At 70.6% G+C, this 113043-nt stretch carries 106 protein-coding genes, 1 tRNA gene and 2 pseudogenes (1 of these 109 running past the window's edge); 69 read left to right on the top strand and 40 right to left on the bottom strand.

Annotated elements, in window-relative coordinates:
- A protein-coding gene (locus P8A18_RS15675) for a DEAD/DEAH box helicase (protein WP_306055229.1) crosses the window boundary here: on the top strand, positions 1-397 show its end. It extends 1166 nt beyond the left edge of the window; the window shows 397 of its 1563 coding nt (coding positions 1167-1563); the start codon falls outside the window, past its left edge; its stop codon occupies positions 395-397.
- A 51-nt stretch (positions 398-448) separates the two neighbouring features.
- Positions 449-754, top strand: coding sequence for an SCO5918 family protein (locus P8A18_RS15670; protein WP_018553743.1), 306 nt, complete (start codon positions 449-451; stop codon positions 752-754).
- Between the two features lie 94 nt (positions 755-848).
- On the opposite strand, the gene crcB (P8A18_RS15665) is transcribed toward P8A18_RS15670, so the two are convergent.
- From crcB (P8A18_RS15665) to crcB (P8A18_RS15655), 3 genes are read right to left on the bottom strand one after another with little or no spacing between them, the layout of a single operon-like run.
- Positions 849-1223 carry a fluoride efflux transporter CrcB gene (crcB, locus tag P8A18_RS15665; RefSeq protein WP_306055227.1) on the bottom strand — a complete coding sequence of 125 codons (375 nt, stop codon included), beginning with the start codon at positions 1221-1223 and terminating at the stop codon, positions 849-851.
- Positions 1220-1606, bottom strand: coding sequence for a DUF190 domain-containing protein (locus tag P8A18_RS15660; RefSeq protein ID WP_306055225.1), 387 nt, complete (start codon positions 1604-1606; stop codon positions 1220-1222). The genes crcB (P8A18_RS15665) and P8A18_RS15660 overlap by 4 nt, the downstream gene beginning before the upstream one ends.
- Entirely contained in the window at positions 1603-2043 is a 441-nt protein-coding gene (gene crcB, locus P8A18_RS15655; RefSeq protein ID WP_306055222.1) for a fluoride efflux transporter CrcB, read from the bottom strand. The genes P8A18_RS15660 and crcB (P8A18_RS15655) overlap by 4 nt, the downstream gene beginning before the upstream one ends.
- A 241-nt stretch (positions 2044-2284) precedes the next feature.
- Here crcB (P8A18_RS15655) and P8A18_RS15650 point away from each other — a divergent pair, with 241 nt between their 5' ends.
- The 5 genes and pseudogenes from P8A18_RS15650 (at position 2285) to P8A18_RS15630 (ending at position 5718) form a co-directional block, all read left to right on the top strand.
- Positions 2285-3079 carry a peptidoglycan recognition protein family protein gene (locus tag P8A18_RS15650; RefSeq protein ID WP_306055220.1) on the top strand — a complete coding sequence of 265 codons (795 nt, stop codon included), beginning with the start codon at positions 2285-2287 and terminating at the stop codon, positions 3077-3079.
- A 46-nt stretch (positions 3080-3125) separates the two neighbouring features.
- Complete coding sequence (locus P8A18_RS15645; RefSeq protein ID WP_306055218.1) at positions 3126-3710, top strand: GNAT family N-acetyltransferase; 585 nt, start codon at positions 3126-3128, stop codon at positions 3708-3710.
- 199 nt (positions 3711-3909) lie between these two features.
- A pseudogene (locus P8A18_RS15640) lies at positions 3910-4101 on the top strand (ATP-binding protein); the annotation flags it as partial.
- On the top strand, positions 4098-4754 hold the full coding sequence (locus tag P8A18_RS15635) for a response regulator (protein ID WP_306055216.1): 657 nt from the start codon (positions 4098-4100) through the stop codon (positions 4752-4754). The pseudogene P8A18_RS15640 and the gene P8A18_RS15635, both read left to right, overlap by 4 nt.
- 229 nt (positions 4755-4983) lie before the next feature.
- Positions 4984-5718, top strand: coding sequence for a dienelactone hydrolase family protein (locus P8A18_RS15630; RefSeq protein WP_306055214.1), 735 nt, complete (start codon positions 4984-4986; stop codon positions 5716-5718).
- 15 nt (positions 5719-5733) lie between these two features.
- On the opposite strand, the gene P8A18_RS15625 is transcribed toward P8A18_RS15630, so the two are convergent.
- Positions 5734-7284, bottom strand: a complete 1551-nt coding sequence (locus tag P8A18_RS15625) for a DUF8823 domain-containing protein (protein ID WP_306060928.1) — start codon at positions 7282-7284, stop codon at positions 5734-5736.
- A 324-nt stretch (positions 7285-7608) separates the two neighbouring features.
- Here P8A18_RS15625 and P8A18_RS15620 point away from each other — a divergent pair, with 324 nt between their 5' ends.
- Both P8A18_RS15620 and xynA read left to right on the top strand, forming a co-directional pair.
- Positions 7609-8592, top strand: coding sequence for an SMP-30/gluconolactonase/LRE family protein (locus tag P8A18_RS15620; RefSeq protein WP_306055212.1), 984 nt, complete (start codon positions 7609-7611; stop codon positions 8590-8592).
- Positions 8593-8865: 273 nt separating this feature from the next.
- Positions 8866-9906 (top strand): endo-1,4-beta-xylanase XynA, encoded by a 1041-nt coding sequence (xynA, locus tag P8A18_RS15615; protein WP_371933676.1) that lies wholly within the window; start codon positions 8866-8868, stop codon positions 9904-9906.
- Between the two features lie 136 nt (positions 9907-10042).
- On the opposite strand, the gene P8A18_RS15610 is transcribed toward xynA, so the two are convergent.
- The 3 genes from P8A18_RS15610 to P8A18_RS15600 all read right to left on the bottom strand — a co-directional run bounded on the left by P8A18_RS15610 (position 10043) and on the right by P8A18_RS15600 (position 12618).
- Complete coding sequence (locus P8A18_RS15610; RefSeq protein ID WP_306055210.1) at positions 10043-10978, bottom strand: glycosyltransferase family 2 protein; 936 nt, start codon at positions 10976-10978, stop codon at positions 10043-10045.
- A gap of 179 nt (positions 10979-11157) precedes the next feature.
- Positions 11158-11916, bottom strand: a complete 759-nt coding sequence (locus tag P8A18_RS15605; protein WP_306055208.1) for an SDR family NAD(P)-dependent oxidoreductase — start codon at positions 11914-11916, stop codon at positions 11158-11160.
- A 117-nt stretch (positions 11917-12033) separates the two neighbouring features.
- Positions 12034-12618 carry a TetR/AcrR family transcriptional regulator gene (locus P8A18_RS15600; protein WP_306055206.1) on the bottom strand — a complete coding sequence of 195 codons (585 nt, stop codon included), beginning with the start codon at positions 12616-12618 and terminating at the stop codon, positions 12034-12036.
- 274 nt (positions 12619-12892) lie between these two features.
- Here P8A18_RS15600 and P8A18_RS15595 point away from each other — a divergent pair, with 274 nt between their 5' ends.
- Positions 12893-13576 carry a hypothetical protein gene (locus tag P8A18_RS15595; RefSeq protein WP_371933675.1) on the top strand — a complete coding sequence of 228 codons (684 nt, stop codon included), beginning with the start codon at positions 12893-12895 and terminating at the stop codon, positions 13574-13576.
- Between the two features lie 118 nt (positions 13577-13694).
- Here P8A18_RS15595 and P8A18_RS15590 read toward each other — a convergent pair whose 3' ends face one another.
- The 7 genes from P8A18_RS15590 to P8A18_RS15560 form a co-directional block, all read right to left on the bottom strand.
- Positions 13695-14504: an alpha/beta fold hydrolase gene (locus P8A18_RS15590; RefSeq protein WP_306055202.1), complete on the bottom strand. Its 810-nt coding sequence runs from the start codon at positions 14502-14504 to the stop codon at positions 13695-13697.
- Between the two features lie 234 nt (positions 14505-14738).
- Positions 14739-15494 (bottom strand): GOLPH3/VPS74 family protein, encoded by a 756-nt coding sequence (locus P8A18_RS15585; protein ID WP_306055200.1) that lies wholly within the window; start codon positions 15492-15494, stop codon positions 14739-14741.
- Between the two features lie 124 nt (positions 15495-15618).
- Entirely contained in the window at positions 15619-15990 is a 372-nt protein-coding gene (locus P8A18_RS15580; protein WP_306055198.1) for a DUF6193 family natural product biosynthesis protein, read from the bottom strand.
- A gap of 8 nt (positions 15991-15998) precedes the next feature.
- Positions 15999-20804 carry an RHS repeat-associated core domain-containing protein gene (locus P8A18_RS15575; RefSeq protein ID WP_306055196.1) on the bottom strand — a complete coding sequence of 1602 codons (4806 nt, stop codon included), beginning with the start codon at positions 20802-20804 and terminating at the stop codon, positions 15999-16001.
- 238 nt (positions 20805-21042) lie between these two features.
- Entirely contained in the window at positions 21043-22008 is a 966-nt protein-coding gene (locus P8A18_RS15570; protein ID WP_306055194.1) for a hypothetical protein, read from the bottom strand.
- Entirely contained in the window at positions 22005-22397 is a 393-nt protein-coding gene (locus P8A18_RS15565) for a hypothetical protein (RefSeq protein ID WP_306055192.1), read from the bottom strand. The genes P8A18_RS15570 and P8A18_RS15565 overlap by 4 nt, the downstream gene beginning before the upstream one ends.
- Positions 22398-22611: 214 nt before the next feature.
- Positions 22612-22833 carry a hypothetical protein gene (locus P8A18_RS15560; protein WP_306055190.1) on the bottom strand — a complete coding sequence of 74 codons (222 nt, stop codon included), beginning with the start codon at positions 22831-22833 and terminating at the stop codon, positions 22612-22614.
- 212 nt (positions 22834-23045) lie between these two features.
- Between P8A18_RS15560 and P8A18_RS15555 the strand changes: the two genes are divergently transcribed.
- From P8A18_RS15555 to P8A18_RS15545, 3 genes are all read left to right on the top strand, one after another.
- Positions 23046-23714, top strand: a complete 669-nt coding sequence (locus tag P8A18_RS15555; protein WP_306055188.1) for a DUF998 domain-containing protein — start codon at positions 23046-23048, stop codon at positions 23712-23714.
- A gap of 75 nt (positions 23715-23789) precedes the next feature.
- Positions 23790-24002 (top strand): DUF4287 domain-containing protein, encoded by a 213-nt coding sequence (locus P8A18_RS15550; RefSeq protein ID WP_306055186.1) that lies wholly within the window; start codon positions 23790-23792, stop codon positions 24000-24002.
- Between the two features lie 200 nt (positions 24003-24202).
- Positions 24203-26377, top strand: a complete 2175-nt coding sequence (locus P8A18_RS15545; protein WP_306055184.1) for an NB-ARC domain-containing protein — start codon at positions 24203-24205, stop codon at positions 26375-26377.
- Here P8A18_RS15545 and P8A18_RS15540 read toward each other — a convergent pair.
- The 3 genes from P8A18_RS15540 to P8A18_RS15530 all read right to left on the bottom strand — a co-directional run bounded on the left by P8A18_RS15540 (position 26317) and on the right by P8A18_RS15530 (position 29916).
- A complete protein-coding gene (locus P8A18_RS15540) occupies positions 26317-28074 on the bottom strand; it encodes a hypothetical protein (protein ID WP_306055182.1) in 1758 nt (585 codons plus the stop codon). The genes P8A18_RS15545 and P8A18_RS15540 overlap by 61 nt on opposite strands.
- A gap of 551 nt (positions 28075-28625) precedes the next feature.
- Positions 28626-29060, bottom strand: a complete 435-nt coding sequence (locus P8A18_RS15535; protein ID WP_306055180.1) for a hypothetical protein — start codon at positions 29058-29060, stop codon at positions 28626-28628.
- A gap of 460 nt (positions 29061-29520) precedes the next feature.
- Positions 29521-29916, bottom strand: a complete 396-nt coding sequence (locus P8A18_RS15530) for a winged helix-turn-helix transcriptional regulator (RefSeq protein WP_306055179.1) — start codon at positions 29914-29916, stop codon at positions 29521-29523.
- 159 nt (positions 29917-30075) lie between these two features.
- On the opposite strand from P8A18_RS15530, the gene P8A18_RS15525 reads away from it, so the two are divergent.
- Positions 30076-30807, top strand: coding sequence for an alpha/beta hydrolase (locus tag P8A18_RS15525; protein WP_306055177.1), 732 nt, complete (start codon positions 30076-30078; stop codon positions 30805-30807).
- Between the two features lie 137 nt (positions 30808-30944).
- Here P8A18_RS15525 and P8A18_RS15520 read toward each other — a convergent pair whose 3' ends face one another.
- Entirely contained in the window at positions 30945-31403 is a 459-nt protein-coding gene (locus P8A18_RS15520) for a hypothetical protein (protein WP_306055175.1), read from the bottom strand.
- Between the two features lie 222 nt (positions 31404-31625).
- Complete coding sequence (locus P8A18_RS15515; protein WP_306055173.1) at positions 31626-31916, bottom strand: Imm32 family immunity protein; 291 nt, start codon at positions 31914-31916, stop codon at positions 31626-31628.
- 255 nt (positions 31917-32171) lie between these two features.
- On the opposite strand from P8A18_RS15515, the gene P8A18_RS15510 reads away from it, so the two are divergent.
- Positions 32172-32510, top strand: a complete 339-nt coding sequence (locus tag P8A18_RS15510) for a DUF1932 domain-containing protein (protein WP_371933674.1) — start codon at positions 32172-32174, stop codon at positions 32508-32510.
- 512 nt (positions 32511-33022) lie between these two features.
- On the opposite strand, the gene P8A18_RS15505 is transcribed toward P8A18_RS15510, so the two are convergent.
- The 5 genes from P8A18_RS15505 to P8A18_RS15485 form a co-directional block, all read right to left on the bottom strand.
- The gene (locus P8A18_RS15505) at positions 33023-33313 is read right to left on the bottom strand and encodes a hypothetical protein (protein WP_306055172.1); all 291 of its coding nucleotides are present in this window, start codon (positions 33311-33313) and stop codon (positions 33023-33025) included.
- A gap of 41 nt (positions 33314-33354) precedes the next feature.
- Positions 33355-33609, bottom strand: a complete 255-nt coding sequence (locus P8A18_RS15500) for a hypothetical protein (protein WP_306055171.1) — start codon at positions 33607-33609, stop codon at positions 33355-33357.
- 197 nt (positions 33610-33806) lie between these two features.
- Positions 33807-34136 (bottom strand): MazG-like family protein, encoded by a 330-nt coding sequence (locus P8A18_RS15495; RefSeq protein ID WP_306055170.1) that lies wholly within the window; start codon positions 34134-34136, stop codon positions 33807-33809.
- A 27-nt stretch (positions 34137-34163) separates the two neighbouring features.
- Positions 34164-35486, bottom strand: a complete 1323-nt coding sequence (locus tag P8A18_RS15490) for a UDP-glucose dehydrogenase family protein (protein WP_306055169.1) — start codon at positions 35484-35486, stop codon at positions 34164-34166.
- A 106-nt stretch (positions 35487-35592) separates the two neighbouring features.
- Complete coding sequence (locus tag P8A18_RS15485) at positions 35593-35751, bottom strand: hypothetical protein (RefSeq protein WP_306055168.1); 159 nt, start codon at positions 35749-35751, stop codon at positions 35593-35595.
- On the opposite strand from P8A18_RS15485, the pseudogene P8A18_RS15480 reads away from it, so the two are divergent.
- Together P8A18_RS15480 and P8A18_RS15475 are read left to right on the top strand one after the other, a co-directional pair.
- Positions 35747-36298, top strand: a pseudogene (locus P8A18_RS15480) (tyrosine-type recombinase/integrase); the annotation flags it as partial. The gene P8A18_RS15485 and the pseudogene P8A18_RS15480 overlap by 5 nt on opposite strands.
- Positions 36299-37076: 778 nt before the next feature.
- Positions 37077-37511, top strand: a complete 435-nt coding sequence (locus tag P8A18_RS15475) for a hypothetical protein (protein WP_306055167.1) — start codon at positions 37077-37079, stop codon at positions 37509-37511.
- A gap of 263 nt (positions 37512-37774) precedes the next feature.
- Here the strand turns inward: P8A18_RS15475 and P8A18_RS15470 are convergent.
- Positions 37775-37845: transfer RNA gene (locus P8A18_RS15470), tRNA-Gly, on the bottom strand.
- A 432-nt stretch (positions 37846-38277) separates the two neighbouring features.
- On the opposite strand from P8A18_RS15470, the gene dcd reads away from it, so the two are divergent.
- On the top strand, positions 38278-38853 hold the full coding sequence (gene dcd / locus P8A18_RS15465; RefSeq protein WP_026249506.1) for a dCTP deaminase: 576 nt from the start codon (positions 38278-38280) through the stop codon (positions 38851-38853).
- Positions 38854-38859: 6 nt separating this feature from the next.
- Entirely contained in the window at positions 38860-39360 is a 501-nt protein-coding gene (locus P8A18_RS15460) for a phosphoribosyltransferase (RefSeq protein ID WP_306055163.1), read from the top strand.
- 102 nt (positions 39361-39462) lie between these two features.
- Here P8A18_RS15460 and P8A18_RS15455 read toward each other — a convergent pair whose 3' ends face one another.
- The 3 genes from P8A18_RS15455 to P8A18_RS15445 form a co-directional block, all read right to left on the bottom strand.
- Positions 39463-40446 carry a Yip1 family protein gene (locus P8A18_RS15455; RefSeq protein ID WP_306055161.1) on the bottom strand — a complete coding sequence of 328 codons (984 nt, stop codon included), beginning with the start codon at positions 40444-40446 and terminating at the stop codon, positions 39463-39465.
- Between the two features lie 209 nt (positions 40447-40655).
- On the bottom strand, positions 40656-42923 hold the full coding sequence (locus P8A18_RS15450; protein ID WP_306055159.1) for a (Fe-S)-binding protein: 2268 nt from the start codon (positions 42921-42923) through the stop codon (positions 40656-40658).
- A 150-nt stretch (positions 42924-43073) separates the two neighbouring features.
- Positions 43074-43751 carry a sugar transferase gene (locus P8A18_RS15445; protein WP_306055157.1) on the bottom strand — a complete coding sequence of 226 codons (678 nt, stop codon included), beginning with the start codon at positions 43749-43751 and terminating at the stop codon, positions 43074-43076.
- Positions 43752-44001: 250 nt separating this feature from the next.
- Between P8A18_RS15445 and dnaK the strand changes: the two genes are divergently transcribed.
- The 4 genes from dnaK to P8A18_RS15425 all read left to right on the top strand — a co-directional run bounded on the left by dnaK (position 44002) and on the right by P8A18_RS15425 (position 48279).
- On the top strand, positions 44002-45861 hold the full coding sequence (gene dnaK / locus P8A18_RS15440) for a molecular chaperone DnaK (RefSeq protein WP_018551082.1): 1860 nt from the start codon (positions 44002-44004) through the stop codon (positions 45859-45861).
- Positions 45858-46508: a nucleotide exchange factor GrpE gene (gene grpE, locus P8A18_RS15435; protein WP_306055154.1), complete on the top strand. Its 651-nt coding sequence runs from the start codon at positions 45858-45860 to the stop codon at positions 46506-46508. The genes dnaK and grpE overlap by 4 nt, the downstream gene beginning before the upstream one ends.
- A 132-nt stretch (positions 46509-46640) precedes the next feature.
- The gene (gene dnaJ, locus P8A18_RS15430) at positions 46641-47831 is read left to right on the top strand and encodes a molecular chaperone DnaJ (protein ID WP_306055152.1); all 1191 of its coding nucleotides are present in this window, start codon (positions 46641-46643) and stop codon (positions 47829-47831) included.
- A gap of 1 nt (position 47832) precedes the next feature.
- Positions 47833-48279, top strand: coding sequence for a heat shock protein transcriptional repressor HspR (locus P8A18_RS15425; protein WP_093899393.1), 447 nt, complete (start codon positions 47833-47835; stop codon positions 48277-48279).
- Positions 48280-48303: 24 nt separating this feature from the next.
- On the opposite strand, the gene P8A18_RS15420 is transcribed toward P8A18_RS15425, so the two are convergent.
- From P8A18_RS15420 to P8A18_RS15405, 4 genes are all read right to left on the bottom strand, one after another.
- Positions 48304-49308 (bottom strand): helix-turn-helix transcriptional regulator, encoded by a 1005-nt coding sequence (locus P8A18_RS15420; protein WP_306055150.1) that lies wholly within the window; start codon positions 49306-49308, stop codon positions 48304-48306.
- A complete protein-coding gene (locus tag P8A18_RS15415; protein WP_306055148.1) occupies positions 49308-50276 on the bottom strand; it encodes a helix-turn-helix domain-containing protein in 969 nt (322 codons plus the stop codon). The genes P8A18_RS15420 and P8A18_RS15415 overlap by 1 nt, the downstream gene beginning before the upstream one ends.
- Positions 50273-51256, bottom strand: coding sequence for a LuxR C-terminal-related transcriptional regulator (locus P8A18_RS15410; RefSeq protein WP_306055146.1), 984 nt, complete (start codon positions 51254-51256; stop codon positions 50273-50275). Before P8A18_RS15410 ends, P8A18_RS15415 begins: the two co-directional genes overlap by 4 nt.
- A 188-nt stretch (positions 51257-51444) precedes the next feature.
- Entirely contained in the window at positions 51445-52455 is a 1011-nt protein-coding gene (locus P8A18_RS15405) for a helix-turn-helix transcriptional regulator (protein WP_306055144.1), read from the bottom strand.
- Positions 52456-52556: 101 nt separating this feature from the next.
- On the opposite strand from P8A18_RS15405, the gene P8A18_RS15400 reads away from it, so the two are divergent.
- Together P8A18_RS15400 and P8A18_RS15395 are read left to right on the top strand one after the other, a co-directional pair.
- Positions 52557-52853 (top strand): 5'-nucleotidase, encoded by a 297-nt coding sequence (locus P8A18_RS15400; RefSeq protein WP_306055142.1) that lies wholly within the window; start codon positions 52557-52559, stop codon positions 52851-52853.
- A complete protein-coding gene (locus P8A18_RS15395; protein ID WP_018551090.1) occupies positions 52850-53170 on the top strand; it encodes a Rieske (2Fe-2S) protein in 321 nt (106 codons plus the stop codon). The genes P8A18_RS15400 and P8A18_RS15395 overlap by 4 nt, the downstream gene beginning before the upstream one ends.
- Before the next feature lie 99 nt (positions 53171-53269).
- Here the strand turns inward: P8A18_RS15395 and P8A18_RS15390 are convergent, their stop codons facing one another.
- Positions 53270-53674 carry a pyridoxamine 5'-phosphate oxidase family protein gene (locus tag P8A18_RS15390; protein ID WP_306055138.1) on the bottom strand — a complete coding sequence of 135 codons (405 nt, stop codon included), beginning with the start codon at positions 53672-53674 and terminating at the stop codon, positions 53270-53272.
- A gap of 221 nt (positions 53675-53895) precedes the next feature.
- Here P8A18_RS15390 and clpB point away from each other — a divergent pair, with 221 nt between their 5' ends.
- Both clpB and P8A18_RS15380 read left to right on the top strand, forming a co-directional pair.
- The gene (gene clpB / locus P8A18_RS15385) at positions 53896-56499 is read left to right on the top strand and encodes an ATP-dependent chaperone ClpB (protein ID WP_306055136.1); all 2604 of its coding nucleotides are present in this window, start codon (positions 53896-53898) and stop codon (positions 56497-56499) included.
- Between the two features lie 193 nt (positions 56500-56692).
- The gene (locus P8A18_RS15380) at positions 56693-57262 is read left to right on the top strand and encodes a YbjN domain-containing protein (protein WP_306055134.1); all 570 of its coding nucleotides are present in this window, start codon (positions 56693-56695) and stop codon (positions 57260-57262) included.
- Positions 57263-57320: 58 nt separating this feature from the next.
- Here P8A18_RS15380 and P8A18_RS15375 read toward each other — a convergent pair whose 3' ends face one another.
- Positions 57321-58499 carry a pyridoxal phosphate-dependent aminotransferase gene (locus tag P8A18_RS15375; RefSeq protein WP_306055132.1) on the bottom strand — a complete coding sequence of 393 codons (1179 nt, stop codon included), beginning with the start codon at positions 58497-58499 and terminating at the stop codon, positions 57321-57323.
- Positions 58500-58634: 135 nt separating this feature from the next.
- Here P8A18_RS15375 and P8A18_RS15370 point away from each other — a divergent pair, with 135 nt between their 5' ends.
- The 15 genes from P8A18_RS15370 (at position 58635) to P8A18_RS15300 (ending at position 73800) form a co-directional block, all read left to right on the top strand.
- Positions 58635-58940: a hypothetical protein gene (locus tag P8A18_RS15370; protein ID WP_306055130.1), complete on the top strand. Its 306-nt coding sequence runs from the start codon at positions 58635-58637 to the stop codon at positions 58938-58940.
- 314 nt (positions 58941-59254) lie between these two features.
- Positions 59255-59776, top strand: a complete 522-nt coding sequence (locus P8A18_RS15365; RefSeq protein ID WP_018522268.1) for a DUF2617 family protein — start codon at positions 59255-59257, stop codon at positions 59774-59776.
- Between the two features lie 84 nt (positions 59777-59860).
- Complete coding sequence (locus P8A18_RS15360) at positions 59861-61459, top strand: polyamine aminopropyltransferase (RefSeq protein WP_306055126.1); 1599 nt, start codon at positions 59861-59863, stop codon at positions 61457-61459.
- A 94-nt stretch (positions 61460-61553) separates the two neighbouring features.
- Complete coding sequence (locus P8A18_RS15355; protein WP_306060924.1) at positions 61554-62621, top strand: SRPBCC domain-containing protein; 1068 nt, start codon at positions 61554-61556, stop codon at positions 62619-62621.
- A 21-nt stretch (positions 62622-62642) separates the two neighbouring features.
- Positions 62643-63440, top strand: coding sequence for an aldose epimerase family protein (locus P8A18_RS15350; RefSeq protein WP_306055124.1), 798 nt, complete (start codon positions 62643-62645; stop codon positions 63438-63440).
- Positions 63441-63572: 132 nt separating this feature from the next.
- Positions 63573-64112: an orotate phosphoribosyltransferase gene (gene pyrE, locus P8A18_RS15345; RefSeq protein WP_018551098.1), complete on the top strand. Its 540-nt coding sequence runs from the start codon at positions 63573-63575 to the stop codon at positions 64110-64112.
- A 201-nt stretch (positions 64113-64313) separates the two neighbouring features.
- On the top strand, positions 64314-65336 hold the full coding sequence (gene fbaA, locus P8A18_RS15340) for a class II fructose-bisphosphate aldolase (protein WP_306055122.1): 1023 nt from the start codon (positions 64314-64316) through the stop codon (positions 65334-65336).
- 96 nt (positions 65337-65432) lie between these two features.
- Entirely contained in the window at positions 65433-66599 is a 1167-nt protein-coding gene (locus P8A18_RS15335) for a MalY/PatB family protein (RefSeq protein ID WP_306055120.1), read from the top strand.
- Between the two features lie 136 nt (positions 66600-66735).
- Positions 66736-67149 (top strand): DUF3151 domain-containing protein, encoded by a 414-nt coding sequence (locus P8A18_RS15330; RefSeq protein WP_018551101.1) that lies wholly within the window; start codon positions 66736-66738, stop codon positions 67147-67149.
- 158 nt (positions 67150-67307) lie between these two features.
- Positions 67308-68156: a tryptophan 2,3-dioxygenase family protein gene (locus P8A18_RS15325; protein ID WP_306055118.1), complete on the top strand. Its 849-nt coding sequence runs from the start codon at positions 67308-67310 to the stop codon at positions 68154-68156.
- Positions 68149-69345 (top strand): kynureninase, encoded by a 1197-nt coding sequence (gene kynU, locus P8A18_RS15320; protein ID WP_306055116.1) that lies wholly within the window; start codon positions 68149-68151, stop codon positions 69343-69345. Before P8A18_RS15325 ends, kynU begins: the two co-directional genes overlap by 8 nt.
- A 205-nt stretch (positions 69346-69550) precedes the next feature.
- A complete protein-coding gene (locus tag P8A18_RS15315; RefSeq protein ID WP_018551104.1) occupies positions 69551-70426 on the top strand; it encodes an alpha/beta hydrolase family protein in 876 nt (291 codons plus the stop codon).
- Positions 70427-70520: 94 nt separating this feature from the next.
- Positions 70521-71822 carry a sensor histidine kinase gene (locus P8A18_RS15310; RefSeq protein WP_306055114.1) on the top strand — a complete coding sequence of 434 codons (1302 nt, stop codon included), beginning with the start codon at positions 70521-70523 and terminating at the stop codon, positions 71820-71822.
- Positions 71819-72496, top strand: coding sequence for a response regulator (locus P8A18_RS15305; RefSeq protein WP_306055112.1), 678 nt, complete (start codon positions 71819-71821; stop codon positions 72494-72496). The genes P8A18_RS15310 and P8A18_RS15305 overlap by 4 nt, the downstream gene beginning before the upstream one ends.
- An 80-nt stretch (positions 72497-72576) precedes the next feature.
- Positions 72577-73800, top strand: a complete 1224-nt coding sequence (locus P8A18_RS15300; RefSeq protein WP_306055111.1) for a cytochrome P450 — start codon at positions 72577-72579, stop codon at positions 73798-73800.
- 79 nt (positions 73801-73879) lie between these two features.
- Here P8A18_RS15300 and P8A18_RS15295 read toward each other — a convergent pair whose 3' ends face one another.
- Positions 73880-74731: a diacylglycerol kinase family protein gene (locus P8A18_RS15295; protein ID WP_306055110.1), complete on the bottom strand. Its 852-nt coding sequence runs from the start codon at positions 74729-74731 to the stop codon at positions 73880-73882.
- Positions 74732-74917: 186 nt separating this feature from the next.
- Here P8A18_RS15295 and P8A18_RS15290 point away from each other — a divergent pair, with 186 nt between their 5' ends.
- The 14 genes from P8A18_RS15290 to dnaN all read left to right on the top strand — a co-directional run bounded on the left by P8A18_RS15290 (position 74918) and on the right by dnaN (position 92263).
- On the top strand, positions 74918-76201 hold the full coding sequence (locus P8A18_RS15290) for an adenylosuccinate synthase (RefSeq protein ID WP_306055109.1): 1284 nt from the start codon (positions 74918-74920) through the stop codon (positions 76199-76201).
- Between the two features lie 105 nt (positions 76202-76306).
- Positions 76307-77575, top strand: a complete 1269-nt coding sequence (locus P8A18_RS15285; RefSeq protein ID WP_306055108.1) for an AAA family ATPase — start codon at positions 76307-76309, stop codon at positions 77573-77575.
- A gap of 77 nt (positions 77576-77652) precedes the next feature.
- Positions 77653-78315: an RloB family protein gene (locus P8A18_RS15280; RefSeq protein ID WP_306055107.1), complete on the top strand. Its 663-nt coding sequence runs from the start codon at positions 77653-77655 to the stop codon at positions 78313-78315.
- 107 nt (positions 78316-78422) lie between these two features.
- Positions 78423-81116 (top strand): type I restriction-modification system subunit M, encoded by a 2694-nt coding sequence (locus P8A18_RS15275; RefSeq protein WP_306055106.1) that lies wholly within the window; start codon positions 78423-78425, stop codon positions 81114-81116.
- Entirely contained in the window at positions 81106-82374 is a 1269-nt protein-coding gene (locus P8A18_RS15270; protein WP_306055105.1) for a restriction endonuclease subunit S, read from the top strand. Before P8A18_RS15275 ends, P8A18_RS15270 begins: the two co-directional genes overlap by 11 nt.
- A 14-nt stretch (positions 82375-82388) precedes the next feature.
- Positions 82389-83243, top strand: a complete 855-nt coding sequence (locus P8A18_RS15265; protein ID WP_306055104.1) for a helix-turn-helix domain-containing protein — start codon at positions 82389-82391, stop codon at positions 83241-83243.
- A 13-nt stretch (positions 83244-83256) separates the two neighbouring features.
- Positions 83257-83445, top strand: coding sequence for a DUF397 domain-containing protein (locus P8A18_RS15260; RefSeq protein WP_306055102.1), 189 nt, complete (start codon positions 83257-83259; stop codon positions 83443-83445).
- Positions 83446-83648: 203 nt separating this feature from the next.
- The gene (locus P8A18_RS15255) at positions 83649-83975 is read left to right on the top strand and encodes a hypothetical protein (RefSeq protein ID WP_306055100.1); all 327 of its coding nucleotides are present in this window, start codon (positions 83649-83651) and stop codon (positions 83973-83975) included.
- Complete coding sequence (locus P8A18_RS15250; protein ID WP_306055098.1) at positions 83975-84244, top strand: hypothetical protein; 270 nt, start codon at positions 83975-83977, stop codon at positions 84242-84244. Before P8A18_RS15255 ends, P8A18_RS15250 begins: the two co-directional genes overlap by 1 nt.
- A gap of 145 nt (positions 84245-84389) precedes the next feature.
- Positions 84390-88079 (top strand): type I restriction endonuclease subunit R, encoded by a 3690-nt coding sequence (locus P8A18_RS15245; protein ID WP_306055095.1) that lies wholly within the window; start codon positions 84390-84392, stop codon positions 88077-88079.
- Positions 88080-88083: 4 nt separating this feature from the next.
- A complete protein-coding gene (locus P8A18_RS15240; protein WP_306055093.1) occupies positions 88084-88881 on the top strand; it encodes a M48 family metallopeptidase in 798 nt (265 codons plus the stop codon).
- 153 nt (positions 88882-89034) lie between these two features.
- Positions 89035-89904, top strand: a complete 870-nt coding sequence (locus P8A18_RS15235) for a glycoside hydrolase family 19 protein (protein WP_371933776.1) — start codon at positions 89035-89037, stop codon at positions 89902-89904.
- Positions 89905-90088: 184 nt separating this feature from the next.
- Positions 90089-90985, top strand: a complete 897-nt coding sequence (locus tag P8A18_RS15230) for a glycoside hydrolase family 19 protein (RefSeq protein ID WP_306055092.1) — start codon at positions 90089-90091, stop codon at positions 90983-90985.
- 135 nt (positions 90986-91120) lie between these two features.
- Entirely contained in the window at positions 91121-92263 is a 1143-nt protein-coding gene (gene dnaN, locus P8A18_RS15225; RefSeq protein WP_306055090.1) for a DNA polymerase III subunit beta, read from the top strand.
- Positions 92264-92319: 56 nt separating this feature from the next.
- Here dnaN and P8A18_RS15220 read toward each other — a convergent pair whose 3' ends face one another.
- Complete coding sequence (locus tag P8A18_RS15220; RefSeq protein ID WP_306055088.1) at positions 92320-94509, bottom strand: serine/threonine-protein kinase; 2190 nt, start codon at positions 94507-94509, stop codon at positions 92320-92322.
- 143 nt (positions 94510-94652) lie between these two features.
- Here P8A18_RS15220 and P8A18_RS15215 point away from each other — a divergent pair, with 143 nt between their 5' ends.
- Together P8A18_RS15215 and P8A18_RS15210 are read left to right on the top strand one after the other, a co-directional pair.
- Entirely contained in the window at positions 94653-95357 is a 705-nt protein-coding gene (locus tag P8A18_RS15215; RefSeq protein ID WP_306055086.1) for a GntR family transcriptional regulator, read from the top strand.
- Between the two features lie 126 nt (positions 95358-95483).
- Positions 95484-96131: a putative DNA-mimic protein gene (locus P8A18_RS15210; protein WP_306055084.1), complete on the top strand. Its 648-nt coding sequence runs from the start codon at positions 95484-95486 to the stop codon at positions 96129-96131.
- A gap of 43 nt (positions 96132-96174) precedes the next feature.
- Here P8A18_RS15210 and P8A18_RS15205 read toward each other — a convergent pair whose 3' ends face one another.
- Positions 96175-96960: an SLATT domain-containing protein gene (locus tag P8A18_RS15205; RefSeq protein ID WP_371933775.1), complete on the bottom strand. Its 786-nt coding sequence runs from the start codon at positions 96958-96960 to the stop codon at positions 96175-96177.
- 449 nt (positions 96961-97409) lie between these two features.
- Between P8A18_RS15205 and P8A18_RS15200 the strand changes: the two genes are divergently transcribed.
- The 7 genes from P8A18_RS15200 (at position 97410) to P8A18_RS15170 (ending at position 104036) form a co-directional block, all read left to right on the top strand.
- Positions 97410-97748: a YbaB/EbfC family nucleoid-associated protein gene (locus P8A18_RS15200; protein ID WP_026249513.1), complete on the top strand. Its 339-nt coding sequence runs from the start codon at positions 97410-97412 to the stop codon at positions 97746-97748.
- Between the two features lie 85 nt (positions 97749-97833).
- Positions 97834-98433 carry a recombination mediator RecR gene (gene recR, locus P8A18_RS15195; protein WP_306055080.1) on the top strand — a complete coding sequence of 200 codons (600 nt, stop codon included), beginning with the start codon at positions 97834-97836 and terminating at the stop codon, positions 98431-98433.
- An 86-nt stretch (positions 98434-98519) separates the two neighbouring features.
- Positions 98520-99179, top strand: coding sequence for a DUF5063 domain-containing protein (locus tag P8A18_RS15190; RefSeq protein ID WP_018551120.1), 660 nt, complete (start codon positions 98520-98522; stop codon positions 99177-99179).
- Between the two features lie 210 nt (positions 99180-99389).
- Positions 99390-100661, top strand: coding sequence for an aspartate kinase (locus P8A18_RS15185; protein WP_018551121.1), 1272 nt, complete (start codon positions 99390-99392; stop codon positions 100659-100661).
- On the top strand, positions 100658-101722 hold the full coding sequence (locus P8A18_RS15180) for an aspartate-semialdehyde dehydrogenase (protein ID WP_306055078.1): 1065 nt from the start codon (positions 100658-100660) through the stop codon (positions 101720-101722). Before P8A18_RS15185 ends, P8A18_RS15180 begins: the two co-directional genes overlap by 4 nt.
- A 383-nt stretch (positions 101723-102105) precedes the next feature.
- Positions 102106-102681, top strand: coding sequence for a SigE family RNA polymerase sigma factor (locus tag P8A18_RS15175; protein ID WP_026249514.1), 576 nt, complete (start codon positions 102106-102108; stop codon positions 102679-102681).
- Between the two features lie 146 nt (positions 102682-102827).
- Positions 102828-104036 carry a hypothetical protein gene (locus tag P8A18_RS15170; RefSeq protein ID WP_306055076.1) on the top strand — a complete coding sequence of 403 codons (1209 nt, stop codon included), beginning with the start codon at positions 102828-102830 and terminating at the stop codon, positions 104034-104036.
- 202 nt (positions 104037-104238) lie between these two features.
- On the opposite strand, the gene P8A18_RS15165 is transcribed toward P8A18_RS15170, so the two are convergent.
- Positions 104239-105111 carry an SURF1 family protein gene (locus P8A18_RS15165; RefSeq protein ID WP_306055074.1) on the bottom strand — a complete coding sequence of 291 codons (873 nt, stop codon included), beginning with the start codon at positions 105109-105111 and terminating at the stop codon, positions 104239-104241.
- A gap of 79 nt (positions 105112-105190) precedes the next feature.
- Complete coding sequence (locus tag P8A18_RS15160) at positions 105191-107122, bottom strand: S9 family peptidase (RefSeq protein WP_306055073.1); 1932 nt, start codon at positions 107120-107122, stop codon at positions 105191-105193.
- Between the two features lie 69 nt (positions 107123-107191).
- Here P8A18_RS15160 and P8A18_RS15155 point away from each other — a divergent pair, with 69 nt between their 5' ends.
- A complete protein-coding gene (locus tag P8A18_RS15155; protein ID WP_306055071.1) occupies positions 107192-108034 on the top strand; it encodes a class I SAM-dependent methyltransferase in 843 nt (280 codons plus the stop codon).
- A gap of 72 nt (positions 108035-108106) precedes the next feature.
- Here P8A18_RS15155 and P8A18_RS15150 read toward each other — a convergent pair whose 3' ends face one another.
- Entirely contained in the window at positions 108107-108913 is an 807-nt protein-coding gene (locus P8A18_RS15150) for an SGNH/GDSL hydrolase family protein (RefSeq protein WP_306055069.1), read from the bottom strand.
- A 402-nt stretch (positions 108914-109315) separates the two neighbouring features.
- On the opposite strand from P8A18_RS15150, the gene P8A18_RS15145 reads away from it, so the two are divergent.
- The 3 genes from P8A18_RS15145 to P8A18_RS15135 all read left to right on the top strand — a co-directional run bounded on the left by P8A18_RS15145 (position 109316) and on the right by P8A18_RS15135 (position 112792).
- Positions 109316-109726 carry a hypothetical protein gene (locus P8A18_RS15145; RefSeq protein WP_306055067.1) on the top strand — a complete coding sequence of 137 codons (411 nt, stop codon included), beginning with the start codon at positions 109316-109318 and terminating at the stop codon, positions 109724-109726.
- Between the two features lie 76 nt (positions 109727-109802).
- On the top strand, positions 109803-110477 hold the full coding sequence (locus P8A18_RS15140) for an ABC transporter ATP-binding protein (protein ID WP_306055065.1): 675 nt from the start codon (positions 109803-109805) through the stop codon (positions 110475-110477).
- A gap of 83 nt (positions 110478-110560) precedes the next feature.
- Entirely contained in the window at positions 110561-112792 is a 2232-nt protein-coding gene (locus P8A18_RS15135) for an ABC transporter permease family protein (RefSeq protein ID WP_371933774.1), read from the top strand.
- The last annotated feature ends 251 nt before the right edge of the window (positions 112793-113043 follow it).

Here is a 113043-nt window from a genome sequence, read left to right as displayed (position 1 = left end):
CGACCTCGTCGTCAACGTCGACCCGCCGAGCGACCACAAGGACTACCTGCACCGCGGCGGCCGTACCGCGCGGGCCGGTGAGTCCGGCAGCGTCGTCACGCTGGTGCTGCCCAACCAGCGCCGCGAGATGACCCGGCTGATGGCCGACGCCGGCATCACCCCGAAGATCGCCGAGGTCCGCTCCGGCGAGGCCGAGCTGAGCCGTATCACCGGCGCGCAGGCACCCTCGGGCGTGCCCGTCACCATCACCGCGCCGCCCTCCGAGCGCTCCACGGGCGGCTCGTCCGCGCGTGGCCGGCGCAGCCGCCCTTCCCAGGGCCGCCGTTCCTCGTCCTCGGCGTCCCCCTCCTCGTCGCGCGGCGGCGAGCGCCGTCCGTCCGGCAGCCGGGCTTCCTGACCCGGTCATCGTGTTCCCACCCGGTTCCGTCCCCGACCCCGTTGAGGCACCATGCGCTGTGTGATCGCCCGTTTTCCGTTCGACCTGTTCAAGCACGAGGTCGAGGCATCGATGAAGGGCATCAAGCCCGAACCCGTCACCGGGGAGTCGGTGATCATCGGCCGCCGGGTGTACCCGGTCAAGCAGGTGGGTGAGGTGATCACCCGGCAGGACCGGCGTGACTTCTCGGCCGCCGAGGTGACCAGGGCGCTGGGGCGTCTCGGCTTCACCTGCCGGCCGGTCGCGGCCCCCGCCGTGCCGGTGGTACCGAGCCCGCTGGAGGCCGCGTCCGCCGAACTCGGGGTGCCCGGGGCCTGACGGTCCGGGGCAACACGCACGCGCCGGAGCCCGGTCCCTTCGCGGGGCCGGGCTCCGGCGCGTTGTCGTACGTTCCCGCGCTCCGCGCGCCGGGTCAGGCCCAGAGCGCTTCGGCGAGGGTGACACCGGCGAAGGCCGCGCCGAGGCCGATGACGACGCTCGCCACCGCGTTGGCGGCCGCGTAGAGCCGGGCCCCGTCCTCGGCCAGCCGCAGCGTCTCGTAGCTGAACGTGGAGTACGTGGTCAGCGCCCCGCAGAACCCCGTCCCGACCAGCAGCTGTACGGGGGACGAGGCGGCCCCGGCCACCACCGCGCCGGTCAGCAGGCCCAGGATCAGGCAGCCGGCCATGTTCACCGTGAACGTCCCCCACGGGAAGACCGTGTCATGGCGGGACTGCACGGCCCGGTCGGTCAGATAGCGCAGCGGGGCGCCGACCGCCGCGCCGACGATCACCAGCAGCCAGTTCACTCCCGCTCTCCCCGTATGCCGGGACCGGCCGGGCCCTCCTGGGCCCCGGGGTTCTCCCGGCGGACGATCTCGCAGGCGTCGAGGGTCACCCGGCAGCCGTCGGCCAGCTCGGCGACCTGTGGCAGGAACGCGCGCACCGCGGGCTCCGCGTCCACGATGATCACGGCCACCGGCAGGTCCTCGCTCAGCGACAGCAGCCGCTGGGTGTGGATCATCGAGGAGGCTCCGAAGCCCTCGATGCCCCGGAAGACGCTCGCCCCGGAGAGACCGGCCGCGTGCGCCCGGTGCACGATCTCCGTGTAGACGGGCCGGTGGTGCCAGGTGTCGGACTCGCCGACCAGCACGGTCAGGCGCAGGCCGGGTTCGGTCACGGGTGTCGTCATGACTGCCTCCACGCCAGTGCGCGGCGCGTCAGCCACACCGCGCTCCACACCGCCGCGAGGGCCGCGAGCAGTGTCGTTCCCAGATAGGCGAGCCCGGTGCCGGCCCGCCCCTTCGCCACGAGGCGTTCGATGTCGACCGCGTACGTGGAGAAGGTGGTGAACCCGCCGAGCACCCCGGTGCCGAAGAACGGCCGCACCAGCCGGTGCGCCGCCCACACCTCGCTGATCACCACCATGAACACACCGATGACCGCGCAGCCGATGACGTTGACGACGAGGGTCGTCCAGGGGAAGCCGCCGGCCGCGGTGGGCCACAGGAGCGAGGCGCCGTAGCGGGCGGACGCCCCGGTGGCCCCGCCGATGGCGACCACGGCGACGACGGCGCTCTGCGGGTGCTGCCCGAGGCTCCTGAGGGCCCCGGGTCCGGTGCCGGGCATACGTCTCCTACCTGCCGGGGCGCCCACCTGATGTGGGCGCGCGTCTCGCAAGTAGGGACCGTTGGCGGCGTTCGACCGGCCGCGGTTCGGGTACGGCGGGCCCCACCGCCGCGCTTCGGCCGTCACCGGCCTCCGCTGCCCCCAGGATATCGCCGAAGCGCGGCCCTTCGCTCCCGAGGCCGATTTCACCCGATCGGCCACCTCATCTGCGGGTCCGGGGGAGAAGCCGCAGGGTGGAGCCATGTGGCCCCATCGAATATGGCTGGGCGTCGCGGTCCTCCCGCTGGTCCTGCTGGTTCCACGGGACGCCCCGGTGCGTCAGGTGCTGGCCGAGCGTCCGCCCGGCTCCTCCCGGGAGCGGGCCGGGACCGTGCCGCAGCCGGTGATCGTGAGCCGGGCGGCCTGGCACGCGAACGAGTCCATCGTCCGGGAGCGGGCCGTCTACACGGGCGCCGTGCGGGCGGTCTTCATCCACCACACGGGCGAGTCGAACGACTACGACTGCGTGGACGCCCCCGACCTGGTGCGTGCGGTCGAGCAGTCCCACATCGAGGGCAACGGCTGGGACGACATCGGCTACAACTTCCTCGTCGACCGGTGCGGAACGATCTACGAGGGCCGCGCGGGCGGCGTCACGCGCTCGGTGCGCGGGGCGCACACCACGGGCTTCAACGCCGACAGCGTGGGCATCGCGGTGCTGGGCGACTACCGCAACGGCGAGAAGGTGCCGGCGGCCGTGGTGCGGGCGCTGGCGGAGGTGGCGGCGTGGAAGCTGCGGCCGGGCGTCGACCCCGAGGGCAAGGTGCGCCTGGTGTCGACCAACGACGAGAGCAGGTACCCGAAGGGGAAGGCCGCGGTGCTGAACGTCATCTCCGGCCACCGGGACACCTATGAGACGACCTGCCCCGGCCAGGCGCTGTACGACGCTCTGCCAGCGATTCGGGCGGCGGCGGCCGCCCTGCGCGAGGGCCGGGGGACGGGGGAGGGCCGGCCGGACACGGAGGACGCGGGCTCCACCCACCATCCTTTGAACTAGTGCATAGTGCGTTTGTGGCTAGTGCGAATGCGGGTATGGTTCCCCCATGTCAGCTACGCACCCGCTCCCCGTGACCCTGACCGGCGACCACGTCCGCGTCGAACCGCTCGCCCTCCACCACTTGGACGACCTCTTCGCCGCCGGCGGCGACGACGACGAGGTCTGGCGCTGGCTGGGCAGCCCGACGCCCCGCACCCCGCAGGAGCTGGAGACCAGGCTCACCGCCCTGCTCGCGGAGGAGTCCTGCGTCCCCTTCGCCGTCATCCACCTGGCGAGCGGCCGGGCGGTCGGCTGGACCACCTACCTGGACATCGACGTGAAGCACGAGCGCCTGGAGATCGGCTCCACCTGGTACGGCCGCGCCCACTGGCGCTCGGCGGTCAACACCGAGACGAAGCTGCTCCTGCTCACCCACGCCTTCGAGGAACTGGGCATGGGCCGCGTCCAGCTGAAGACCGACCACCTCAACGAGCGCTCCCAGAAGGCGATATCCCGCCTCGGCGCCCACCACGAGGGCATCCTGCGCCGCCACCGCCGCCGCCCGGACGGCACCTGGCGCGACACGGTCTACTTCTCCCTGCTCGCCGACGAGTGGCCGGAGACGAAGGCGCGCCTGGAGGGGTGGCTCTGACGCCCCGGCAGGACCAACTGCGAGAAGCCGTACGGGGGCCATCCCCCCCCACCCCTTGTCCACCGACCGGTGGACGCCCGGTTCCACCTGCCGGGGCTGCCGGGCGGGGTGCCCCGCGAAACAGCATGGAGGACATGAGACTTCGACCCGTACACATGGCCCGGTGGAGCGCCCGCCACCCGTGGCGCGCGAGCAGTCCGGCGGCGCCGAGCTGGAGATCACCGACGACGGGCGGGGCTTCGTCGTCGCGGACTCCCGGGGCTTCGGCCTGGACGGCATGCGCAAGCGCCTCGCGGAGTTCGGCGGCGGGCTCACCGTCACCAGCTCGGTCGGTGACGGCACCCGCATCCACGCCACCATCCCTCTGAACGACAGGCCCCAGGTGCCATGACGCCCATCTCCGCGGCGGGAGCCGCCCCCCTGCGCATCGTCCTGGCCGACGACCACACCGTGATGCGGGCCGGTCTGGTCGCCCTGCTGGGCTGCGAGCCGACGTTCGACATCGTCGGGGAGGCGAGCAACGGCCGCGAGGCGGTCGCCCTGGTCGAGCGGCTGAGCCCGGACGTCGCGCTGCTCGACCTGCGCATGCCGGTCCTCGACGGCGTCGGCGCCACCACCGAGATCGTCGCGGGCCCCTCCCCGACCCGGGTCCTGATCCTCACCACGTACGACACCGACGCGGACATCGAACGGGGCGTGGAGGCGGGCGCCACCGGCTACCTGCTCAAGGACGCCACCAGGGAGCAGCTGGTGGAGGCCATCCACGCGGCCTCACGCGGCGAGACGGTCCTGGCCCCCCGGGTCGCCCAGCGGCTGGTGGCCAGGATGCGCGGGCCCGCGCCCGTCACTCTGACCGCCCGTGAGTCGGACGTGCTCGAAGCGGTCGCGGACGGGCTGTCGAACGGGGAGATCGGCCGCCGGCTGTTCATCGGCGAGGCCACGGTGAAGACGCATCTGCTGCGCGTCTTCGCCAAGCTCGACGTCAATGACCGCACCCGCGCGGTGGTGGTCGCGATGAACACCGGCCTGCTGAAACGCCGTTAGGGCCCGTCTCCGGCGGTGTGCCGGCCCGTTGAACTAGGCTGCGCGATCATGAAGACCGGGACGGCCTCGTGCCACACACGGATCGGTGACCCGGTGCTCCGCTGAGCGCCGGACGGGCCGCTGCCGCCGGCCAGGTGTCCGACCGCGCGGCCGGGGCCCCCGCCGCGCGGGCTCCGCCTCCGTCGTGTTGGCCGGCAGGGACGACACCTCAACCACGACAGGAGCACTCATGACCGTCAACACGCTGCACATCCCCACCGAGGACGGGCAGGCCGACGCGATCGCCGCCTTCCCCGACGACGGGGAGCGGCACCCCGGAGTCCTGATGTACGCGGACGCCTTCGGCATCCGGCCGGTGATCCGGGAGATGGCGCGCGAGCTGGCCGGGCACGGCTACTACGTGCTCGTCCCCAACTTCTTCTACCGGGAGGGCCCCACCCCCGTGGTCGAGCTTCCCGAGTACATCGGGGAGGAGGCCCGGCCCGCGCTCATCGGCCGGCTGATGCCGCTGATCCAGGCGCACACCGCCGAACGCACGGTGCGCGACGCCGACGCCTACCTCTCGTCCCTGACCGCCCGGCCCGAGGTGGCCGATGGTCCCGTCGGGGTGACGGGCTACTGCATCGGCGGTCTGCTGGCGATGCGCACCGCCGCCGCCCATCCCGGCCGGGTGGCCGCGGCCGCCGCCTTCCACGGGCCGGTGGGCGCGGACGGGCCGGGGCTGTTCGACGGGCTCACCGCGCGGGTCCACCTCGGCCACGCCGCGAGCGACCTGACCCCCGAGGCCCTTGCCGAGCTCAACAAGGAGCTGGACGCCGCCGGTGTCGACCACACCTCGGAGATCTATCCCGGCACCGTGCACGGCTTCACCATGTCCGACACCGACGCCTACAGCGCCGCCGGGCTGAAGCTCCACTGGGACCGCCTGCTCCCGCTCCTGGACGGCGCCCTGCACCACGGCTGAGGTCCCGGGCGCCGGTCAGCAGCCTCCGCTGAAGCGGCCCGGCCCGTACGCCGAGTCCAGCCGGTAGGTCCCGCCCTCCGGCACGGTCAGCCTCGTCCACTCGCCGTCCTGCCGCAGACAGCCCCCGGCCCCGCCGCCGGCGGCCCGCACGCGCAGCCACGGCGAGTAGGCGATGCGTACGGTCACCGAGCCGGCGCGCGGCATTCGTACGACCAGCGACGCGTCGTCGCCGCTGACGACCGTGGCGGGGGGTGGCGCCAGCGGTATGGCGTCCCGGACCCGGTAGATGGTCCAGCCGTCGTCCCGCCAGACCTGCTCCAGCCAGGGGAGGCCGCCCCTGACCAGCGACGCCTCGGCCTCGGCCGGGCCGTCCGGCTGCCCGTCGTGGAGTACGACATGGCTCACGGCCCACCGGTCCAGCCAGGTCCGGTAGCGGTCCGGGGTGAGGGTGCCCTCGTAGAAGAGCCGGCCGCGCTCGACGTCGAGCTGGCGGTTCCAGCCCCGGGCCATGCTGACGTGCGGGGCGAGGACGGCCGCTTCGCGGTGGTTGCGCGCGGGGACGACCTCGACGCGGCCCAGGCGGGCGCCGAGGCGGTCGAGTTCGGTGACGACGCCGTCCGTGTGGGAGGCCCAGGCCGGTACGGGGGTGGAGACCCGCAGGTCGTCCACGGTCTTGTCGATGAGCCAGAGCCCGGACAGCACGAGGGCGGCGGACAGCACCCCCGTACGCACCCACGCCCTGGCCCGGACGGTGTCGAGGACCGCCGCGCACAGCACGGGCACGGCGACGAGACCGAGCAGCCGCTCGACGTTCGTGCCGATCGGGGAGGCGACGAGGAAGGTGAGGCACACGCCGACGGCGTAGACGGCGGCGCCGAAACGCGTCACCCGCCACTCCCGCGTCCGGGGCGCCGCGGCCACGAGCACCGCGCAGATCAGGACCGGCATCCACAACCGGTTCGCGTGCATGGGCTGCTCGCCCCGGAACGGGAAGAGCAGCGTGGTCGCCCCGACGACCGCGAAGAACGGCACCATCAGCACGGCCCCCCTCCGCCACCGGCGGTCGAGGAGGTGGGCCGCACCCGTCACGACGAGGAACAGCCCCGCCACCGGACTCGCCATCGTCGCCAGCGCCCCCGCCACCACGGGGGTGACGACCCGGTCCGCGTACAGGCAGGCGACGAGCCCGATGGCGACGCCGAGCGCGAAGGTCGTACGCCCCGACGCGACGTTGCACCACAGGGCGAAGGCGGCGAGCAGCGCGGGGGTGAGCGCGTGCCGCATGCCCGTACGGACGAGGAGGCGGGCCATGAGCCAGGTGGCCGCGAGCCCGGCGACGACGGAGACCGTGCGGACGCCGAGGAGCGCCATGACGTACGAGGAGAAGACGCTGTAGTTGGCGGTGTGCGTGCCCCCGTACCAGAACAGGTTGTACGCCGAGCCCGGGTGCCGCTCGGTGAACCCGGTCCAGGCCAGCTGGGCGGCGAGGTCACCGCCCCCGGTGGCCAGCAGCGCGGCCCACACGGCGTACAGCGGCAGGACGGCCGCCACGGCGACGAGCGGCACGCGGTGGACCCGCCACCACGGCTGCCGTCCCGCCCCGCGCTCCGGCTCCGCCCGCGTCTGCTCCGGCCGCTCCGGCTCCGGTCGCGTCTGCTCCGGCCGTGCCTGCCCCTGCTCACGTCGCCGCTCGCGGTCTCGCCGCGACCGGTCGTCCGAGCCCGTCCGTACCTCTCCACCGACCACCACCGGACAAACCCTAGAGGGCTCCGGGCGGCGGACAGACCGGGTTCAACGGCCCGAACCCGGCGTGTCCCGCGGGGTGCTGTGCCATCTTTCGATCAAGGGATGAAGATCGCGCGGCTGTTGACGGCGAAAGGTGGGAGCGGCATGACCAGCAGAGGTCCCCGGCTGTACGAACTCCTGGACGACCGGTTCCGCGCGGGCCGGTGCATGAACGGTGACGAGAGCCTGGAAGTGTTGTACACGGGCTGCCGGTGGGCCGAGGGCCCGCTGTACGTGCCGGCCTGGCGGCAGGTGGTGTGGAGCGACATCCCCAATGACCGGATGCTGCGGTGGGACGAGGAGACCGGGGCGGTCAGCGTCTTCCGCCGCTCGGCCGGACACCCGAACGGCAACACCCTCGACCGCGAGGGCCGGCTCATCACCTGTGAGCAGGGCAACCGGCGGGTGACGCGGACCGAGCACGACGGCACGGTCACGGTCCTGGCGGACCGCTGGCAGGGCAAGCGGCTGAACAGTCCGAACGACGCGGCGGTGAAGTCCGACGGCTCGATCTGGTTCTCGGACCCGGATTTCGGCATCACCAGCGACTACGAGGGCTACCGCGCCCGGAGCGAGATCGGCGCCGGCAACGTCTACCGCGTCGACCCCTCCACCGGGGAGGTCCGGCTCGTCGCGGACGGCTTCGACGCGCCCAACGGCCTGGTCTTCTCGGCCGACGAGCGGCGGCTCTTCGTCTCCGACACCCGGGCCGGCCTCATCCGCGTCTTCGGCGTCCGGGACGGTGGCACGCTCACGGAGGGCGGCGTCTTCGTCGAGGCGGGGCTCCGCCTGGGGGCCCGCTTCGACAACCTCCGCTTCGACGACGACGGCCGGCTCTGGGCCGCCGCGACGAACGACGGCGTGCACTGCTACGACCCCGACGGCACGCTCATCGGCCGGCTCAACGTGCCGGAGGCGGTGGCCAACATCTCCTGGGGCGGAGCAAAGCGGAATCGTCTCTTCATCACGGCGGAGACGAGCCTCTACTCGGTGGTCATGGGTGTCACGGGAACGCACCCGACGGGTCCGGGCCGCCGCCCCTGGCAGCTCCCGGAAGAGCCCGTGCCAACGCCTCCTCCGTGGGCCTGACCGACCCCGCACCACGCTCCGAAACATTCGAAACGGGGGTCGCGAAGGCTTCGAAACGCGATCGGTCCCGCGCCAATTCCGGTGCCCCTACTCGCCGGAAGGATGCCGCTGACCTGCTGGGTATATCAACTCCCTTGCGACATAGGGCAGTCGAAGCTTTCGCAACTCGTGCCGAAACTATTGACACCCCCTGGGGCCGGTCCAACACTGAGCGCCGTCGGCAGGCCCCCGCCGACGCCGACCTGGTCACGACGACGAGGAGGAGCTCCGCACATGTACGCCACACCCGCACATTCGACGAGCCACCCGCGAGGCCGCACCAGACCGACGAGCGGCCTCAGGCTGTTCATCCGCAGCGCCTTCGCCATGGTGATGGCCGCCGTCGCCGCGATCGCGCTGCCCGGCACGGCCACCGCCGACACGACCGTCACCTCGAACCAGACGGGCACCAACAACGGCTACTACTACTCGTTCTGGACCGACAGCCCCGGTTCCGTTTCGATGAACCTCGGTTCCGGCGGCAGCTACGGCACGTCCTGGAGCAACACCGGGAACTTCGTCGCCGGCAAGGGCTGGAGCACCGGCGGACGCCGCAGCGTGACCTACTCCGGCTCCTTCAACCCGTCGGGCAACGCCTACCTGGCCCTCTACGGCTGGTCGCAGAACCCGCTCGTGGAGTACTACATCGTCGACAACTGGGGCACCTACCGGCCCACCGGGACCTTCAAGGGGACGGTCACCAGCGACGGCGGCACGTACGACATCTACGAGACGACGCGGACCAACGCGCCCTCCATCGAAGGCACCAAGACCTTCCAGCAGTACTGGAGCGTCCGGCAGTCCAAGCGGACCGGCGGCACCATCACCACCGGCAACCACTTCGACGCCTGGGCCCAGCACGGCATGAACCTCGGCTCCTTCAACTACATGATCATGGCCACCGAGGGCTACCAGAGCAGCGGCAGCTCCAGCATCACGCTCGGCAGCGGCTCCGGCGGCGGCGACAACGGAGGCGGCGACAACGGCGGAGGCGGCAACAACGGGGGTGGCGGCTGCACCGCGACCCTGTCCGCCGGTCAGCAGTGGGACGACCGGTACAACCTGAACGTCGCGGTCTCCGGCTCCAGCAACTGGACCGTGACGATGAACGTCCCGTCCCCCGAGAAGATCCTCTCCACCTGGAACATCAGCGCCAGTTACCCCAGCGCCCAAGTGCTGACCGCCAAACCGAACGGCAGCGGCAACAACTTCGGCGTCACCATCCAGACCAACGGCACCTGGACCTGGCCCACGGTCTCCTGCAGCGCGAGCTGACCGCCCGCGCACCCCTCACCCACCGGCACGACCGGGGCGGCGGCCACCCACCGCCGCCCCACCCCCCTTCCCCCGCCCCCTCCCCCTCCCCCTCCCTTGTCCCCTTCCCTCCTTCGCCCGTCCGCCCGTCCGCCCGTCAGAGGATGGGCGGGCGCCCCAGGCGGGTCATCCGCCATACCGTCCGCCACCGCATCGGCGCCCGCTCCCCGGCCGGTGTCCTGACCCCCTCCGCGAACCCGCCCCACCACGCCTTCAGCCCGGTCAGCGAGCGCATCCGCACCATGGCGAGGGTGATCCAGACACCGAGGTAGACCGGGATCAGCGGAGCCGGGAGCCGCCTGCGGGCCAGCCACACCCGGTTCCGCGCGGTGTTCCGGTAGTACACCGCGTGCCTGGCGGGCGACGTCCTCGGATGCTGGAGCACCAGACCGGGCTCGTAGCGGATGTCCCACCCTCCGTCGAGCGCCCGCCACGCGAGGTCCGTCTCCTCGTGACCGAAGAAGAACTCCCCCGGCCACAGCCCGATCTGCCGGAGCATGGGCACCGAGAAGGCGTGCCCACCGCCGAGGAACGCGGTCACCGGGCCCCCGCGCATCGGATCGCCCGCCCGCAGCCTGGGCACCCAGCGCCGCTCGGTCCGCCCCTGCTCGTCCGCGACCCGGAACCCGACGATCCCCAGCCCGGGGTCCTGTGCGAAGAGCCGCCGCACCTCGCGGAACACGTCGTCCGCGATGAGCAGCCCGTCGTCGTCCAGCTCGACCACGACATCGACCTCGCCCGACTCGCACAGCCTCTCCAGCCCGACGTTGCGCCCACCGGGACAGCCCAGATTCTCGACGAGCGGCACCTTGGTCACGCGGGGCGCCCCTGGCGTGGTCCGGTCCGGGGCACCCACCGCTCCGGCCATGCTCAGGAGATCGGTCGCGACGTCGTCCAGGGAGGTCGCGTTGCCCACGAGGACCACGCGCTCGGCCGCGACGTCCTGCTTCGCCACCGAGGCGAGGAGCGCGTCCAGTTCGCGGGGGCGGGTCCCCATGGTCACGATGACGACCCCGATACGCGGCAACGACATGGCGGCACACTCCACTGATCGACAAGGCGCAACGGGCCGGCACACATGGCCCGGACCGGCCCGGCACGGACCGCCCCGATGCTAGGCCGTATCGGTATGCGTATCGGTATGCGTATCCGTATCCGTATCGGCATTCGTATCCGCCGGGGGTGTGGTCGGCGGGCCGGTCACGCGCCCCGTCATGCCGACGCTCCGCTGTCGATGACCAGGTCGGTGCCGACCACCGCGCCCGCCGAGGGTGAGGCGAGGTACAGCACGGCGGCCGCCACCTCCTCGGCCTCCGCCAGCCGGCCGAGCGGGTTCTGCGTCTTCACCCGCTCCGTCCGCTCGGCTTCCGTCTCGCCGGGGCGCAGGGACATGGGCGCGGCGGAGGCTCCCGGGCTGACCGCGTTGATCCGGACGCCCTGGTGGATGTGGTCGAGCGCGGCGGCGCGGGTCAGCGCGGAGACGGCCGCCTTCGAGGCGATGTAGGCGGCGGCATGGGGTATGCGCTGATGGGCGCCGAGGTTGGAGGCGATATTGACGATGACCCCGCCGCCGTGGTCCCGCATGTGCGCGATCTCGTGCTTCATGGCCAGCCAGACGCCGGTGACGTTGGTCCGTAGCACCGCGTCCCAGTCCTCCTCGCTCATGTCTGCGATCGGGCCCGCGCCCCGGAGTATCCCGGCGTTGTTGACGGCGATGTGGAGCCCGCCGAAGCGTGTAACGGTCTCCTGTACGAGGTGGTGGACCTGGTCCGATTCGGTGACGTCGGCGGTGACGGCGGTCGCCGTGCCCCCGGCCGCCCCGATGAGGTCCACCGTCTCGTCCAGGGTCGCCCGGGTGCGTCCCGCGACCACCACGGAGGCGCCTTCGGCGGCGAAGGCGAGCGCGGTGGCGCGGCCGAGGCCGGAGCCGCCACCCGTGACGAGCACGGTCCTGCCGATGAAGCGGTTCACTGGTCCAACTCCTCTGTGCGTGCATGCGTGCATGCGTGTGGCATGTGCGGAGCGATATTGGATCGATCAGTCCAATATGAGGGGATGAGTGATCGCCGGGATTCCGGCGGAGGTCGTTCAGTCCAGCAGGCTCAGCGCCTGCTCCGTGGCGTCCCGCACTCTGGCGGGATCGCTCGACGCCTTGCCGACGACCCGCACGCCCTGGAGCAGCACGAGCAGCATCCGGGCCAGTGCGCGCGGCTCGCGGTGCTCGGGCAACTCGCCCTGGGCCTGGGCCCGTATGAGCGCGGAGTGGAGCGGGGTTTCGAGGTGCTCCCAGCTGAGCTCGACCCGGCGGGCGGCCGCGGGATCGTGCGGGGCCAGCTCGGTGGCCGTGTTGGTGATCAGGCAGCCGCTCAGCCGGCCCTCGACGGTCGACGCCTCCTCGGCGTAACGGCGCACCACGGCCCGGATCGCGGGGAGGGCGGGCCCCGGCTGGGACAGCTCGGAGAGGAGGAGCGGATCGCGCTCCTCCGCGTACCTGTCCATGGCCTTCAGGTACAGGTCGTGCTTGTTCCCGAAGGTGGCGTAGATGCTGGCCCGGCCGATGCCGAGGTGCTCGACGAGGTCGGCCATCGACGTCGCTTCGTAACCCCGCTGCCAGAACAGCTCAAGGGCTGACTGCAGCGCGGCTTCCGGATCGAATTCCTTGGTCCTGGCCACATCCAAGAGCGTAAGCCGATTTGGAACGATCGGTCAATTAACTCTTTGGAGTGATCGTATCGACGCGCATCCTCCGCACTTCCGTCACGACTTCGTCACTTCCGGAGGATTATCTTCCAGTGCGTCAGGGCGTCCCGATACGGTCATGCCCTCACGAAACGCACTTGGGGGACGAATGAGTTGGAACGACGGCACTCAGCCGCCTTGGGGTCAACCGGCGCCGCAGCCGAAGACACCGCCGTCGGGGCTGCCCGGCTGGGCACGCAAGCGCGTCGTGATTCCCTGCGCAGCCGGTCTGTTCCTCATCGGTGCCGTCGCCGGCAGCGCCGGAAGCGGCGGGACCGAGAACGCCAACAGCTCAACGCCCGTCCCCACCGCCACGGTTACCGTCACGGCCCGGCCCGCGGCCACCACCGCGTCCGACGACGAGCCGCCCGCTCCGAAGGGGACCACCAGGCCCGCCGACGACAACGCGGGCGGCGAGGTCCCCGTGCCGGACTTCGTCGGCATGGGGCTCCAGTCCGCGCAGGACGCGGCCCAGGCCCAGGGCTTCCATGTGCTGTCGTCCCACGACAGCCTCGGGCGGGACCGGATGCAGGTGCTCGACCGGAACTGGAAGGTCTGCTTCCAGAGCGTCAAGGCCGGCGAACCCGTCGCCACGGACACCGAGTTGGACTTCGGCGCGGTGAAGACCGAGGAGAACTGCCCGGCCCGCGACGAGAAGCCGCCGACGGTCGAGGGCGGCAGGATGCCGGACCTCGCGGGCAAGTCGGTGAAGGCCGCACGCGGCGCACTCGACTCGGGGACCTCGCTCACGGTGACGGACGCGGCCGAGGACCGCATGGTGCTGATGGAGAGCAACTGGAAGGTCTGCACCCAGGTGCCCGGCGCGGGAACGAAGCTGAACGGGCAGCCGGTCGAGATCACCGCGGTGAAGTTCGAGGAGAGCTGCCCGTAGCGTGCGGGGCCCGGCCGTCATCCACCGGACCACCGCCCGGCCGGGCCCGACTCGCTCCAGACAGTTCCGGTCAGCCGGTCACCCGGTCACCCGGTCAGCCAGTCAGCCAGTCAGTCGGTCACCCGGTCACCCGGTCACGGAGGAAGTCCAGCAGCACCCGGTTGAAGCGGTCTGGCTGCTCGGCTCCGGGCAGGTGGCCGGCACCCTCGATGACGTGCAGTGCCGCGTGCGGGGCGAGGCGGGTGATGGTCTCGGCGTCGGCGACCGGTGTGTAGGCGTCGTCGGCGCCGACGACGACCAGCACGGGGCACGAGGCGGCGGCCAGCGTGTCGCGGTAGTCGGCGCGTTCGGCGCGGCCGCGGAGAGCCGCCGCCGCTCCACGGGGGTCGGTGGCGCGCATCATGCCGAGGACGTGCGCGGCGACCTCCGGAAGCGCGGTGACGTTGTAGGAGGCGAGCATCTTGCCGATGACCTCGTCCGCGTACCCGCCCATGCCCTCGGCGAGCAGCCGGTCGGCCAGCTGGTTGCGGAACGCCCGTCCCTCGGGCGTCTCGGCGGGAGCCGAGGTGTCCGACAGGACGAGTGCGCGGACGCGGGAGGCGTGGCGGCGCTGGACCTCCATAGCGATCTGGCCGCCCATGGAGACCCCGCCGACGACGGCCCGGTCGATGCCGAGCAGGTCCAGGAGGCCGACGAGGTCGTCGGCGAAGTCCGACAGGTACACCTGGCCCGGGGTGACATCGCTGGCGCCGTATCCGCGCAGGTCCGGCGTGATGACGCGGTGGCCCGCCGCGGTGAGCGCGGCGCTCTGCGGTGTCCACAGGGTGCGGTTGAAGGGGTGCCCGTGGATCAGGAGCACCGGCAGCCCGGTCGAGGGGCCGAGGTCGTCGTGGTGCAGCGTCGCGCCGTTCACCGTCGCGTGGCTCATGTTCCGTCCCTGGCAGCCGGGTTGAATCGGACCTGTCGTGTGTGGTGGCTCGGTGGGCGTCCGATGCCGTCCCTGCCGGGCCGGTGGAGGGCGCCACCCGGCGTACGCGCCCCCGGGGCCCTGGCGGAACCGGGATCGGGAGGTCTCCAGCGTATCGGCCCGTGCGGTCGCGTCCGCCGCGACGCCGTCCACGCGTGCTCCGCAAGGCTGTGGTGCACGCCGGGAGTTCACGGCTCAGTCCCCGCCGCCGCCGTCCCCGCCGTCGCTGCCGCCGTCGCCGTTGAAGATCCAGCTCAAGGGGTTCCAGCCCGTGCCCTCGGCGATCGGTTCGGCCCCGCCCCGGGGGCGCGGGGCCGGCCCCCGGGCCTCGTTGACCAGGTCGCGCACGGTGCGGGCTATCGGGTCCCGTCGGGCAACGAGGGCCAACTCGCCTCTCAGCCGGTGGTGTTCGTCTCCCGGCAGCAGGGCGTCGGCCAGCCCGGTCGCACCGGCGAACGCCGCCAGCAACTGGTCCCGCCCGTCGCCCGACGCGCCGTTCACCACGGCGGTCACCCGCTCCCGCGCGGGAGACGTCCGGTCGTCCGGGCCCGCGGGGTGGCGGCGCTGCGCGACGATCCCCAGCGCCCGGCTGCGCTCCTCGTGCAGGGCGCCACGCGCGATCAGCCGGTGCCGCCACACCTCGTCGCTCCGGCCGTCGGTGGTCTTCACGGCCGCCGTGTCGCGTATCCAGCGCGGCAGCTTCTGGCCCTTGCGACGCTTGGCCAGCCCCGTCAGTGCCACGTCCAGCAGGGCGTCACCGACCGGCGGGGTCCCCAGCGCGGTGATCCGGTCGTTGTCCACGGCCACCCGCCCCGCGAGCACCAACTCGGCGGCGAGCGCTCCCGCGAGGCCGATGCGCAGCAGGTGGGGCCGGCACAGGGCCCGGCCCTCGACGGGGTCGTACGCGAGCAGCAGTAGCTCCTCGGGAAGTGTGAAGTGCTGCACGGACACGACGGCGGATCCTCCCCGGAACGCAACGGACGAGGCCCCATATTCGCACGCACTCGCGAACGCCCCCTGAGGGGAAGGCCGGGGACCGGCGGCCCGCGCTCGCCCGCCCGTGATGCCGTTCCGCTCAGAGGTCGTCGGCCGTTCCGTCGATGGCGGGGCCGGTTCCCTCCGGGAGGTTGGCGACGATCAGTTCAACGGCCTCCTCCACCGTTTCGGGCTCGCCGAGCACGGTGCGGTCGGAATTACGGATCACCATGAATCCACCACCGGCACGGCGGAACAGGGCGCCCACATCCTTGGTCCAGGGGAAGCGAATGCACCGGTGGAGGTACAGGGCGCCGTGGCTGACCATCGGGGACAGCTCCCGCAGACGGGGGTGGGCGTAGGCGGCCCGGGGCATGGCCGGGTCGATCAGCCCTTCGTCGGATTCGAGGATGTCCTTCCATTTCGCCGCGACAATGTCCGCGGCTCGCATACGGTCCTCTTCGTCGCTCATGCGGTGCTTCATCTCTTTCCGGGCTTGGGCGGCTGGATCTCGGGAATATCCGGCTTCGGGACCTTGATTTCCTCATTGCCCGAGTACCAACGTATTTCCTCCCAGGGGCGCCCGAGCGGCGGGTCGTCGCCGTACTCCATGCTGGACTCGTACATCCGCACATTGCGTGCCACGATGTTCATCTCCCAGGCCGTCCCGAAACCTTCCTCGGGATAGGTCCCCGGGTTGGTGCCGTACTGCTGTCCGTTCCGGACGGCGGTCCGGAAGGCGTCCACGATGGTCTCCGGGGTGTTCCAGTTGCCGCGCTCGCCATTGCTGTTGGGCATCCCGTCGAGGGTGATGGACAAGTCGGTGTCACGGTCGCCCACCGCGGCCATCACGTTCGTCATCCACACGGGCCCGGACGGCTCGATCCCGGCGTAGTCGTCCCCGTTGTACGTATGGGCTCCCGGATCACCGTTGGCGCGCAGGTGCTCGGCCAGCGAGTTCGAGGCGTTGGTGGGTTTTTGGTTCACCCCCAGCACCACGCTGTGGCGGTGCTCCCCACTGCGGTGCGGGCAGCCGGCGAGCCCCAGCGGGTCGATCGAACCGGTGGGGTTGTCGACGTAGGTGACCGCGTTCGGGGCCGGGGCCAGGCCGAGGGGGTCGGGGGAGAGGTAGCGGCCGGACTCGGGGTCGTAATGGCGGTGGCGGTTGTAGTGGAGGCCCGATTCGGGGTCGAAGTACTGGCCCGGGAAGCGCAGTGGGGTGTACGCGCCGGCGTCACGGTTCCACGAGGTGGTGCCCCACAGCGTGGTGCGGGTGCGCCACGCCACGGCCCCGTGCTCGTCCAGGAGTTCACGGGGCGTGCCCACCAGGTCGGTGACGATCGCGAAGAAACGGCGGTCGGTCTCCGCCCGGTCCATGAGCCGCCGTTCCACCTGGCTCACCGGCTGTACGCCGTTGTGGTCCCAGGTGAGGGCGACGGACTCCGAGGAGCCCGCCACGGAGGTGGCCTGTTCGCAGAGGACGTCGCCGTCCCAGGTGAAGGCCACCTCCTCGACGACCGTCGCCCCGTCGCCCGCCAGGCGCTGCTTGGCGGTACGGCGCCCCAGCGCGTCGTAGCGGTAGCGCCAGCGCGTGCCGTCCGGTGTGGTGACCGAGACCAGGCGGTCCTCGGCGTCCCAGCCGTAGCGCCAGGTGTCGGGCTTGCGGGAGAGGCGGGCCTTCTGCCGCAGCACCACCCGGCCCTGGGCGTCGTACTCGTAACGGCAGCGGCCCGCCCGGGTCATGCGCGTGCCGGTGTACTCGCGCTCCCCGGTGGCGTCGTCCGCACCGGGCCAGGAGGCACTGGTCTGGTTCCCGGCCTCGTCGTACGCGTACCGCTCCGACCAGTTCTCCGCGGTGACACCGCTGACCCGGCCGTCGCCGGTGACGTCCAGCCGCTTGCGGCCGGCGCCCGGCTCCTCGACGGCGGTGAGGTGCCCGTCGGCGCGGTACGCGTACGAGCGGCGCTGGAGCGTCCGGTCGTCCCGGGTGCGGACCCGCTGGTCCACCAGGCGGCCCACCGGGTCGTACGCCGACTCGACGGTCAGCGCGTCGCCGATACGGCGTGACGTCTCGCGGCCCGTCCCGTCGAAGGCGAAGGCCACCCGGTGACCGGAGGCGTTCAGCTCGGCGCCGAGGCCGTCCGGGAAGGACCAGGTGCTGACCGCCCCGGAAGGGGTGACCCGGCGGACCCGGCGCCCGGCCGCGTCGTAGGTGTTGCCCAGCTCGCGGCCGTCGCAGACCTCGCTGAGCACCCGGCCCGAGCCGTCGCGGACGAAGGACAGCGCGCTGCCGGGGGCGGTCGCCGAGGCGAGGCGGCCGTGGACGTCGTAGGTGAAGCGGGTGACGGTGCCGTCGGCGTCCTTGGCGACGACCCGTCCCGCCCGGTCGCGCTCGTAGCGGACGGTCTGGCCGAGGCCGTTCGTACGGGAGACGAGCCGGCCGCAGGCGTCGTGCGCGTAGCGGAGGGTACGGCCGTCGTAGTCGGTCTCCGCGCTGGTGCGGCCGGCCGCGTCGTAGGTGTAGTCCCAGGTGAGGCCCTGCGGGTTGGTGACGCGGGTCAGGCGCAGCTCGGTGTCGTGGGCGAACTCCTGCCGGGCGCCGTCCGGGGTGGTGCGGGCGGAGACCAGCCCGAAGTGCGTGTACTCGAAGCGGGTCTCGCCGCCCGCCGCGTCGGTGTGGACGAGGCAGTTGCCCTCGCCGTCGTACGTCCACGACTGCCGCGCGCCGTCGGGGTCGGTCTGCCGGGCGAGCTTGCCCTCGACGGTCCATTCCAGTTCGGTGGTGCGGCCCTCGGGGTCGATGATCCGCACCACGCGCCCGAACGCGTCGCGGACGTACCGGGTGACCGTCCCGAGCGGTCCGCGGACCGCGAGCGGCAGTCCGGCCGGGTCGCAGCGCAGCCGGTCCAGGGCGCCGAGGGTGTCGTCGACCCCGGTGAGCCGGCCCTTCGGGTCGTGGGTGAGGCGGGTCGTCGTGCCGTTCGGCCGGGTGAAGAGGGTCGGGTTGCCCCGGTCGTCGTACTCCTGGCGCGAGATCTCGCCGTCGGGGCCGGTGACGACGGTGATCTGGTGCAGCTCGTCGTACTCGATCCCGGCGGTGCTGCCGTCGGGGTGCTCGATCCGGACCAGGTTCCCGTGGTCGTCGTAGCCGTGGGTGGTGGTCCGGCCGAGCCGGTCGGTCAGGGTGAGCAGCCGGTCGTGGCGGTCGAAGGTGCGGCGGGTGATCCCGCCGGCCGCGTCGGTCTCCGCGACCGCCTGGAGCCGGGCGTTGAAGTAGTGGGTCCTGGTGGCGCCGACGGAGTTCGTGTACCGGGTGACGCGGTCGCCGGTCTGCGGATGCGTGCCGTACGTGAACGTGGACGACTGGTAGCCGTCCGGGCCGACCGTGCGGACCACCCGGCCGGCGTCGTCGTACACATAGCGGAACGTGGAGTCGTTGCGGTCGGTCCACGTCGTGATCCGGGCGTCCTCGTCGTACGTGAAACGCAGCGGCAGCCCGGAGGAGTCGACGACGCCGACGAGGTTTCCCGGCCCGTCGTAGAGGTAGCGCGTCACCGTGACCGGGCCGTCGGGCGTACGCAGGGACAGCTCGCGGACCCGGCCGGCTTCGACGGCCAGGTCGATCCGGTAGCCGCCGGAGTGGGCGACCGTCGCCGGACTGCCGTCGCTGCCGCGCTCGAAGGAGATCCGGTTGAGGTTGCGGTCCTCGACGGAGCTGAGCCAGTAGGCCGGCGACTCGCGGTACGGGCCGCCGCGGAACGTACGCGTCAGACCGGTGACCGGGTCGGTGACGTGATAGGCGGTCTCCCCGTTGTCCTGTCCGCCGTGCGTCAGGGGGATCCTGGCCCCCTCGACGGGCAGGACACCGTCGTCGTCCCCGGGCAGCGGCAGCCGGGGATAGACGAGGAGCGAACCGTCCTCCCGCGCCCACACCGCGCCCGCGCCGACCGGGTCCAGCTCGATCCGCTCGTCCAGCGTGGACGCCCAGCTGCGGCCGAACCAGTGCCCGAAGCGGTAGCCGGAGAGGTGGGTGCGGCGCAGGGCGAGCGGAAGGACACCGGGCAGGGCCACATCGGTCTGCGACAGGGTCATCTCCCCGGTGGCGACGTCCACCGGGTCGTTCTCGCAGACCTTCTTGTCCAGCGAGATGCTGTGCCGGCGCGGCTCGTCCTTGGCGTCCCTCAGCGCGTCGCCCTTGGAGTGACCGGACTCCCGGCGCGACCGGGGGTGCGGGACGGTGTCGCTCCCGCGGTCGTCCTTGGGGCGCACCTTGTCGAGCCCGTCCTTGATGTCCAGGTCGATCTTCTTCTGCGCCTCGGATATCTCCTTGACCGCCTTCGGCAGCTCCTCGCCGAGGTGGGAGCCCATCGCCTTGTTGGCCTTGCCGAGCGCCTTCATCGCCTTGTCGATCACGGGGTCCAGCGCGCCGGCGATGTCGTCCCTGCCACGGGTCCGGCCGTGGTGCGTCCTGGCCTTGGTCAGCTTGCCCGCGGTCTTCCCGTGTACGTCGACACTGACCAGCCTCAGGCTGGTGCCGGCCCGGTCATGCTCTCCGTGCTCGATGTGCACGCCCTTGCCCGGCGGGGTCCCGGCACCGCCGCCACCACCGGCCGAGTCGAGCTGGAAGGAGTCCTTGGCCCCCTGCACCCCTTCCTTGAAGCCCTCCTTGCCCGAATCGCCGACCTGGCTCATGTCGACGCCGTCCTGCAACCCGAGCACGTTGGCGCCGAGCTGGACCGCCAGGTCGGCGGCCATGTTCTCCAGCGCGGCGACGGCCGGTTCGGTGAGCGCGGAGACGATGTAGCTGACGACCTCCTCCAGGCACTCCTTGATGACCCGGCGGACGGCCTGCTGCGCGATGGCGATGGCCCCGCCGCCGATGAGCATCGACAGCCCCCCGGTCACGGGGATCAGGGCCAGCGAGATGCCCGCCTTGCCGGCCAGCACGCCGAGGTGGACCAGCGCCGCGTACTTCATGGCCTCGATCGCCGCGGCCGCGTTGTCCAGGGCGCCGGCGATGGTACGGGCCCCGCTCGCGAGGTCCTTTACGTGCTTGTCCTTGACCTTGCCCCAGTGCCCGCCGAACGCGTCGAGAGCTTCGCCGTACCCGGACGAGAGCAAACGTTGCACATGCTGGTTGGCAAGGTAACCATCGTCCTCCACGTCCTCGGCGAACTCCCGGAGGGCGTCGGCCATGTCCCGGTACGCGTCCTCATCGACGTTCGGCCAGCTGACTCCGATGACGTCAAGCAGGGTGTCGGCCCAATCGGGCACGGTTACAGACACAGCGCGAAATCCCCCCGTGCGCAACAGTGTTCACTGAGTGCGTGTGCGAACAGGATCTCATCTTCGGGGGGCTGGCGCCTTGGAGTAGTGCGGCGGGTCGGTGCGTTGGTGGGTCGGTGGGTCGGTGGGCAGATGGTCGGGCGGGCCGGCGGGCCGGCGGGCCGGCGGTCAGGCGGGCCGGTGGGTCGGGGCCTCGGGGCCGGCTGGTCGGGCGGTCGGGCGGTCGGGCGGTCGGGCCTCAGGGGTTCTCGGAGCGCGCCATGGACTTCCTTACGCCGTCGCGCAGTTCCTGGTCCGAGAGGTCGGTGGGGTCCTTGAGCGCGGGGTCGATGGAGTAGTCCTCCAGCAGGAGGAAGACCTGCTGGAACGCGCTGAGGAGCGGTTCGCGGAGCCTTTCCCCGCTCTCCTGGGCCGCGCGGCGGGCATTCAGCCAGCCACGAGCGAAGTCCGCCCCGCCGATGACCCCGGCCGTGAAGTCCCGTACGAGGCGGACCTGCTGGGACGTGGCGGTCCCGTCGGGAACGTTCCGCGCGTGCGCCCACGCGATGTGGCGGGGCCCGAAGTCACGTGCGACCGCCTGCAACTCCGGCCACCGATCGGCCACGGCCCGCGCATAGCGCGCGAAGCGGGCCCGCCCCCCGTCCACACCTTCCGGGACAGCCCCCCTGAGGAACGGCGCGGTGCCCGCCACCAGTGCGTAGCCGGGCCGGTCGAACAGGACCGCGCCCTGGAGGTCCGAGGCCACCAGAAGCACGCGGGGGGCGCTTCCGATGAGGTCCGGAGCTGTGGTGATCGGTGCGGTGGTTATTGATGCGGTGGTGATCGGTGCGGTGGTTATTGATGCGGTGGTGATCGGTGCGGTGAGGCGGGATGGGGTGAGGCCGGAGGCGGTGCCGCCGGATGCGGTAATGGCCGGTGCCACTTGCCGCCAGGCCCGGCCGGAGGCCGCCGGTCCGTCCGCCGTCATCACCAGCACCTCACCCGCGCCTCCCGCCCGGCAGCCGTCAGCCGTACGCCGGACGAGCGCGCGGTCCACGTGGGTGCCGGCGGGGACGGGGACGACGAGCTTGGGGCCTTCGGAGAGCCAGGAGGCGGCGAAGGCGCCGGAACGAGGCTCGGCCAGGACGGCGGGGCTCCCGGGTTCGCCGACGATGATGTCCGGCCCTTCGGGAGCGCCCCCCAGCGGCGGGTGGTTGCCGGTCACCGGATGAACCCCTCGTCTGAGAGGCGGAAGCAGTCGCCCACGGAGAACTCCGCGACCGCCGCGCCCTTCACGCTCCCCAGGTCCGAGATGTAGGGGAGGACGTCGGGCCGGGGCGTACAGAAGGTGACGTTGGAGGTGAGGAGGGCCTCCGGAGTGTCGGCGTGGGAGCACGAGACGTACGCCCGCACCGCAGCGTCGCCGAAGTACTCCTGCGCGCCGTACAGGCAGGCGGACACGTAGGCCAGGCACCTCCGTACGAGGAGGGGCGTACGTTCCTCCGTCGCGGCGGGCAGGTCGTAGTCCGTCATCCCGCGCCCGTTGACCGTGGCCTCCTCGGCGAGCCGGTCGAGGCGGCCCGGGAGTCCCACCGGCACGAGTGCGGCCAGCACCCGCCCTCCCGCCGGCGTCAAGGACCAGCCGCGCGCCACGACTTCACGGAACCCGGGAGGGATGTCCCCGGGACCCAGCCCGGTCGTATCCGTTTCCCGAAGCAGCGCCCGCATCTCCGCATTGCTTCGCATCTCCCACCTTTCCCGAGCGCGACCAACGTCTCCGTGCCGCTCCACCGGCCTTCCGGGGAGGCCGGGCTGCCCGTCCCGCGCATCATGGGCTGATCCACTCGACTCCCCAACGCGCCTCGGCGAAGTAGTCGTCCAGCCCTTCCCGGTTCTCCACCCAGTCGTCCCCGCAGCCATCAAGGAACGCGGGGTCCCGGGCGAGAAGGACCAAATAGCTGGGCGGGGTATCCGGAAGCTCATCGATTCTGACGAACCTCCCGGTGTCGTCGCCCGCTGTGATCCGGCCGACCTTGCCGATCTCGATCATCGCGCATACCCGTTCGCGTCGTTGGGGCGCAGGACATGGGCCAAGCATGCTGGGTGCGGTTCGAGATCGCGGCCTGCGCGAACGTTGCCCCGAACCAGCGGAGGCGTCGGCCGTCCACGGGGATGTGATCCAGAACACAGCGCGATATGCGGTGACTCCGCTCCCCGCCGCCGGTCATACAGGTGACACCACCGAGGCGAGGAAGGCCCGCCATGACCGACACGCTCACCGCACCCCGCCACATCTCTTCCGCCGTGCCCGCCTCGCAACCCTCGGCGCGGTGGGCCCTGGCCGGCGGTGTGGTGGCGGGGCCACTCTTCCTGGCGGCCGGACTCGCCCAGGGCGTCGCGAGGGACGGGTTCGGCTTCACCCGGAACGCGCTCAGCCAGCTCGCCCTCGGCGAGCACGGCTGGGTCCAGACGGTGAGCTTCCTCCTCACCGGCGCGCTGCTGATCGCCGGTGCGACCGGGCTGCGGCGGGCGCTGCGCGGTGCACCCGGCGGTACGTGGGGGCCGGCTCTGGTCGGGGTGTTCGGCGCCTCCTTCTGGGCAGCGGCGGCGTTTCCGGCCGACGCCGGGGCGGGCTTTCCCGTGGGGGCGCCCGAGACGACGACGATGAGCGGGCACGGGGCGGCCCACATGGCCGCCGGCATGATCGGCTACCTCGCCCTGTGCGGGGCGTTCGTCGCCCTGGCCCGTCCGCTCGCCGCCCGGGGCCCGCGCGGCTGGGCCGTCGCGTCCCGCGTCGTACCCGTGGCCGTCCTCGCCGGGTTCATGGCCTCGGCCACCTCCGTCCTCGCCTTCACGGCCGGCGCCGGCCTCGGCCTGCTGTGGCTGAGCGCGGTGACGGCCCGGCTGGCCGGCGGGCCGGAGGACCGCTGACCGGTCGCCAACTGCCGTATCCCCCAGGCAACATCGTCACCACGCACACCATTCCGACATGAAACGGAGACACCGATGACCGGTGCAGTGAAGGGTCCTGCCAGCTACTTCCCGTCCATCGAGAAGAAGTACGGCCGTCCGATCGCCGAATGGAAGGACCTCATCCGCTCCTCCCCCCTGACGAAGCACATGGAGCTGGTCAACTGGCTCAAGTCCGAGCACGGCCTCGGCCACGGCCACGCGAACGCCCTCGTCGCCCACACCCTCGCCGAGGGCAGCGGTGAGTGATCGGGGCGGTCTGTAGAGACGTACGCGAAACGTCCGGGCGCAGCCACGAGCCGCGGCCGTCCCGATGCCTCCGGGGCCGCGGTGTCCGATTCCCTGTGCAGCCCCAAGTCCGGCGGCGTACCGGTCACGGAACCCCTCCCTCCTCGCCCGGGTTCCAGTACGGTGACCATGAGCCGGAGATCCCCGAGAGGCGGTGCTTCATGAGCGCGCAGGATGGTGCGGAACGCCCGGTGCCTGCGGGTATCGCGAACAACCTCTCCGGGAATGTGGACGGCCAGTTCGTCCAAGCCGGTGTCGTGTACGGGGGGATCACCTTCCAGTACCAGGAAGGGCCGGCGCCGGCGGACGGGCGGCGCCCGGACCAGGTGCCGCGGCCCCCGCGAGGGTTCGTGGACCGCCGGGAGCCGCTGGCCGCGTTGGACGAGTTACTCGCAGCCGGTGAACTCCTGGGCTGCCCGATCGGCGTCTTCAGCGGGCTCCCCGGGATCGGCAAGACTGCCGCGGCCTGCCAGTGGGCCCACAACAATCAGCTTCGTTTCCCCGGAGGCCAGCTCTTCATCGATTTCGCCGGGCTGCGTGCCGGCGCCGGCGGGGATGTCTCCGAAGCGCTCGCCGGCTGCCTGCGGGCCATGGGCGTACGCGATCAGTACCTGCCGGTGGGCCTCGCCGACCGGACCGCTCTCTACCGGGACCTGTCGGCCGAGCGGCAGCTGCTGGTGGTGCTGGACGGTGTGACGCGTCCCGCGCAGGTCACGGCACTCCTGCCGCAGGGCCCCGGGAGTGCGATGGTGGCGACCAGCACGTGGCGGATGGGCGAGCTCGTCCTCGACGGTGCGGCACTGCTTCAGCTGGACGTCCTCGATACCGACAGCGCCCTGGCACTGTTGTCGAACATCTGCGGTCCCGGGCGGATCGCGGACGAACCGGAAGGTGCGGCCCGGCTCGTCGAACTGTGCGGCGGCCTGCCGCTCGCCCTGCGTATCTGTGCCGCGCGGCTGCTGACCCATCGGCGGCTCACCATCAACGCGCTGGTTGCCGCGCTGTCCGACGAACAGAACCGTCTCAGCCACATTTCCGTGTCCTCAGCCCACGAGGAGCGCACCGTGTCCGCAGCCCTTGAACTCGCCTACCAGGACCTCCCCGAAGCCGCCGCCCGTATGTACCGGACCTTGGGGCATCTGCCCGGCCTGAGCTTCGACACCGCCGTCGCGGCGGTCGCCGCGGGGCTGACGACGACGGCCGAGGCCCAAGAGGCACTGGACGTGCTGGAGACGGCCAGTCTGCTGTCGGTGACGGACGATCGCAGGTACGTCCTGCACGGCCTGGTCCGGCTGCATGCCAGAGATGTCGCCCATGCGGTCGATCCCCCCGGTGCGGAAGGGGAGAGGGTACGCCGGGTGACCGGCCACTACCTCCTGCTGACTGTCGCGGCGGACCTCGCTGTCCGCGCCGACCGGCTCCGGATCGCCCAACTGTCCCTTACGACGGGCGCCTTCGGACCGGATGGCGGCCCCGGACCGTTCGCCGGGGCGGCTGATCCCGGACGTGACGCGATCAGCTGGCTGGAGGCCGAGCGGGCCAATATCCTCGCCGTGCTCCGGACCGCGTCCGGCTTCGGCCTGGACCGGTCCGTGTGGCAGATGGCCGAGGCGTTCACCGTTCTCTTCTTCCGCCACCGGCACCTCGCGGACTGGCGGGAGTCCCTCGTGCTGGGCGCCGACGCGGCCCGGCGCGACGGCGATCCGGCTGCCGAGGCCCGGCTGCGCAGCCTCCTGTCCCGACCGCTGCTCGGCCTGGGACAGGACGCCCGGGCGAAGGCGGAACTGGACAGTGCCGAGCAGCTTGCCGTGGAGTCGGGGCATCTGACCCTTCAGGCGTCTGTGCAGGAGTTCCTCGGACGGTACTGGGACGCGCGGCAGGACCCGGCGCGGGCGGTCGACGCGTACCGCGCCTCGTTGGCGCTCAACACCGAGGCGGGGGAGGAGCGCGGCGAGGCCCTGGCGCGCTATTTCCTCGGCTGCGCGCAGAGCGCGGACGGAGACCACACCACGGCCCTCCTCGCGCTGACCCGGGCCAGGGAGGAGTTCCTCGCCCTGGCCGACGCGCCGTTGGCCGCGCGGACACTCGCCGACACCGGCCGCGTGCTTCTGCGTACCGGCGCTCGCGGAGAGGCCGCGACCGCCCTCTCCCAGGCCGTGGACGAACTGCGCCGGTGCGACACCTCGCACTACGAGGCCCAGGCACTGGAGGACCTGGCAGATCTGCTGGAGGACCCCCAAGCCGCCAAGGACTGTCTGCGTCGGGCCCTCGTGATCTACGAGGAGGGCGGCAGCCCCCGGGCGGCCGCGGTCCTGGCCCGGCTCGGCACCGACTGATCCGTGGGCGGCGGTACGGGGCCGAGCAGCAGCCTCTGGTGACGCGTGCCGTGGACGACGGTCATCGCGGTGCCGTCCAGGGGCATGCCGAGCCGCAGACACACGTAGACCGCGGCCGCGGCTGAGCCGGGATCGGGACCCGGTTCCTCCGCCGTACCGACACGCACGGCCCGTCCGTCGCGCACCCCGACGACGCAGTGGCCGTCCTCCCCGGGCACCGCGGCGATCCGGGCCCCGGGAAAGTCGGCCAACAGGGCGGACACGCGCTGCCGCGCAGCCGCGGGCGAGAGGACTTCCGAACCGGCACAGATGACGGTGGCGCTCTCGGTGAGGCGGGTGTCCGGTTCGTCGATGTCACACGCCAGGTGCCAGAAGGCGGCCTCGCCCTCCGCCGTCTCAGTGGCGAGCGCGGCGGGAAAACGACGCACGTCCACCCGCGGTTCGCCGTCAGGATCTCGCACCACGGAGGTGTGCACCATCAGCGACCGCGTCCTGGCGGTGTCCAGGGACGGTAGCGGGAAGGCGCGTGCGCCACGCCCCGGCTGCTTCGGCCGGGGGAGGTCCAGAAGGTCGTAGACCAGCTCCCGCAGCCTCGGCAGGGCCTGGCCGGGCTCGGCGAAGGCCGCGGCGCCGACCGACGCGAACCGGTCCCGCACGTGGCCGGCCACGGCCGCCCCCACCTGCGGTCCCAGCGGGCGGCCCGGCTCCAGCCGTCCGGCCGCCGAGCGGAGCGCGTACCCGGCCGTACCGGGAACGGCCTCCGATCCGAACGCACCCAGCAGTACGGGGCGGCCGAGCGCCGCTCCGTACAGCGTCACGGATCCGTGATCCCCGATCACCAGGTCCGAGGCGACCAGGGCCTGCTGCCAGCCGTCCGTCGGGTCGACGGCGATCAGGCCCGCCTCCAGCGCGGTCCGCTGCATGACCCGGACCTGCCAGTCCCCGTGCCCGGACCAGACGTTCGGATGCAGTACGAGTGCCACCCGGTACTCGTCGGTGGGCAACTGAGCCAGCAGATCCGCCGGAAGCCCCGGCCACGCCCCGGCCAGCGACTCCTCGCCCCAGGTCGAGCTGACCAGAACCAGCCGCGTACCGGGGGCGACTCCGAGGGCGGCCCGGTACCGCTCCCGCCATCGGGCGCTCGCCCGGAGCCGGTCCAGGCAGGGGTCGCCCACCAGTACCGTCCTGCCGACCGTGCCGGGGTGGGCCGCCGCCAGCTGCGCCTCCTGGTCGGGGTGGGAGACCGCGAGCCAGGCACGCCGGGCGGCCAGCAGGTCGTCGTGGACCAGACCGGAGAGACGGGTGCCCGGTCCGGCCGAGTCGGGGACCTGTTTCTGAAAGCCGACCCCGTGCGGAAGGACCACCACCGGATAGTCGCCGGGCGGCACCTTGACGTTCTCGGAGGCGGAGATCAACAGGTCGGGGGCGATCTCAGGGAGCTGGGACCACGGCAGCGTGCGGCAGCCACGCGAGCGGAGCAGATCGAGCACTCCGTTGTTGAACGCCGACGTCGGGTCGTACGCGAACACCACGGCGATACGCGGATCGTCGTGCACGATCTCGGGCATCACGTCCAGCACACGGACCAGCGACGTCACCGTCCGCGCGGCGGCCACCACCGTGCGCTCGGCACCGAAAGTACGCCAGCGCGCGGCGTCGGCGCCCACGGGGACGAGAATGCGCCCGTCCGACTCCATCGCGTACCTCCGCCCGAGGGCAGGATCGCACACAACCCGGCTCCCGGCTCCCGGCTCCCGGCTCCCGGCTCCCGGCTCCCGGCTCCCGGCTCCCGGCTCCCGGCTCCCGGCTCCCGGCTCCCGGCTCCCGGCTCCCGGCTCCCGGCTCCCGGCTCCCGGCTCCCGGCTCCCGGCTCCCGGCTCCCGGCTCCCGGCTCCCGGCTCCCGGCTCCCGGCTCCCGGCTCCCGGCTCCCGGCTCCCGGCTCCCGGCTCCCGGCTCCCGGCTCCCGGCTCCCGGCTCCCGGCTCCCGGCTCCCGGCTCCCGGCTCCCGGCTCCCGGCTCCCGGCTCCCGGCTCCCGGCTCCATTCTGCTAGCGCATGTGTCGCCGTGAGGCAACCGTCTCACCGATTCTCCCTGGATGGCTTGGCTGCCAGGTGGGGGTGGGCACCTGAAACTGTCGGCAGCGGGTGCCGCGGTGAGAACGAGCCAATCACACGTATCCGGGTCGTCAGGAATGCCTGCGGCGGCAGCCTCTGCCGGAGTTCGGCGGGGACGGCGGGGAGGGCTCGGCTACTCGGGGTCCGGGTTCCTCGTGCCGCGACTCATGTTGAAGGTGAGCTTGGAGAAGTCGCGGCCTTGGAGCACCGCACCGTCTGAGACGTTCCCCGAGACGTTGTTGCTGACCTGACTGCGGCCGGCGACCTGTGTCTCCCGCCACCACTCATCCAGGCGTACGCGGAACTCCTCGTCCAGAGCCGCTCGTACGTGAAGGGCCGTCACCAGTGCCTGCGCCCGGTTCGGGTCGGTGCTGTCGTCCCGGAGGGCGGTCAGCTCCAGCTCCCCGGAGCTGACCCGGGGGCTCCCTTCCCCGGTGGGCTCCGGAATCGTTCCGCGCCGGAACGGGCGCCTCACCAGATCCGTCAGCCCGGACCACGCCTGGCGGCCGGCCTCGCTGCCCGCACTCCCCGCCATTGCCGCGAGGGCCGCTGCTGTGATCGGGTCCATACCGGGTTCCCTTCCTCGGCGTCCTGGTCCTCTCACCCTAGGTCGCAGAAGTGAGGGAGGAGGCTCTTCCGCCATATGGGAGGTTTCCAACACCGACTTCCTACAGGCCGCCCCTGATGGCAACGGCTGCCTGGCTGGTTGGTACTGGTGCGGTGTGTCCGGCGAGCGGTACGGCGGCTGGACGGAGACCGGGTTCAGCCACGACCTCCCCGAAGTAGAGGCGATCGAGGCGGCCACCGGCAAGGCGGTCGTGACCGAGGACGGGTATCCCACAGCGGATGTGGTGGACGACGGCGACGAAGACGGAATGCCGGCCGGGGCCGTGGCGGCATCCTTTCCGAGCCTTGTCAACGACTCGCTGATCGGGCCTTCCCCACCGTCAGCCGCGGTCGATGCGCGGTCGATGCGCGGACGCAGCCGGTCACGGCCAAGCCGGCCGCGGGTGTCGATGAAGTCGTCGTCAGGCGGGCGGAGTGTCGGGGCGGGCGTCGTACGCGGCGCGGGCGGCGTCGATGTGAGTCAGGTGGCTGATGCTCCACTCCAACAGGGGCGCGGTGGCTTCGCGGAGGGTCCTGCCCATCGGAGTGAGTTCGTAACTGACGTGCGGTGGCATGACATTGCGGACGGTCCGGGTGAGGATCCCATCGCGTTCCAGGCCGCGCAGGGTGACGGTGAGCATGCGCTGGCTGATCCCGTCGACGGCCCGCTTGAGTTCGGTGAAGCGGCGTGGCCCCTCGCTGAGGTTGCGCACGATCAGCAGTGACCACTTGTCGCCGACGATGCCGAGCACCTCACGCGCCTGGCACGGGTCCGCCGGCCGCGCCGCCCGCGACTCGCCGCCCGCTGTGCCGTTCATGGTTACCTCCAGAGAACCAGGGCACGTAAATGTGCCTTATTGATCGGGATGTGGCAGGTGCCGCACGATGATGACGGTTCCCAAAGAGTACCGAGGCGCAAACAGGAACCGTAATGTCTCCGTGCCTCTTCACACCCCGATGAGGAAGAGAATCCCCTGATGTCGACATTTCTGCTGGTGCACGGTGCCTGGCACAGCGGCCGGTGCTGGGAGCGGGTGGTCCCGCTGCTGGAGTCGGCGGGACACCGCGTGTTCGCGCCCTCGCTGACCGGCTACGGCGACAAGGCGCACCTGCTCGGCCCCGAGGTGGGGCTCGACACGCACGTCGAGGAGCTCGTAAAGCTGATCCACGAGGAGGACCTGCGCGAGGTGGTGCTCGTGGGGCACAGCTACGCGGGGCTGGTCGTCTCGTCCGTGGCCAACGAGGTGCCGGAACGGATCGCGCATCTGGTGTACCTGGACGCGATGGTCCCGGAGCACGGAGAGACCGCCGTCGACGTGCAGCCCATGTCCCAGAACCTGATCGACCTGGCCGCCGAGTCCGGGACCAGCTGGCGCATCCCGCCGCTGCCCGAGATGCCTCCGCCCCTCGGGCTGTTCGGGGTCACCGACCCGGTGGACGTCGCGTGGCTGCGTACGACACTCTCCGACCAGCCGGTGCGCTGCCTTCAGCAGCCGGCCCGGCTGGACAACCCCGCCTTGGACTCGGTTCCGCGTACGCACATCCACTGCGTCGGCGCAGAACCGGAAGGCATCGTGCGGCGGCCCGTCCCCGCGACACAGCCCAACGGCTCCCCGGCACGGATACGGCAACTCCCGACCGGCCACGACTGCATGATCACCATGCCGTCGGCCCTGAGCGAACTGCTGCTCGAACCCACTCTTCGCTAGCGCCCGTCCTGTGCCTCCGGTCGCGAGTGGCGTATCGGCACCTGTGCCGACCGTTGGTTGCCGCCGTTACCGGCACGTCGTGGCAGGGCCACAGCAGTGTGGTCCGCGGGATCACCGCCTGACGGGTGAGGCAGGACTCAGGCTCCGTACCGGCTACGCAGATCACCGGTGATCCGCGACATGAGCGCTGTCGAGTCCTGTGGCGCCATGTCCGCGACCGGAAGCTCCATCTGCGGGTCGTAGGGAGACAGCCCGGTCTCCTTCTCCACGATCGCCGAGAGAGCGAAGACATTGCCCAGCACAGCGGCGGCAGCGTCCCCAGTGTGCCAATACGGCACAGTGATGCTGACTTCGTCGCCGAAGAACGACAGGCCGATACCGGTGCCTGAGTGGCTCAGATCGCGCGACTCCTGCTCGTACGCCGTGATGTCCACGTCACCCAGCAGAGTCCGGGCTTGCGGCACTATGCGCTGCCAGGCTTCGAGCGACTTCGCAGGGATCGGTGCGTTGTCCTCGGCGGCGTCCTGCATCGTGTCCAGGACCTCTTCCCACGACTGACCGTCGCGCCGGCTCAGGAAGTAGATGTCGTAGCTCATCACCTGAGGATAGAAGTCGCCTTGTCCGCAGCCAGGGACTTGGTGGTCGGTCCCGAGACGTGAAACAGGATGAGGGATCCGAGCTCGGCAACCACCGGGCAGAACGAGGAGACGGACGCCGAGACCTGCGGAATGTGGAACTCGGCCGGTCGCCGGATGCCCTCTGTCGCGACCGTCGATGCTGGGGCATCCGAATTGTTTCACCACGAGTCCGGCACGGCCTCACTCCCCATCACAGCGCTCCAGGACCAGGCCCGTCGATCCGGCTTGGAGGCCGTTGCTCTCCTCCAGATGCAGATGAGTTCCGTCCGGAGTGCCGTCCTGGGCGAGCGTGAGCAGGTGGCCGGCCAGAGTACGTAGCCCTGCCGCGTTGGCCTCGATGACAATCTCGGCGCCGAGGTTACGCACCTCGATACGTGCGCCGTCCTCCCACACGAAAGCTCTCGTGACTCCGTCGGTGACCACGTTGACGTGGGTGGTTTCTGCTCGGGGATTGCTCGGCTCGGTGGACATGACGCCATCATGAATTGCCGCCGAGTGACATGGCTCCAGGCCACTCCAGAATCGCACTCGCGGTCTGACGTTGGGAAGCAACGGTGCTTGGGTTGCGAAATAGACCCTGACCTGTGTTTTTGCGTGGGGCAGATGGATGGCCCCAGCCTCGCAGGGCCCGGCTTCGCCGTTGACCTGGTCGCGTCGTTGTCCACGGACACGGCCCTGCATGTGTGCCGGGTCGGGGACACATCCGGTTCCGCTTCCGCTCTGAAGATGGCCTTTGCCAGTTACCAGAAGGCCGCTCGTACGCTCGCCGGCGTCGCGCACGCGCTCGCCGGCGCCCATGGGGTCGGCGAGCAGCTGACTGCCGAAGCGGAGGTCATGGTCTCCGCGATCCTCTCCGATCCGGGGTACTTGCCGAGCGTGGCGGCTCGGGCCTGGCGCTGGGCACCTGAGATGGAGGAGGTCGCCGATACTCTCCGCGCGGCTGACCTGCCCACGGACTTGGCGGAGGCCACCGCTGGTGTGCTCACCTACTGGGAGAAGGACAGGGGCCAGTACGACTTGCCGGTTGCGCATGTCCTCTCCCAGCTCCGGTCGGAGAGGAACTGATTCGTTCACGCCGAGGTCGGTCACCTCCGCCACAGGCGCCGACGGAGGCCCGGGGCATGCGGAGGGTGCGGAGCCCTCTGGTTGGTCTGGACAGCAAATAAGGCCCTGGTCATCGACCAGGGCCTCAATTCAAAGAGCGGGTGACGAGAATCGAACTCGCGCTCTGAGCTTGGGAATCTGCGGTTCTTGGGCCGCCGAAGCGGTTCTGGCCTGCGCTTTCGAGTCGGATCGTCTCCATGGGCACGGTCCCTGGAAGCTGTTCTTGACCGCTGTTGTCCGCTCCGCTGGGCACGGGTGGGGCACGAGGTCCGAAGAGAAAGCGGGAGCCTGCCAGGGCGCGTGCTCCGGGGCGGCCTGGTGGGTCAGAGAGGGATGCTGCGGACCTGGTTGCCGCAGAGCTTGGACATGTCGTCGCCTCCATGACGCATTTCGCCCCGGTGGCCAGGCCGGTTCCCTGAGGGTGCGTGAAAAGGAAACAGAAAGCTGACCCGGCCAATATTGTCTGGGCTGGGCTATTGGTGCTTCCCTTCCTCTGAGTTGATGAATTCCTCAAGGGATGTCAGCAGGGCGACCACGGCAGTGGCTTCTTCCTCGGGGGTGCGGGGGGCGTTCGGATCCCACAGTGAGTTTTTTCCCGGAAAGGCCCTTTTTAGTACGAGCCAGACCCAGCTCATATTCGAGCCGGCCTCGAAATCTTTATTGAGCCATGCGTGAAACTTCTGGAGTTCCCCTCGCGGATCGCCAGCAGAGTACCCGTAGAGGAACGAAACGTGAGTGGCGAACGTTCCGTCCACCCCGAACATGAGCGGCCTTTTGCGGAGGTGGGGTAGGATTTCGTGAAGCATCAATCGAGTGGCCTCCAATGCAGGATATCGAGATAGTTGGGATCCCATAGTTCGTCGTATTCTTGCTTGCGCAGGCCGGTTCGACCGGTGAAGCCGTCGTAGACGCGCCCGTTGTGCATGACTACGTCATGGTGGAACCATGCCGGGTCGGTGTTCCTGTAGGGCCCCATGGCGAAGTTCTCGGCGAGCGGGTCGGGTATGGCGTTGCTTATTCTGTAGCGGGTTCCACCGCCCAGCCGCTCCTGGATCTGCACAGCTACTTCCTCGCAACCGTTCCAGTTACTCGGGTCCTTGATGTCCAGCGGCTTCCAGTCGTCGCCGAGGTCCGGGTAGTCGGTGGGTGCCAGGAAGAATTCTATTGCGCCGGAATCAGGTACCCGGCATGGCTTGTGTTCGCAAACGGCCGTCGGCCGCACCTGGTGGGCGCGGTCGACGGTGGGTCCGGAGGCTGTCAGGTTGATGCGACGGCCTCGCGGCCCCTTCGCGTCCGGCGGTGGAGGATCTCGTCGAAGGTGGCGCGGGCGCCTGTGGGGTCGATGTAGTGCATCGCCAGGAGGGCGGCGATGACGCCGCCGCCCAGGTCGTTCTGGACCTCGGACCAGGTGTGGTCGTCGTCGCAGGTGGTGAGGCCCTTCAGGCCGTGGAGGGCGTGCATGGCTTCGCCGGCCTCTTCGGCGACCTTGCCGACCTGGAGGGCTTTGAGTTCCTCGTCGGGTAGGTGGGCGCCTGCCGCCCGGCAGACGGCGGAGAGCTTCTCGATGTTGTCCCACAGGGTGTCCACGTCGGACCTCCGATCGATGGGGTTCGGTTATTCCTGTGCGGGGCGTCCGAGCTGGCGTACGGTCCATCCGGCCATGCGCCAGGCGTCGGCGTCGATGAGGTTGCGGAGGTCGACGAGGACCGGGGTCGCGATCAGTGGGGCGAGGGCCTTGGGATCCGCCTCGCGGAAGTGGGGCCATTCCGTGGCCAGGACGATCAGTTCGGCGCCGTGGACGGAGGCGTCGAGGGTGTCGGCGTAGTCGAGTTCGGGGTTGCGGCGCAGCGCACTGGGTACGGCGTGCGGGTCGTGGACGGTGACGGTCGCTCCGCGCTGGTGCATCAGCGCGGCGATCGCCAGAGCCGGGGACTCGCGTACGTCGTTGGTGCCGGCCTTGAAGGACGCGCCCCAGACGGTGATGCGTACGCCGTCAACCGGGCGGCCGAGGGTCTGCTCGATGAGCTTCAGCGCGGCGGTGGGGCGTGATTCGTTGACCTCTTCCGCCGCGCGCAGCATGGTTGCGGCCTCAGCGGCGCCCAGGGCGCGGGCGGAAGCGGTGAATGCGCGGACGTCCTTGGGGAGGCAGCCGCCGCCGTACCCGGGGCCGACGTTCAGGCCGCCGCGGCCGATGCGAGGGTCCACGCCGATGGCTTCGGTGAGTTGCTGGACGTCGGCTCCGGCTGCGGCGCACATGTCGGCGACGCCGTTGATGAAGGAGATCTTCATGCCGAGGTACGCGTTCGCCGCGCCCTTGATCAGTTCGGCGGTGGCCGGGTCCGTGACGAACAGGGGGATGCCGTCGGCGAGGAGCGGCGCGTACACCTCGCGTACGACGTCCTCGGCGCGGGCCGAGGGGACGCCGACCACGATCCGGTCGGGTCGCAGCGTGTCGTCGATGGCGTGGCCCTCGCGCAGGAATTCCGGGTTCCAGACGACCTCCACGTTCTCCCCGGCCGGAGAGAGCCGGGCCAGAAGTGCGCCGAGATCTCGGGATGTCCCGACCGTGACCGTTGACTTGCCGATGATCACCGTCGGGCGAGTCAGGTGCGGGGCCAGCGCGCGGGCGGCGCCGAAGACCTGCCCGGTGTCGTAACTCCGCCCGTCCGCGTCGATCGGCGTGCCCACCGCGAGGAAGTGGACGTCCGCGAACTCGCCCGCCTCGGCGAGGCTGGTGGTGAACCGCAGCCGCCCGGACGTGGTGTGCGTAGCCAGGAGTTCCGGCAGGCCCTCCTCGTAGATCGGGCACTCGCCGGTGTTGAGGCGGTCGATCTTCGACTGGTCCAGGTCCACGCCGATGACCTCGTGGCCGATCTCGGCCATGGCGGCGGCGTGGGGGATGCCCAGGTGACCGCAGCCGATGACGGATACCCGCATGGGTCGACGCTCCTTTCCTTGCCTTTCGACCGCCCGGTGAGTCCGGGCCGGCCGGGTGCGTCACGCTAGCGTCACCACCCGGCGCGGCCCTCTTCGTGCAGGTGAATCAACCAGCGTGCTGATTCAGGAGATTGACGAGTGCGGGCAGCGCCTCAGCGGCGGTTGCCTGGCATACCAGATCACCGTCCTGGGGCCCCTCCAGCGGGTACGGCATGAACTGGCCGTCGTGCCAGAAGCCCTCCGGGTCCAGGTAGACGATCCCCATGCGGCCGGAGGAGCAGGCCGCCCTCAGGCGCCCAGACGTCACGCTCGAACCTCTCGCGGTCAAGATCCGGGACGCTGCACCCGAACTGACCACCGGGCGTCGCGTCGAAGGCGACACCAAGTCGGCCGCGGGAAGGCGAACCGTCTTCCTGCCCGCCTTCCTGTACATCGAGGTGAAGCGTCACCTCGACTGGTACGCCGAGAAGGAACCCGACGGGCTCCTGTTCGTCGGGGAGAGGGGCGCCCCCTTCCGCCGGTCCACCTTCGGCCGCAAGTGGCGCAGGGCTCGGACCAAGGCCGGCCTGCTGGAGGACTTCCGCTTCTACGACCTCCGGCACACCGGCCACACCTTGTCCACCCAGTCGGGCGCCACGCTCAAGGACACGATGGTCCGCGCCGGCCAGTCCTCGGAGAGGGCGGTGCTGATCTATCAGCACTCCGACGGCGAGCGGCAGCAGGAGGTCGCGGACGGCATCAATGACCTGGGCCGTGCCCAACGGATCAAGGCAGCGGAAGTCGTTGGGTCGCAGAGCGCTCGCGAAGCCTAACGAGCAGACCGGCTCGGGGCTGTCCGAACACAGCCCTGAGCTCGATACGTATCGGAGTTCGGCCGACGTGCCGCGTGCTTCCACAGCGGCGGACGTGGATACGCCTCCGGAGTAGCCATCTTCGGTCTTGCTGTCAGGCGTTGCATCTACGCTGCCTCTCACCGAGGACACAGGGGGAACGGTGAGTGGTGCAGGATCGCCGCAGCGATGGCATCCAGTTCAGAGAGTGCACAATCGGCAGGTTGAGAAACATGTGGGGCGGGCGGAAAAGGCTGCCGCTGATCTGGCCGTCGCCTTCGATACGCACAGTGTCCGTAAGGCACTTGCATTTCGATGGGCCCCCTATCTGCTGAGACTGCGGCGAGTGCTGATCTTCTTCGTGGTGCTGGGCGTTACAGCCGTTGTTACCTACCGCCCGGCTTGTCGACCTGGCGGGATCCTCGACGTTGGTCCCACGTCTTGCGGGTCCTACTCTGCTTACGTTCTCGGACCCGAGGGCGACCCGCGGGCGACTGGGGTCTTCGTCTGCGCCTCGTTGGTCCTCGTTTTCCTGTGGTCGACATGGCGCGCGGAGCACATCGCGCGGTGCTACGAGCCGCTCTACCCACTCCTCAGCTTGCTCTCGGCCAGTGGGGATCTGGTCGGTATGGCGGAAAGCCATTACACGGATGCAGGGCGACTCCGAAAGAAAGTCTGGAGAGTTGGTCTCCCTCTGCGGGAGGTCGCCGGAGACGCTGCATCTGCGTTCGGGGTTAGCCGGGCAATCCGAAAGGAACTCGTGAGCCACGTACGGCTGGTGGAGGCGACGTTTACGCAGGCGGCGGACGAACTTCTGCGGGATCGCGAGGGCGCGGCGCGGAAGCTTGGTCTGCTTGCCGCAACTGCCGCGAGCAGCATCGCCGCCGATCGCTTTCAGGAAATCCTCCCGGAGGCGCTGCTCCCGAGCGGGGAATCTGGAGAGGGCTCGTTGGCACCTGACCGGGTGGACGGCCTCCGCTTGGCGAAGGCGTGCACGTGGTCGGTACTCTGCGTAACGCTCTTCTCGCTGCTCCTCGCGGGGCTAGGTGTGCCGGCGGAGCTGATGGTGCCATTGGCGATACTGGCCTTCCCTGTGGCCGTATACGTGCTTTTGGCGGCGCGGCATGGGCTCAACGAGGCGTCACGTCTGACCCGAAGCATCAGCACGTTCTTCTCTTCGGGACCTCCGCTCTGACGCTGGCTGCTCGTACACGGCTGCGAACCGCTGTCCATGTCGAGTGGAGAGTTCCCGCTTGACCGCCCGAACGGTGACCCAGGTCACAAGGATTATGTCTCGTGATCCGAGATGCCTGGATCAGTCTTTCCTGGAGTGGGCCGCGAACGGCTCGCGAAACAGCGTCCCAATGGCGACTTAGGGCACGGGGAGGGCGCGGAGCACCCTGGGCGGTCTAGACAACAAACAAGGCCCTGGTCTCTGACCAGGGCCTCAATTCAAAGAGCGGGTGACGAGAATCGAACTCGCGCTCTGAGCTTGGGAAGCTCATGTTCTACCATTAAACTACACCCGCGTAACGCCATCGCTGATCAGCGATGCATCGTTCCACACTGTACCCCATCGCCGACCGGGTGAGGGTGACGTGGGTGTCGGGGGCGGGAGTTGGGGGCGTAGCGTGGGTGGTCGGAGTGCCGCGTGGAGTGGGGTCCTGTTCATCCCCTAATGTGGCGGTCTCGTCCACGGCTTGATGGGGAAGGGACTTGATGGACTCCATGGAGCGCACCGTCGTCCGCTGTGCCGAAGGGCACGTTTTCGCTACCAGTTCGTTTCCGATGCAGCAGCTCGGGGCCGGGCGGATCGGGCCCGGGCGGCTGATCCGTTGTCCTCGTTGTGCTCGGTTGCGGCATGCCGTGCCTGTGGTGTTCGAGCAGCGGTAGCGGGCGGGTGACAGGCGCGCGGGCGGCCCGATGGGGGCGGGCCCGCGCGTTCTGCGTATCCTCGGTGGGTGCTTCTCTCAGACAAGGACATCCGGGCCGAGATCGACGCCGGACGCGTACGTATTGATCCATTCGATGCGTCGATGGTGCAGCCGTCGAGTATCGATGTGCGTCTCGACCGCTACTTCCGGGTGTTCGAGAACCACCGTTATCCGCATATTGATCCGGCTGTCGAGCAGGTCGATCTGACGCGTACCGTCGAGCCGGACGGGGACGAGGCGTTCATCCTGCACCCCGGGGAGTTCGTGCTCGCGTCGACGTATGAGGTCATCTCGCTGCCGGACGATCTCGCGTCGCGGCTGGAGGGGAAGAGTTCGCTCGGCCGGCTCGGGCTGGTCACGCATTCCACGGCCGGGTTCATCGACCCGGGCTTCTCCGGGCACGTGACCCTGGAGCTGTCGAATCTGGCGACGCTGCCGATAAAGCTGTGGCCGGGGATGAAGATCGGTCAGCTGTGCATGTTCCGGCTGAGTTCTCCTTCGGAGTTTCCTTACGGCTCCGAGCGGTACGGATCTCGTTATCAGGGGCAGCGGGGGCCGACCGCGTCGCGCTCCTTCCTGAATTTCCACCGGACGCAGGTGTGACGGTCGATGGGTGACGACGTGCGGGAGAACCTGACGTACGACGGCTTCGGGCTTGCCGTGCGGGAGCTGGCGCAGGCGGTGGCCGACGACGGGTACGAGCCGGATGTGGTGCTGAGCATCGCGCGGGGCGGGGTGTTCGTCGCGGGTGGTCTCGCGTACGCGCTGGACTGCAAGAACATTCACCTGGTGAACGTGGAGTTCTATACGGGTGTGGGCACCACGTTGGAAATGCCGGTGATGCTGGCGCCCGTGCCCAACGCCATCGACTTCTCGGCCAAGAAGGTCCTGATCGCCGACGATGTCGCCGATACCGGGAAGACGCTGAAGCTGGTGCGTGATTTCTGCGTCGATCACGTTGCCGAGGTGCGGTCCGCGGTCATCTACGAGAAGCCCCAGTCGCTCGTGAAATGCGAGTACGTCTGGAAGAAGACCGATCGCTGGATCAACTTCCCGTGGAGTGTGGAGAAGCCCGTCGTGCGGCGCGGTGGGCAGGTTCTCGACGCCTGAGTGGGTACGCGATGAGCGAGTAAGCGGGTGGAAATGGGTGGGCCCGGTGGTGGATTTCTCCGTCACCGGGCCCTTTTTGGTCTTTCGGTGTGCCTCGGGTCCTCAGATCGTGCCGAGTTTCAGGATCGACACCAGCGCCAGCAGCTGGATCGCCGACGCGCCCAGTGCCTTCGGCCACGGCAGGTCGTGCGACTTGCTCACCATGGAGGTGAGGAGCGCCGCCGCGGCCAGCCAGGTGATCCAGCCGAGGATCACGACCAGGGAGTTCTCGCCGCCCAGGAACATCGCGAACACCAGGCGCGGGACGTCCGTGAGGGACATGATCAGCATGGACAGGCCCACCGTCGGCTGCCACGAGCCGTCGCCGCCGAGCTGGCGGGCGAGCGTGTGGGTGACCGCGCCCAGGACCAGGCCGCCGAGCACGAAGCAGACGCCCGTGATGAGGACGTACGGGACGGCGCTGGAGACAGGGGCGCGGATCGCGTCTTCGCGGGCCTCGTCGAAGCCGAAGAGGGCCAGCAGGCCGTAGAGGAACGTCACGATCAGGGCGGGACCCCAGACCGGGTAGTCCCGCATCTGCCAGAACGTCGGGCCGGGGCGCGTCACTATGCCGCTGAGCAGCTGCTTCCAGTGCAGGCGCGGGCCCACGGGCGGGGCGGGGGCGTGGCCGGCGCGGTAGGCGTTGCCGTCGTTGTACGGCTCCTCGCCGATGCTGAACGCCTGCGTGTGGCCGGGGTTGTTCGCGTACGGATCGCCGTGGTGCGGGCCGCCCTGCTGGGGGTACGGGTCACCGAAGTACTCGGGTTCGTCGGGGCCGCCGCCCTGGTAGCCGCCGTCGCCCGGGTAGCCGCCGGGGTGGTGCGGGCCGCCGGGGTGGTTGTAGCCGTTGCCGGCGGGGTAGGCACCGCCGTCGTTGTAGCCCGGTGCGGCGTGGTGCGGGGCGTTGTTCCCTCCCGTCGGCGGCCATTGCTGCTGTCCGTACGGCGGCGGGGGTGCCTGATTGCCGTACGGCTGCTGCCGCGGTTGCTGTTGCCCTTGCTGCGGGGTGCGGTTGTCCCGGCCGCGTCCGATCCTGAATCCAGCCACCCATCGAACGTACCTGCTCCATCGGGGGCGGGTGCCGGGGCGGCGGAACTGGCCGGCCTTTGACGCTCAGCTGTGACATCCCCTAGGGGGTCCCCGAGGGGCTGCCACCAGCACGCCGCGGGGGAAAGCAGAAGCGGGAAAAGCGGAAGCGGCCGGTCCTGCCCCCGAGGCAGGTCCGACCGCTTCGCTCCGCCGTGGCGCGGGCCCGGCTACTTCGCCGGTTCCGGCTCCGGTGCGTCGGCCGATTCCGGCTCGCCCGCCGGGTCGGCCGGGGTCTTCACGGAGTCGAGCAGCAACTGCGACACGTCGACCACCTGGATGGACTCCTTCGCCTTGCCGTCGTTCTTCTTGCCGTTGACCGAGTCGGTCAGCATGACCAGGCAGAACGGGCAGGCCGTGGAGACGATGTCCGGGTTGAGGGAGAGGGCCTCGTCGACGCGCTCGTTGTTGACGCGCTTGCCGATCCGCTCCTCCATCCACATCCGGGCACCACCGGCGCCGCAGCAGAAGCCGCGCTCCTTGTGGCGGTGCATCTCCTCGTTCCGCAGTCCCGGGACCTTGGCGATGATCTCGCGCGGGGGCGTGTAGATCTTGTTGTGACGGCCCAGGTAGCAGGGGTCGTGGTACGTGATCAGGCCCTCGACCGGGGTCACCGGGATCAGCTTGCCCTCGTCGATGAGGTGCTGGAGCAGCTGCGTGTGGTGGATGACCTCGTACTCGCCGCCGAGCTGCGGGTACTCGTTGGCGATGGTGTTGAAGCAGTGCGGGCAGGTCGCGACGATCTTCTTCGTCGCCCTGGCCTTCTTGGTGGAGTCATCCTCGTCGTCCTCGCCGAACGCCATATTCAGCATCGCGACGTTCTCCTGACCGAGCTGCTGGAACAGCGGCTCGTTGCCCAGGCGGCGAGCCGAGTCACCCGTGCACTTCTCGTCGCCGCCCATGATCGCGAACTTGACGCCCGCGATGTGCAGGAGCTCGGCGAAGGCCTTGGTGGTCTTCTTCGCGCGGTCCTCCAGGGCGCCGGCGCAGCCGACCCAGTAGAGGTAGTCGACCTCGGTGAGGTCCTCGATGTCCTTGCCGACGATCGGGACGTCGAAGTCGACCTCCTTGGTCCACTCGACGCGCTGCTTCTTGGCGAGCCCCCAGGGGTTGCCCTTCTTCTCCAGGTTCTTGAGCATGGTCCCCGCCTCGGACGGGAATGCGGACTCGATCATCACCTGGTAGCGGCGCATGTCGACGATGTGGTCGACGTGCTCGATGTCGACCGGGCACTGCTCCACGCACGCACCGCAGGTGGTGCAGGACCAGAGGACGTCCGGGTCGATGACGCCGTTCTCCTCCAGCGTGCCGATCAGGGGGCGCTCGGCCTCCGCGAGGGCGGCCGCGGGGACGTCCTTCAGCTGCTCGGCCGAGGCCTTCTCCTCGCCCTCCATGTCCTTGCCGCCGCCGGCCAGCAGGTACGGGGCCTTGGCGTGCGCGTGGTCGCGCAGGGACATGATCAGGAGCTTCGGGGAGAGCGGCTTGCCGGTGTTCCAGGCGGGGCACTGCGACTGGCAGCGGCCGCACTCGGTGCACGTGGAGAAGTCGAGGATGCCCTTCCAGGAGAACTGCTCGACCTGGGAGACCCCGAAGACGGCGTCCTCGGCCGGGTCCTCCCAGTCGATCTCCTCGCCGCCCGAGGTCATCGGCTGGAGCGCGCCGAGCGCGACCTCGCCGTCGGCGTTCCGCTTGAACCAGATGTTCGGGAAGCCGAGGAAGCGGTGCCAGGCGACACCCATGTTGGTGTTGAGCGACACCGTGATCATCCAGATCAGCGAGGTGCCGATCTTGATCATCGCGACGAAGTAGATGAGGTTCTGAAGGGTGCCGAGTGCCAGTCCCTTGAAGGCGAGGACCAGCGGGTACGAGACGAAGTACGCGGCCTCGTAGCCGCCGACGTGGTGGATCGCGCCCTCAAGACCGCGCAGGGTCAGGATCGCCAGGCCGATGACGAGGATGACGTACTCGACGAAGTACGCCTGCCAGGCCTTCGAGCCCGCGAAGCGGGACTTGCGGCCCGCCCGGGACGGGAGGTTCAGCAGGCGGATGGCGATCAGCACGAGGATGCCGACCGTCGTCATCAGGCCGATGAACTCGATGTACAGCTCGAAGGGCAGCCATTCACCGATGATCGGCAGGACCCAGTCGGCCTTGAACAGCTGCCCGTACGCCTGGAGCAGCGTCGGCGGCAGGGTCAGGAAGCCGATGGCGACGAACCAGTGCGCGAAGCCGACGATCCCCCACCGGTTCATCCGGGTGTGGCCGAGGAATTCCTTGACCAGGGTGAGGGTGCGCTGCTTCGGGTTGTCGGTGCGACTGCCGGCCGGGACCGGCTGTCCGAGCGTGACGAACCGGTAGATCTGCGCGACGGCTCGGGCGATGAGCGCAACGCCGACCACGGTCAGCACCAGCGACACGATGATCGCGGCGAGTTGCATTGGGGGCTCCTCGGGCCTGCGAGGTGGGGATCGATCCAGCGTCTACTAGCGGGTACCGCGTGTTCCAGTGGGCACGGAGGTGATCACTGGGATTACGAGTATCGCTACTACTAAGCAGTAACTTAATCAGTCTGTGCTGACACTATCCACTTATTCCGCCGTCCTGTAGCCGGGCAGGCGGTGATCTGTGTCGCTCAGGTGTGCCTTGCCGCGCCACCGCGGGGCGCGGGCCGCCCGGCGCAGGGGGGCGCGGACCGCCTCGGCCAGGATCGCCAGGTCCAGCCGCAGTCCCTGGTGCTCCGCGTAGTGCTGGTCGAGGAGCGCCGCCTCGTCCCACGGCATTCCCGAGCGGTGGCGCACCTGGGCCAGGCCGGTCAGGCCCGGTTTCAGCTCCTGCCGCCAGTGCCGCGCGCCGCCGGAGCCGTTCCGTACGTCGCCCGGGGCCAGCGGCGCCGGGCCCACGAGGGAGAGCTCACCCCGTACGACGTGGTGCAGCCGGGAGGTGACGTCCAGTTTCAGACGGCGGGTGCGCAGTGAGCGCAGGACGAAGGGGCGGCCGTGCAACCCGGTGCGCGGGGAGTGCGTCAGTACGTCTGCCGACCGGTGCCGGACGGCGAGCGCCAGGGCGGCGGCGGCCAGCAGCGGGGAGGCCAGGAGCAGCAGGGCCGAGCCGAGGAGCACGTCGAGGGTGCGTTTGGCGGTGGGGCGGGGGAGGGGCGCGGGGGTCAGGGTGCGCAGGGTCTCGCGCGCGGTCGTCAGGCGGGATGCCCGGGGCGGCTGCCAGGGGCGCGGCCCGCGGCCCCGCTGCCCTCTCCTCTGCGTACGCATCGTTCGCACCTGCCTGGTTTCGGCGGATCGGATGCCGGTTTTGCACTGCTCGCGGCATTTTGTGACAGAACGATCCCATGCGGCCATGATGGGGAGGGTTGTATGGCCCGTCGGGCGGGCAGGTGTCGCCGGTGGCGCGGGGTGTGTGCACGTAAGTTGAGTCCACTCGACTCAGGTCTGTTGACTCCAGGACGGGAGTCATGCATCCTTGAGTCAGATCCACTCAAGTAGTCATGTTGGAGGAATCGAAATGGCACGTGCGGTCGGCATCGACCTGGGCACGACTAACTCCGTCGTCAGCGTTCTCGAAGGCGGCGAGCCCACCGTCATCACCAACGCAGAGGGCGCCAGGACCACGCCGTCCGTCGTCGCCTTCGCGAAGAACGGCGAGGTGCTGGTCGGCGAGGTCGCCAAGCGCCAGGCAGTGACCAACGTCGACAGGACCATCCGCTCCGTCAAGCGCCACATGGGCACTGACTGGAAGGTCGACCTGGACGGCAAGAGCTTCAACCCGCAGCAGATGAGCGCCTTCATCCTGCAGAAGCTCAAGCGTGACGCCGAGTCGTACCTGGGCGAGAAGGTCACCGACGCGGTGATCACCGTCCCGGCGTACTTCAACGACTCCGAGCGCCAGGCGACGAAGGAGGCCGGCGAGATCGCGGGCCTGAACGTCCTGCGTATCGTCAACGAGCCGACCGCCGCCGCGCTGGCGTACGGGCTCGACAAGGACGACCAGACGATCCTCGTCTTCGACCTCGGTGGCGGCACCTTCGACGTGTCCCTCCTGGAGATCGGCGACGGCGTCGTCGAGGTGAAGGCCACCAACGGTGACAACCAGCTCGGTGGTGACGACTGGGATCAGCGCGTCGTCGACTACCTGGTGAAGCAGTTCGCCAACGGGCACGGCGTGGACCTGTCCAAGGACAAGATGGCTCTCCAGCGTCTCCGCGAGGCCGCGGAGAAGGCGAAGATCGAGCTGTCGTCCTCGACGGAGACCACGATCAACCTGCCGTACATCACGGCGTCGGCCGAGGGCCCGCTGCACCTGGACGAGAAGCTCACGCGCTCGCAGTTCCAGCAGCTCACCGCGGACCTCCTGGACCGTTGCAAGACCCCGTTCCACAACGTCATCAAGGACGCGGGCATCCAGCTCTCCGAGATCGACCACGTCGTTCTCGTCGGTGGCTCGACCCGTATGCCGGCCGTCACCGAGCTCGTCAAGGAGCTGACCGGTGGCCAGGAGGCCAACAAGAGCGTGAACCCGGACGAGGTCGTCGCCATCGGCGCCTCGCTCCAGGCCGGTGTCCTCAAGGGCGAGGTCAAGGACGTCCTGCTCCTCGACGTCACCCCGCTGTCCCTCGGTATCGAGACCAAGGGCGGCATCATGACGAAGCTCATCGAGCGCAACACCACGATCCCGACCAAGCGCTCCGAGATCTTCACGACGGCCGAGGACAACCAGCCGTCCGTGCAGATCCAGGTCTACCAGGGCGAGCGCGAGATCGCGGCGTACAACAAGAAGCTCGGGATGTTCGAGCTGACCGGTCTGCCGCCGGCGCCGCGCGGCGTCCCGCAGATCGAGGTCGCGTTCGACATCGACGCCAACGGCATCATGCACGTCGCCGCGAAGGACCTCGGCACCGGCAAGGAGCAGAAGATGACCGTCACCGGCGGCTCCTCGCTGCCGAAGGACGAGGTCAACCGGATGCGTGAGGAGGCCGAGAAGTACGCGGAGGAGGACCACGCCCGCCGCGAGGCCGCCGAGTCGCGCAACCAGGGCGAGCAGCTCGTCTACCAGACCGAGAAGTTCCTCAAGGACAACGAGGACAAGGTCCCCGGTGACGTGAAGACGGAGGTGGAGACCGCGCTCACCGAGCTGAAGGAGAAGCTCAAGGGCGAGGACACCGCCGAGATCCGCACGGCCACCGAGAAGGTCGCGGCCGTCTCCCAGAAGCTGGGCCAGGCGATGTACGCCAACGCCCAGGCCGAGGGCGGCCCGCAGGGTGACGCGCAGCCGGGTGCCGAGCAGGCGCAGGGCGACGCCCAGGACGATGTGGTCGACGCGGAGATCGTCGACGACGAGAAGGACTCCAAGGGCGGTGCGGCGTGACCGAGGAGACTCCGGGCTTCGAGGAGAAGCCCGACGTCCCCTCCGGCGCCACCCCTGACGACGCCGAGCCGAAGGCCGCCGCCCCCTCGGACGAGGAGGCCGCGGCCCCGGCCGGGGACGCGAACCAGATCACGGCACTCACCGCGCAGCTGGACCAGGCCCGCAGTGCGCTCACCGAGCGCACCGGCGACCTCCAGCGGCTCCAGGCCGAGTACCAGAACTACCGCCGCCGCGTGGAGCGGGACCGGGTCACGGTCAAGGAGATCGCTTCGGCGAACCTCCTGTCCGAGCTCCTGCCCGTGCTCGACGACGTCGGCCGGGCCCGGGAGCACGGAGAGCTCGTGGGCGGGTTCAAGTCGGTGGCCGAATCGCTGGAGACGGTCGTCGCGAAGCTCGGCCTGCAGCAGTTCGGCAAGGAGGGCGAGCCCTTCGACCCGACGATCCACGAGGCCCTGATGCACAGCTACGCGCCGGACGTCACGGAGACGACCTGCGTAGCGATCCTGCAGCCCGGGTACCGGATCGGCGAGCGCACCATCCGTCCCGCGCGGGTCGCGGTGGCCGAGCCCCAGCCGGGCGCGGCTCCCGCGGCGGCGAAGGAAGAGAAGACAGACGACGAGGAGAGCGGTGGCGGCGAGGAGGTCTGACATTCCGTCCGATCACCTGGCAGCACACCGCCCGGCCATCAGGACCTTCCGTCCGGTCGGTGCCAGGGCCTTCGGGCCCGGCGCCGGCCGGACGGGGGGCTCCCGGCCGGTCGTCCGGAAGGAGGGACGTCGATGAGTACGAAGGACTTCGTCGAGAAGGACTACTACAAGGTTCTCGGCGTCCCCAAGGACGCCACCGACGCCGAGATCAAGAAGGCGTACCGGAAGCTCGCCCGCGAGTTCCACCCGGACGCCAACAAGGGCGACGACAAGGCGGAGGAGCGCTTCAAGGAGATCTCCGAGGCGAATGACGTCCTCGGCGACACCAAGAAGCGCAAGGAGTACGACGACGCGCGCGCCCTCTTCGGCAACGGCGGCTTCCGCGCCGGGCCCGGCGGCGCCCAGGGCAACTTCAACTTCGACCTGGGGGACCTCTTCGGAGGCGCCCAGGGCGGCGGGGGCCAGGGCGGCGCCGGCGGATTCGGCGGCGGCGGCGGGCTCGGCGACGTGTTCGGCGGCCTGTTCAACCGCGGCGGCGGCACCGGTACGCGGGTGCAGCCGCGGCGCGGCCAGGACATCGAGTCCGAGGTGACGCTCAGCTTCACCGAGGCGGTCGACGGGGCCACGGTCCCGCTGCGGATGTCCAGCCAGGCCCCCTGCAAGGCGTGCTCCGGCACCGGCGACAAGAACGGCACCCCGAGGGTGTGTCCGACCTGCGTCGGCACCGGACAGGTCTCGCGCGGCAGCGGCGGCGGCTTCTCGCTGACCGACCCGTGCGTGGACTGCAAGGGCCGCGGTCTCATCGCTCAGGACCCCTGCGACATCTGCAAGGGCAGCGGCCGGGCGCGTTCCTCGCGGACCATGCAGGTGCGGATCCCGGCGGGCGTCTCCGACGGCCAGCGCATCCGGCTGCGCGGCAAGGGCGCGCCGGGCGAGCGCGGCGGCCCGGCCGGCGACCTGTACGTCGTGGTCCATGTCGACGCCCACCCGGTCTTCGGCCGCAGGGGCGACAACCTCACCGTCACGGTGCCCGTCACCTTCACGGAGGCGGCGCTCGGCGGCGAGGTGAAGGTCCCCACGCTCGGCGGGCCGCCCGTCACGCTGAAGCTTCCGGCCGGCACCCCGAATGGGCGTACGATGCGGGCCCGCGGCAAGGGCGCGGTCCGTAAGGACGGCACCCGGGGCGACCTCCTGGTCACCGTCGAGGTGACCGTGCCCACCGACCTCGGCACCGAGGCCAGGGACGCGCTGGAGGCCTACCGGAAGGCGACCGCGGGCCAGGACCCGCGGGCGGAGCTGTTCCAGGCGGCGAAGGGAGCTTGAGGTGGACGGCCGACGGCGTAATCCGTACGAACTGACCGACGAGTCCCCGGTGTACGTGATCTCGATCGCGGCCCAGCTCTCGGGCCTGCATCCGCAGACGCTGCGCCAGTACGACCGCCTCGGCCTGGTCTCCCCCGACCGTACGGCCGGACGCGGCCGGCGCTACTCGGCCCGTGACATCGAGCTGCTGCGCACCGTGCAGCAGCTGTCGCAGGACGAGGGCATCAACCTCGCCGGCATCAAGCGCATCATCGAGCTGGAGAACCAGGTCGCGGCCCTTCAGCAGCGCGTCGCCGAACTCTCGGCGGCCGTGGACGGCGCCGCGGTGGCGATGCAGCAGCGCGAGGCCCAGGTCCACGCCTCGTACCGGCGCGACCTGGTCCCGTACCAGGATGTGCAGCAGACCAGCGCGCTGGTGGTCTGGCGGCCCAAGCGGCCGAAGGACTGAGCGGCCCCGCGCGTACGCGGCCCGTCATCCCGGTGTTCCGGGCATGGCGGGCCGCGTCGTCATGTGCGGGGTCTGTGCGACGCCTGTACGGACGAGGAGGACGCCGAGGTGGGTGCGGCTGGTGGCCCCGAGGGTCCGCATGAGCTTGGCGATGTGCGCGCGGCAGGTGCGGACGCTGATGCCGAGGGTGCGGGCGACGGCCTCGTCCTGGTTTCCCTCGACGAGCAGGCGCGCGATGCTCTGCTGGACGGCGGTGACGGGTGCGCCGGGCACCGCGGTGGGCAGCGGCTCGCTGAACGGTGTGGCGCGGGCCCAGAGGACGTCGTACAGCTGCGCCAGGTAGCGGACGAGCGCGGGGTGGCGGATCTCCAGGGCGGCGCTGCGGTCGGGGGTGGCGGGCAGGTAGGCGACCTTGCGGTCGAAGATCATGAGGCGGTCGACCGCCTGCTCCACCGTGCGGACCTGGAGGAGGTCGCCGGGCAGCCGTTCCAGATACGCCTTGAGCCCCGGGCCGTAGCGCGCCGAGTGCTGGTAGATGTGGCGCAGCCGGACGTTCCGCTCGACGGTGGGCAGGGTGCTGGACAGCGCCACCCGGAGCATCTCGGGTGAGCGGGTGCTGCCGGGCTGGAGGGTGAGGATCTCGTCGTTCGCCTCCTCCAGGGCGGCGCTGATGGCCGCCTGGATGGTGGACTGCCCGGCGATGACGCTGATGGCGAGGTCCGGGGGCCGGTCGGTGAGCGCGTCGAGCGCCCCCAGCGTCCGGGCCAGGCGGCCGGCGGTCCGTACCTGCTCCAGGATGTCCCGGGCCAGGGGGTGCAGCAGCTGTGCCAGGGCCGCCGACGGCGGTACGGGGCGCAGCCACTGGCCGTCGCCGGGGTCGGGCGCGAGCAGGGCGTTGTCGGTGAGGCAGGGCACGTGGGCGGCGGCGGAGCGGGCGACGCGGCCGTGGGACAGGGCCTGGGTGTAGAGGCCGACGGCCTCGTCGCACAGTGCGTGGCCGCTGTGGCCGTGTCCGGGTGACGGGGGCATTACCGGGCGGGCTCCGCGAGATCGGAGCGGACGAGGAGGGCGCCGAGGTGGGTGCGGCTGGTGGCGCCGAGGGTCCGCATCAGCCGGGAGATGTGGGCGCGGCAGGTGCGGACGCTGATGCCGAGTTTCTCGGCGACCGCCTGGTCCGCGTACCCCTCGACGAGGAGGCGGGCGATGCTGAGCTGGACGGCGGTGGCCGGGGCTCCGGGGACCGCGGTCGGCAGGCTCTCGGTGAAGGGTGTGGCCCCGGCCCAGAGCGTCTCGTAGACGTCCGCCAGGTAGCGGACGAGGGCGGGGTGGCGGATCTCCAGGGCGGTACTGCTGTCGGGGTCGGCGGGGATGTAGGCGGTCTCGCGGTCGAAGATGAGGAGGCGGCCGACGCTCTGCTCCATCGTGCGGATCTGGAGGCGGCCGGAGGGGATCTCCGTCAGGTACTCCCTGAGCCGGGGGCTGTAGCGCGCCGGGTGCTGGTAGAGGTGTCTGAGCCGTCCTCCCGCCGCGATGACGTACTCGGCGTTCGCCAGGCCCTGCCGCATGTTGGCGGCCATGCGGTTGCCGCCGGGCTGGGCGGTCAGCACTTCCTCCCGGGCCGACCGCGAGGCGTTGCGGAGCGCCGCGCGGATCCTGTCCCGCCCTTCGAGCACGGTGATCGAGCGGCTGGGGTCGTCACCGGCCGTCGCGGCCAGCGGCATCAGCGACCGGGTCAGCGCGGTGGCCAGCCGCAGGCGCGCGTCGATCTCCCGGCTGAGGGGGTCCAGCAGCCGGGCCAGGGCCGCGGACGGTGGTACGGGGCGCAGCCACGCGGCGTCCCGCGGATCGGGCAGGAGCAGGGCGAGGCCGACGAGGCAGGGGGCCTGTCCGAGGGCGCTGCGGGCGATGCGGCCGGCGGTGAGGGCCTCCGCGTAGAGGGTGAGGCCGGGCTCGCACAGCTCCCGCTCGCCGTGGGGGTGCGGCGCCGGTCCGGTCATTTCCCGGCGCCTTCCACGATGCCGGACTGGACGAGGAGGGCGCCGAGGTGGGTGCGGCTGGTGGCGCCGAGGGTCTGCATGAGCTTGGAGATGTGGGCGCGGCAGGTGCGGACGCTGATGCCGAGCTTGCGGGCCACGATCTGGTCGGTGTTCCCCTCGGCGAGGAGGCGGGCGACGCTCAGCTGGGCGGTGGTGACCGAGGTGTGGGGCGCGGTGGCCTGCTGGAGGGGGGCCGAGAGCGGTTTGGCCTGGGCCCAGAGCACTTCGTACACCTGGATCAGGTAGCGGACGAGCGCGGGGTGGCGGATCTCCAGGGCGACGTCGCGGTCGGCGCTGGCGGGGATGAAGGCGACGGTGCGGTCGAAGACGAAGAGGCGCTCGACGGTCTGCTCGATGGTGCGGACCTGGATGTGGCCGGCCGGCACCTCTTGCAGGTACGCCTTGATGGCCGGGCTGTAGCGGGCCGGGTGCTGGTAGATGTGGCGCAGCGTCACCCCCCGGTCGGCCATGGCCTGGGCGCGGCCCAGCGCCTTCTTGAGCTGGTCGACGGGCCGGCTGCCGCTGGGCTGGAGGGTCAGGACCTCCGTCCGCGCGCCGTCCGTGGCGTTCTGGATGGCCGCGTCGATCAGCGGGATGCCTTCGAGGACGGTGATGGCGAGGTTGGGGTCGGTGCTGGCGACGGAGGCCAGGGGGGCCAGGGAGTCGGCCAGGGCTGCGGAGAGCCTGATGCGCTCGTGGATCTCCCGGGTGACGGGTTGCAGCAGGTGGGCGAGGGCCGCGGCGGGCGGCACCGGGCGCATCCAGTCGTTGTCCTGCGGGTCGGGGTGGACGAGCGCCAACTCGGTGAGGCAGGGAGCGGGTTCCAGCGCGGTCCGGGGTATGCGTCCCGCGCTGAGCGCCTCGGTGTAGATCCTGACCGCCGCTGCGCACAGTTCGAGGTCTCCGTGCGGGTGGTGCGCTATGTCCTCGTCCTTGCCCATTCGTGACCCCCCACTTTTGGCAGTGCAGCAAGATGAAGGTGGTGGAAGCGTAATCCCCGGGGCAGTGTGGACGTGCCGGGGGAGCCGGGAACTTCCCCGGCTGATCCAGGGCGTGGCCACGCTTCTCCCCCGTTGGGTGGCCGTGCCTTGCCGGCCCGGGGGGTGGGGATCTTTGGGGTCCGGCCCGGTCAGGAGTCCTGTTCCAGGATTCCTGACCGGGCGATCAAGTAGCCGAGCTGGGCTCGGCTGTTGCTGCCGAGCGCGGCGGCGAGTTTGGCGACGTGCGCCCGGCAGGTGCGGACGTTCATACCGAGGCGGCGGGCGATCGAGTCGTCCACATGGCCCTCGATGAGGAGCTGGGCGATGGAGTACTGGACTCCGCTGATGCCCAGTGGGATCGGCTCGTACTTGATCTCCTCGCGCAGCGGAGCGGCCCGGTTCCAGAGTTGCTCGAACACGTTGGCCAGGTACTCGACGAGTCCGGGATGGCGCAGTTCCAGGGCGACCTGACGGTCGTCCTGGGCGGGGATGAAGGCCACCGTCCGGTCGAACACGATCAGGCGCTCGACGAGTTCCTCGAGTGTGCGGATCTCCACGTTGCTGTCGGCCATGCGTTCCGCGTACGCGAGTGTGCTGGGACTGTGCCGCACGGTGTGCTGGTAGAGGGTGCGCATCCGGACGCCTCGCTGGACGACGGAGAGGCCGCGGTCCAGCGACTTGCTCAGGCGGTCCTCGATGCGGCCGCCGCCCGGCTGGACGGTGAGGACCTCGGTACGGCACTCCGCCGTGGCCTGGTCGAGCGCGGCGTTGATGCGGTTGACACCCTCCAGCACGGTGATCGCGTGGGTGACCGGAGGGCCCTGTGTGCTGATGTCCATGAATGGCTCGAACGATTCGGTCAGCTGAACCGAATGCTTGCGGCGTTCCAGGATCTCCCGCTCCAGCGGATGGAGGTGCTGAGCCAGGGCAACCGAAGGGGGGACTGGTCGGAGCCATGCCGCGTCGTCCGGATCGGGGTGCAGGAGGGCGAAATCTATGAGGCAGGGTGCCGCTTCGATGTCGGCCCGCGCTATACGCCCCAGACGCAACGCACTGGCGTAAAGACGCGCCCCGGCCTGGCAAAGTTCGGTGATCCCATGAGGATGTGCCGGATTGGTGCTTTTTGTGGCCATATCTTCACCCCCCAGGTTCCTGAACATACAGGAACATGATGCATCTCCTCAGTGGTGCTTGCGTGCCCCTGTAAGACATCGTCTTTGGTGCGGGGGAGAAGAATCCACAAGTGAGGACGAAGCCGACTATGTATAAGCGAATGCTTCGCTCGGCGCTTGCCGCCTCGTTCGTTGCGGCCCTGGGTATAGGGCTGTTGGGCGGCAGCGGCTTTGGGCAGGGCGGCGATGGGGCTGTCGCTGCCGGGGACATCGGCTGGACCGCGCCGCCCGCCAAGTCGGACATCGGGTGGACCGCTTCGCCTGCCGGGTCGGACATCGGCTGGACCGTTTCGCCTGCCGGGTCGGACATCGGCTGGACCGTTTCGCCCACCGGTTCGGACATCGGCTGGACCACTGCGCCGGCCGGTTCCACCGCAGTCGCATGACCACCCCACCGGACGACCGGACCTTCCGGCGCGAGATGGCGACCGCCTACCGGTCAGGGTGGCATTTCATCGATCTCGTCACGGCGCTGCCCCGCCGTGGTGACTCGTTGATGGTCACTCTGTTCGGCGACCCGGTCGTCGTCGCCCGGGAGGACGACGGCGAGGTCCGGGCCTACCGATGCCTGCGCAAGCCGCGGGGTGCGCCGCAGCCGGTGCGCTGCGCCATCCGGTACGACATGATTTTTGTGAACCTCGCACAGCGTGACCACCAGCTGTTCGAACCCGAAGCCATTTCCGCCACCCCCCGCAGTGCCTGAGCGATCCCCCGTCGTTCCACGTCGCTCAGTCACTCCCCCACACAGCGGCGCCACCGTGACCTGAACACGGTGGCGCCGTTGTGCTGTGTCCGGACGCGCTCAGCCGCGGCCGAGCGCCCGGTCGAGGGTGATCTCGATGACGACCCGGTCGGGGTTGGGCGAGGGCACCCGGTCGTAGCGTTCGGTGTGACGGCGTACCGCCTCCGCGACCCGCTCCGGGTCGGTGCTGATCCGGGCCACGCCCTCCAGAGTCGCCCAGCGGCGGCGGTGCACCTGGCACGCCGCGACGCGGGCGCCGTCCGGGCCGGCGGCCAGGATGTTGGCGACCTTGCGGCTGTGCTGGTTGGTGATGACGCGGGCGAGGCCGGCCTCGGGGTCGTAGGTCACGCACACCGGCACCACGTGCGGGGTGCCGTCGGGGCGGACCGTGGTGAGCGTGCACACGTGGTTCTCACGCCAGAACGCGAGGTACTCGGGGCCGGGATGGTGTACGTCGACTGCCATGGGCCACAGCGTAGGCGGGGCGCGGGGCGCTGCGGTGGCGGGTCCCCGGGGCGGCGGTTTCACTCGGAGGAGGGGCGGGGCCGGGGTTTCGCCTTGAGTGGAACGGGCTCAACTCTGTGCGCGAGCAGCCTTGAGTGGAATAGACTCAACTTTGTACACGTTGACCGTGGCAGACCAGACGTGACAACGGACCCCGTCATCGCGAGGAGGAGACAGCGCACGTGGACGCCGAGCTGACCAACAGGAGCCGGGACGCCATCAACGCGGCCACCACCAGGGCCGTGAAGGACGGCCACCCCGATCTGACCCCGGGGCATCTGCTGCTCGCGCTGCTCTCGGGTGACGGCCGACAAGCAAACGAGAACCTCATCGATCTGCTGGCCGCCGTCGACGCGGACCAGATCGCCGTGCGCACCGAGACCGAACGGCTCCTCGGCGCGCAGCCCAGCGTGACCGGGTCGACCGTCGCACCGCCCCAGCCCAACCGGGAGACGCTGGCCGTCATCGCGGACGCCGCGCAGCGCGCCAAGGAGCTGGGCGACGACTACATCTCCACCGAGCACCTGCTGATCGGGATCGCCGCGAAGGGCGGCCGCGCCGGTGAGATCCTCGACGGACAGGGGGCCGGCGCGAAGAAGCTGCTGGACGCGTTCGAGAAGAGCAGGGGAGGGCGACGGGTGACCACTCCCGACCCGGAGGGCCAGTACAAGGCCCTGGAGAAATTCGGCACGGACTTCACCGCGGCGGCCCGCGAGGGCAAGCTCGACCCGGTCATCGGGCGCGACCAGGAGATCCGCCGCGTCGTCCAGGTGCTCTCGCGGCGCACCAAGAACAACCCGGTGCTCATCGGCGAGCCCGGAGTCGGCAAGACCGCCGTGGTCGAAGGGCTCGCCCAGCGCATCGTCAAGGGCGACGTGCCCGAGTCCCTGAAGAACAAGCGGCTCGTCTCGCTGGACCTGGGCGCCATGGTCGCGGGCGCGAAGTACCGCGGCGAGTTCGAGGAGCGCCTGAAGACCGTCCTGTCCGAGATCAAGGAGAGCGACGGCCAGATCATCACGTTCATCGACGAGCTGCACACCGTCGTGGGCGCGGGCGCCGGCGGCGATTCCGCCATGGACGCGGGCAACATGCTCAAGCCGATGCTGGCCCGCGGCGAGCTGCGGATGGTCGGCGCCACCACCCTGGACGAGTACCGCGAGCGGATCGAGAAGGACCCGGCCCTGGAGCGCCGCTTCCAGCAGGTGCTGGTGGCGGAGCCGTCCGTCGAGGACACCATCGCGATCCTGCGCGGACTCAAGGGACGGTACGAGGCCCACCACAAGGTGCAGATCGCGGACGCCTCGCTGGTCGCCGCCGCGACCCTGTCCGACCGCTACATCACCTCCCGCTTCCTGCCCGACAAGGCCATCGACCTCGTCGACGAGGCGGCCTCCCGGCTGCGCATGGAGATCGACTCCTCGCCCGTCGAGATCGACGAACTCCAGCGCTCCGTCGACCGGTTGCACATGGAGGAGCTGGCCCTCAGGAACGAGAGCGACGCCGCCTCCAAGCAGCGTCTGGAGAAGCTGCGCCGCGACCTCGCCGACAAGGAGGAGGAGCTGCGCGGCCTCAACGCCCGCTGGGAGAAGGAGAAGCAGGGCCTCAACCGGCTCGGTGAGCTGAAGGAACGCCTGGACGACCTGCGCGGCCAGGCCGAACGCGCCCAGCGCGACGGCGACTTCGACACCGCCTCCAAGCTTCTGTACGGCGAGATCCCCGGGCTGGAACGCGAGCTGGCCGAGGCCGCCGAGGCCGAGGAGGAAGCGGCGAAGGAGCCCAAGGAGACCCTGGTCAAGGAGGAGGTCGGCCCGGACGACATCGCCGATGTGGTGGGTGCCTGGACCGGCATCCCGGCCGGCCGCCTGCTGGAGGGCGAGACGCAGAAGCTGCTGCGCATGGAGGCGGAGCTGGGCAAGCGCCTCATCGGGCAGACCGAGGCCGTGCGGGCCGTGTCGGACGCGGTACGCCGTACGCGCGCCGGCATCGCCGACCCGGACCGCCCCACCGGCTCGTTCCTTTTCCTCGGGCCGACCGGTGTCGGCAAGACCGAGCTGGCGAAGGCCCTCGCGGACTTCCTCTTCGACGACGAGCGGGCCATGGTCCGCATCGACATGAGCGAGTACAGCGAGAAGCACAGCGTCGCCCGCCTGGTCGGCGCCCCGCCCGGATACGTCGGCTACGAGGAGGGCGGCCAGCTCACCGAGGCGGTCCGCCGCCGCCCGTACAGCGTCGTCCTGCTGGACGAGGTCGAGAAGGCCCACCCCGAGGTCTTCGACATCCTGCTCCAGGTCCTGGACGACGGCCGGCTCACCGACGGGCAGGGCCGGACGGTGGACTTCCGCAACACCATCCTGATCCTGACGTCCAACCTCGGCAGCCAGTTCCTCACCGACCCGCTGACCAAACCGGAGGAGAAGAAGCGGCAGGTCCTGGAGATCGTCCGGGCCTCCTTCAAGCCGGAGTTCCTCAACCGGCTGGACGACCTGGTGGTCTTCTCGGCCCTGTCCGGCGACGAGCTGACGCACATCGCGGGACTCCAGATCGACCGGCTCGCGGCGCGCCTCGCCGACCGCAGGCTCACCCTGGAGGTCACCCCGGAGGCCCTGGCCTGGCTGGCCGAGGAGGGCAACGACCCGGCGTACGGCGCCCGGCCGCTGCGCCGCCTCATCCAGACGGCGATCGGCGACCGGCTGGCCAAGGAGATCCTGGCGGGCGAGGTCAAGGACGGCGACACGGTCCGCGTGGACCGGTTCGAGGACGGTCTGATCGTCGGCTCGACGGCGTGAGCGGAGCGCACATGCCCGTCACCGGAACCCGCCCGCGCCCGTAACCGGAACCCGCACGGCGTAACCGGAGTGCCCGAGGCCCCTTTCCCCACCGTCCGGATATCAGCTTGTGGCGGATCGGGGCCTCGCGGGCTTGCCATGCCCCGCCCGGGATGGGAGAGGATGGCAGCCAACCGCACGAAGGGAAATTACGGTGAGCATCGATCCGTCCTCGATTCCTAACTTCGGGGGCCAGCCCGAACCGCAGGCGGCAGGACCGGAGGGCCCCGTCGTCCCTGACCAGGACCTCGTCAAGCAGCTGCTGGACCAGATGGAGCTGAAGTACGTCGTGGACGACGAGGGTGACCTCGCCGCGCCGTGGGAGGAATTCCGCACGTACTTCATGTTCCGCGGCGAGGGCGAGCAGCAGGTCTTCTCGGTCCGCACGTTCTACGACCGCCCGCACGACACGGACCAGCGCCCGGTCCTCCTCGACGCGATCGACGACTGGAACCGCCGCACCCTGTGGCCCAAGGTCTACACGCACACCCACGAGCCCGAGGAGGGCTCGGAGGAGACCGGTGCCTCGGTCCGCCTGATCGGTGAGGCGCAGATGCTCATCGGCACCGGCGTCTCCCTGGAGCACTTCGTCTCCTCGACGGTCAGCTGGGTGCGCGCCTCCATCGAGTTCGACAAGTGGCTGCTGGAGCGCCTGGGCCTGGCCCCGGCCGAGCAGAAGGCCGCCGACGGCGCGGAGGGCACGGAGTCCGCTCCGGAAGCCTGAGCGACCGCACACACGACGAGCCCGGCGCGGGGAGTCCCGCGCCGGGCTCCGTCGTGTGTCAGAGCTTCCTGAGCCGGGTGACGGCCTCCTGGAGCACCTCGGTCCGCTTGCAGAAGGCGAACCGGACGAAGGGGGCGCCCTGGTCCCGGTGGTCGTAGAAGACGGCGTTGGGGACGGCCACCACCCCGCACCGCTCGGGCAGCGCCCGGCAGAACGCGATCCCGTCGCCGGAGGCGTCGAGCGGCCGGATGTCGGTGGTGACGAAGTACGTGCCGGCCGGCCGGTAGACCGCGAACCCGGCCTCCGCGAGCCCGGCGCACAGCAGGTCCCGCTTGGCCAGCAGATCCGCGCGCAGCTCCGCGTAGAAGCGGTCGGGCAGCCGCAGCGCCTCGGCGACGGCGTACTGGAGGGGCCCGCCGGAGACGTACGTCAGGAACTGCTTCGCCGAGCGGACCGCCGTCACCAGCTCCGGGCTCCCGGTGATCCAGCCGATCTTCCAGCCGGTGTACGAGAACGTCTTGCCGGCCGAGCTGATGGTGACCGTGCGCTCGCGCATGCCGGGGAAGCCGGCCAGCGGCAGGTGCTCGCCCTCGAACACCAGGTGCTCGTAGACCTCGTCGGTGACGACCAGCAGATCGCGCTCGCACGCCAGCGCGGCGACGGCGGCCAGTTCCTCGCGGATCAGGACGGTGCCGGTGGGGTTGTGCGGGGTGTTGATCAGCAGCAGCCGGGTGCGCGGGGTGACGGCCGCGCGCAGTTCGTCGAGATCCAGCCGGTAGGTGCCCGCGGAGGTGTCGGGACGCAGGGTGACGGGAACGCGGGTGGCGCCCGCCATGGCGATGCAGGCGGCGTACGAGTCGTAGTACGGCTCCAGCGCGACGACCTCGTCACCGGGCTCCAGGAGCGCCAGGAGCGAGGCGGCGATGGCCTCGGTGGCGCCCGCGGTGACCAGGACCTCGGTGTCGGGGTCGTACGCCAGGCCGTAGCGGTGCTGCTGATGGGCGGCGATCGCGGTGCGCAGCTCGGGGATGCCGGGGCCCGGCGGGTACTGGTTCCCGTGCCCGGCGCGCAGGGCACGGACCGCGGCCTCGCGGACCTCCTCGGGGCCGTCGGTGTCCGGGAAGCCCTGGCCGAGGTTGATGGCTCCGGTGCGCACGGCCAGCGCGGACATCTCCGCGAAGATCGTCGTGCCGAACTCGGCGAGGCGGCGGTTGAGCAGCGGTCGTCCCTGTGTCATGACCGTCATCCTGCGCGCAAGCTCTGGAGTTGCTCAAGTCTGCTTTGGGCCTGTCGGGGTGCGGGCATTTGCCTTCCACGCCGGAATCGGCGCGAAGCGGGGGCCTCGCTTCGGGGGGCGGAAGGACGTGAGGTCATGAGTGGTGTGCTGGGCTGGCTGATTCTGGGCGTGGCGGTCGTCGTCCTCGTGGCGAGGCTGGCGGGGGTCGGCAGCAAGGGGCGTGCGCCGACGCGTGGCAGGCGGCGCGGGGCCGTGGGCGGTGGCGCGGGCGGGGGCAGTTGGTGGGCCGGGGGCGGCGACGGGGGCTCGTCCTGCGGCAGCGGCGGTCACTCGGGCGGTCACTCGGGCGGTCATTCCGGCGGTCATTCCTGCGGCGGGGGCTCCTCCTGTGGCGGCGGCTCCTCCTGCGGTGGCGGAGGCGGCTGCGGCGGAGGCAGCTGACACGGGGCAGCTGGTCCGCGAGGTGCCCGGCGGGACGGGTGTGACACACGCCAAGTCCCGCTGGGTTCCTTTTTGTTGGGCCCGAAGGCGGGTCTGCGGTGAACAGATGAGCGGAAGGCCCCCGGGGGGGATGGAAACCCCGGCAAGTTGGGCAAAAACGCTGTGAGTGCGGCGTAGTTCGTGATTCCCTCGGTGGAGAGAACATTCAGCCCTCGGACCCCAGTTGGACCTGATCGGGCGCTTCCTACCTCCCACGCGCACGGCGCGGGGGCGTCCCCTGTCCATGTGTCCATGCGTGTTTGCGGAGCCGACCCATGCTCACGACCCTTCATACGGCCTATTCCGATACCCGTGCCGCCGATCTCGCCTGGGCGCTGGGGCGCGAACCGCTCCCGGCGCTGGCCGTCCTCGACCTCGAACTCGCGGGCGCCACGATGCAGTTGAGGCTGCTCGGGGCGTCCCACCAGGTGCTCCTGGAGGAGGAGCGCGGCAGCTGTTCCGAAACCGTCGCCTGCATGCCCGGCAGCAGTACCCCGCTGCCCCTGGGCGTCGCCAAACGGATCGGCGACTGGGAGTACGAGTTCGCGGCCCGCGTCGAGACACTCGGCGCGGGTTCCTTCGCCGGTCGCGCCCAGGAGTTGCTGGCGCTCGTCGCCGATCATCCCCATGGCCTGGCCGGTACGTTCCCGGGCAGCCCGCACGCCTTCACCGCCATGCTCGCCCAGCGCACCGAGGGGCAGGTGCGGTGGCGCACCTGGCACGCGTACCCGCAGGAGGGGCAGCTCGTGGTGACGCGGACCCGGGTGGGCGTGCGGATGCCGGCGGCGGCGCTGTGACGGACGCCGACTGCGCCGCGGGTGCGCCGGTTGCACCCTTGTGGGTGACAAGCGGCGACGAGTCAGTGACGTAGCGTTCGCGGCATGATCGACCAGCATATGTCGCTGCGAGGGGGCGCGGCGCGGCTTCCCGTCCGGCCGAGGACCGGTCGGTATCTCGTGCTGGCCGCCGTCTTCGTCTGTGCAGCCTGTGGACTGGTGTACGAGCTCGAACTGGTCGCGCTCGCCTCCTACCTGATCGGTGATTCGGTCACCCAGGCGTCCGTCGTGCTGTCCGTGATGGTGTTCGCGATGGGCATCGGCTCGCTGCTCGCGAAACGTTTACGCAACCGGGCCGCGGTGGGCTTCGGGCTGATCGAGGCGGCGCTCGCCCTGGTCGGGGGCTTCTCCGCGCTGGTGCTGTACGCGTCGTTCGCCTGGTTCGGGGAGTCGAGGTACGCGCTGGTCGGGTTCTCGCTGACGATCGGCATCCTGATCGGTGCCGAGATCCCCCTGCTGATGACGCTGATCCAGCGGGTGGACCGGCAGGACGCGGGCGGGGCCGTCGCCGATCTCTTCGCCGCGGACTACGTGGGGGCGCTCGTCGGCGGTCTCGCGTTCCCGTTCCTGCTGCTGCCGGTGCTCGGACAGCTGACCGGCGCGCTGCTGACCGGTGCGGTGAACGCGGCGGCGGGCGGGGCGCTGGTGCTGTGGGTGTTCCGGCGGGATGTGCCGCCCCGGTCCAGGTGGCTGCTGATCGCCGCCAATGTGACGGTGATCGCCGTGCTGGCCACGGCCGCGCTGCTGGCCGACGACTTCGAGCGGGCGGCGCGGCGCGCGGTGTACGGGGACCAGGTGCGGGTCGCCGTGCGGACGGACGTGCAGGAGGTCGTGCTGACCGGTGCGGGCCGCAGTTCCCTGGACCTCTATCTGGACGGGCGGCTGCGGGTCAGCGCGCGCGACGAGTACCGCTACCACGAGGCGCTGGTGCACCCGGCGATGAACGGGCCGCACGCCAGGGTGCTGATCCTGGGCGGCGGCGACGGGCTGGCGGCACGGGAGGTGCTGCGCTACCCGGGCGTGCGGGACGTGACGCTGGTGGAGCTGGACCCCACCGTCACCCGACTGGCCCGTACGGACCACGCCCTCGCCGCGCTGAACGGGCACGCGCTGGACGACCCCCGGGTGACGGCGGTGACCGGCGACGCGTTCACCTGGCTGCGCACGGCCCACGGGCGCTACGACGTGGTGATCTCCGATCTGCCGGACCCCGGGATCTCGGCGAGCACCAAGCTCTACTCGGCGGAGTTCTACGGCCTGGTCACCGAGGCCCTCGCACCGGGCGGCCGCGTGGTGGTGCACGGCGGCCCGCCCGTCGGCCGGCCGCGTACGTACTGGACGGTCGACGCGTCGATGCGGGCGGCCGGGCTGCGTCCGCGCCCCTACCGGGTCAGCGGGCGCTGCTCGGGCTTCGTGGTGGGCCCCGACCGGGCCTCGGCCGACACGGACGGGGACCACGGCTGGGGGTTCCTGCTGGCCTCGGCGGGCGCGCGGCCCGTGCTCGGCCTGGACCCGCGGGCGCCCGCGCTGCGCTCCCTGACCCTGCCGGGGCTGCGGGACGCGGGGCGCAGGGCGGAGGCCGGGCGGCTGTCCGGGCTGAAGCCGTCGACGCTGGTGCACCCCCGCTACTGGGAGGAGCGGTGAGGCGGTCCGGCGGGCGGTGCCGGGCAGTCGCGGGGTGCGGAAGCGCTGACGTGACGGCCGGGGCTGAGTAGGCTCGGTTTCCATGGAGCATGAGGTGTTCGTTCCGGTTCCGGTCCCGGCCCTGCGGCGGACGCTGGGCGATCCCGTCCGGGTCGCCCGCTGCGTCCCCGGGCTTCAGCAGGACGCCGACGCGTCGACGGGCCCCCTGGCCGGCCGGCTCAGAATCCGCGCGGGCGGCCACACCATCACCTACCGGGGCACCCTGCGCCTCACCCCGTTGCCGGGCGACCCGGACGTGGACTCCGTGTACGCCGTCCTGGTGGAGGGCGAGGGCGCGGAGGCCCGCGGCGACGGTTCGGCGCAGCTCGCGCTGACCCTCCGGCTGACGGAGGGCGACGAGGGCACGTCGATCGCCTTCGACGGCACGGTGAGCGGGGACGGGCGCCTGCGCGACCTGGACCCGGCGGCCGCGCTGTCGGCGGTCCACCGGCTGCTGGACCGGTTCGCGCAGCAGCTGGTGACGGAGTCGCTGGCCGCGCACGGGGAGGACTCCGGCGGAGAGCCGGGCGAGGGGGCCGGCGGCGAGGGGGCCGGCGGCGAGGTGGACGACCCGGGGGCGGCCGCCGTCACCGCGGACGAACTGGCCGTCGGGGAAGCGGTGGAGCAGGCGCTTGAGGAGGCCGCCGAGGAGGCGGACCAGACCGGCCCCGAGCCCTCGGCCGGATCCCCGCTCACCGGGTCGGGGCCGATGGGCGGCGCCGACGAGGTGCTGCCCACGCACGAGGCCGCCGCCGACGAGGCCCCGGGCACAGAGCCGGGGAAGCAGGGCGGGGAACAGCCGGAGGAGCCGGGCGAGGAGCAGGCGGGGGACCGGGAGTCCGTGTTCGACGCCCCGATTCCGCCGTCGTCGCTCGACCCGGTCGCCGGGATCGAGTTCACCGTTCCGGACGGGCCGCCGGCCGAGGCCGCGCACGCCCGGCGCACCATGATCGGGCGCAGCGCGGAGGAGGTCGACCACGCCCCGCCGCGTGGCCGGTACGCCCCGGTGCCCTCGCCGGAGGCGGGCGGCGCGGGTGCCACGCTGCGCTGGGTCGCCCCGGCCGCCGCGCTCGCCCTCGCATCGGCGGTGGTCGTGAGCCGGGCGCTGCGGCGCCGGAGGTAGCGGCGACAGTAGGCTCGTCCCGTGAGCAGCAGCGAGAAGGACGTCCGGCTCTCCGTCGGCGACACAGAGTTGACCGTGAACCCCGCCAACGGCTGCCGTATCAGCAGCCTGCGGATCGGCGGCACCGAACTGCTGCGGCAGGGGGAGCGGTACGGCTGCTTCCCGATGGTGCCGTGGTGCGGGCGCACCGAGAACGGGCAGTTCCGCGACGGCGGCGTCCTGCACCAACTGCCGCTGACCGCCCCGCCGCACGCCATCCACGGCACCGGCCGCGACACGGCGTGGAAGACCGCGCTGGAGAGCGGGACACAGGCGTCGTTCTACTACGACCTGGCCGACCCCTGGCCGTACCCGGGCCGGGTGACCCAGACCTTCGAACTGGCCGAGGACTCCCTCACGTTGGCCTTCGGCATCGAGACGTACGGGGACTCCTTCCCGGCGCAGGCGGGCTGGCACCCGTGGTTCCGCCGCCGCCTCGACAGCGGCGAGGAGGTCCGGATCGACTTCGACGCCGCCTGGCAGGAGGAGCGCGGCGAGAACCACCTGCCGACCGGGCGCCGGGTTCCGCCGTCGGCCGGGCCGTGGGACGACTGCTTCGGGATGCCGGACGGCGTCGATGTCACCCTCACCTGGCCCGAGCGGCTGGAGCTGACCGTGAAGAGCCGGTCCGAGTGGGTCGTGATCTACGACGAGCAGGACGAGGCGGTCTGCGTGGAGCCGCAGTCCGGCCCGCCGAACGGGCTGAACACCGCCCCGCGCTACGTCACCCCGATCGAGCCGCTGGAGATCGCGACCACGTGGAGCTGGCGCCGGCTCTGAACCGAGGGCACCTCCGCCCGCTCGCCGTCGGCTCCGGCGTTGGCACCGGTTACGGCGCGGCCACCGGTTCCGGCGTGGGTACCCGCTCCGGCGCGGGCACCAGCGGGAATCGGGCGCCTTATCCTCGTAGCCATGACTGACGTACGCGCTGAGCTGCTCCAGCAGATCAAGGACAAGGCCGTGGTTCACGGCAAGGTGACGCTCTCCTCCGGCCTGGAGGCCGACTGGTACATCGATCTGCGCCGCATCACGCTGGACGGCAAGGCCGCTCCCATGGTCGGTCAGGTCATGCTCGACGCGACGGCGGAGCTGGACTACGACTGCGTGGGCGGTCTGACGCTGGGCGCCGACCCGGTCGCCACGTCGATGCTGCACGCCTCCGCGGCCCGGGGCCAGGAGCTGGACGCCTTCGTCGTCCGCAAGGCCCAGAAGGCCCATGGGATGCAGCGCCGGATCGAGGGCGCGGACGTCAAGGGCCGGCGCTGCCTCGTCGTGGAGGACACCTCGACGACCGGCGGCTCGCCGCTGACCGCCGTCGAGGCCGTGCGCGAGGCGGGCGGCGAGGTGGTCGCCGTCGCCGTGATCGTGGAGCGCGGTGCGGCCCCGGCCATCGCCGAGGCTGGCCTCCCGTACGTCCACGTGTACACGGTCCCGGATCTCGACCTGGGGTGACCTGCGGCTTTCTGCGAGGGCGGCCTGTTTCACGTGAAACAGGCCGCCTTTGTCGTACCCCTGTGAACCGGGGTCGCGAACGCTGGGGGACTCCGCCGGGTGGAGCCGGGACAGGAGTCTGGGAAGATGGGGGCGACGATGACGTCGCCCCCAGGTCAGGGACCAAGCAACGCACACCCGCACATCCCAAGGAGCGGACAGATGCCCATCGCAACCCCCGAGGTCTACGCCGAGATGCTCGACCGGGCGAAGGCAGGCAAGTTCGCCTACCCGGCCATCAACGTGACCTCGACCCAGACCCTGCACGCTGCGCTGCGCGGCTTCGCGGAGGCCGAGAGCGACGGCATCGTTCAGATCTCGACCGGCGGCGCTGAGTTCCTGGGCGGCCAGTACAACAAGGACATGGTCACGGGCGCGGTCGCGCTGGCCGAGTTCGCGCACATCGTCGCCGCCAAGTACGACATCACCGTCGCGCTGCACACCGACCACTGCCCCAAGGACAAGCTGGACGGCTACGTCCGCCCGCTGCTCGACATCTCCGCCGAGCGCGTCGCCAAGGGGCTGAACCCGCTGTTCCAGTCGCACATGTGGGACGGCTCGGCCGAGACGCTGGCCGACAACCTGGCCCTCGGCCAGGAGCTGCTGGCCAAGGCCGCCGCCGCCAAGATCATCCTTGAGGTCGAGATCACCCCGACCGGTGGCGAGGAGGACGGCGTCACCCACGAGATCAACGACGAGCTCTACACGACCGTCGACGACGCGCTGCGTACCGCCGAGGCGCTCGGCCTGGGTGAGAAGGGCCGCTACCTGCTGGCCGCCTCCTTCGGCAATGTGCACGGCGTCTACAAGCCGGGCAACGTCGTCCTGCGTCCGGAGCTGCTCAAGGACCTCCAGGAGGGTGTCGGCGCCAAGTACGGCAAGACCTCCCCGTTCGACTTCGTCTTCCACGGCGGCTCCGGCTCCACCGCCGAGGAGATCGCCACCGCGCTGGAGAACGGCGTCGTGAAGATGAACCTCGACACCGACACCCAGTACGCCTTCACGCGCCCGATCGTGGACCACATGTTCCGCAACTACGACGGTGTGCTGAAGGTCGACGGCGAGGTCGGCAACAAGAAGGTCTACGACCCGCGCAGCTGGGGCAAGTCCGCCGAGGGCGGCATGGCCAAGCGTGTCACGGAGGCCTGCGCCAGCCTGCGGTCCACCGGCACCAAGCTGAAGTAATTCGGTACGGATGTACGGCGTGGGCCCGGCGACCCCTCGGGGTTGCCGGGCCCACGGCATGTCCGTGTCCGGCACGCACGATCCGAGGGAACAGCTGTGAGCACGTCCTACGACTTCGACACCGTCATCGACCGCCGCGGAACCTGGTGCGTCCAGTGGGACGGAGTCGCGGACCGGTTCGGGGTGGACGGCCTGCTGCCGTTCACCATCTCCGACATGGACTTCGCGACGGCCCCCGAGGTCCTGGCCGCCCTGCGGGCCCGGCTCGACCACGGCGTCTTCGGCTACACGGACTGGCGGCAGGGCGACTTCCGGTCCGCCGTCGCCCACTGGTACGCGACCCGGTACGGCACCACGATCGACACGGACCGGCTGGTGTACGGGCCGTCCGTGCTCAGCCAGTTCTCCCAGCTGCTCCAGATGTGGACGGCCGAGGGCGACGGGGTGGTCCTGCACACCCCCACGTACGACGGCTTCCGCAAGGCGGTCACCGGGCTCGGGCGGGAGCTGCGGGGCGTGCCGCTGGGGGACACGGACGCGCTGGAGCGTGAGCTCGCGCGGCCGGACAGCACGGTCCTCGTGGTGTGCTCGCCGCACAACCCGTCCGGGCGGGTGTGGACGGAGGCGGAACTCGCGGAGATGGCCGCGCTCGCCGCACGGCACGGGGTGGCCGTGATCAGCGACGAGATCCACGCGGACTTCGTGCACGACGGGCGGCCGCACGTGCCGTGGACCCGGGTGGGCGGTGACGCGCGCTGGGCGGTCGTCACGTCCGCCTCGAAGTCGTTCAACTTCCCGGCGCTGACCGGTTCGTACGGCCTCATCGGACGGACCGGGGACCGGACGGAGTTCCTGCGCCGGATGGAGACGGCCGAGGGCCTGGCGTCCCCGGCGGTGCTCTCGCTGACCGCGCACATCGCCGCGTACCGGGAGGGCGGGCCGTGGCTGGACGCGGTACGCGCGTACGTCGCGGAGAACCTGGCCCTCGTCGCCGAGCGGCTGAACGGCGCGTTCCCGGCCCTGGAATGGGAGCCGCCGCAGGCCGGGTACCTGGCCTGGATCGACCTGCGGCGCGCGGGCGTCACGGACGACGAGGCGCTCCAGCGGGTGCTGATCGAGCGGGAGCGAGTCGCGGTGATGCCGGGGAGCACGTATGGGGCGGACGGCTTCGTGCGGCTGAATGTGGGGTGCGCGCGGAGCAAGGTGGAGGCGGGGGTCGCCGCGTTGATCCGGGGCGTGGAGGCGGTGCGGGGCGCCGCGTAGCGGCGGGGTGGGGCCGTTTCGGGGGCTCCGCCCCCGGGCCCCCGCTCCTCAATCGCCGGAGGGGCTTGAACGGCCGGCCCCCGGAAGGGCTTGAAGGCGGGCTTGATGGGGCCGCCGGGCCAGGCACACTTGGAGCATGTCGATCCACGAGAACCTGCTCGGGGGCCCTCCCCCGACCCACCTGCCCGACGACCCGGAGCCGCGCGAGCTGCTCGCCGCCGACACCGCGCCCGCCGACGTCGCCGCGAAGTACCCGACCTCCTCGCTGGCCTGGGCGCAGCTCGCCGACGAGGCGTTCGAGGGCGGCCGGGTCGTCGAGTCGTACGCCTACGCCCGCACCGGCTACCACCGCGGTCTCGACGCGCTGCGCCGGGCCGGCTGGAAGGGCCACGGCCCCGTACCGTTCGAGCACGAGCCGAACCGCGGCTTCCTGCGGGCCCTGCACGCCCTCGCGCGGGCCGCGCAGGCGATCGGCGAGCAGGAGGAGTACGAGCGCTGCTCGACGTTCCTGCGCGACTCCTCCCCGACCGCCGCCGAGACCCTCGGCTGACCCGCCCCCGTACCGCAGGCCCCGCGAACGCGCACCCGCGCACGCGGGGCCTGCGCGTCCCCGGGGGCGGCGTTTAGGATGCGAACAGGGGACCGGAGCTCCATCACCTCACGGAAGGGGCGGACCGCTACCCGGAAGCTCGTGTCGAGGAGACAGCGATGTCGACGATTCACCCCGACCCCGAAGCCACCGGTGCGCAGACCCCGCACCTCGACTTCGCGGGAACGACTCCGTACGAGGACTACGTCCAGGCGGATGTCCTGACCCACCTCCAGCACCTGCGCTCGGACGATCCCGGCGAGATGGTCTTCCTGGTCACCACCCAGGTCATGGAGCTGTGGTTCACCGTCATCGTCCACGAGTGGGAGACCGCGGCGCACGCGATGCGCGGGGACCGGCTCGACGTCGCGCAGGACGCGCTGAAGCGGTCCCTGCGCGAGCTGGAGGCGCTGAACGCCTCCTGGACGCCGCTCGCCCAGCTCACCCCCGCCCAGTTCAACTCCTACCGGTCCTCGCTCGGCGAGGGCTCCGGCTTCCAGTCGGCCATGTACCGGCGGATGGAATTCCTGCTCGGTGACAAGTCCGCGTCCATGCTGGTGCCGCACCGGGGCGCGCCCCGCGTCCACGCGGAGCTGGAGAAGGCCCTCGCGGAGCCCGGTCTGTACGACGAGGCGCTCGCCCTGCTCGCCCGGCGCGGGCACGCGATCCCCGGGTCCGTGCTCGGCCGGGACCTGACCCGGAAGTACGAGCCGTCGCCCGAGGTCGAGGCCGTCTGGACGGCGATCTACGCCAACCCGGACCAGAACGACGAGCTGGTCCGCCTCGGCGAGGTGCTCACCGATGTGGGCGAGCTGGTCTGGCGATGGCGCAACGACCACCTCCTGGCGACCCGGCGGGCCATGGGCTCCAAGACCGGCACCGGCGGCTCGGCAGGCGTGGCCTGGCTGGAGAAGCGCGCCACGAAGAACGTGTTCCCCGAGCTCTGGACGGCCCGCAGCCATGTCTGACCTCCAGGAGCGCGCCCAGGCGCTCGACACCGCGGACGCCCTGGCCCCGCTGCGCGAACTGTTCACCCTCGACGACACCGTCTACCTGGACGGCAACTCGCTCGGCGCGCTGCCGCGCCACGTGCCCGCCCGGGTGCAGGAGGTCCTCACCCGCGAGTGGGGCGAGCTGCGCATCCGGTCCTGGGGCGAGAGCGGCTGGTGGACGGCGCCCGAGCGGATCGGCGACCGCATCGCCCCGATCGTGGGGGCCGCAGCCGGCCAGATCGTGGTCGGCGACTCGACCAGCGTGAACGTCTTCAAGGCCCTCGTCGCGGCGACCCGGCTGGCACCGGAGGGCCGCGACGAGATCCTGGTCGACGCGCACACCTTCCCCACCGACGGCTACATCGCGTCATCGGCGGCCCGGATGACCGGGCACCGGATCGTCCCGGTCGCCCCCGCCGACGTGCCGGACGCGCTCGGTCCGCGTACCGCGGCCGTCCTGCTCAACCACGTCGACTACCGCTCGGGCCGGCTGCACGACCTGCCGGGCCTCACCGCCGCCGTGCGGGCCGCCGGCGCGGTGGCCGTCTGGGACCTGTGCCACAGCGCGGGGGCGCTCCCGGTCGGTCTGGACGAGCACGGCGTCGACCTGGCGGTGGGCTGCACGTACAAGTACCTCAACGGCGGCCCCGGTTCGCCCGCCTACCTGTACGTCGCCGAGCGGCACCAGGCGGCCTTCGACTCGCCCCTGCCGGGGTGGACGTCGCACGCGGACCCGTTCGCGATGACGCCCGGCTACAGCCCGGCCGACGGCGCGGTCCGGGGCCGGGTCGGCACCCCCGACATCCTGTCCATGCTGGCGCTCGAAGCCTCCCTCGACGTCTGGGACGGGGTCGGGATCGACGCGGTACGGGCCAAGTCCCTGGCGCTGACGGACTTCTTCCTGGAGTGCGTCCAGGCGTACGCCCCCGAGGGCCGGGTCACCTCGGTCACCCCGGCCGCCCACCGGGAGCGCGGCAGCCAGGTCGCGCTGCGCTGCGAGGACGCCGAGCCGGTGATGGCCGAGCTGATCGCACGCGGCGTCGTCGGGGACCTGCGCCGGCCCGATGTACTGCGGTTCGGTTTCACACCGCTGTACGTGGGGTTCGCCGACGCGGAACGCGCGGCACGGGTGCTTGCGGAGGTTCTGGGCGCCCCGGCGGCGTAGGCTGCCGCATCCGTCCGGTGACCGGCTCGCCCCGGTCGCCGGACGGCGCCGCGCCCCGGTTCGGTACGGGTTGTGGAGGGCGTCGGCCCCGCCTCCCGCGCGCCGGTGCCCCGCAGCGATTCCCGGTGGGCGCGCCCCGCTCCCGTACTGGTACCGTCCCCGCAGGTCAGGCCAGAGGCCGGGGGACAGGGGGGGTGGGAACAGCATGACGGATTCCGCCGCGCGCGAGCAGGACGCCGCCGAGACCGAGTCGGCCTTCTCGCATCCGGCCGTCGCCCCCGACGCGTCCGCCTCCTACGGCAGCCACCCCGACCAGGTCATCGACTTCTACGCCCCGCGCGAGGGGCGTACCGGCGCGCCCGTCGTGGTCGTCCTGCACGGCGGCGCGTGGCGGGCCCCGTACGACCGGGCCCATATGTCGCCGTTCGCGGACTTCCTGGCCCGGCGCGGGTTCGCCGTCGCCAACGTCGAGTACCGGCGCGGCAGCGAGCTTCCGCAGCAGCGCGGCTCGGGCCCGGTCGCGGGCCGCTGGCCGGAGACCTTCGACGACGTGGCCGCCGCGCTGGACGCCCTGCCGGAGCTGCTGGCGCGGGAGCTGCCCGCGGCGGACGGCCGCCGGATCGTCGTCACCGGGCACTCGGCGGGCGGGCAGCTGGCCCTGTGGGCCGCGGCCCGGCACGTCCTGCCCGAGGGCTCGCCGTGGCGGCTGCCGAGACCGCCCGCGCTGCGCGGTGTGGTGGCGCTCGCGCCGATCGCGGACTTCGCCTCCGCGGTCGGGCTCGACGTGTGCTCGGGGGCGATCGGGCAGCTCCTGGGCGCCGCGGAGGACTTCGCCGGGCGGAGCGCGTACGCCGACCCGGCCCGGCTGCTGCCCACCGGCATCGCGACGGTCGTGGTGCAGGGCACCACGGACCTCACGGTCCCGGCGGCGGTCTCCGAGGCGTTCGTGGACGCGGCGGCGAAGGAGGGCGAGACGGTGGGGCTCACGCTGCTGCCGGACGTGGGGCACTTCCCGCTGATCGACCCGGCCGCCGACGCCTGCGCCGTGGTCGCCGAGGAGATCGCCCAGCTCGCCTGGTAGGGCCGCGCGGCGCCCGCGTAGTACTTGCGACGGACGGCCGGGAATCCACATCACTGCTGACGACCCGGCCCGCCGCCCCGCCTACCGTGGAGGCGTGACCGAGACCAAGACCAGAAGCCCGGAACTCCGGCTCGCCGCAGGGGCGATCGGCGATCTGCGGCAGGACCTCCTCCAGGACCCGTTCGCCTATCGGCCGATGGCACCGATGCGGACCGACGGGCCGCTGACCAGGCGGTTGCCGACGCGGATCCGGGCCGGTTTCGCCTGGGCCCCGCACGCCATGGTGCTGCTCGCCGCGCTGATCACCTTCATGGCCGGTTTCGCCTCCACCGGTAACGCCGGCGTCCTGCTGTCCGGGCTGATTCCCGCCGGCTGTGTGGCGATGACCCTGATCAGGCCGGTCGGGGCGTTCTGGATATCGATGGCGCTGACACCGGTGACCGTGATCGTGGAGGGCGGCGACCAGCCGTGGGGGCCGAGTCTCTTCTTCTCCCACCTGGTGGTGCTGTTCGTCGTCGCGGCCAGGACCCGGCCGCGGACCGCCGCCTGGATGTGGGCGCTCACGCTGGTGCTGGGCCTCTTCGTGGAGGGCGTCATCGGTGCGGGCGGCGGGGTGGAGACCGCGGCCATGGCGGTGGTCTCGGCGTTCGCGCTGCTCGTGGTGAGCCTGGTGCAGATCCGGCGGGAGGCGCAGCGCGAGGTCACCGTGCAGCGCACCGTGACCGCCGTCGAGCGCGACCGGCGCACGCTGCTGGAGGAGCGCACCACGATCGCCCGCGAACTGCACGACGTGGTCGCCCACCACATGTCGGTCGTCGCGATCCAGGCCGAGGCCGCCCCGTACCGGGTGGAGAACCCGCCGCCGGAGCTGGAGCAGGCCTTCGTCACGATCCGGGAGAACGCCGTCGCCGCCCTCACCGAACTGCGCCGGGTGCTCGGTGTCGTACGGGCCGACGACTACGAGGCGCCGGACGCCCCGCAGCCCACCCTGGCCGATCTCGACCGGCTGCTCGCCAATGTGCGGGAAGCGGGTCTGGAGACGGAGAAGGCGGTGACCGGAGCGGTCCGCGAGCTGCCCCAGGGCGTCGAGCTGTCGGCGTACCGGATCATTCAGGAAGCGCTCAGCAACAGCCTGCGGCACGCGCCGGGCGCCATCGCCAGGGTGGAGATCGGCTACGTTCTGGGCGGGCTCGGGCTGCGCGTGGTCAACGGCCCGCCGACCGGTCCGGTGAAGCCGTCGCCGGGGGCCGGGCACGGGATCACCGGGATGCGGGAGCGGGTCGCGATGCTCAACGGCGAGATGACCGCCGAGGCCACGGCGGAGGGCGGTTACGAGGTCACGGCCTTCATCCCCGCCCAGCCGGCCGCGTCCGACGACCCCCTGGAGAAGCCATGACGACCTCGCCCGCCGCCCCGATCCGGGTCCTGATCGTGGACGACCAGATGATGGTCCGCGAGGGCTTCTCGGTCCTGCTCAACGCCATGCCGGGCATCGAGGTCGTCGGCGAGGCGGTCAACGGGCGCGAGGCCGTCACCCAGGTCGCCGCGCTCAGACCGGACGTGGTGCTGATGGACATCCGCATGCCGGAGCTCAACGGCATCGAGGCCACCCGTGAGATCGTCGCCGCCGACGCGGACGCCAAGGTGCTGGTGCTGACCACCTTCGACCTCGACGAGTACGTCTACCAGGCCCTGCGCGCCGGTGCCTCCGGCTTCCTCCTCAAGGACGCCTCGGCCCGCCGGCTCGCCGACGGCGTACGCGTGGTCGCCTCCGGCGAGGCGCTGCTCGCCCCGACGGTCACCCGGCGCCTGATCACCGAGTTCTCCAAGCTGGCCGCCGCGCCCAGGCCCCCGGCCCTGGCCCGGATCGGCGACCTCACGGAACGCGAGACGGAGGTGCTCGTCCTCATCGCCCAGGGCCTGTCGAACGCCGAGATCGCCGGGCACCTGGTGGTCGCCGAGTCCACGATCAAGACCCATGTGAGCCGCATCCTGGTCAAGCTGGGCCTGCGCGACCGCACCCAGGCCGCCGTCTTCGCCTACGAGGCCCGCCTCGTCACCCCGTCCTGACCCGGTGCCCCTGACCCGGCGCTCCGGGCGCGGCGCGGCAAGGGCTGGCCCGGGTGCCGGTGGCCGGTTAGCGTCGGTCCATGGAACAGCCCAGCGCGTCCCCCGGCCCGTTCGACCCCTGGTCGGCGGCGTTCGTCGCCGATCCGTACCCCGCCTACGCCGAGCTGCGGGCCACCGGCCGCGCACACTACTTCGCCGCCACCGACCAGTGGCTCGTCCCGCACCACGCCGATGTCTCGGCACTGCTGCGGGACCGGCGGCTGGGGCGGACGTATCTGCACCGGTTCACCCACGAGGAGTTCGGCCGGACGCCCCCGCCCCCCGAGCACGAGCCGTTCGAGACGCTCAACGGGCAGGGGCTGCTGGACCTCGAACCGCCGGACCACACCCGCATCCGGCGCCTGGTCTCCAAGGCCTTCACCCCGCGCACCGTCGAACAGCTCGTCCCGACGGTGCGGCGGCTGGCCGCCGGGCTCGTCGACGACTTCGTCGAGCAGGGCGGGGGCGATCTGCTCTCGGCCGTCGCCGAGCCGCTGCCGGTCGCCGTGATCGCCGAGATGCTGGGCATCCCGGAGTCCGACCGGGCGCCGCTGCGGCCCTGGTCGGCCGCGATCTGCGGAATGTTCGAGCTCAACCCCTCCGAGGAGACCGCCCGCGCCGCCGTCCGCGCCTCCCTGGAGTTCTCCGCGTACCTGCGCGGGCTGATCGCCGAGCGGCGTACCGACCCGGGCCCGGACCTGATCTCCGCGCTCGTCGCCGCCCATGACGAGGGCGAGCGGCTGACCGAGCAGGAGATGGTCTCCACCTGCGTCCTGCTGCTGAACGCCGGGCACGAGGCCACCGTCAACACCACGGCCAACGGCTGGTGGACCCTGCTGCGCCACCCCGAGCAGCTGGCCGCCCTGCGCGCCGACCACGGTCTCCTGCCGACGGCACTCGAAGAGCTGATGCGGTACGACACGCCGCTCCAGATGTTCGAGCGCTGGGTGCTGGACGACATCGAGGTCGGCGGCACGGTCATTCCGCGCGGCTCCGAGGTGGCCCTGCTCTTCGGCTCGGCCAACCGCGACCCGGCCCGCTTCACGGACCCGGACACGCTGGACCTCGCCCGCCGGGAGAACCCGCACGTCACCTTCGGCGCCGGCATCCACTTCTGCCTCGGCGCCCCGCTGGCCCGCGTCGAGCTGGCCGCGTCCTTCGGCGAACTGCTGCGCAAGGCCCCCGGCCTGCGGCTGGTCGCGGAACCGGAGTGGAACCCGGGCTACGTCATCCGGGGCGTGAAGGAGCTGCGGGTCGAGCTGTGAGGCCACGGGCACGGGGGCGCCGGGGCCCGGACTGCGCCGGACCGGCGCGTGAGGCCCCGGCGCCGCACGGCCGGGGCGGCTACCGCGCCGGAAGTATCAGCCCCCAGGCCCCCGCCCGCACCGTCCAGGTCCGCGTCCGCACCGGCCCGCCGACCTGTATGTCCGCCCGGTAGCGGAAATCCGCCCCCGAGACCGTGACGGCCTTGGCCCTGGTGGTGACCGGGGCGCCGTCCGGCGCGTCGATCGTCACCTCGGCCACGCCGTCGGCACCGCGCCCGGAGGTCACCGTCACCGAGGCGACCGGGCGGTCCAGATCGTTCAGCACGACACCGTCGGCCTCCACGCGCAGCCGGTGCGTCGAGGCGGCGGCGGACGGCTCCGGGGGCGCGGGACGCACCAGGGTGCGGACCAGGGAGCGGCAGCTGTCCCAGACCGCTGTGACGCCCGAGCGGCCGGTGGCGGCGCCCGGGGCGCCGTTCAGGGCGGGGATGCGCAGCGCCCCCAGGACCACGCCGTCGCTGTCGTCGACGAGCAGGTCCAGACGGCGCTCCGCCCCGTCCAGGGCTGTGCGCGCCGCCGCCACCGTGCCCGTCGGCACGCCGAGCGAATGCGCGAGTTCCAGGGTGGCCGACACGCCGACCGGTACCAGTGAGAGCGCGTTCATGGCCGGTTCCCGCTCCCGGTGCAGCAGGGACACCGCGCGCCGCAGCGCCCGGTCGTCGCCTATGACCACCGGCCGCCGGCCGCCCCGCCGGGACAGGGCCCGGACGAATTCCCCGGGGCTGTCCGGGAGGCAGATCTTGGCGTGCGAGCCGGCGCTCAGCACGTCCTTGGCGATGCGGACGGACTCGCCGTCCGTGCGGCGGGCGACCGGATCGATCACCACCAGCAGATGGGGCGCACCGTTACCGGGGGGCTGGGCAGCCGACACCTCGGTCCTTCCTCGGGTAGCATCTTGGTGCAAGAGCCCCTTGCGCTATTGCGCCAGGGGCTTCGTCTATTCCGGGGCACCCGGTTCGACGGTTCAGGCTGTGCCGTACAACGTCGTACGGCATGTACGGCGTTTTGGTACGCCCCCTGACCTTGGACATGCCCCGCCCGGAAGGGGTGTACGCCTGTGCCCGCACTTGTGCTGCTCGGTGCTCAGTGGGGTGACGAGGGCAAGGGAAAGGCCACCGACCTCCTCGGTGGATCCGTGGACTACGTGGTGCGCTACCAAGGCGGCAACAACGCCGGTCACACGGTCGTCGTCGGCGACCAGAAGTACGCACTGCATCTCCTCCCCTCCGGAATCCTGTCACCGGGATGTACCCCGGTCATCGGTAACGGTGTCGTCGTCGACCCGGCGGTCCTGCTCTCCGAGCTGAGTGGGCTGAACGACCGCGGCGTGGACACGTCGAAGCTGCTGATCAGCGGCAACGCCCATTTGATCACCCCGTACAACGTCACCGTCGACAAGGTGACGGAACGGTTCCTCGGGAAGCGCAAGATCGGCACGACCGGGCGCGGTATCGGCCCGACGTATGCCGACAAGATCAACCGCGTCGGCATCCGCGTCCAGGACCTCTACGACGAGTCGATCCTGGAGCAGAAGGTCGAGGCGGCCCTGGAGCAGAAGAACCAGCTCCTGGCCAAGGTCTTCAACCGGCGCGCCATCGAGGCCGGCAAGGTCGTCGAGGACATGCTCCAGTACGCGGAGCAGATCAAGCCCTACGTCGCCGACACGACGCTGATCCTGAACGACGCCATCGACGCGGGCAAGGTCGTCCTCTTCGAGGGCGGTCAGGGCACGCTGCTCGACGTCGACCACGGCACGTACCCCTTCGTCACCTCCTCGAACCCGACCGCAGGCGGCGCCTGCACCGGTTCCGGTGTGGGGCCGACCAAGATCAGCCGGGTCATCGGCATCCTCAAGGCCTACACCACCCGCGTCGGCGCCGGCCCGTTCCCGACGGAGCTGCTGGACGAGGACGGCGAGGCGCTGCGCCGGATCGGCGGCGAGCGCGGTGTCACCACCGGTCGCGACCGCCGCTGCGGCTGGTTCGACGCGGTCATCGCGCGGTACGCGACCCGGGTCAACGGTCTCACCGACTTCTTCCTCACCAAGCTGGACGTGCTGACCGGCTGGGAGCAGATCCCGGTGTGCGTGGCGTACGAGATCGACGGCAAGCGCGTCGAGGAGCTCCCGTACAGCCAGACCGACTTCCACCACGCGAAGCCGGTCTACGAGATGCTCCCGGGCTGGTCCGAGGACATCACGAAGGCGAAGACCTTCGCCGACCTGCCGAAGAACGCGCAGGCGTACGTGAAGGCGCTGGAGGAGATGTCCGGCGCCCCGATCTCCGCGATCGGCGTCGGCCCCGGCCGGACCGAGACCATCGAGATCAACTCGTTCCTGTAGGGAGCACCGCGGCGGCAGCCGGCAGGCACCCTGCCGGCTGCCGCCGCACACCCGCACACGCGGGCGGGATGGTGTGACTAATGTGTCCGCCATGAAGGAGCCAGGATGCTGCTGAGATTCCGGGTGGCGAACGTCCGGTCGCTGCGCGACGAGCAGGAACTGTCGTTCGTCGCGTCCGAGGGGACCGAGAGGGAGCTGGCCGCGGCTCGCGAGACGGTGCTCTCCGACGGGCAGCGCCTTCCTGTTCACACCGTGCTCGGAATCTTCGGGGCCAACGCCTCCGGCAAGTCCAACGTGATCGCCGCGCTGAAGAGCATGAAGCACGCCGTCATGCGCTCCTACGCCGACTGGACCTCCTACGACGGAATCCCCCGCGACGAGTTCGCCCTCGATCCCAAGGCAGCGGCACAAACATCCCTGTACGAGGCGGACTTCGTCCTGGATGACGGTGTCCGCTGGACGTACGGATTCGAGCTGGGCGCGCGCCGGGTCGAAGCGGAATGGCTCTACGCCTACCCCAAGGGCCGTCGCCAGGTCTGGTTCGAGCGGGACGCAGACCGTGACAAGGACTTCGACTTCCCCGGCGAGAGGCTTCACGACCGGGCCCGGCTGGCCCGTACGACGCGGCCGGACGCCCTCCTCCTGACACGGGCGGCCAACGACGGCCACGAGCAGCTGACCCCGGTCTTCGACTGGTTCAAGAACAACCTCTGGGACGTCACGCCCGAGACGGAGCGCACCCAGCGCGAGGCCTACACGGCCGGGATGCTGCTGAAGAGCGAAGACTTCAGGCGCCGGGCCGAGGAACTACTACAGGTGGCCGATCTGGGTATCGCGGGCGTGGAGGTCGAGCGGTCGCCGTCCGGCCGCCCGGTCATCCAGCTGGTCCATACCGGCGGCGGAGAACGCACCGTACTGGACTGGGCCTCCGAGTCCTGGGGCACCCGCTCCTGGTTCGCCCTGATCGGCCCGCTCCTGCTTGCTCTCGACACCGGCGCGGTCCTGCTCATCGACGAGCTGGACGCGAGCCTGCACTCGCGCTTCGCAGCAGAGGTCGTACGCCTCTTCCAGGCACCGTGGGTGAACCCCAAGGGCGCCCAGCTGATCTTCACCGGCCACGACCCCTCCCTGCTGCGGACGCCCGGTGGCGGCCGGCTCCTGGAGCCGGGGCAGCTGTGGCTCACGGAGAAGGACGGGAACGGGGCCACGGAGCTGTCGTCGGTCGCCGACTGGGAGCCGACGGACGAGGAGGACCTCATGGCGTCGTATCTCGCCGGGTCCTTCGGCGCGGTGCCGAAGGTCTCCGAGGGGCAGATCGGGCGACGGCTGGTGCGGACGGACGACTTGGCGCGGATGGAGGCGGAAGAAGGCTGATGGCGAGGCCAAGGGGAGGGGACAGCGTTTCCCGCAAGAGGGGCGGCGGGAAGGGGCGTACGAACCGCGCTCGCCAGGTGTACATCTTCACCGAGGGCGAGGTCACCGAGCCCGAGTACATCGACATCATCTTGAAGCACGGCACGCCGGTGGCTCCGGGCCGCAGTGTGGATCACCACTTCGAGAACGAGAACGCCGTCGGCAAACACCGCAAGCCGTACGCGATGGTCAAAGATGCCGTCATCACGCTGCGCAAGGTCCAGCGCGAGGCCAAGGACGCCGGGCTGACGGCCGACGACTGGAACTACCCGCAGGTGTGGGTCCTCTTCGACCGCGACGACCACCTGAACATCCTTGAGGCCAGGCAACTCGCGGACAAGCACGGCATCAAGATCGCCTACTCGCACCCCTGTTTCGAGCTCTGGCGCCTCCTGCACTACACGAACTACACCAGCAGCTTCGGCGGTGTCTGCGGCGACGCGAACAGCAGGCTCCGCTCCCGTCCCGGCTTCGCGGCGACGTACGGCCGCAACATTCGTACCGTCTCCGAGCAACAGTCCAAGCACATGCGCGAGGACCAGGTGCTGAGCACGGACAAGGAGCAGCGGCGGTACAAGGACGCCAGGAAATACGCAAAGGCGATCAACGCTCGCGTCGAAACGGCCAATCCTGAGAAGTGGGATCCGTTCACCGACGTCTGGAGTTTCGTTGAGGAAGGTCTGCTCCTCAGCGGCTACTAGGCTGCTGGGAGCAGGCCCGCGAAAGCCTCTGCCGGGCGGCTCGCCGCCCGGCGTCCCCCTTTTTTCGTCTGTACAGCGCCGGCATCACACCACCTTGGAGTCCGTCCGTGGCCAAGCTCACGCTCGATCAACTGGAGCGTCATCTCTTCGCTGCCGCAGACATCCTGCGCGGCACCATGGACGCTGCCGAGTACCGCGACTTCCTCTTGGTCCTGCTGTTCCTGAAGCGGGTGAACGACGAGTTCGAGGCCGCCTACGACCGGATCGTCGCCGAGGAGAAGGCCGGGGGCGCGAGTGAGGAGGAGGCCAGGGAGGACGCGGAGGACCACCGCCGCTACACGGCCGACCGGATCATGTACGTCCCCGAGGAGGCCCGCTGGTCCCGGCTGGCCGGAGCGGTGGACGACGTGGCCACGAGCTACCTCCAGCCCGCGCTGGACGCCCTGGAGGGCCAGAAGGGCAACGAAGGGCTCCGCGGTCTCTTCGGACAGGTCAACTTCAACCGGATCGGTGGCGGCGGAGGCACCGGAACCTCGGCGGCCAAGCTCGCGGACAAACGGCTCTCCGCACTCATCGGTCACTTCGGGAGCCTGCGGCTGAGGGGCGAGGACCTTGAGTTCCCGGACGTCATCGGCGCGGCGTACGAGTACCTGCTGAAGGACTTCGCGGACTCGGCCGGTTCCAAGGGCGGTGAGTTCTACACCCCGCGTGCGGTGGTCCGCATGATGGTCGAGCTGGCGCGCCCGCAGGCCAACCAGCATGTGTACGACCCGTGCGTCGGCTCCGGTGGAATGCTCATCCACACCAAGGAGTACATCGAGGAGCACGGCGGCGACACCGAGGACCTGGCCCTGGCCGGGCAGGACGCCAACAACGGCTCCTGGGTCATGGCCACGATGAACATGCTGTTCCACGGCGCCAGCGACTTCGACCTGCGGATCGGGGACACGCTCACCAACCCGATGCACCTCGACAAGTCGTACGACGTGGTGCTCAGCAACCCGCCCTTCTCCATGGACTACAAGGTGGCCGACCTGCCGCCCGGTCTCGAAGACCGCATGAAGTACGGCCACACCTCGGAAAAGGGCAAGGCCGACCTGATGTTCCTGCAGCACATGCTGTACATGGTGGAGGGGCGCGGTGGCTCCGTCTTCACCGTGATGCCGCACGGCGTGCTGTTCCGCAGCGGCGCTGAGGGCGACATCCGGGCCAAGCTCATCGAGGCCGACCTGCTGGAGGCCGTGATCGGCCTGCCGTCCAACATCTTCTACGGCACCGGCATCCCCGCCTGCGTGCTGGTGCTGCGCGCCAAGGGCCGGAAGCACGTGGACCGGCAGGGCAAGGTGCTCTTCATCAACGCCGACCGCGAGTACCACTCCGAGCGCGCGCAGAACGTGCTGCTGCCTGAGCATGTGGAGAAGATCGTCTCCACGTTCCACGACGCGGTGGGGGACGGCTCGGGGGTACCCCGGTTCGCCCGCTGGGTGAAGCGGGAGGAGCTGGCGGAGAACGCGTACAACCTCAACATCCGCCGCTACGTCGACAACACCCCGCCGCCCGAGCCGCAGGACGTCCGCGCGCATCTGACGGGCGGGGTGCCGACATCGGAGATCGAGGCCGAGGACAAGGCGAAGGTGCTGGAGGCGTACGGGGTCGGGGTGACCGATCTGTTCGCGGAGCGGGAGAACGACTCCGCGTACGTCGACTTCCTGCCGGAGGACGAACGGCCGGACGCCGACCGGCTGACCGCGCTGGCCGAGGGCCGGGAGCGGGAGTTGTGGGACGCGTTCGACAAGTGGTGGGCGGTGGAGACCGGACAGATCGCGTCCCTGGCCCCGCATGAGGGCGACGACCGCACGGAGTTCGAGAAGCGGTCGCAGCTCGCCCGGCTGCGTGCCGACCTGATCGCCTCGTTCCGTCAGCGGCTGCTGAACGTTGACCTGCTGGACCGCTATGCCCTCTCGGGGGCGGTCGCCGGGTGGTGGCAGGACGCCAGGAACGAGCTCAAGGCCTTGGCCAGCAATGGCTTCAAGGGTGTCGTCGAGGGCTGGGTCGACACGGTCGAGACGCTGCTCGAACCGGAGCCGAACCCGTGGACGGGCGGCGCACGCAAACGCTCGGGCGCGGAGCGCCGCCAGGCGTACGGCCACAAGGTGGTGGCCCGGATCGCCCCGGACTTCCTGCGCGAGCTGGCCGAGGCGGACAAGGTCAAGGCGAAGCTGGACGTGAAGGTGAAGGCGGCCGAGGAGGCGGAGGCCGCGCGGGCTGCTGCTGCGGCGGGCGTTGCGGGGGAGGACGGCGAGGAGCCGGGGGGCCTTGATCCGGCGGTGGCGGAGGCGCTGCTGAGCGAGCCCGAGCTGAAGAAGCTCAAGAAGGAGCGGACGGCGGCGGGCAAGGCGGTGAAGGCGCTGGAGGAGGCGTTCTATCCGTTGGATGGGATGGGGGGTGCGCTGCGGAGGCAGCGGGCGAAGGTTGTGGAGCCTGCTTCGGCCGCTGGGCAGACCGCGCTTGCGGTCATGGTCGCCCCTGAAGCCGATGAGGAGAGGTCCACGCCTGTGCTGCACAAGGTGCGGGACGCTCTGACGGAGTCGGCGGCCGGCGAGATCGTTCTCGGCATCCTCCGGGATGACCTGGCTTCGAAGTTGGAGGGTCATGTGGTGCGTCGGCGACGGGAGTTGGTCGATGTGTACTTGGGCTGGGAGCGGAAGTACCTGGTGTCGCTGCGGGATATTGAGGCGCGGCGCGAGGCTGCGGCGGAGCGGCTGGACGGGTTTCTGGAGGAGTTGGGTTATGTCAGTTGACCTCGAATGGGAGACCGCGCCCCTAAGTAGTCGACTTGTTCGCATTGATGCTGGGCATAGCCCTGACTTGCCTGATGCGCCTGCTGGAGCTGGCGATTGGGGGGTTCTGAAGGTCAGTGCCGTCCACAAGGATGGTTTTCGGCCGAGAGAGAACAAGGCTGTTGGGTTGGTCTCAGGGCTTATCGACTCTCGCTACGAAGTTCAACCTGGCGATCTGCTTTTCTCTCGCGCGAACACTCCGGAACTCGTTGGTGCGTCTTGTATTGCGATCGAGACACCTGAGCGTTTGATGCTCTCGGACAAGACGCTGCGTCTGGTACTTGATCCGGATGCAGCAGACGCCCATTTCGTGAACATTTGCCTGTCTAGTCCTTCCCTGAGACGTCAGATCGGATTGGCTTCTTCAGGTAGCAGTCGAAGCATGCAGAATATCTCGCAGCGGGCGATTAGGAATTTTCTTCTGAAGTGGCCGACGCTGAAAGTGCAGCGTCGCATCGTTGAGATTCTGGATGCGGTCAGCGAATCGGAGCGGGCAGTTCAGGCAATAATCTCCAAGCTTCGAACAGTGCGGGGTGGAATCGCGCTGCACGGAATGGAGTCGATAATGTCCAGTGAGGTACCATCTGATTGGGAGCGGGTAGCCCTTCGTGAGGTTGTGCCTTCAGTGGACTATGGGATTTCCGTTGCGCTGGACGATGACAGCCGAGGCGTCGCTACACTCCGGATGAACAACCTCTTGGACGGGCGCCCTGAGCTCGGAGATCTCCGGTACTGCCCGCAGGATGTGCAAACCAAGCCCCTTCTGCGGGTGGGGGATGTGCTCTTCAACAGAACGAACAGCATTGAGCACGTCGGAAAGTCTGCGCTCTGGGGTGGGGAGATCGAAAAGGCGACGTTTGCCTCCTATCTGGTGCGCTTGAACCCAGATTTCGCAAGGCTCAACCCTGGCTACCTTGTCGAATGGCTCCAGCACCCCGCGATCCGTCAACGTGTGCGCTCGATCGCAACAGTCGCAGTTCAGCAGGTGAATGTTAATCCCGGGAGACTCCGGGACCTACTCATCGATTTTCCGACTGACTTGCAGAAGCAGGCGGAAATTGTTGCGAGCCTGGAAGTCTGCGATCGCCAAATCTCCGTAGAGCGTGAAAGTCTGGCCAAGATTCGAGTGATGAAGCAGGGAATCTCCGATGCGTTGCTCAATGGCGGAATGGGTAAGCTCGACCGCCTGACGAAGGCCGCAGAGTCGGGTGCGCTGTAGCGGGAAGAGGACTCGTGCCGGTCAGAAAGCCACCCACCGCCCGAAAGCGCCGCCTCGGCGCGGAGCTCCGGCGGATGCGGGAGCACGTCGGGCTGTCCCTCACCGATGCCGCCGCGCTGCATCGCGTGGACAAGACGGCGATCAGTAACACCGAGTCCGCGCGGTTCGGTGTCAGTGCCGACCGTGTGCGCGTGTGGGCGTCGAACTACTCCTCCCCCGACCAGGCTTACGTGGACGCGCTCGCCGACATGGCCCGTGAGCGGGCCGGGTCGAACTGGTGGGACGAGTTCCGGGACTCGATCGCCTCGTTCATGCTGGACTTGGTGGAGTTGGAGCACCATGCCGTCTCGCTGCGGCACGTACAGATCACGCACCTGCCCGGCCTGTTGCAGCACGAGGACTACGCCCGTGCCGTCTTCGGTGAGGCCGTGCCTCCGCTGAGCTCGGAGGCGATGGACCTCCAGGTGGACTTCAGGATGCGGCGTCGGGCGCTGCTCGACAGGGAGAATCCGCCTGACTGTTCGTTCCTGCTCCACGAAGCCGCGCTGCGGATGCTCTTCGGTGACCGGGCCGTTGTGCGGGGGCAGTTGGAGGAGCTGTTGAAGTACTCGGAGCGGGACGCGGTGACGTTGCGTGTCATCCCGTTCGCTGCTGGCGGGTTCCCCAGTGCCGGCAGCTCGACCATGTACGCGAGCGGTCCGGTGCGCCAGCTGGACACCGTGCAGATCGACGTCCCGAACAGCGTCACGTTCCTCGATGCCGAGACCCATCTGACCAACTACCGTGCCGTGCTGGATCGCATGGAGACGCGCTCACTTGAACCGAAGCAGTCGCGCGACTTCATCCGCAGGGTGCTGCACGAGCTATGAAAGCCTGAGGATCGTGGAAATTCAGTGGCGCAAGTCCTCCCACTCCGAGCAGTCGGGTAACTGTCTGGAACTTGCTGTGGTCGATGGCGACGTTCTCGTCAGGGAGAGTGACGATCCTGGCGTGATCGTCAGGACGACCCCGTCCAAGCTGGCGGCGTTCCTAGCCGGGGCCAAGGCCGGCGAGTTCGACGACCTCGTGTAGCGGGAACGTCGCGTCAACGGTCGCCGAGCGCTTTCGGACGCATTTTCCAATGCGATCCACTTCGCATCAACATTGATGCATCAGCACTTTTGTCGCTAACCTTGGTTGCGGGCGGTAGTCAGCTGGTTACCGCTAGACCTGGAGTGCCCCGGCGGTGTCATCAGCACCCCGGGGCATGGCCAACGCCTCGAAGGAGCGTCAGCATGTTCCACCGTATCCGCACCCACCTCGCACGAACACTCGTGCACGTGGTTCTGCCCGTCCTGGCGCGCATCCTGCGCGCCTTCCGCTTCCCCGGACCTGTACCGCTGCCCGCACCCGTACCCCTCACCGCATCCCAACCCCCGCCCTTCCACCGCCCCCTGCGCCTCGCCCCCCGCTCCCGCCCCCACCACCCCCTCGACCCCGAACGCCGCGCCCGCCGCACCGCCCTACGGCTCGCGCTCGACGGGTTCGTGGTCACCGCCGGGGCCGCCCAGGCGTACAGCGCGGGCACCCTCGCGCTCGCGACCACGAGGAGGGCGGCCTGATGGGCGGCACGGAACAGGTACGGGTCAGCCGCGTACCCAGCAAGCCCGTGCGGCGGGAGGCGGACGGGTCGCTCGCCATCGACCTCTGGTTTCGCCGGGAAGGGGCCTTCGAGGCGGACGCCGCGCTGCGGCTGACGCCCGCCGAGGCCGAGACGCTGCACGCCCAGCTCTGCTACGCCCTCGACGACGACACAGCCGCCCTCATCAGCCCGGCCGCCAACCTTCCTGACTGCCGGAAGAGCATCCTCACCACCCGCCGCCAGGTCTGACGGCAGAAGAGCAGGTTCCCTTCCCGCCGGGCCCCGCATCTCCGCTGCGGGGCCTGGCCCGCGTGCCCGATTCACCCCTGGCGCACAATGGTCCCTCGCACGGTTTCACCAGTACGTCGGGTCGGTACGCGGGGGAGGCACGGGGATGGCTGCCGAAGTGGTCGGGGGAACGACCGAGCAGGGCGAGGCGGAGTGGCCGTTGCTGGCGCACCTCAAGGCGATGGGGTGGCAGCACATCGAGGGCGCCCGGCTGGCAGCCGCGGGTGAGCGCAACGACTTCGGGGACGTACTGCTGGAGCGGCGGCTGAGAGCAGCCGTGCGCCGGTGCTCCCCGTGGATGACCAACGACGCGCACACCAACCCCGCCGTCCTCGCCCTGCGAGCCGCCGCGCGCCACGTGTCGGCACAGTCGCTGCCGCAGGCCAACCGTGACGCGACCGATCTGATCCTGAGCGGCATCCTGCAGTCCGGGGCGGACGACAAGGACGTCAAGACGCGGTTCGTCGACTGGTCGCAGGAGGCGCTGGAGGGCAGCCGGGAGGAGGTCCTGGCCCGCAACGACTACCTCGTCGTCGATCAGCTGAGGGTCTGCGACGCGGACGGCAAGCCGGCCGTCCTGGACCTCGTGCTCTTCGTCAACGGCATCCCGCTCGTCGTCATCGAGTGCAAGTCGCCGGACGTACGGGACCCGCTGGGCAAGGCGATCCGCGATCTGCGCGCCTATACCGGGCGGCCCGTGGACGACGACACCCGCAGCGGGCCCGGTGCCCTGCGAGGCGTACCGCATCTCTTCGCGCCCGCCCAGCTGCTGGTTGCCGCCGACGGAACGGATGCCGTGCTCGGGACGTACTCCTCCTCCGAGGCGCACTACGCCCTGTGGCGCAGCATCAGCCCGGACTACGCGAAGGCGGAGCATCTCCGGCAGGAGCTGCGCGGCTGGGGGCTGCTGGATGCCAAGGCGCACCCCACGCTCCAGCACCAGCTCACCGCGATCGTCCTCAAGCCAGGCAATCTCCTCAACATCGTCCGGCACTACGTCTTCGAGAAGCCGCTCGACGACAAGTCCACCAGCGGCAGCAAGCCCCGGGGCCGTACCGCGCAGGCGCGAACGGCGAAGGTGGTCTGCCGGCATCAGCAGTACCGCGCCACCGAGAAGATCGTCGAGCGGCTCCGTAACCGGCGCAGCCGCCTCCTCACCGGTGGGGACATCGATGAGCGCGGCGGGGTCGTCTGGCACACCCAGGGCGCGGGCAAGAGTTTCACCATGCAGTTCCTCGCCCGACGGCTGCACGCCAGCCCGGACCCCGATCTGAACAGCATCACGATCATCGCCGTCACGGACCGCATCGACCTCCAGCGGCAGTTGCGCGAGGCCGTCGCGCTGAGCGAGTCCGAGGTGCGTGAGGCGAAGTCCCGGACTGATCTTGAGAGCCTGCTGGGAAGGGCAGGGCGGGACGGCGGACGTGCGGTCGTCTTCGCGACCATCCAGAAGTTCCTCGGCGACCTGGTGGCGAAGAACGGGAGCGGGGACACCGCGGGCGGCGAGGAGCGTTCGCTCGACGGAGAGTTCGAGGCCGGCCGGGCGAAGGCAGGGGCAGGCGTGAGCGCCGCCGAGGTCGCCGATCCCATGCCGGACGAGGAGACCCTGCGCAAGGCCGCACGGATCTTCCCCGAGTGCAGCGACTCCGACCGGGTTCTTGTCCTCGTCGACGAGGCTCATCGCTCCCACACCTCCGTCCTTCACGCCTGCCTGCGCAAGGCACTGCCCAACGCGGCAAGGGTCGGCTTCACCGGCACTCCACTCATGGAGGGCAGGCGCACCGACACCGGGCGCATCTTCGGGCTTGAACCGAGCACCACGCCCGGCGGAGATCTGGAGTTCCTCGACACGTACCGGATGACGGAGGCGGAACGCGACAAGGTCGTCGTGCCCGTGCGCTACTCGGGGCGTGCCACCACCGTCGAGGTGCGTGACAGGGAGCATCTGGACGACTGCTTCGAGGACCTGATCGAGCCGCTGGACGACAGTGAGAGAGCTCGTGTCCGGGCGAAGTACGGCACCCCGTCCAAGAGGGCCGTGGCGGAGTCGCCGCCGCTGATCTGGCGCAAGGCCGCCGACATGCTGGAGCATTACGTCACCGGCCCGCTGACCGGTGGTTTCAAGGCCCAGGTCGCGGTGGTCAGCCGGAAGGCGGCGGTTCTCTACCGCAACGCGTTCCAGGAGGCGCGCACCGAAATGCTGCTGCGCGTTGCGGAGTTCGACAGGAGCGGGCGGCGGGAAACCCTCCGGGGGCGGGCGCCGGAGACCTACACCCGCGAGGAATCGCTTCTCCTGCGCGCCTGGCAGTTCCAGGAGCTGCTGCGGCGGATCGACTTCGTACCCGTGATCTCGGCCGGCGCGGAGCAGAAGAGCGGGAGGTGGCGCGAGTGGACCGACGAGGACAACAGACGCGACCACGTCGCCCGGTTCCTTCAGCCGTTCCCCCAACTGCCCCCCGACAACCCCTGGGCCTACACGCCGCCCACCGAGCCCGACCCGGTCCCGGCGGGGGCCGTCGGCGGGATGAACCCGTGGAGCGACCTGGTCTGGGGCGAGGAGGCGGCCGACCCGCCGCCGATCGCGTTCCTCATCGTGAAGTCCATGCTGCTCACCGGCTTCGACGCCCCCATCGAACAGGCGCTCTACCTGGACCGCCCGATCCGCGACGCCGAGCTGCTCCAGGCGATCGCCCGCGTCAACCGGCCCGCCCGGCGCAAGACCGAGGGGCTGGTGGTCGACTACTACGGCGTGCTGAACAACCTCGCCGTGACCCTCGCGGCCTACCAGGGCAATCCACTCGCTCTCGACTCGCTGCGCGACATGTCCGAGGAGCTTCCGGAGCTGGGCAGGACGGCCGGGGAGTTCCGGGCCTTTCTGGCGGACGAGGGAATCGACGCGGACGGCCTCACGACCCGAGCGGGACTCGCGGCCGCGGTGCTCGCGCTCTCCGACCCCGCGCGGCGGGCCGACTTCGACGAGAAGCTCGGCGAGTTCCTGGGCGCGGTGGACCGCGTCCTGCCGCACGAGGATGCCCTGGAATTCATTCCGGACGCGCGTGCGTGGAGCGTGCTCCAGATGCGCGTGCGCCGCCACTACCGCGACGACACCGGAGGCGGCTTCGCGATGCGCGGCTACGGCCGCAAGGTGCGGGCGCTGATCGCCGACCATCTGGAGGCGTACGAGGTGAACGAGGCCGTACCGCCCGTGTCGATCCTCGCGCCCGACTTCGACGAGGTGGTCAGCAGGCTTCCGGTGCGCGAGGCGGCGGCCGAGCAGATCCAGGGGCTGCGCTACCACCTGGAGGAGCGGCAGGCGGTGGAGGACCGTGCGGTGTACCGGCAGCTGTCTGCGGAGCTGGAACGGGTCCTGGAGGAGTTCGCCGGACGATGGGAAGACATCGTCCGGGAGCTTGGACCGCTGGTCGAGCGGGCTGTCCGAGCGGAAGAGGCCGACCCCGCCGTCGCTGACCTCACCCCCATGGAGCAGCGGCTCTACGTCCTTATCGGCGAGAAGCTGGCGGAGAGCGAGCTGCTGGAGACCGCCGGTCCGCAGGAGCTGCGTCGGGTCGTGGCCGAGGTCTACGACGAGATCACCAGCCGGGTGGGCCTGGCTTCCTTCGGAGGTGAAACCCGGCATGTGGCGGTGCTGGAGGCACGCCTCTCCATCCGGCTCCGTGAGGCCGGCTACCGCCTGCGAGGCGAGGGACGTGAGGAAGTGAACCGGCTCGCCTCGACACTCGCGGGATACGCCGCACAGCACCTGGAAGCCTTCCGTTCGGAAGCGCGGAGAGAATAGGCGTATGCCCACGCTGCCCGACGCCGCCTCCGTCTCCGATGAGCCCTTGCTCACCGAGGACGGGGTGCTGTTCGTCGACGGGCGGGAACTGGGTGTACGCATCAGCCTCCGGCGCCGGCGCCTGGGCCTGACGGTCGAGCGGGACAGATCGCTCACGCTGCACGTGCCCAAGGGGTGCGGGGTTCGGCGGGCCGAGGACTTCGTCCGTTCCAGTGCGGGCTGGATCGATGCGAAGGCGCGGCTCAGCGAGGAGCGTCGGCAGCTCCATCCCACACGTTCTCTCAGGGACGGTGAGATCCACCGGTACCTGGGGCGGGACTACCGGCTCCTTGTCGTCGACGCCCCGCCGGACGAAGGCCAACCGGTCGCCGCCGTCCGTCTCGTCGCGGGCAGGCTCAGACTGGACAGCGGGGTCGCGGCAGACCCGGTGCTCGCGCGCAGGGCGCTGGCCGACTGGTACGGCAGGGCGGGGCAGCGCTGGATACAGGGACGCCTGCAGCCTTGGGCCGCCCGGATGGATCTTCCCGAGCCCACGGTGCGGGTGCGGGACCTGGGGCATCGCTGGGGCAGCTACCGGGCGGGTTCGACCGATGACGGGACGATCTCCCTCCACTGGGCGGTCTTCCAGCTTCCGATGCACCTCGTCGACTACGTGGTGGCCCACGAACTGGCCCATGTCCGAGTGCCGGGGCACGCCCCCGAGTACTGGCGCCTTCTGGGACGGGCGCTGCCGGAATGCCGTCGGCTGAAGACCGAGTTGGATGAGCTGGGCCGTCGCGTATGGATGGGAGACCTTGATTGACATGGTCCGCTGGTCTAGACCTTGACAGGTCCAGACCAGCAGCGGTTGGGTGTCGGGATGCCCGGACGGCCCGCCCCCGCTGAGGTGTCGCGCGGCGAGCCATGCCCGTCCTTGTCGAAGGAGTGAGCAGCGCTGAACCGCATCAAGAGCGTCCTGACCGTACTGAGCGCCGTCATCGCGACGGCTGCCTTCCTGCCCGGCGCCGCCAGCGCCGCTCCCGCCGCGCCGGCCGCCGCCGGCCCGGCCTCGTGCGCACCCCTGTGGAGCCCGTCGACCGCCTACTCGGCGGGCGGCGCGGTCTCGCACCACGGCCGCAACTGGACGGCGAAGTGGTGGACGCGGAACGAGAACCCGGGCGCCACCGCCGTCTGGGCCGACGCGGGTGCCTGTACGGGTGGGGTCTCCGACTTCGCCATCAGTGAGGCGGAGTTCGACGAGATCTTCCCCGACCGCGACCCCTTCTACACGTATCAGGGCCTGATCGACGCCCTGCACGCGTACCCGCGGTTCGCGAACACCGGTACCGAGCAGACCAGGAGCCGGGAGGCGGCGGCGTTCCTGACGCACGCCGACTTCGAGTCGGTCGGTCTCCAGTACGTGAAGGAGATCAACGAGGCCAACTACTGGATCAAGTGCGACTACAGCCAGCCGTTCGGCTGCCCGGCGGGCCAGTCCGCGTACTACGGGCGCGGGCCGATCATGTTCAGCTGGAACTTCAACTACAAGGCGGCGGGGGACGCCCTCGGTCTCGATCTGCTCAACGATCCCTGGCTGGTGGAGCGTGATCCCTCGGTCGCCTGGCAGACCGCGCTCTGGTACTGGAACACCCAGAACGGCCCCGGGACCATGACCTCGCACGACGCGATGGTCGGCGGGGCGGGCTTCGGCGAGACGATCCGTTCGCTCAACGGATCGCTGGAGTGCGACGGCGGCAACCCCGAATCGGTGCGGGCGCGGGTCGCCAAGTACGAGCACATCACCGATGTCATCGGCGTCGCCCCGGGTTCGGGCCTCACCTGCTGACGTCACTTCGGTGCCCCGGGCCCGTCCGCGATCCCGCATCGTGGACGGGCCCGGGGTTTAACCGGCGGAAGTTCCCTCATTGTTGGTCTAGACCTTGACAGGTCCAGACCAACAGCGCTTGAGTGTCGGCACCCCCACAGCGGTGCGCCGGGTCAGCGGTGCGCCGCGCCGAAGGAGTGTGCAGATGTTCCGACGCGTCATGGGCCTGCTCGCCGCGCTGGGCGCGGTCGTCGCAGGGCTCGTCGTACTCCCCGCCACGACCGCATCGGCCGCCGACTGCGCGGCCGCCTGGAACGCCTCGTCCGTCTACACGGGCAGCGACTCCGCCTCGTACAACGGGCACAACTGGACCGCCAAGTGGTGGACGCAGAACGAGACCCCCGGCAGCTCCGACGTCTGGGCCGACCAGGGCGCCTGCGGAGGCGGCGGCAGCACGGACCCGGGCGACCCCGGCTCCTCCTCCGGCTTCGTCGTCAGCGAGGCGCAGTTCAACCAGATGTTCCCCGGCCGCAACTCCTTCTACACGTACAGCGGGCTGGTCGCCGCCCTGGACGCCTACCCGGGCTTCGCCAACACCGGCAGTGACGACGTCAAGAAGCAGGAGGCCGCGGCCTTCCTCGCCAACGTCAGCCACGAGACCGGCGGCCTCGTGTACATCGTCGAGCAGAACACCGCCAACTACCCGCACTACTGCGACAGCGGCCAGCCCTACGGCTGCCCGGCCGGTCAGGCCGCGTACTACGGGCGCGGACCGATCCAGCTCAGCTGGAACTTCAACTACAAGGCCGCGGGCGACGCGCTCGGCATCGACCTGCTGGGCAACCCCTACCTGGTCGAGCAGGACGCGGCCGTGGCCTGGAAGACCGGCCTCTGGTACTGGAACACCCAGAACGGCCCCGGCACCATGACGGCCCACAACGCCATGGTGAACGGCGCCGGCTTCGGTGAGACGATCCGGTCCATCAACGGCTCGATCGAGTGCAACGGCGGCAACCCCGCCCAGGTCCAGAGCCGCATCGACAAGTACCAGGCGTTCACGCAGATCCTGGGCACCACGCCCGGCTCCAACCTCAGCTGCTGACCGCGGAATTCACACGTGTGGGGGACGCCCCCGGCCGCTCGGCCGGAGGCGTCCCCCACCTCGTTGTCAGTGGTGGCCTCTAACGTCGGAATCGTCGGGACCGCAGGCGGTCGGCGCACGAGGAGAGGCACCACGATGGAGTTCCTGATCGAACGCGGCGAGCTGACGGACGCCGTCGCCTGGGCCGCCCGTGTCCTGCCCACCAGATCGCCCGTGCCCGTCCTGGGCGGTCTGCTGCTGGAGGCGGCGGACGGCAGGCTGATCATCTCCGGCCTGGACTACGAGGCGTCCGCCCGCATCGAGGTGGCGGCCCGGACCGAACGGCCCGGGAAGGTCCTGGTCATGGGCCGCCGCCTGCTCGATGTCTGCAAGGTGCTGCCCGAGGGGCCGGTGGAGTGCGCGGTCGAGGGGTCGCGGTTCACGGTGACGGGCGGCGGCGCCGGATTCGGCCTGTCGGTCCTGCCGTTGGACGACTATCCGGCGCTGCCGCCGCTGCCGGACGTCCTCGGCGCCGTGGACGGGCAGGAGTTCGCGGCGGCCGTCGCCGATGTGTCGGTGGCCGCGGGCCGGGACGACACGCTGCCCACGCTCACCGGCGTCCGGCTGGGGCTCGACGGCGGGCGGCTGACCCTCGCGGCGACGGACCGCTACCGCTTCGCGGTCCGTACGCTCGGCTGGCAGCCTGCGGAGCCCGGCGTCACGGCCGATGTCGTCGTCTCGGCCCGCCGGCTCAGCGAGATCGCCCGGTCCGTCGGCGCCCGCCCGGGACCGGTCCGCCTCGCGCTGGACAAGGGCTCGGCGGGCTTCGAGCGGGAGGGCATGCGCACCACGGTCCGGCTGCTCGACGGCCGGCTCCCGCGCCACGACAAGCTGTTCGTGCTGAACGGCCCGGTCAAGGCGGTGACCGAGCGCGAGCCGCTGGTGGAGACGGTGAAGCGGGTCGCGGTGGTGGCGGACGGGGACAGTCCGCTCCAGTTCGCCTTCGCCGCCGGCTCCGTGCTGCTCCAGGCGGGATACGAGGACGACGTGGCCTCCCAGCGCCTGCCCGCCGAACTCCTGGGCACCGAGGAGATCACGGTCGCGTTCAACCCGTCGTACCTGATGGACGCGCTGGCCTCGTTCGACACCCCGGTCGTCCGGTTCCAGCTGATGGGCCAGGGGCAGCGCGCCATGATCACCGGGCACCGGGACCACGAGGAGGCGGCGGCCGCGGCGGACGGGTCGGGGGACACGGTCCACCAGCACCTGCTCATGTCGGTCAAGCCGCTGGTCCAGTGAGCACGGGCGCGGGGCCCGGCCCGCCGGTTTCTGGGCCCGCGGCCGGGCGGGGCCGGTCAGCCGGACTTCGTGTACGTGAGCTTCTCGCCGCTGGAGGTGTTCTCGCGGCTCAGCGTGCCGTCAGGGAGCAGGGTGAGCCTGGTCGGGCTGCCGGGGGAACAGGACGTCATGGGCTCGCCCTCCGTCACGGTGGACGGGCCGATCTCCACCGAATCGCCCTCGGCCGCCCCGGCGGACAGCGCCGCCTCGAAGACGCAGCGGTAGGTGCCGCCCGTGGCCAGCGGGCCCTCGGCGGTCAGGGTGAGGATGGTGTCGCCCACCTCGCCCTGCCGGATGACGAGTTCACGGGTGGAGTGCCCGGTGGCGTTGTCGATGCTGCCGGACCAGGACCCGAGGTAGCCCTCGGGGACGCCGCCCTCCTCGCCGTTCTGCCCGTCGTCGCTGGGGGAGGGGTCAGGGGAGACGGAGACGTCCGGGGACGGGGAGTCGCCGGTGTCCCCGGACGGGGACGGGCCGGCGGAGTGGGAGGGGCCCGCCGTGGGCTTCCCGCCCTTGTCGTTCATGAGCGCGTAGACGGAGCCCCCGGCCCCTATCGCGACCAGCACGGCGACGACGACGAGAGCGACGGTCGAGCCTCTGCGGCGGCCCGGCTCCGGCGCGGGGGCCGGGTGCGGGGCGGGGGCCGGGTAGCCGGGGCCGTACGGGGGAGTCGCGACGAGGCCGGGCTGCTGCGGGTATCCGTAGGGGTAGCCGTGGTCCTGGCCGGGCTGCTGCGGATAGCCGTAACCCGGGGCGGGGCTGGGCTGTTGCGGCGGGCCGAAGCCCTGGACCGGCTGCTGCGGGTAGCCGTAGCCGGGCGGCGCGGCGGGCGGCGGTCCGCTCGGTGGCGGTCCGCTCGGCTGCGGGGCGACGGGGCCGGGCGCGGCGATCGCGGTGGGGAGCGCGTGGACGGGCGCGGGCGGCGTGGCCGAGGGCTCGCCGGGCGTGGCGGGGAGCACGGCGGTGGGTGGCTCGGGCGGGGGGCCCGGCGCCGGCGCGGGTCCGCTCGCAGCCCCGCCAGGGGCCGGCTTGGTCAGGGAGGCCGGACCGGCCGGGACCGGGGCGGCCACCGGGACCGCGTCCTGTGGCCCCGCGCCGCCCTGCGGCCCGGCGACCGGCTGTCCCGCGACCGGCTGTCCCGCGACCGGCTGCTGTCCGGCGACCGGCGGCCGCGCGTCCCGTGGCTCCGCGTGCCCGGGGCCGCCTCCTGCCGGCCCGCTCCCTGTCGGCCCGTTGCCTGCCGCCCCGGCGTCGGACGGCCCCGCGTCCTCGGGGTCCTCCGAGTCGAGCAGTTCCACGGCGTGGCGGCCGAGTTGGGCGATGAGCGCGCCCGGCAGCCAGGGCTCCGGGCTGTTGTCGCCGTCGGCGAGCAGGGCCAGGATGTCGTCCGTGGACGGCCGGGCCTGCGGGTCCTTGTGGAGGCAGCCCCGGATCAGGTCGTCGAGGCCGGCCGTCACGCCGGTCAGGTCGGGGTCCTCCTGCGCGATGCGGAACAGCAGGGCGTGCATCTCGTTGGCCGCAGCCCCGAAGGGCAGCCGCCCGGTCAGGGCGTACGTCAGCACCGAGCCCAGGCAGAACACGTCGCTCGCCGCGCTCACGCGCTCGCCCCGCACCTGCTCGGGCGACATGAAGCCGGGCGAGCCGACCAGTGCGCCGGTGCGGGTGAGACCGCCGTCGGTGACGGTGTCCAGGGCTCTGGCTATCCCGAAGTCGATGACGCGCGGACCGTCGATCGTCAGGAGGATGTTGGACGGCTTCAGGTCCCGGTGGATGAGGCCGGCCGTGTGGATGGCCTTCAGGGCGTGTGCGAGACCGGAGCCCAGAATGCGGACGGACCGTTCAGGCAGGGGGCCGTAGGTGCCGGGGGCGGGCCCGGACGAGGCGCTGGGCCGGCCCGAGACGGTGGCATGGAGGGAGGGCCCCGCGACATAACCGGTGGCGACCCACGGCACGTCGGCGTCGGTGTCGGCGTCCAGCACCGGGGCGGTCCACGTCGAGCCCACCCGGCGGGCGGCCTGCACCTCCTGCCGGAACCGGTCGCGGAACACCTGCTGAGCGGCGAGTTCCTCGCGTACGAGCTTGAGCGCGACCGTACGGCCGCGGTCGGAACGGGCCAGATACACCTGGCCCATCCCGCCCGCGCCGAGGCGCCCCAGCAGGCGGTACGCGCCGATGCGCTGTGGATCGGTGGACCCGAGCTTTTCCATGGTGTGCGGCCTCCCCCGTACGACAACACGCCGGACGGGGACGAGAATAGCGGCGTGGATCGCCGTGCCGCGGCCCCTCCGGGGCTCGGGGCCGGTCAGGCGCCGGTCTAAGGTGACCCGGAACCGAATCGGGGAGGGGCACCATGTGCGCGAGCGGAGCCGTCACCCGCAGCACCCTGCGGCAGCAGATCGCGGACGCGCTGCGTGACGAAGTGCTCGCCGGGCGCCTGCTGCCGGGGCGGGAGTTCACCGTCAAGCAGATCGCCGAGCAGTACGGGGTCTCCGCGACGCCCGTCCGCGAGGCGCTGTTCGACCTGTCCGCGCAGGGGCTCCTCGAATCCGACCAGCACCGCGGGTTCCGGGTGCACCAGTTCTCCGTCGCGGACTACCGGGCCATGGTGGAGGCCCGTGCCCTGGTCATGGACGGGGTCATCCGGGACGTCTTCCGCGATCAGGCCCCGTCGCGGCACGGGGGCTACGGGGACGCGCTCGTCTCCGTACGCCGCCGCGCCGAGGAGGCGGCCCGCGCGGCACGCTGCGGCGACCTGGACATACTCATCGGCTACGACCTGCGCTTCTGGCGGGAGGTCGGCGGGCTCGTCGGCAACGGCTACATCAGCGACTTCCTGCACCGGCTGCGCGTCCAGGCATGGATGTTCGCCGTTCCCTACCTGCGCGGCGACGCCGATATGCGGGACTGGCTGTGGAAGGGCCACGCCGAGCTCGTCGCCGCGATCACGCACCGGGACCGCGACGCCCTGCGCGCGGTGATCGACGACTACAACGGCCACGCGCTGAGCTGGGCCGACCGGCTGGCGGATCACCCGGCCACTCCCGGGCGCCCCTGACCCGGCGCCACCGGCCCACCGCGCCCACCGCGCACCGAGCCCGTCACGAGCGACCACTGTGCGCGAGGTGCCGACCGCATTACGCTGTCCCGACCACCGCACGCCCCCGTTGGAGAGCGAGACTTCGTGGCCTGTGACCTGTGGCTGGTCCCCCTCGTCGATGTGCTGTGCCACAGCCCCGACAACCCCTTCGCCGATGAGATAGCCGTCTACGACAAGGCCCTGGGCGAGGCGGGACTGCCGCCCGTCCCGGTCTATGCCTACATGCCGGGGCTGACCGGCGACGTGGCTCCGATCGCTGGCTTCGACTACGACGCGCTGCACCTCCTGCGCAGCGCCTACCTGCTCCAGCTCAGCGGCCTCGCCGTCACGCCGGTCGACGCGCTGGGCGGGGACTACGAGCAGCTGCTGGAGATGTTCGAGCCGACGGCCCGGCAGTCGCACCTGGTGTGGCACTTCGACCACGCGGGGGCGTACGTGCCCCTGGACTTCCCCGCCCCCGTCTCCACCGACGACCTCATGGAGGCCGGCGGGCCGCTCGGCTCCGCGCACGGGCTGCTGCGTGAGCTGGAGTTCGTCGCCCCGGCGATCGGTATCGACCCGGCGAACCCGCCGGCCGCCCCGCTGCCGCCCGCCGCGCCGACCGAGCTGGAGGAGCCGGCGAGCGTCCCGTACGACGACAACCCCTTCGCCCGGGAACGGCACGTCTGGCTCGGCCTGCACGCCGCGGCCACCCGCAGCCTGGCCCAGGGGTCGATGATCGTCTTCAGCTGACGCGGCCGGGCGCCCGCCGGGGCCCCGCACTGTCCGGGACCGGTCAGCGCGGGGACTCCGGCGGACGCTGCCGCGGCATGTTCGGCCGGCCCATCGACTGGAGCGGGAAGCGGCCGGGCGACGCCCCCTGCTCCGGGCGCCCGCTCCCGGTACCGCCGGTGACCAGCGCCTGCATGCCCATCGGCGCGGGCCCGGCCCGGAACTCCACCATCCAGTCGGCGGTCTCCGACCGTACGAGCTCCGTGATGTCCTCGGAGAAGCGCCGCAGCACCCCCAGGCACCGCTCGGTCGCCTCGCTCGCCGTGCCCTCGGCCGGGCCGAGCACCTCCCGTACGCACTCCGACGACCAGTCGAAGCGGAGCACCTGGAGCCGCCGCTGCACGGCCTGCGCCGTCGCGAGATTCCTTATCCAGCCCGAGGTGAGGCCGAAGTACCGGTCGCACGCCATGCACGCGGCACCCAGCAGCAGCGACAGATACCCCCAGCCGGCCGCGTCGTGCAGCGCGCCCGTCAGGTCGAGCAGCGGCAGGGCGGCGCCCGCGACCACACCGGCGGCGGTGCCGATCCGCAGCGCCCTGGCCGCGCGCCGCTTCCACAGCCGGTCGTTCAGATACCACTCGGCGGTACGCAGCGCGTCCGCTTCCGCCCATCGGTACAGCTCGTCCAGCCGCTGGGACGGTTCGCCCCAGTCGCCCAGCGGGAACGGCTCCCCGGTCAGGTCATGGCCCCGCCCACCGCGGTCCTCGGCGCCGGAGCCCGTACCGGAGGGAGCGGCCGGACCCGCTGGACCGGGCGTGCCGGACTTGCTGGGCGGCACTTCGGGCTGCATCTCCGGCTGACTCACCGGGGTACTCCTCTGCATGCTGCGTGGCGACGCGTGCTCTCGACCGCGTACTCGTACTCGACGACGGGGCGGATCTCTGTTCCCCAGGGGGCGTCCGGCATATCCCCGCGGTGTCACGGGTACGTGTCGGACACCCTCTGGCTGCTCCATGCCCCTGGACGCGACGGGCAGTCCCCCTTGCGTAACCATGCGTGACGGGAGGGGTGCGCGTGCGTACCGGGACGCATGCCCTTCCTACCGCCGAATGGTGGGCCGCGGGGTCGAAATCGCGGTATTCCCGGGTGCGTACGGCCTCTGGTCAGGTATAGGACTCCCGGCACCACTCTCTCGATCTCACTCGAAAGAGTTGCTCGTCGGCGGGTGGGGCGCACCGCCCGGGGACCACGTAGGCTCGGCGTACCGAAACATTTGTCGTCGAAATGCCTGGAGTGACCGTGATTCCCGGTGGTGGTCAGCCCAATATGCAGCAGCTGCTGCAGCAGGCCCAGAAGATGCAGCAGGACCTCGCCCAGGCCCAGGAGGAGCTTGCCAGGACAGAGGTCGACGGCCAGGCGGGCGGTGGCCTGGTCAAGGCGACGGTCAACGGCTCGGGCGAGCTGCGAGGCCTGGTGATCGACCCGAAGGCGGTGGACCCGGAGGACACCGAGACCCTCGCGGACCTCGTCGTTGCGGCGGTGCAGGCGGCCAACGAGAACGCCCAGCAGCTCCAGCAGCAGAAGCTCGGCCCGCTGACCCAGGGTCTGGGCGGCGGCATGCCCGGCCTGCCGTTCTGACCGTCCGCATACCCATACCCAAGACCGTACGTACCCCCTACGGTACGTACCACGACCCGGCCGGCTCAGTCAGGAAGGCGTTCCGTTGTACGAAGGCGTGGTTCAGGACCTCATCGACGAACTGGGCAGGCTGCCCGGCGTCGGTCCCAAGAGCGCGCAGCGGATCGCCTTCCACATCCTCCAGTCCGAGCCCACGGATGTGCGGCGCCTCGCCCATGCCCTCCTGGAGGTCAAGGACAAGGTCCGCTTCTGCGCGGTCTGCGGCAATGTGGCGCAGCAGGAGGAGTGCGGCATCTGCCGCGACCAGCGGCGCGACCGGTCGGTCATCTGTGTGGTCGAGGAGCCGAAGGACGTCGTCGCGATCGAGCGGACCCGTGAGTTCCGGGGCCGCTACCACGTGCTGGGCGGCGCGATCAGCCCCATCGAGGGCGTCGGCCCGGACGATCTGCGCATCCGTGAACTGCTGGCCCGCCTCGCCGACGGCTCCATCACGGAACTGATCCTGGCGACCGACCCCAACCTGGAGGGCGAGGCCACCGCGACGTACCTGGCGCGGATGGTCAAGCCGATGGGCCTGCGCGTCACCAGGCTGGCCAGCGGCCTGCCGGTGGGCGGCGACCTGGAGTACGCGGACGAGGTCACCCTCGGCCGCGCCTTCGAGGGGAGGCGACTGCTGGATGTCTGACGCCCCCGCCTCTCACAGCGGTTTTACGTTCAGCGCGGTTATCTTCTACTCACCGTCTCCGACCGTGCACACGGGAGGTCTCCTCGATGTCTGACGCCACGTTGAACACCGTCACGCACGACCCCGGCGACTTCGCGGTCCAGATCGCCGACCAGATCAAGACGTTCATCGTCGCGGTCACCGAGGTGTCCGGGGTCGAGGAGCCGGAGGAGGCCGTTCCGGTCCTGCTCCTCCAGGTCTCCCAGCTCCTGCTGGCCGGTGGCCGGCTCGGCGCGTACGAGGACATCGTCCCCGACGAGCGCTACGAGCCCGACCTGGGCGCCGAGCCGGACGCGGACGGCCTGCGCGAGCGTTTCGCGGTCCTGCTGGAGCCGATCGACGTCTACTCCGAGGTCTTCGACCCGTACGAGCCCCGCAAGGCCCCCGTCGCCGCCCGCATCTCCGACGACCTGGCCGACCTCGTGACCGACCTGCGCCACGGCCTGGCCCACTACGAGGAGGGGCGCACCGTCGAGGCCCTGTGGTGGTGGCAGTTCTCGTACTTCTCCAACTGGGGCTCGACCGCCTCCGCCGCGCTGCGCGCCCTCCAGTCCCTCATCGCCCACATCCGCCTCAACCAGCCCCTCCAGGAGCTGGACGGCCTGGACACCGACCAGGACGCGGGCGACGACGACCTGGCAGAGGAGGCGGGCCGCGTCATGGTCGAGGAGATCGCGGGTCCGCTGGGCCTGCGGCCGGTGAAGTAGCGGGGCGGCTTCCGTCGCTGCGTGTGGGCTGGGCCACATACGGGAATGCGTACGGGTTCGGTGGGCAGCAGCGCGTTACGAGCAGTTCGGAGCGACACGCCGATGATCACGTGGTGAGCGGGACATCTCAGCATGTGGTATCAGCGAGGCCTTTCCGGGCTGCTCGTTAAACTGAGCCGACCGCAGTAATGGACTGAGCGAGGAGCGCACGTGGGCCTTGTCGTGCAGAAGTACGGAGGCTCCTCCGTAGCCGATGCCGAGGGCATCAAGCGGGTCGCCAAGCGAATCGTCGATGCCAAGAAGAACGGCAACCAGGTGGTTGTCGTGGTGTCAGCGATGGGCGACACGACGGACGAGCTGATCGATCTCGCCGGACAGGTATCCCCGATACCGGCCGGGCGTGAGTTCGACATGCTGCTGACCGCGGGAGAGCGGATCTCCATGGCGCTGCTGGCCATGGCGATCAAAAACCTGGGCCACGAGGCCCAGTCGTTCACCGGCAGCCAGGCAGGCGTCATCACCGACTCGGTCCACAACAAAGCGCGCATCATCGATGTGACGCCGGGCCGTATCCGTACGGCGCTGGACGAGGGGAACATCGCGATCGTCGCGGGGTTCCAGGGTGTGTCCCATGACAAGAAGGACATCACCACCCTCGGCCGCGGCGGGTCCGACACCACGGCCGTCGCGCTCGCCGCCGCGCTGGACGCCGAGGTCTGCGAGATCTACACCGACGTGGACGGCGTCTTCACCGCCGACCCGCGGGTCGTGAAGAAGGCCCGTAAGATCGACTGGATCTCCTTCGAGGACATGCTGGAGCTGGCCGCGTCCGGCTCCAAGGTGCTGCTGCACCGGTGCGTCGAGTACGCACGCCGTTACAACATCCCGATCCATGTCCGCTCGTCCTTCTCCGGACTGCGCGGCACCTGGGTCAGCAACGAGCCGCAAGGGGACCAGAAGGTGGAGCACGCGATCATCTCCGGAGTCGCCCATGACGTCTCCGAGGCCAAGATCACCGTCGTCGGCGTGCCCGACAAGCCGGGTGAGGCCGCCGCGATCTTCCGCACGATCGCGAACGCCGAGGTCAACATCGACATGGTGGTGCAGAACGTCTCCGCCGCCTCGACGGGCCTGACGGACATCTCGTTCACGCTCCCGAAGGCCGAGGGCCGCAAGGCCATCGACGCCCTGGAGCGCAACCGCGGCGTGATCGGCTTCGACTCGCTGCGCTACGACGACCAGATCGCCAAGATCTCCCTCGTCGGCGCGGGCATGAAGACCAACCCCGGCGTCACCGCCGGCTTCTTCGAGGCGCTCTCGGACGCCGGTGTGAACATCGAGCTGATCTCGACATCCGAGATCCGCATCTCGGTGGTCACCCGCGCCGACGACGTCAACGAGGCCGTGCGCGCCGTGCACACCGCCTTCGGTCTCGACAGCGACTCCGACGAGGCAGTCGTGTACGGGGGCACCGGCCGATGACCGCACGCCGCCCTTCGCTCGCGGTCGTCGGCGCGACCGGGGCGATCGGTGGCGTCATGCTCCAGATCCTCTCGCAGCACGCGGACGTCTGGGGCGAGGTCAGACTCGTCGCCTCACCGCGCTCGGCCGGCCGCAAGCTGGTCGTACGCGGTGAGGAGAGCGAGGTACTCGAACTCACCGAGGACGTCTTCGACGGCATCGACGTGGCGCTCTTCCTGGTGCCCGCCGATGTCTCCGCGCGCTGGGCCCCGCTCGCCGCGTCCAAGGGCGCCGTCGTCATCGACGACTCCACGGCGTTCCGGGCGGACGGTGACGTTCCGCTCGTCGTGCCCGAGATCAATCCGCACGCGGTACGGATCAGGCCGCGCGGCATCGTCGCGAACCCGAACTGCACCACGCTGGCGCTGATCGTCGCGGTCGGCGCCCTGCACGCCGAGTTCGGCCTGCGCGAGCTGGTCGTCTCGTCCTACCAGGCCGTCAGCGGCGCCGGACGCGACGGTATCGCCGCGCTGCGCGAACAGCTGTCGATGGTGGCCGGCACCGAACTCGGTACGAAGCCGGGGGACGTACGACGCGTCGTCGGCGACACGCACGGCGGCCCGTTCGCCGCGCCGGTCGCGCTCAACGTCGTCCCGTGGGCCGGGACGGACGCCGGGGACGGCTGGTCGTCCGAGGAACTGGCCATCCGCGACGAGTGCCGCAAGATCCTCGACCTGCCGAGCCTGCGGGTGTCGGCGACCTGCGTCTACGTACCGGTCGTCGCCACGCACTCGATGTCCGTGCACGCCCGCTTCGAGAACGAGGTGGCGGTCGACCGGGCGCACGAGATCCTGGCGACCGCTCCCGGCGTGGTGCTGTACGACAGCCCGGGTGCCGGAGACTTCCCCACCCCCTCCGACGTGGTGGGGACCGACCCGACCTGGGTCGGCCGGGTCCGGCGCTCGCTGGACGACCCCCGAGGGCTGGAACTCTTCGTCTGCGGCGACAACCTCCGCAAGGGCGCGGCGCTCAACGTGGCCCAGATCGCGGAGTCGGTGGCCGCGGAATTCCCCAGGTCCTGACCGGACGCGATCACCATGTTCCGATCGAACCTGTTTTGTACGTTCTGTGAACGACCTGTGAGCAACTCGCTGGTCTGAACCTCTTGAGCTGGGGAGTCGCCGTGACCGACGATGACCTTTCGGTTCGTTGCAACCGCGGGTCGGGCGCCAGGCGTCTAAGCGGACACTTCTTGCGCGGCGGGGCGCATGTGCGGGGCATCTGGGGAAGAGCGGGTTCGTATGAAGGCATATCGCATGGCCTCAAACGCGGTGCCGTATGCGTACAACCCTGACGGGGGGAAGCGTGTCCAACTGGCGTGGCAGAGGTTCTCGATATCACAGTGGTGGGCCCCTTGCGCGGCGCCTCGGTGCGACCGCTCCGACGGGCTCGTACAACCGGCGGTATGCCAGTGATCGCGCCCATGCCGGCCGCGCGTCGGACGGGGCTGCCGTCGCAGCGCGAGGGCGCTGAAGAGGGCGTGGCAGCCGGAACCACCGTCGACCATCTCACCGAAACCTACCGCGCCCACTACCGTTCACTGCTCGGCCTCGCGGCCCTGCTCCTGGACGACACGGCGTCCTGCGAGGACGTCGTGCAGGAGGCGTTCATCCGCGTGCACTCGGCACGCAACCGGGTCCGCGAGCCCGAGAAGACCCTCGCGTATCTGCGCCAGACCGTCGTCAACCTCTCCCGCTCCGCCCTGCGCCGCCGCATCCTCGGGCTGAAGCTGCTCTCCAAACCCATGCCGGACATGGCGAGCGCGGAGGAGGGCGCGTACGACCAGCTGGAGCGGGACGCGCTGATCAAGGCGATGCGCGGTCTGCAGCGGCGCCAGCGCGAGGTGCTTGTCCTGCGCTACTTCGCGGACATGACCGAGGCTCAGGTCGCCGAAACGCTGGGGATATCCCTGGGCTCGGTGAAGGCATACGGGTCCCGCGGCATCGCGGCACTGCGCGTGGTGATGGAGGCGCAGGCATGATCCGGCGCGGCGACCACTACGACCAGGATCATGAACAGGACCTGCGACCCGGGGGCGGAAGCGGACCGCGGCGCGGCCCCTCGCGCGGACTGCCGACCGACCGGACTGGAAGCGGACTGCCCACCGACCGGACTGGAAACGGAACTGTGAACCACGGGCCGGAGAAAGCCCCGCACGCGGGCCGCGACGAGGGACCGGACGCGCGTACCGCCGGGGACGGCGACACCGCCCGCTTCGCGACCCCGGCCGACCTCTTCGGCGGTGGTGGCCCCTTCGGCGGCGGCCCCGCGGGCGGCGGCCCGTTCGGTCTCGGTGACGGCGAGGGTGACGACGAGGACGCGCTGCGCCGGATGATGCGCGGCGTCGTGCAGGGCCTGGAGCCCAGCGAGGGCAGCCTCGACCGCCTGTACCGCGCGGTGCCCGCCAGGCGTGCCCGTCGGCGGCAGGCGCTCGTCGGCGCGGCGGCCGCCGCGCTGCTCATCGGTACGGCGGTTCCCGCCTTTGTCCACGTCGCCGGCTCGAAGGGCTCCAGCACCGCGAGCCCTGCCATCGCCGGCCACGGCGAACAGGCACAGGGCGGCAACGGCGACGCCCCCGGCGCGGACTCCGGCAACGGGAGCGGTGGCGACGGCGGCGCCGGGCAGCACAACGGCGGCCAGGGCCTCCCGCAGAGCACCGTGAGCCCGTCCGGAAGCAGCGGCCAGGGCATGGACGGCGATACGACAGGTGCCTCCGCCGATCCGGCCGTCAGCGCGGAGAACGCCATGCCCGCGTGCGATCCGGGGCAGCTGGGCGTCAAGTCGGCGCGGACCGGCGCCGCCGGTGCCGACGGCACGGTGTACGGGGCCTTCCGCATCGCCAACGTGTCCAGCACGGACTGCTCGGTGAGCAGCAGCGGGACGGTGGGCTTCGAGGCGATGGGCGCGGCCGACCCGACCCGGATCGAGGTCGTCCGGCACACCGAGGGCGACCCGGCCTCCGGCCTCCCCGACCCGGCGACCGAGGAGGGCACCGTCCTGCTCAAGCCGGACATGGTCTACGAGGTGCAGTTCGCCTGGGTCCCCAAGGACACCTGCCCGTCCACCGGCAGCTCGCCCACCCCGACACCGACGGAGGGAGCGGCCGGCAGCGGCAACGGCGGCGGCACGTCGGGATCCACCGCGGGCAGCGGTACGGGGGAGAGCGAGGCCGGTACGGAGACGCAGTTCGGCTCCGCCGAGGGCGGGGGAGCCGCGCAGGGCAGCATCTCCGTGCAGCACACCCCGGAGCCCGGGGCCCCGGTCGCCGCGACCAAGATCGAAAATGCGTGCGCGGGCACGATCTACCGGACCGGCGTCCTGGAACCTTCGTCGTAGGGGCGAGGGCTCAGAGCGTGTCCGGGCGTACGGCGAGAGTGCGTGCCAGGCGTCGCGGCGGGCCCGCGAAGACCCGCCGGACAGGCCCCGGGGGCGGAGGGCGCGACGGGCCCGGGGCCCGGAACGGGACCACCGCACACCGGCCACCCGCGCCCCGCTCGGCCCGGCTCGGCCGCCGTGTCGGCCCGGGAGGAGGCCCGGCTCACTGCCCCGCAGGGGCCTCCGCGTCGGGGACCAGGCCGAGCTTCAGGTCCCTGGCGGCCTCGGCCTCGCGCCGCAGCAGCCGGAACCACATGAAGACGACGAACGCGGCGAAGACGAACCACTCACCGGTGTAACCGAGGTTCTGGAACGCCTTCAGGTCGAGCCCGCCACCCTCGGGCGCGGTGGCCGGTACGGGGCGCAGAGCGGTCGCACCGGCCTGCCCGGCGCTGCCCGCCGAGTCGCCCGAGGTGTCCTTGGCCCCGGAGGTGCCCGAGGTGTCTGAGGTGTCCTCGGCCCCGGTGTCGCTCGTCCGGAGCGTCACCCACGCGTCGTACACGTCGTACGGCACGAGGTTGACCAGCGACGCCGCGCTGATGATGCCCACCTGTCCGTCGGGCAGCCCGCCCGACGCGTTGACCCCGGCGCTCCCCGCGCTCTCCGAGGCCTGGAGGTCGCCGGTCACCGTGACCCGGCCGGCCGGTGCGGCCGGTACGGGGGTCCGGCCCGCCTTCCCCGGCAGCCAGCCGCGCACCACCGGCAGGGCCTTGCCGCTGTCGGTCCTCAGCATGTCCAGGACGTAGAAGCCCTGCTGGTCGTCCAGCTCCCGGCCGGGGACCAGGAAGCGGTCCGCGTACCGGCCGGTCGCGGTGGCCGGCCGGCCGGAGGTCTCCGTGTCGACGGGCAGCAGCTCGGCGAGCGGCTTGGCGGCCCGGGTGCCCGGCGCGGGCTGCTTCTCGGCAGCCTCGTGCGTGTGCACGCGGTCCTCGAAGCGGCCGAGCTGCCAGGTGCCCATGAACACGCAGAACGGGATGGCCAGCACGACGAAGAGGTTGATCCCCCACCATCGCGGGGTCAGCAGGAACCGGTACACCCCTCCACGGTACGGTCCCCGCTCCGGCCGGACGGAGCGGGGGCTCCCGAAAAGCCGCCCCTTATCCGGGCCTTACGCCCTACGCCTCGCCCACCGCCTCCCCCCGACCGGGCACCCCGGCGTCCTCGTGACCGGCCGGGTCCGTCGGCTCCGCCGGGGCGACCGGGTCGCCGGGCCCGGCGGGCGAAACCCCTGCCAGATGGCGCCGCGTGAAGTCGAGCTCCAGCCGGACCTGCTTGATCCGCTCCTCCACGACCAGCGAGCCGTGCCCCGCGTCGTACCGGTAGACCTCGTGCACCGCGTCGCGCGCCTTCAGCCGGTCCACGTAGTTCTCCACCTGGCGGATCGGGCAGCGCGGGTCGTTGACGCCCGCCGAGATGTAGACCGGCGCGCGCACGGCATCGACGTACGTCAGGGGCGACGAGGCCTCGAACCGCTCGGGCACCTCCTCCGGCGTCCCGCCCAGCAGCGTGCGGTCCATCGCCTTCAGCGCCTCCATCTCGTCGTGGTACGCCGTGACGTAGTCCGCGACGGGGACCGCCGCCAGCCCGAGGGCCCAGTCGCCGGGCTGCGTACCGAGACCGAGCAGAGTGAGATAGCCGCCCCAGGAGCCACCGGCCAGGACGAGCTTCGCCGGGTCCGAGAGGCCGGACTTCACCGCCCACTCCCGCACCGCCGCGATGTCCTCCAGCTCGATCAGCCCGACCCGGTGCTTCAGCGCGTCCGTCCACGCCCGCCCGTAGCCGGTCGAGCCGCGGTAGTTGACCCGGACGACCGCGTACCCGTGGTCCACCCAGGCGGCCGGCCCGGCCGCGAAGGCGTCGCTGTCGTGCCAGGTGGGGCCCCCGTGGATCTCGAAGACCGTGGGGAACGGCCCCTCGGCCGGGGCCGCCGGACGCTGGACGAGCGCGTGGATCCGGCCGCCGGGACCGTCCACCCAGACGTCTTCGACCGGCACCGAGGCCGGTGCCTTGGCCCCCGGCGGGTCGAGCACCACCGCACCGGTCGTGGAGCGGACGACGGGCGGCTCGGCCGCCGACGACCACAGATACTCCACCGACCCGTCCGGCCGGGCGGTTGCGCCCGAGACCGTCCCGGTGGGCGTCTCCACCCGCACCAGCGCGCCGCCGGCCGTGGCGGGCTCGTACCGCCACAGCTCGCTGCGGGCCTCGAAGCCGTGCTCGATCAGCAGCGCGGAGCCGTCCGGATACCACTCGGCGCCCACATCGCCCGGCAGGTCGATGGCGAGATCCGTCTCCGTGCCCGCCACCGGGTCCCAGATCATCGGCTCCCAGCGCCCGCGCCGCTGGTGCCCGACCAGCAGCCGGGGGTCCCCGTCGACCGGCGCGAAGCCGAGGACAGCGAGACCCAGCTCCTTCGTACCGCCCTCGGTGTCGTCCAGCTCCGCGACCGTCGTCCCGTCCGGCCGCACCACGCGCAGCGCGGAGTGCATCGCGTCCCCGTGCTCCGTGTGCTCCAGGGCGATCAGCGTCCCGTCGTGCGACAGGTCACCGACTCCGGCCGACTCGCGGTGGCGGTAGATCTCCACCGGGGCCGCGCCGGGCCTTACGACATGGACCGTCGTGCCGTCCTCGTCCGTCGAACGGCCGATCACCGCCGTGTTGTCGTGGCCGATCGCGAGACCGGCCGGGTAGGACGCTTCGAGGCCGGGCGCGGCGGGCTCGACCTCCACGTCGACACCGCCGCGGAACGGCCGGCGCAGCCACACCCCGAACTCGTCCCCGTCGGTGTCGTTGAACCACCACACGGCCTCGCCGTCCGGTGTCAGCGTCCCGTCCGTCGTCCCGTTCGGCCGGTCGGTCACCTGGCGCTGCTCCCCGGTCGCCCGGTCCCACGTGTACAGCTCATAGGTCCCCGTCGCGTTGGAGACGAACAACGCGCGGTCCGGCGCGTCCTCGGCCCACTCGGGGAGCGATACCCGGGGAGCCCGGAAGCGCTGCTCCCACGGCGGGACGGATGCGGTTGTCGACGAATCAGTGGCCTCAGTCATGTCCCCATTCTGCGTCGGACGGCCGACAATCCGTTCGCCTCGTCCGCAGCCTGTGGATAACCTCGCGGGATGTCCACTGCTCCGATACCTCCCGTACCTCCCGACTGGCGCGAGGCCAACCGCAAGATGTGGGATGAGCGTGTGCCCATCCACGCAGGCAGTGACTTCTACGACCTCGATTCCTTCCGCGCGGGCAAGGACGCCCTCAGGCCCTTCGAGGTGGCCGAGGTCGGAGAGGTGACGGGCAGGACACTGCTGCACCTCCAGTGCCACATCGGCCTCGACACGCTGTCCTGGGCCCGGCACGGTGCCGCCCAGGTCGTCGGCCTGGACTTCTCGGAACCGGCCGTCGAGACCGCCCGCTCCCTCGCCGGGGAACTGGGACTCGGCCCCGAGCGCGCGGCCTTCGTCGCCGCCGATGTGTACGACGCGGCCCAGGCGGTCCCGGACTCCTCGTACGACATCGTGTACACGGGCGTCGGCGCGCTGAACTGGCTGCCGGACATCGACCGCTGGGCCGAGACGGCGGCCTCGCTCGTCGCGCCCGGCGGCTTCCTCTACCTGGCGGAGTTCCATCCGCTCACGGACTGCCTCGACGACGCGACGGGTTCGCGGATCGTGCACGACTACTTCAGCCGCGAGGCATGGGTGGACGAGACGCCGGGTACGTACGCGGACTTCGACGCGGCGACCGTCCACAACCGCAGCGTCGAGTGGCAGCACCCGGTGGGCAGTGTGGTGTCAGCGCTGGCCGCGGCGGGCCTGCGGATCGAGTTCCTCCACGAGCACGACGCGTCGCTCTTCGCCCGTTTCCCCGTCTTGAAACGTGGTTCGGACGACTTCTACCGCTACCCGCAGGACCGCCCCCGTATCCCCCTCATGTACTCGCTCAAGGCGACGCGCCCGGCATGACAGAGGCGCGGCGGCGCCCCGGAAGGAAACCGGAACGCCGCCGTGCCTCTGCTTGTGCTGCCTCTTCCCGCCTTACGCCGCGGAGCGGAACGCGGGCAGATAGCCGCCCGCCTGTCCCTCGGGCTTGGGGTGGTACGAGTTGCTGACGGGGATCGAGACGCTGTGCAGCCACGGGTCGCCGGAGCACAGCTCGTGCCCGGTGAACTCGTCCGCGACCCCGGAGAAGGTGAACCCGGCGTTCGCGGCCTGCTTGGCGATGACGCCGTTCAGCACGTCCGAGGCGTTGTTGATGGCCGTGCGCTCCTTGTCGGAGAGCCCGGCGATGCAGCTTCCGCCGATCTTGTAGAAGCGCGGGTAGCCCAGCACCACGACGTGGGCCTGCGGCGCCTTGGAGTGGATGGACGCGTACAGCGAACTCAGCCCGGACGGCAGAGTGTTGTTCACCTTCGCGACGGCAGCGTCCACGGCCGCGAGGCAGGCGGACTCGCCGGACAGCACGCAGTCCTGCATGACATTGGCGAACCCGACGTCATTACCGCCCGCGGTGACGCTCACCAGCGAGGTGGACGAGCTCAGCGCCCCGAGCTGGCCACTGGCCACGGTGCTCGTGGTGGCGCCCGAACAGGCGACGAAGGTGAACGAGGAAGGCGAGTTCGCAGCGGCCCAGAGGTAGGGGTAGGCCTTGGTGCTGCGCTTGCAGTCACCGCTGTCGGAAATGTAGCTTCCCGCGCCGACACCGGACGAGTACGAGTCGCCCAGAGCGACGTACCCGCCGGCGGCAGCCGAGGAGGAAGCCGACGCCGGCTGAGCCACGCCCAGAGCGGCAGCGGCGGCGAGGAGCAGAGTGGATGCGGACGCCCAGAATCTCCGTACTGACATAGCTGTCAGCCCTCCGAAGTGTGGGGGGTGGGTGGGGGGTTGATTGAGCGTCCCCTGTTCTAGCAGCTCCCGGTACCAGTCGGTAATAGCCTTGCGAGAAGCCGCCGGAATTGCCCGAATGATCGCTGACCACTCGTAGCTCCGCGCGTAGATAAACCCACAACTCCCCCTGAATCAAAGGTTTTACGACGGTCTGGTCATCACTTCACAGGAGGGCGAGGTCGGGCGAGCAGAGGCTGGACGGCCTTGCCCCGCCCTGAAGAGGCAGCGCACCGAGAGGTCGGGTCACCGATTTCTCGTGGTTCATCAGATGGGGGGAAGCGGGAGTGACTTCATGGATCAAGCAGCATTCTTGCGACTACTCTCAGTTACGTACGATTGTGGTGCTCACTTGGAGGAAGCGTGCGAAAACTGGCAACAGCGGCGGTAGCCGCAGCGTTGTTCGTCGGAGGTATGGGAGCTGCGGTCGCTGGAGCTTGGCACCCCATCGAAGAGCTGCATACCACTGGTGCGGCCTTTGCGAACGGTTCCTATAAGTGGGAGCCTCGCGGGCTCAACCACGGCGGCTTTCATCTGAGAGGGGATGCGTCCGACACAACAAGGAGTGACGGCAACAACGTCTACGTGCAGACGAGGGTGGAGGGATACGGCTGGAATCGCTTCAACGGCGAGCAAGGAAAGGTCGTATCCCTCAACAAGATCGTCTACGACGGCGCGGCGCAACTAACCAAGGAGGCCTGGGTGCGAATGTGCCGTGACAGAGGCTCGATCCACCCCGACAACTGCTCTGTGACCAAGCATTACAAGCGTTAGCTGGCCGGACGGCTGTCTGCACTCCGCTATGCCACAGGCCAAAACGGCCTCCAGAGACAGAGAGGTGCGGTTCACCATGCACGCCATCCTTCGCGCGACAGACGTGGAGCTGTTCTACGGCTCGCAAAGGGCTCTGTGCGGAGTGGACTTCACGCTCGGCGCCGGTGAGGTCTGTGCGATCACCGGCAGTAGCGGTTCGGGGAAGTCCTCGCTGCTCTACTGCTTGGCCGGCGTCCTGGCGCCGACCCGCGGCGAAATCCTCTTGGACGGAGTGCCGCTGCACAGCCTCGATGACGACGAACTCAGCACGGTACGCAGAGAACGGTTCGGCTTTGTCTTCCAGTACGGAGAGCTGCTGCCGGAGCTGACCGTGGAGGAGAACGCGGCTCTGCCGCTCCGACTGGCCGGCCGACGCAAGACGAAGGCGCTTGAGGTGGCCGGCGAGGTCCTGGGCCGGTTGGGCCTTGCCGAGCTGCGACAGCGCAGAACGTCGCAGATCTCCGGAGGCCAGAGTCAACGAGTCGCGGTGGCAAGGGCTCTCGTCCACCGGCCGGACGTCATCTTTGCGGACGAGCCGACAGGCGCCCTGGACAGCGCGAACGCTGAGGCTGTACTGGAAGAGTTCCTGACTCTCGCGCGGTCCCAGGGCACTGCCGTGGTCATGGTGACGCACGATGCCTCGGTGGCCGCCCGCGCGGACAGCCAGTACATGATGGCCGACGGGTCCCTGGCCAGGCGGGCAGCCGTGTGAGCTCGCGCTTCGGGATCACGTTCCTGATCGGACTGCGACTTCTGCGGGGCACCGGCCGTGCGGGGAAGGTGCGCTTCCTCCTGATGTCTCTCGGCTGCGCGCTGGGCGTCGCCTGCCTTGCCGCGGTTCTCACCATCCCCGCCATCCTTTCGGCCCACGACAGCCGTGCGGCAGCACGCGAACCGCAGCCGGTGAGCGGGGTTCTGCACGCCCGATCGACCGAGGACACTGTCTTCCTGATTCGCCAGGACCCCTACGGCGCACAGCCGTTCACCCGCGTCTTCCTCGGCCACCCGGCGGGCCGGCCCTCGCCTCTCCCGCCCGGCATCGATCATCTGCCGGAGCCCGGCGAGGTGCTCGTCTCCCCGAGATTGCGCGAAGCCCTCACCGAGCGACCCGGCCTCGCCGGCCTCGTTCCCGGCCGGATCACCGGAACGATCGGGTCCGACGGTCTCACAGGCCCCAACGAGCTGTATGCCTACATCGGGCGTTCGCCGGGTCAACTTCCGGACTCCGCACGTCCGCTGGGCGGCTTCGGCTCCGCCTGGGCACCAACGCCCGCCGTCGACTCCTCCACCCTCGACATCCTGCGATTCACCCTGACCTGCGTGGTGCTGCTGCCGCTGGCCGTCTTCCTGTCCGTGTGCGCCAGGCTCTCGGCCGAGGCCAGGGCGCGCAGACTGGCCGCGCTGCGGCTGCTGGGACTCGGCGTGAAGGGAACCCTGCGGGTCAACGCCGTGGAGACGGTGGCCGCTGCCGTCATCGGAGCGGTGCTCGGCGTCGCCGCGTATGCCCTGGCCAACGAAGCGCTCGCTCGGATCGGACTGCCCGGTCTCCAGTGGTATCCGCCCGACGGGCGGCCCACTGCTGCCGTCCTCGCCTTCTGCCTACTCGCTTGCCCGCTCCTGACCTGGCTGGTCGGACGCAGCCGTGCCCGCGAGGCTGCCCTCCGCCCGCTGCAGGTGCGTCGAGGCGCGCAGCCCGGGCCCCCGAAGAAGTACGGCATGCTCCTGCTCCTGCCAGGACTCGGTGTCCTCTGCGGCTACTGCGCACTTGGAGCCCTCGGCCGCGACCTCTCCGGCGGGCCGGCCAACGCGGTGCTCGTCCCTGTCGGCGTCCTGCTGACCGGGGCCGGTCTCGTTCTCGCGCTCGCGCCGACGACGGCCTGGCTCGCCCGCCGCCTTGCCGGCAGTACTCACTCGCTCCCCCTGGCCCTCGCCATGCGCCGCAACGAAGTGGAACCCGGAAGCTCCCTGCGTGTGGTCACCGGTCTCGTACTCCTTGTCTACGCGGCTTCCCTCGCCCAAGGCGTCCTCGTGGAACTCGCCCACATCAGCCGCCCCGCCTCTCCCACCCAGGAGTACGCTCTCCCACTCAGCGACCTGGACGACGTACAGCGTGCCCGTATGCGTCAGGTCGAGGGCGTCCGGGCACAGGCCGTCACCATGGACTCCTGGATGGCCGAGGTCGACTCCAACATGCCACGCATCACCGCCGTGGTCGCCGACTGCGCCCAGCTCGCGGCCTTCACCGCTGTGCCACCCCGGGGCTGCGTGGACGGCAGGATCCAACGCCTGACCGACTCCGACGTGGCTGATGACCTCAATGCACAGCCTGGTCGCACCTATCCGTTCCTCCTGCGTGCAGATGGTGAGCAAGGCACGAGAACACAGAAGTTCCGCATCACCCTGCCACCCGACCACCTCGTGATCCGGGCCCGCCAGCCCTCTGCCCTCGTCGGCGCGGACGTCCGTATCCCGCCGTCCGCACTCCCGCCCGGCATGAGGCCCGCAGCGGGCCGGTTCCTCCTGATGTCGAGCTCGGCGCCGGAGACCGTACGGACAACACTCGACGGCCTCGGTGCCCTCGCTCCCACCGCAGAGATCGAGGCGTTGGGAATCAATGTCGAGGGCCTGCAGCAGATCGCCGTCATCAAGAGTCTGCTCGGAGCCGGAATGGTCCTCGGTCTCGTCATCGGCGTCGCCGCCTTCGCCGTGTCCGCCGCCGACCGCGCCATGGAACGCCGAGGCCGACTCGCGATGCTCAACCTCCTCGGCGCCCGGCCCCTGACGGTCCGCGCGGCCCAGTGCATTCAGGTACTGCTCCCGCTCGCTGTCGGCCTCGTCGGCGCCCTGGTCGCCGGACGCCTCGCCGAATCCAGCTACCTGATCACCGGAGGCGGCACCGTCCACTGGGATGGTGACGGCCTCCCCATCCTCGCGATCTCCACCACCGGAATCCTGCTCACAGCCACCCTGGCCTCACTTCCCCTCGCCCGCCGCCACGTCGACCTCGAACACATCCGACGCGACTGACAGGGCGGCGCGGCCGGGCCGCACACGCGGCTTCCAAAGGCCGCGACCGTTCCCGGAATGCACCCGGAAACCACTCAGGGGCATGATCCGATTTCTCGGATCATGCCCCTGACCTGGTGTTTCAGCTGTCGGGGTGGCGGGATTTGAACCCACGACCTCTTCGTCCCGAATGAGGGTCGGTTACCGATCTTGCCAGGTGCGATGGTGTTTTCCCTAGTCAGAGGGTCGGTCTGTCGTGGTCTCGGGTGGTC

It is taken from the genome of Streptomyces sp. Mut1 (genome assembly GCF_030719295.1).
Classification (GTDB): Bacteria; Actinomycetota; Actinomycetes; order Streptomycetales; family Streptomycetaceae; genus Streptomyces; species Streptomyces castrisilvae.
This window is presented reverse-complemented; position numbering and strand designations above follow the sequence as displayed.

Excerpts from the sequence above, each read along its gene's own strand:
- P8A18_RS15670 (WP_018553743.1), top strand. The coding sequence starts at position 449 with ATGCGCTGTGTGATCGCCCGTTTTCCGTTCGACCTGTTCAAGCACGAG.
- P8A18_RS15660 (WP_306055225.1), bottom strand. The coding sequence starts at position 1,606 with ATGACGACACCCGTGACCGAACCCGGCCTGCGCCTGACCGTGCTGGTC.
- crcB (WP_306055222.1), bottom strand. The coding sequence starts at position 2,043 with ATGCCCGGCACCGGACCCGGGGCCCTCAGGAGCCTCGGGCAGCACCCG.
- P8A18_RS15650 (WP_306055220.1), top strand. The coding sequence starts at position 2,285 with ATGTGGCCCCATCGAATATGGCTGGGCGTCGCGGTCCTCCCGCTGGTC.
- P8A18_RS15645 (WP_306055218.1), top strand. The coding sequence starts at position 3,126 with ATGTCAGCTACGCACCCGCTCCCCGTGACCCTGACCGGCGACCACGTC.
- P8A18_RS15635 (WP_306055216.1), top strand. The coding sequence starts at position 4,098 with ATGACGCCCATCTCCGCGGCGGGAGCCGCCCCCCTGCGCATCGTCCTG.
- P8A18_RS15630 (WP_306055214.1), top strand. The coding sequence starts at position 4,984 with ATGACCGTCAACACGCTGCACATCCCCACCGAGGACGGGCAGGCCGAC.
- P8A18_RS15620 (WP_306055212.1), top strand. The coding sequence starts at position 7,609 with ATGACCAGCAGAGGTCCCCGGCTGTACGAACTCCTGGACGACCGGTTC.
- xynA (WP_371933676.1), top strand. The coding sequence starts at position 8,866 with ATGTACGCCACACCCGCACATTCGACGAGCCACCCGCGAGGCCGCACC.
- P8A18_RS15610 (WP_306055210.1), bottom strand. The coding sequence starts at position 10,978 with ATGTCGTTGCCGCGTATCGGGGTCGTCATCGTGACCATGGGGACCCGC.
- P8A18_RS15590 (WP_306055202.1), bottom strand. The coding sequence starts at position 14,504 with ATGAGCCACGCGACGGTGAACGGCGCGACGCTGCACCACGACGACCTC.
- P8A18_RS15580 (WP_306055198.1), bottom strand. The coding sequence starts at position 15,990 with ATGAGCGACGAAGAGGACCGTATGCGAGCCGCGGACATTGTCGCGGCG.
- P8A18_RS15560 (WP_306055190.1), bottom strand. The coding sequence starts at position 22,833 with ATGATCGAGATCGGCAAGGTCGGCCGGATCACAGCGGGCGACGACACC.
- P8A18_RS15555 (WP_306055188.1), top strand. The coding sequence starts at position 23,046 with ATGACCGACACGCTCACCGCACCCCGCCACATCTCTTCCGCCGTGCCC.
- P8A18_RS15550 (WP_306055186.1), top strand. The coding sequence starts at position 23,790 with ATGACCGGTGCAGTGAAGGGTCCTGCCAGCTACTTCCCGTCCATCGAG.
- P8A18_RS15545 (WP_306055184.1), top strand. The coding sequence starts at position 24,203 with ATGAGCGCGCAGGATGGTGCGGAACGCCCGGTGCCTGCGGGTATCGCG.
- P8A18_RS15540 (WP_306055182.1), bottom strand. The coding sequence starts at position 28,074 with ATGGAGTCGGACGGGCGCATTCTCGTCCCCGTGGGCGCCGACGCCGCG.
- P8A18_RS15535 (WP_306055180.1), bottom strand. The coding sequence starts at position 29,060 with ATGGACCCGATCACAGCAGCGGCCCTCGCGGCAATGGCGGGGAGTGCG.
- P8A18_RS15530 (WP_306055179.1), bottom strand. The coding sequence starts at position 29,916 with ATGAACGGCACAGCGGGCGGCGAGTCGCGGGCGGCGCGGCCGGCGGAC.
- P8A18_RS15525 (WP_306055177.1), top strand. The coding sequence starts at position 30,076 with ATGTCGACATTTCTGCTGGTGCACGGTGCCTGGCACAGCGGCCGGTGC.
- P8A18_RS15520 (WP_306055175.1), bottom strand. The coding sequence starts at position 31,403 with ATGAGCTACGACATCTACTTCCTGAGCCGGCGCGACGGTCAGTCGTGG.
- P8A18_RS15515 (WP_306055173.1), bottom strand. The coding sequence starts at position 31,916 with ATGTCCACCGAGCCGAGCAATCCCCGAGCAGAAACCACCCACGTCAAC.
- P8A18_RS15510 (WP_371933674.1), top strand. The coding sequence starts at position 32,172 with ATGGCCTTTGCCAGTTACCAGAAGGCCGCTCGTACGCTCGCCGGCGTC.
- P8A18_RS15505 (WP_306055172.1), bottom strand. The coding sequence starts at position 33,313 with ATGTTCGGGGTGGACGGAACGTTCGCCACTCACGTTTCGTTCCTCTAC.
- P8A18_RS15490 (WP_306055169.1), bottom strand. The coding sequence starts at position 35,486 with ATGCGGGTATCCGTCATCGGCTGCGGTCACCTGGGCATCCCCCACGCC.
- P8A18_RS15485 (WP_306055168.1), bottom strand. The coding sequence starts at position 35,751 with ATGGGGATCGTCTACCTGGACCCGGAGGGCTTCTGGCACGACGGCCAG.
- P8A18_RS15460 (WP_306055163.1), top strand. The coding sequence starts at position 38,860 with ATGGGTGACGACGTGCGGGAGAACCTGACGTACGACGGCTTCGGGCTT.
- P8A18_RS15450 (WP_306055159.1), bottom strand. The coding sequence starts at position 42,923 with ATGCAACTCGCCGCGATCATCGTGTCGCTGGTGCTGACCGTGGTCGGC.
- P8A18_RS15445 (WP_306055157.1), bottom strand. The coding sequence starts at position 43,751 with ATGCGTACGCAGAGGAGAGGGCAGCGGGGCCGCGGGCCGCGCCCCTGG.
- dnaK (WP_018551082.1), top strand. The coding sequence starts at position 44,002 with ATGGCACGTGCGGTCGGCATCGACCTGGGCACGACTAACTCCGTCGTC.
- dnaJ (WP_306055152.1), top strand. The coding sequence starts at position 46,641 with ATGAGTACGAAGGACTTCGTCGAGAAGGACTACTACAAGGTTCTCGGC.
- P8A18_RS15420 (WP_306055150.1), bottom strand. The coding sequence starts at position 49,308 with ATGCCCCCGTCACCCGGACACGGCCACAGCGGCCACGCACTGTGCGAC.
- P8A18_RS15415 (WP_306055148.1), bottom strand. The coding sequence starts at position 50,276 with ATGACCGGACCGGCGCCGCACCCCCACGGCGAGCGGGAGCTGTGCGAG.
- P8A18_RS15410 (WP_306055146.1), bottom strand. The coding sequence starts at position 51,256 with ATGGGCAAGGACGAGGACATAGCGCACCACCCGCACGGAGACCTCGAA.
- P8A18_RS15405 (WP_306055144.1), bottom strand. The coding sequence starts at position 52,455 with ATGTTCAGGAACCTGGGGGGTGAAGATATGGCCACAAAAAGCACCAAT.
- P8A18_RS15400 (WP_306055142.1), top strand. The coding sequence starts at position 52,557 with ATGTATAAGCGAATGCTTCGCTCGGCGCTTGCCGCCTCGTTCGTTGCG.
- P8A18_RS15395 (WP_018551090.1), top strand. The coding sequence starts at position 52,850 with ATGACCACCCCACCGGACGACCGGACCTTCCGGCGCGAGATGGCGACC.
- P8A18_RS15390 (WP_306055138.1), bottom strand. The coding sequence starts at position 53,674 with ATGGCAGTCGACGTACACCATCCCGGCCCCGAGTACCTCGCGTTCTGG.
- P8A18_RS15375 (WP_306055132.1), bottom strand. The coding sequence starts at position 58,499 with ATGACACAGGGACGACCGCTGCTCAACCGCCGCCTCGCCGAGTTCGGC.
- P8A18_RS15370 (WP_306055130.1), top strand. The coding sequence starts at position 58,635 with ATGAGTGGTGTGCTGGGCTGGCTGATTCTGGGCGTGGCGGTCGTCGTC.
- P8A18_RS15365 (WP_018522268.1), top strand. The coding sequence starts at position 59,255 with ATGCTCACGACCCTTCATACGGCCTATTCCGATACCCGTGCCGCCGAT.
- P8A18_RS15360 (WP_306055126.1), top strand. The coding sequence starts at position 59,861 with ATGATCGACCAGCATATGTCGCTGCGAGGGGGCGCGGCGCGGCTTCCC.
- pyrE (WP_018551098.1), top strand. The coding sequence starts at position 63,573 with ATGACTGACGTACGCGCTGAGCTGCTCCAGCAGATCAAGGACAAGGCC.
- fbaA (WP_306055122.1), top strand. The coding sequence starts at position 64,314 with ATGCCCATCGCAACCCCCGAGGTCTACGCCGAGATGCTCGACCGGGCG.
- P8A18_RS15330 (WP_018551101.1), top strand. The coding sequence starts at position 66,736 with ATGTCGATCCACGAGAACCTGCTCGGGGGCCCTCCCCCGACCCACCTG.
- P8A18_RS15325 (WP_306055118.1), top strand. The coding sequence starts at position 67,308 with ATGTCGACGATTCACCCCGACCCCGAAGCCACCGGTGCGCAGACCCCG.
- kynU (WP_306055116.1), top strand. The coding sequence starts at position 68,149 with ATGTCTGACCTCCAGGAGCGCGCCCAGGCGCTCGACACCGCGGACGCC.
- P8A18_RS15315 (WP_018551104.1), top strand. The coding sequence starts at position 69,551 with ATGACGGATTCCGCCGCGCGCGAGCAGGACGCCGCCGAGACCGAGTCG.
- P8A18_RS15305 (WP_306055112.1), top strand. The coding sequence starts at position 71,819 with ATGACGACCTCGCCCGCCGCCCCGATCCGGGTCCTGATCGTGGACGAC.
- P8A18_RS15300 (WP_306055111.1), top strand. The coding sequence starts at position 72,577 with ATGGAACAGCCCAGCGCGTCCCCCGGCCCGTTCGACCCCTGGTCGGCG.
- P8A18_RS15285 (WP_306055108.1), top strand. The coding sequence starts at position 76,307 with ATGCTGCTGAGATTCCGGGTGGCGAACGTCCGGTCGCTGCGCGACGAG.
- P8A18_RS15270 (WP_306055105.1), top strand. The coding sequence starts at position 81,106 with ATGTCAGTTGACCTCGAATGGGAGACCGCGCCCCTAAGTAGTCGACTT.
- P8A18_RS15255 (WP_306055100.1), top strand. The coding sequence starts at position 83,649 with ATGTTCCACCGTATCCGCACCCACCTCGCACGAACACTCGTGCACGTG.
- P8A18_RS15250 (WP_306055098.1), top strand. The coding sequence starts at position 83,975 with ATGGGCGGCACGGAACAGGTACGGGTCAGCCGCGTACCCAGCAAGCCC.
- P8A18_RS15245 (WP_306055095.1), top strand. The coding sequence starts at position 84,390 with ATGGCTGCCGAAGTGGTCGGGGGAACGACCGAGCAGGGCGAGGCGGAG.
- P8A18_RS15240 (WP_306055093.1), top strand. The coding sequence starts at position 88,084 with ATGCCCACGCTGCCCGACGCCGCCTCCGTCTCCGATGAGCCCTTGCTC.
- P8A18_RS15230 (WP_306055092.1), top strand. The coding sequence starts at position 90,089 with ATGTTCCGACGCGTCATGGGCCTGCTCGCCGCGCTGGGCGCGGTCGTC.
- dnaN (WP_306055090.1), top strand. The coding sequence starts at position 91,121 with ATGGAGTTCCTGATCGAACGCGGCGAGCTGACGGACGCCGTCGCCTGG.
- P8A18_RS15220 (WP_306055088.1), bottom strand. The coding sequence starts at position 94,509 with ATGGAAAAGCTCGGGTCCACCGATCCACAGCGCATCGGCGCGTACCGC.
- P8A18_RS15215 (WP_306055086.1), top strand. The coding sequence starts at position 94,653 with ATGTGCGCGAGCGGAGCCGTCACCCGCAGCACCCTGCGGCAGCAGATC.
- P8A18_RS15205 (WP_371933775.1), bottom strand. The coding sequence starts at position 96,960 with ATGCAGCCCGAAGTGCCGCCCAGCAAGTCCGGCACGCCCGGTCCAGCG.
- P8A18_RS15190 (WP_018551120.1), top strand. The coding sequence starts at position 98,520 with ATGTCTGACGCCACGTTGAACACCGTCACGCACGACCCCGGCGACTTC.
- P8A18_RS15180 (WP_306055078.1), top strand. The coding sequence starts at position 100,658 with ATGACCGCACGCCGCCCTTCGCTCGCGGTCGTCGGCGCGACCGGGGCG.
- P8A18_RS15175 (WP_026249514.1), top strand. The coding sequence starts at position 102,106 with ATGCCAGTGATCGCGCCCATGCCGGCCGCGCGTCGGACGGGGCTGCCG.
- P8A18_RS15160 (WP_306055073.1), bottom strand. The coding sequence starts at position 107,122 with ATGACTGAGGCCACTGATTCGTCGACAACCGCATCCGTCCCGCCGTGG.
- P8A18_RS15155 (WP_306055071.1), top strand. The coding sequence starts at position 107,192 with ATGTCCACTGCTCCGATACCTCCCGTACCTCCCGACTGGCGCGAGGCC.
- P8A18_RS15150 (WP_306055069.1), bottom strand. The coding sequence starts at position 108,913 with ATGTCAGTACGGAGATTCTGGGCGTCCGCATCCACTCTGCTCCTCGCC.
- P8A18_RS15140 (WP_306055065.1), top strand. The coding sequence starts at position 109,803 with ATGCACGCCATCCTTCGCGCGACAGACGTGGAGCTGTTCTACGGCTCG.
- P8A18_RS15135 (WP_371933774.1), top strand. The coding sequence starts at position 110,561 with ATGTCTCTCGGCTGCGCGCTGGGCGTCGCCTGCCTTGCCGCGGTTCTC.